Annotated in this window: 101 protein-coding genes, 5 tRNA genes and 3 pseudogenes (2 of these 109 running past the window's edge); 66 read left to right on the top strand and 43 right to left on the bottom strand. The window is 53.3% G+C overall.

Going from position 1 to position 115,343, the window contains the following annotated elements; genetic code table 11:
• A protein-coding gene (locus EZ315_RS06385) for a lysophospholipid acyltransferase family protein (protein WP_135471347.1) crosses the window boundary here: on the bottom strand, positions 1–54 show its 5' end (the start). The gene continues 807 nt to the left of window position 1, outside the view; the window shows 54 of its 861 coding nt (coding positions 1–54); its start codon is at positions 52–54; the stop codon falls past the left edge of the window.
• A 242-nt stretch (positions 55–296) separates the two neighbouring features.
• Here EZ315_RS06385 and EZ315_RS06380 point away from each other — a divergent pair, with 242 nt between their 5' ends.
• Positions 297–1,484, top strand: coding sequence for an aminotransferase class I/II-fold pyridoxal phosphate-dependent enzyme (locus tag EZ315_RS06380; protein WP_135471346.1), 1,188 nt, complete (start codon positions 297–299; stop codon positions 1,482–1,484).
• Between the two features lie 93 nt (positions 1,485–1,577).
• Here EZ315_RS06380 and EZ315_RS06375 read toward each other — a convergent pair whose 3' ends face one another.
• Complete coding sequence (locus EZ315_RS06375) at positions 1,578–2,516, bottom strand: YitT family protein (protein ID WP_170957483.1); 939 nt, start codon at positions 2,514–2,516, stop codon at positions 1,578–1,580.
• Between the two features lie 425 nt (positions 2,517–2,941).
• Here EZ315_RS06375 and rplM point away from each other — a divergent pair, with 425 nt between their 5' ends.
• The 20 genes from rplM (at position 2,942) to EZ315_RS06275 (ending at position 28,728) form a co-directional block, all read left to right on the top strand.
• On the top strand, positions 2,942–3,421 hold the full coding sequence (rplM, locus tag EZ315_RS06370) for a 50S ribosomal protein L13 (RefSeq protein WP_135471344.1): 480 nt from the start codon (positions 2,942–2,944) through the stop codon (positions 3,419–3,421).
• Positions 3,422–3,428: 7 nt separating this feature from the next.
• Positions 3,429–3,815 (top strand): 30S ribosomal protein S9, encoded by a 387-nt coding sequence (gene rpsI, locus EZ315_RS06365; protein WP_135471343.1) that lies wholly within the window; start codon positions 3,429–3,431, stop codon positions 3,813–3,815.
• Between the two features lie 134 nt (positions 3,816–3,949).
• Positions 3,950–4,792, top strand: a complete 843-nt coding sequence (gene rpsB, locus EZ315_RS06360) for a 30S ribosomal protein S2 (RefSeq protein WP_135471342.1) — start codon at positions 3,950–3,952, stop codon at positions 4,790–4,792.
• Between the two features lie 74 nt (positions 4,793–4,866).
• Positions 4,867–5,859: a translation elongation factor Ts gene (tsf, locus tag EZ315_RS06355; protein ID WP_135471341.1), complete on the top strand. Its 993-nt coding sequence runs from the start codon at positions 4,867–4,869 to the stop codon at positions 5,857–5,859.
• Between the two features lie 185 nt (positions 5,860–6,044).
• Positions 6,045–7,541: a 2-isopropylmalate synthase gene (locus tag EZ315_RS06350; RefSeq protein ID WP_135471340.1), complete on the top strand. Its 1,497-nt coding sequence runs from the start codon at positions 6,045–6,047 to the stop codon at positions 7,539–7,541.
• Between the two features lie 42 nt (positions 7,542–7,583).
• Positions 7,584–8,978, top strand: coding sequence for a 3-isopropylmalate dehydratase large subunit (gene leuC / locus EZ315_RS06345; protein WP_135471339.1), 1,395 nt, complete (start codon positions 7,584–7,586; stop codon positions 8,976–8,978).
• 16 nt (positions 8,979–8,994) lie between these two features.
• A complete protein-coding gene (gene leuD, locus EZ315_RS06340) occupies positions 8,995–9,588 on the top strand; it encodes a 3-isopropylmalate dehydratase small subunit (protein ID WP_135471338.1) in 594 nt (197 codons plus the stop codon).
• 42 nt (positions 9,589–9,630) lie between these two features.
• Entirely contained in the window at positions 9,631–10,692 is a 1,062-nt protein-coding gene (gene leuB, locus EZ315_RS06335) for a 3-isopropylmalate dehydrogenase (RefSeq protein WP_135471337.1), read from the top strand.
• Between the two features lie 125 nt (positions 10,693–10,817).
• Positions 10,818–12,350, top strand: a complete 1,533-nt coding sequence (locus EZ315_RS06330; protein ID WP_135471336.1) for a DUF6242 domain-containing protein — start codon at positions 10,818–10,820, stop codon at positions 12,348–12,350.
• Positions 12,351–12,415: 65 nt separating this feature from the next.
• Positions 12,416–13,054 (top strand): type IX secretion system protein PorG, encoded by a 639-nt coding sequence (gene porG / locus EZ315_RS06325; RefSeq protein ID WP_170957482.1) that lies wholly within the window; start codon positions 12,416–12,418, stop codon positions 13,052–13,054.
• 4 nt (positions 13,055–13,058) lie between these two features.
• Entirely contained in the window at positions 13,059–13,802 is a 744-nt protein-coding gene (locus tag EZ315_RS06320) for an isoprenyl transferase (RefSeq protein WP_135471334.1), read from the top strand.
• Between the two features lie 11 nt (positions 13,803–13,813).
• Entirely contained in the window at positions 13,814–16,456 is a 2,643-nt protein-coding gene (locus tag EZ315_RS06315; RefSeq protein WP_135471333.1) for a BamA/OMP85 family outer membrane protein, read from the top strand.
• A 78-nt stretch (positions 16,457–16,534) separates the two neighbouring features.
• Positions 16,535–17,050 carry an OmpH/Skp family outer membrane protein gene (locus EZ315_RS06310; protein WP_135471332.1) on the top strand — a complete coding sequence of 172 codons (516 nt, stop codon included), beginning with the start codon at positions 16,535–16,537 and terminating at the stop codon, positions 17,048–17,050.
• Between the two features lie 104 nt (positions 17,051–17,154).
• Positions 17,155–17,649, top strand: a complete 495-nt coding sequence (locus tag EZ315_RS06305; RefSeq protein ID WP_135471331.1) for an OmpH/Skp family outer membrane protein — start codon at positions 17,155–17,157, stop codon at positions 17,647–17,649.
• Positions 17,650–17,765: 116 nt separating this feature from the next.
• Positions 17,766–19,688: an LptF/LptG family permease gene (locus EZ315_RS06300; RefSeq protein ID WP_170957481.1), complete on the top strand. Its 1,923-nt coding sequence runs from the start codon at positions 17,766–17,768 to the stop codon at positions 19,686–19,688.
• The gene (locus EZ315_RS06295; RefSeq protein WP_135471330.1) at positions 19,669–20,877 is read left to right on the top strand and encodes a bifunctional 3,4-dihydroxy-2-butanone-4-phosphate synthase/GTP cyclohydrolase II; all 1,209 of its coding nucleotides are present in this window, start codon (positions 19,669–19,671) and stop codon (positions 20,875–20,877) included. Before EZ315_RS06300 ends, EZ315_RS06295 begins: the two co-directional genes overlap by 20 nt.
• Positions 20,878–21,246: 369 nt before the next feature.
• A complete protein-coding gene (locus tag EZ315_RS06290) occupies positions 21,247–22,692 on the top strand; it encodes a helix-turn-helix domain-containing protein (protein WP_135471329.1) in 1,446 nt (481 codons plus the stop codon).
• Positions 22,693–22,858: 166 nt separating this feature from the next.
• Positions 22,859–26,083, top strand: a complete 3,225-nt coding sequence (locus EZ315_RS06285) for a SusC/RagA family TonB-linked outer membrane protein (RefSeq protein WP_135471328.1) — start codon at positions 22,859–22,861, stop codon at positions 26,081–26,083.
• 29 nt (positions 26,084–26,112) lie between these two features.
• The gene (locus EZ315_RS06280; protein ID WP_135471327.1) at positions 26,113–27,531 is read left to right on the top strand and encodes a RagB/SusD family nutrient uptake outer membrane protein; all 1,419 of its coding nucleotides are present in this window, start codon (positions 26,113–26,115) and stop codon (positions 27,529–27,531) included.
• A gap of 21 nt (positions 27,532–27,552) precedes the next feature.
• The gene (locus tag EZ315_RS06275) at positions 27,553–28,728 is read left to right on the top strand and encodes a TlpA disulfide reductase family protein (protein ID WP_135471326.1); all 1,176 of its coding nucleotides are present in this window, start codon (positions 27,553–27,555) and stop codon (positions 28,726–28,728) included.
• A gap of 114 nt (positions 28,729–28,842) precedes the next feature.
• On the opposite strand, the gene EZ315_RS06270 is transcribed toward EZ315_RS06275, so the two are convergent.
• From EZ315_RS06270 to EZ315_RS06185, 18 genes are all read right to left on the bottom strand, one after another.
• Positions 28,843–29,463: a hypothetical protein gene (locus tag EZ315_RS06270; protein WP_135471325.1), complete on the bottom strand. Its 621-nt coding sequence runs from the start codon at positions 29,461–29,463 to the stop codon at positions 28,843–28,845.
• Positions 29,464–29,616: 153 nt separating this feature from the next.
• Positions 29,617–30,909 carry a sodium:proton antiporter NhaD gene (gene nhaD, locus EZ315_RS06265; RefSeq protein WP_135471324.1) on the bottom strand — a complete coding sequence of 431 codons (1,293 nt, stop codon included), beginning with the start codon at positions 30,907–30,909 and terminating at the stop codon, positions 29,617–29,619.
• Positions 30,910–31,234: 325 nt separating this feature from the next.
• Entirely contained in the window at positions 31,235–35,560 is a 4,326-nt protein-coding gene (rpoC, locus tag EZ315_RS06260; protein ID WP_135471323.1) for a DNA-directed RNA polymerase subunit beta', read from the bottom strand.
• Positions 35,561–35,593: 33 nt separating this feature from the next.
• The gene (rpoB, locus tag EZ315_RS06255) at positions 35,594–39,409 is read right to left on the bottom strand and encodes a DNA-directed RNA polymerase subunit beta (protein ID WP_135471322.1); all 3,816 of its coding nucleotides are present in this window, start codon (positions 39,407–39,409) and stop codon (positions 35,594–35,596) included.
• Positions 39,410–39,689: 280 nt separating this feature from the next.
• A complete protein-coding gene (gene rplL / locus EZ315_RS06250; protein ID WP_135471321.1) occupies positions 39,690–40,064 on the bottom strand; it encodes a 50S ribosomal protein L7/L12 in 375 nt (124 codons plus the stop codon).
• Positions 40,065–40,123: 59 nt separating this feature from the next.
• Positions 40,124–40,654 carry a 50S ribosomal protein L10 gene (rplJ, locus tag EZ315_RS06245; protein ID WP_135471320.1) on the bottom strand — a complete coding sequence of 177 codons (531 nt, stop codon included), beginning with the start codon at positions 40,652–40,654 and terminating at the stop codon, positions 40,124–40,126.
• A gap of 24 nt (positions 40,655–40,678) precedes the next feature.
• A complete protein-coding gene (gene rplA / locus EZ315_RS06240) occupies positions 40,679–41,374 on the bottom strand; it encodes a 50S ribosomal protein L1 (protein ID WP_135471319.1) in 696 nt (231 codons plus the stop codon).
• Positions 41,375–41,386: 12 nt separating this feature from the next.
• Complete coding sequence (gene rplK / locus EZ315_RS06235; protein WP_135471318.1) at positions 41,387–41,830, bottom strand: 50S ribosomal protein L11; 444 nt, start codon at positions 41,828–41,830, stop codon at positions 41,387–41,389.
• Between the two features lie 230 nt (positions 41,831–42,060).
• Positions 42,061–42,612 carry a transcription termination/antitermination protein NusG gene (gene nusG / locus EZ315_RS06230; RefSeq protein WP_135471317.1) on the bottom strand — a complete coding sequence of 184 codons (552 nt, stop codon included), beginning with the start codon at positions 42,610–42,612 and terminating at the stop codon, positions 42,061–42,063.
• Between the two features lie 24 nt (positions 42,613–42,636).
• Positions 42,637–42,837 (bottom strand): preprotein translocase subunit SecE, encoded by a 201-nt coding sequence (gene secE / locus EZ315_RS06225; protein ID WP_135471316.1) that lies wholly within the window; start codon positions 42,835–42,837, stop codon positions 42,637–42,639.
• A gap of 16 nt (positions 42,838–42,853) precedes the next feature.
• A tRNA-Trp gene (locus tag EZ315_RS06220) sits at positions 42,854–42,926 on the bottom strand.
• A 94-nt stretch (positions 42,927–43,020) separates the two neighbouring features.
• Positions 43,021–44,205 carry an elongation factor Tu gene (gene tuf / locus EZ315_RS06215; RefSeq protein ID WP_135471315.1) on the bottom strand — a complete coding sequence of 395 codons (1,185 nt, stop codon included), beginning with the start codon at positions 44,203–44,205 and terminating at the stop codon, positions 43,021–43,023.
• A 92-nt stretch (positions 44,206–44,297) separates the two neighbouring features.
• Positions 44,298–44,372 (bottom strand) — tRNA-Thr (locus EZ315_RS06210).
• Between the two features lie 20 nt (positions 44,373–44,392).
• A tRNA-Gly gene (locus tag EZ315_RS06205) sits at positions 44,393–44,468 on the bottom strand.
• A gap of 12 nt (positions 44,469–44,480) precedes the next feature.
• Positions 44,481–44,563: transfer RNA gene (locus EZ315_RS06200), tRNA-Tyr, on the bottom strand.
• A 22-nt stretch (positions 44,564–44,585) separates the two neighbouring features.
• Positions 44,586–44,659 (bottom strand) — tRNA-Thr (locus tag EZ315_RS06195).
• Between the two features lie 198 nt (positions 44,660–44,857).
• Complete coding sequence (locus EZ315_RS06190; RefSeq protein ID WP_135471314.1) at positions 44,858–45,331, bottom strand: Lrp/AsnC family transcriptional regulator; 474 nt, start codon at positions 45,329–45,331, stop codon at positions 44,858–44,860.
• Between the two features lie 157 nt (positions 45,332–45,488).
• Positions 45,489–46,031 (bottom strand): beta-class carbonic anhydrase, encoded by a 543-nt coding sequence (locus EZ315_RS06185; protein ID WP_135471313.1) that lies wholly within the window; start codon positions 46,029–46,031, stop codon positions 45,489–45,491.
• A 152-nt stretch (positions 46,032–46,183) separates the two neighbouring features.
• Between EZ315_RS06185 and EZ315_RS06180 the strand changes: the two genes are divergently transcribed.
• From EZ315_RS06180 to EZ315_RS06100, 17 genes are all read left to right on the top strand, one after another.
• Positions 46,184–46,666 (top strand): hypothetical protein, encoded by a 483-nt coding sequence (locus EZ315_RS06180; protein ID WP_135471312.1) that lies wholly within the window; start codon positions 46,184–46,186, stop codon positions 46,664–46,666.
• A 25-nt stretch (positions 46,667–46,691) separates the two neighbouring features.
• Positions 46,692–47,201, top strand: coding sequence for a hypothetical protein (locus EZ315_RS06175; protein ID WP_135471311.1), 510 nt, complete (start codon positions 46,692–46,694; stop codon positions 47,199–47,201).
• 138 nt (positions 47,202–47,339) lie between these two features.
• On the top strand, positions 47,340–49,094 hold the full coding sequence (gene aspS / locus EZ315_RS06170) for an aspartate--tRNA ligase (RefSeq protein WP_135471310.1): 1,755 nt from the start codon (positions 47,340–47,342) through the stop codon (positions 49,092–49,094).
• Positions 49,091–49,888 (top strand): Nif3-like dinuclear metal center hexameric protein, encoded by a 798-nt coding sequence (locus tag EZ315_RS06165; protein ID WP_135471309.1) that lies wholly within the window; start codon positions 49,091–49,093, stop codon positions 49,886–49,888. Before aspS ends, EZ315_RS06165 begins: the two co-directional genes overlap by 4 nt.
• Before the next feature lie 56 nt (positions 49,889–49,944).
• Complete coding sequence (locus tag EZ315_RS06160; RefSeq protein ID WP_135471308.1) at positions 49,945–50,718, top strand: zinc ribbon domain-containing protein; 774 nt, start codon at positions 49,945–49,947, stop codon at positions 50,716–50,718.
• A 3-nt stretch (positions 50,719–50,721) separates the two neighbouring features.
• Positions 50,722–51,312, top strand: coding sequence for an FKBP-type peptidyl-prolyl cis-trans isomerase (locus EZ315_RS06155; RefSeq protein ID WP_135471307.1), 591 nt, complete (start codon positions 50,722–50,724; stop codon positions 51,310–51,312).
• A gap of 67 nt (positions 51,313–51,379) precedes the next feature.
• A complete protein-coding gene (gene efp, locus EZ315_RS06150; protein ID WP_135471306.1) occupies positions 51,380–51,946 on the top strand; it encodes an elongation factor P in 567 nt (188 codons plus the stop codon).
• Between the two features lie 125 nt (positions 51,947–52,071).
• Entirely contained in the window at positions 52,072–52,641 is a 570-nt protein-coding gene (locus EZ315_RS06145; RefSeq protein WP_135471305.1) for a uracil-DNA glycosylase family protein, read from the top strand.
• Between the two features lie 55 nt (positions 52,642–52,696).
• Positions 52,697–53,020, top strand: coding sequence for a nucleotidyltransferase domain-containing protein (locus EZ315_RS06140; protein ID WP_135471304.1), 324 nt, complete (start codon positions 52,697–52,699; stop codon positions 53,018–53,020).
• Positions 53,011–53,223 (top strand): HEPN domain-containing protein, encoded by a 213-nt coding sequence (locus EZ315_RS16855; protein WP_135471303.1) that lies wholly within the window; start codon positions 53,011–53,013, stop codon positions 53,221–53,223. Before EZ315_RS06140 ends, EZ315_RS16855 begins: the two co-directional genes overlap by 10 nt.
• Positions 53,223–53,423 (top strand): HEPN domain-containing protein, encoded by a 201-nt coding sequence (locus tag EZ315_RS16975; RefSeq protein WP_135471924.1) that lies wholly within the window; start codon positions 53,223–53,225, stop codon positions 53,421–53,423. The genes EZ315_RS16855 and EZ315_RS16975 overlap by 1 nt, the downstream gene beginning before the upstream one ends.
• Positions 53,424–53,490: 67 nt before the next feature.
• Positions 53,491–54,468, top strand: coding sequence for a calcium/sodium antiporter (locus tag EZ315_RS06125; RefSeq protein ID WP_135471302.1), 978 nt, complete (start codon positions 53,491–53,493; stop codon positions 54,466–54,468).
• A gap of 232 nt (positions 54,469–54,700) precedes the next feature.
• On the top strand, positions 54,701–55,657 hold the full coding sequence (locus EZ315_RS06120; protein WP_135471301.1) for an RnfABCDGE type electron transport complex subunit D: 957 nt from the start codon (positions 54,701–54,703) through the stop codon (positions 55,655–55,657).
• Positions 55,654–56,238, top strand: coding sequence for an RnfABCDGE type electron transport complex subunit G (locus tag EZ315_RS06115; RefSeq protein ID WP_242452523.1), 585 nt, complete (start codon positions 55,654–55,656; stop codon positions 56,236–56,238). Before EZ315_RS06120 ends, EZ315_RS06115 begins: the two co-directional genes overlap by 4 nt.
• A 12-nt stretch (positions 56,239–56,250) precedes the next feature.
• On the top strand, positions 56,251–56,844 hold the full coding sequence (locus EZ315_RS06110; protein ID WP_135471300.1) for an RnfABCDGE type electron transport complex subunit E: 594 nt from the start codon (positions 56,251–56,253) through the stop codon (positions 56,842–56,844).
• Positions 56,845–56,854: 10 nt separating this feature from the next.
• Complete coding sequence (locus EZ315_RS06105; protein ID WP_135471922.1) at positions 56,855–57,433, top strand: electron transport complex protein RnfA; 579 nt, start codon at positions 56,855–56,857, stop codon at positions 57,431–57,433.
• Positions 57,434–57,770: 337 nt separating this feature from the next.
• Positions 57,771–58,826 carry a fimbrillin family protein gene (locus EZ315_RS06100; protein ID WP_135471299.1) on the top strand — a complete coding sequence of 352 codons (1,056 nt, stop codon included), beginning with the start codon at positions 57,771–57,773 and terminating at the stop codon, positions 58,824–58,826.
• Between the two features lie 91 nt (positions 58,827–58,917).
• On the opposite strand, the pseudogene EZ315_RS06095 reads toward EZ315_RS06100, so the two are convergent.
• The 5 genes and pseudogenes from EZ315_RS06095 to EZ315_RS06075 form a co-directional block, all read right to left on the bottom strand.
• A pseudogene (locus tag EZ315_RS06095) lies at positions 58,918–59,055 on the bottom strand (IS3 family transposase); the annotation flags it as partial.
• Positions 59,056–59,142: 87 nt separating this feature from the next.
• Positions 59,143–60,105, bottom strand: a complete 963-nt coding sequence (locus tag EZ315_RS06090; protein ID WP_135471298.1) for a DUF5119 domain-containing protein — start codon at positions 60,103–60,105, stop codon at positions 59,143–59,145.
• Positions 60,102–61,403 carry a DUF3575 domain-containing protein gene (locus EZ315_RS06085; RefSeq protein ID WP_135471297.1) on the bottom strand — a complete coding sequence of 434 codons (1,302 nt, stop codon included), beginning with the start codon at positions 61,401–61,403 and terminating at the stop codon, positions 60,102–60,104. Before EZ315_RS06085 ends, EZ315_RS06090 begins: the two co-directional genes overlap by 4 nt.
• 243 nt (positions 61,404–61,646) lie before the next feature.
• A complete protein-coding gene (locus EZ315_RS06080) occupies positions 61,647–63,350 on the bottom strand; it encodes a M56 family metallopeptidase (RefSeq protein ID WP_135471296.1) in 1,704 nt (567 codons plus the stop codon).
• 14 nt (positions 63,351–63,364) lie between these two features.
• A complete protein-coding gene (locus tag EZ315_RS06075; protein WP_135471295.1) occupies positions 63,365–63,757 on the bottom strand; it encodes a BlaI/MecI/CopY family transcriptional regulator in 393 nt (130 codons plus the stop codon).
• Between the two features lie 529 nt (positions 63,758–64,286).
• Here EZ315_RS06075 and EZ315_RS06070 point away from each other — a divergent pair.
• Genes EZ315_RS06070 through EZ315_RS06055 form a run of 4 tightly spaced genes read left to right on the top strand, consistent with a single transcriptional unit; the run spans position 64,287 to position 69,187 of the window.
• Complete coding sequence (locus EZ315_RS06070) at positions 64,287–65,762, top strand: TolC family protein (RefSeq protein WP_135471294.1); 1,476 nt, start codon at positions 64,287–64,289, stop codon at positions 65,760–65,762.
• A gap of 19 nt (positions 65,763–65,781) precedes the next feature.
• Complete coding sequence (locus EZ315_RS06065; RefSeq protein WP_135471293.1) at positions 65,782–66,792, top strand: HlyD family secretion protein; 1,011 nt, start codon at positions 65,782–65,784, stop codon at positions 66,790–66,792.
• Positions 66,793–66,840: 48 nt separating this feature from the next.
• Complete coding sequence (locus EZ315_RS06060; protein WP_135471292.1) at positions 66,841–67,992, top strand: ABC transporter permease; 1,152 nt, start codon at positions 66,841–66,843, stop codon at positions 67,990–67,992.
• A 1-nt stretch (position 67,993) separates the two neighbouring features.
• The gene (locus EZ315_RS06055) at positions 67,994–69,187 is read left to right on the top strand and encodes an ABC transporter permease (protein ID WP_135471291.1); all 1,194 of its coding nucleotides are present in this window, start codon (positions 67,994–67,996) and stop codon (positions 69,185–69,187) included.
• A 134-nt stretch (positions 69,188–69,321) separates the two neighbouring features.
• On the opposite strand, the gene EZ315_RS06050 is transcribed toward EZ315_RS06055, so the two are convergent.
• From EZ315_RS06050 to EZ315_RS06035, 4 genes are all read right to left on the bottom strand, one after another.
• The gene (locus EZ315_RS06050; RefSeq protein WP_135471290.1) at positions 69,322–70,053 is read right to left on the bottom strand and encodes an MBL fold metallo-hydrolase; all 732 of its coding nucleotides are present in this window, start codon (positions 70,051–70,053) and stop codon (positions 69,322–69,324) included.
• Positions 70,054–70,124: 71 nt separating this feature from the next.
• Positions 70,125–70,739 carry a DUF3256 family protein gene (locus EZ315_RS06045; protein ID WP_160655053.1) on the bottom strand — a complete coding sequence of 205 codons (615 nt, stop codon included), beginning with the start codon at positions 70,737–70,739 and terminating at the stop codon, positions 70,125–70,127.
• Between the two features lie 78 nt (positions 70,740–70,817).
• Positions 70,818–72,539 carry a DEAD/DEAH box helicase gene (locus tag EZ315_RS06040; protein WP_135471288.1) on the bottom strand — a complete coding sequence of 574 codons (1,722 nt, stop codon included), beginning with the start codon at positions 72,537–72,539 and terminating at the stop codon, positions 70,818–70,820.
• Between the two features lie 163 nt (positions 72,540–72,702).
• Positions 72,703–73,170 (bottom strand): Lrp/AsnC family transcriptional regulator, encoded by a 468-nt coding sequence (locus EZ315_RS06035; protein ID WP_135471287.1) that lies wholly within the window; start codon positions 73,168–73,170, stop codon positions 72,703–72,705.
• A 271-nt stretch (positions 73,171–73,441) separates the two neighbouring features.
• On the opposite strand from EZ315_RS06035, the gene EZ315_RS06030 reads away from it, so the two are divergent.
• The 14 genes and pseudogenes from EZ315_RS06030 to EZ315_RS05965 all read left to right on the top strand — a co-directional run bounded on the left by EZ315_RS06030 (position 73,442) and on the right by EZ315_RS05965 (position 87,799).
• Positions 73,442–75,247 (top strand): AMP-dependent synthetase/ligase, encoded by a 1,806-nt coding sequence (locus EZ315_RS06030; protein ID WP_242452522.1) that lies wholly within the window; start codon positions 73,442–73,444, stop codon positions 75,245–75,247.
• 82 nt (positions 75,248–75,329) lie between these two features.
• Positions 75,330–76,340, top strand: a complete 1,011-nt coding sequence (locus tag EZ315_RS06025; protein WP_135471286.1) for an aspartate-semialdehyde dehydrogenase — start codon at positions 75,330–75,332, stop codon at positions 76,338–76,340.
• Between the two features lie 107 nt (positions 76,341–76,447).
• Positions 76,448–77,071, top strand: a complete 624-nt coding sequence (locus EZ315_RS06020) for a DedA family protein (RefSeq protein WP_135471285.1) — start codon at positions 76,448–76,450, stop codon at positions 77,069–77,071.
• Between the two features lie 31 nt (positions 77,072–77,102).
• On the top strand, positions 77,103–77,753 hold the full coding sequence (gene rpe, locus EZ315_RS06015; protein WP_135471284.1) for a ribulose-phosphate 3-epimerase: 651 nt from the start codon (positions 77,103–77,105) through the stop codon (positions 77,751–77,753).
• Positions 77,754–77,829: 76 nt separating this feature from the next.
• Positions 77,830–79,061: pseudogene (locus EZ315_RS06010) on the top strand (S-adenosylmethionine:tRNA ribosyltransferase-isomerase).
• 89 nt (positions 79,062–79,150) lie between these two features.
• Positions 79,151–80,053 (top strand): DUF5106 domain-containing protein, encoded by a 903-nt coding sequence (locus EZ315_RS06005; protein ID WP_170957479.1) that lies wholly within the window; start codon positions 79,151–79,153, stop codon positions 80,051–80,053.
• Between the two features lie 66 nt (positions 80,054–80,119).
• Entirely contained in the window at positions 80,120–80,629 is a 510-nt protein-coding gene (locus tag EZ315_RS06000) for a DoxX family protein (RefSeq protein ID WP_135471282.1), read from the top strand.
• 30 nt (positions 80,630–80,659) lie between these two features.
• Positions 80,660–81,739 carry a tRNA 2-thiouridine(34) synthase MnmA gene (mnmA, locus tag EZ315_RS05995; RefSeq protein ID WP_135471281.1) on the top strand — a complete coding sequence of 360 codons (1,080 nt, stop codon included), beginning with the start codon at positions 80,660–80,662 and terminating at the stop codon, positions 81,737–81,739.
• A gap of 9 nt (positions 81,740–81,748) precedes the next feature.
• Entirely contained in the window at positions 81,749–82,450 is a 702-nt protein-coding gene (locus EZ315_RS05990; protein WP_135471280.1) for a bifunctional nuclease family protein, read from the top strand.
• A 55-nt stretch (positions 82,451–82,505) separates the two neighbouring features.
• Entirely contained in the window at positions 82,506–83,789 is a 1,284-nt protein-coding gene (locus EZ315_RS05985) for an MFS transporter (protein WP_135471279.1), read from the top strand.
• Positions 83,786–84,505 (top strand): RsmE family RNA methyltransferase, encoded by a 720-nt coding sequence (locus EZ315_RS05980; RefSeq protein ID WP_135471278.1) that lies wholly within the window; start codon positions 83,786–83,788, stop codon positions 84,503–84,505. Before EZ315_RS05985 ends, EZ315_RS05980 begins: the two co-directional genes overlap by 4 nt.
• Positions 84,506–84,530: 25 nt before the next feature.
• A complete protein-coding gene (gene kdsA, locus EZ315_RS05975) occupies positions 84,531–85,340 on the top strand; it encodes a 3-deoxy-8-phosphooctulonate synthase (protein ID WP_135471920.1) in 810 nt (269 codons plus the stop codon).
• Positions 85,341–85,379: 39 nt separating this feature from the next.
• Entirely contained in the window at positions 85,380–86,972 is a 1,593-nt protein-coding gene (locus EZ315_RS05970) for a tetratricopeptide repeat protein (RefSeq protein ID WP_135471277.1), read from the top strand.
• Between the two features lie 41 nt (positions 86,973–87,013).
• A complete protein-coding gene (locus EZ315_RS05965; protein ID WP_242452521.1) occupies positions 87,014–87,799 on the top strand; it encodes an alpha/beta hydrolase family protein in 786 nt (261 codons plus the stop codon).
• A gap of 364 nt (positions 87,800–88,163) precedes the next feature.
• Here EZ315_RS05965 and EZ315_RS05960 read toward each other — a convergent pair whose 3' ends face one another.
• Positions 88,164–89,657, bottom strand: coding sequence for a lipopolysaccharide biosynthesis protein (locus EZ315_RS05960; protein ID WP_135471275.1), 1,494 nt, complete (start codon positions 89,655–89,657; stop codon positions 88,164–88,166).
• A 49-nt stretch (positions 89,658–89,706) separates the two neighbouring features.
• Positions 89,707–90,723, bottom strand: a complete 1,017-nt coding sequence (ruvB, locus tag EZ315_RS05955; RefSeq protein ID WP_135471274.1) for a Holliday junction branch migration DNA helicase RuvB — start codon at positions 90,721–90,723, stop codon at positions 89,707–89,709.
• 229 nt (positions 90,724–90,952) lie between these two features.
• Here ruvB and EZ315_RS05950 point away from each other — a divergent pair, with 229 nt between their 5' ends.
• Entirely contained in the window at positions 90,953–91,750 is a 798-nt protein-coding gene (locus tag EZ315_RS05950; RefSeq protein WP_135471273.1) for a pyrroline-5-carboxylate reductase family protein, read from the top strand.
• Positions 91,751–91,766: 16 nt separating this feature from the next.
• Here the strand turns inward: EZ315_RS05950 and EZ315_RS05945 are convergent, their stop codons facing one another.
• The 8 genes from EZ315_RS05945 to EZ315_RS05910 form a co-directional block, all read right to left on the bottom strand.
• Entirely contained in the window at positions 91,767–93,599 is a 1,833-nt protein-coding gene (locus EZ315_RS05945) for an ABC transporter ATP-binding protein (protein ID WP_135471272.1), read from the bottom strand.
• 172 nt (positions 93,600–93,771) lie between these two features.
• On the bottom strand, positions 93,772–94,167 hold the full coding sequence (gene secG, locus EZ315_RS05940; protein ID WP_135471271.1) for a preprotein translocase subunit SecG: 396 nt from the start codon (positions 94,165–94,167) through the stop codon (positions 93,772–93,774).
• A gap of 27 nt (positions 94,168–94,194) precedes the next feature.
• Positions 94,195–95,001, bottom strand: coding sequence for a hypothetical protein (locus EZ315_RS05935; protein WP_135471270.1), 807 nt, complete (start codon positions 94,999–95,001; stop codon positions 94,195–94,197).
• 8 nt (positions 95,002–95,009) lie between these two features.
• Positions 95,010–95,531, bottom strand: coding sequence for an LptE family protein (locus tag EZ315_RS05930; RefSeq protein WP_242452517.1), 522 nt, complete (start codon positions 95,529–95,531; stop codon positions 95,010–95,012).
• A gap of 93 nt (positions 95,532–95,624) precedes the next feature.
• Positions 95,625–96,818, bottom strand: a complete 1,194-nt coding sequence (locus EZ315_RS05925) for an MFS transporter (protein ID WP_135471269.1) — start codon at positions 96,816–96,818, stop codon at positions 95,625–95,627.
• 41 nt (positions 96,819–96,859) lie between these two features.
• A complete protein-coding gene (gene rlmN, locus EZ315_RS05920) occupies positions 96,860–97,945 on the bottom strand; it encodes a 23S rRNA (adenine(2503)-C(2))-methyltransferase RlmN (protein WP_135471268.1) in 1,086 nt (361 codons plus the stop codon).
• A 19-nt stretch (positions 97,946–97,964) separates the two neighbouring features.
• Complete coding sequence (gene ribF, locus EZ315_RS05915) at positions 97,965–98,906, bottom strand: riboflavin biosynthesis protein RibF (protein ID WP_135471267.1); 942 nt, start codon at positions 98,904–98,906, stop codon at positions 97,965–97,967.
• A gap of 76 nt (positions 98,907–98,982) precedes the next feature.
• On the bottom strand, positions 98,983–99,597 hold the full coding sequence (locus tag EZ315_RS05910) for an HAD family hydrolase (protein WP_135471266.1): 615 nt from the start codon (positions 99,595–99,597) through the stop codon (positions 98,983–98,985).
• A gap of 117 nt (positions 99,598–99,714) precedes the next feature.
• On the opposite strand from EZ315_RS05910, the gene EZ315_RS05905 reads away from it, so the two are divergent.
• From EZ315_RS05905 to EZ315_RS05890, 4 genes and pseudogenes are all read left to right on the top strand, one after another.
• On the top strand, positions 99,715–101,331 hold the full coding sequence (locus EZ315_RS05905; RefSeq protein WP_135471265.1) for a CTP synthase: 1,617 nt from the start codon (positions 99,715–99,717) through the stop codon (positions 101,329–101,331).
• Positions 101,332–101,336: 5 nt separating this feature from the next.
• Positions 101,337–103,427: a membrane protein insertase YidC gene (yidC, locus tag EZ315_RS05900; protein WP_135471264.1), complete on the top strand. Its 2,091-nt coding sequence runs from the start codon at positions 101,337–101,339 to the stop codon at positions 103,425–103,427.
• Between the two features lie 42 nt (positions 103,428–103,469).
• Positions 103,470–104,218: pseudogene (trmB, locus tag EZ315_RS05895) on the top strand (tRNA (guanosine(46)-N7)-methyltransferase TrmB).
• A 46-nt stretch (positions 104,219–104,264) separates the two neighbouring features.
• A complete protein-coding gene (locus EZ315_RS05890) occupies positions 104,265–105,362 on the top strand; it encodes an Mrp/NBP35 family ATP-binding protein (protein WP_135471263.1) in 1,098 nt (365 codons plus the stop codon).
• Positions 105,363–105,550: 188 nt separating this feature from the next.
• Here EZ315_RS05890 and folK read toward each other — a convergent pair whose 3' ends face one another.
• The 4 genes from folK to rimP all read right to left on the bottom strand — a co-directional run bounded on the left by folK (position 105,551) and on the right by rimP (position 111,304).
• On the bottom strand, positions 105,551–105,976 hold the full coding sequence (folK, locus tag EZ315_RS05885) for a 2-amino-4-hydroxy-6-hydroxymethyldihydropteridine diphosphokinase (RefSeq protein WP_135471262.1): 426 nt from the start codon (positions 105,974–105,976) through the stop codon (positions 105,551–105,553).
• A gap of 418 nt (positions 105,977–106,394) precedes the next feature.
• A complete protein-coding gene (infB, locus tag EZ315_RS05880) occupies positions 106,395–109,418 on the bottom strand; it encodes a translation initiation factor IF-2 (RefSeq protein ID WP_135471261.1) in 3,024 nt (1,007 codons plus the stop codon).
• Positions 109,419–109,533: 115 nt separating this feature from the next.
• On the bottom strand, positions 109,534–110,793 hold the full coding sequence (nusA, locus tag EZ315_RS05875; RefSeq protein ID WP_135471260.1) for a transcription termination factor NusA: 1,260 nt from the start codon (positions 110,791–110,793) through the stop codon (positions 109,534–109,536).
• Positions 110,794–110,833: 40 nt separating this feature from the next.
• Complete coding sequence (gene rimP / locus EZ315_RS05870; RefSeq protein WP_135471259.1) at positions 110,834–111,304, bottom strand: ribosome assembly cofactor RimP; 471 nt, start codon at positions 111,302–111,304, stop codon at positions 110,834–110,836.
• 283 nt (positions 111,305–111,587) lie between these two features.
• On the opposite strand from rimP, the gene rplS reads away from it, so the two are divergent.
• The 5 genes from rplS to EZ315_RS05845 form a co-directional block, all read left to right on the top strand.
• Positions 111,588–111,947 carry a 50S ribosomal protein L19 gene (rplS, locus tag EZ315_RS05865; RefSeq protein WP_135471258.1) on the top strand — a complete coding sequence of 120 codons (360 nt, stop codon included), beginning with the start codon at positions 111,588–111,590 and terminating at the stop codon, positions 111,945–111,947.
• A gap of 157 nt (positions 111,948–112,104) precedes the next feature.
• Positions 112,105–113,304 carry a hypothetical protein gene (locus EZ315_RS05860; RefSeq protein WP_135471257.1) on the top strand — a complete coding sequence of 400 codons (1,200 nt, stop codon included), beginning with the start codon at positions 112,105–112,107 and terminating at the stop codon, positions 113,302–113,304.
• A gap of 313 nt (positions 113,305–113,617) precedes the next feature.
• Positions 113,618–114,121 (top strand): thiol peroxidase, encoded by a 504-nt coding sequence (tpx, locus tag EZ315_RS05855; RefSeq protein ID WP_135471256.1) that lies wholly within the window; start codon positions 113,618–113,620, stop codon positions 114,119–114,121.
• Between the two features lie 182 nt (positions 114,122–114,303).
• Entirely contained in the window at positions 114,304–114,840 is a 537-nt protein-coding gene (gene hpt / locus EZ315_RS05850) for a hypoxanthine phosphoribosyltransferase (protein WP_135471255.1), read from the top strand.
• A 185-nt stretch (positions 114,841–115,025) separates the two neighbouring features.
• A protein-coding gene (locus EZ315_RS05845; protein ID WP_135471254.1) for an adenylate kinase crosses the window boundary here: on the top strand, positions 115,026–115,343 show its 5' portion. 252 nt of this gene lie beyond the right edge of the window; 318 of the gene's 570 nt are visible here — the first part of the coding sequence; the start codon lies at positions 115,026–115,028; its stop codon lies off the right edge, out of view.

Here is a 115,343-nt window from a genome sequence, read left to right as displayed (position 1 = left end):
GAGCACAGTGCGCTTCACTGGGGCGTCCTGCCCGGAAACATTAGGATTTTCCATAGCTTCAAAATTTTATACAAAGGTAATAAAAAACCACCTACCTTGCTCCCTGCTCAATAAAAAAAGAGGCTCAAACCGGCTCAAACACCCTGCAACGAAGCCCCGTTTCAATAAATTAACACATAAAATATGGCACAAACCGACAAAAAATGTGAAAAAATTTCTAACTTTGCCCCCTGCTAAACGCGCAGAGTGGTAAAGCCAAACCGCGTCGCGCTACCATATTGTCACAGGAATCAACGATGAATTTACTCCAAGAGAAACTCAGCAAGTACACCGCCCCACAGGAAGCTCAAGCCGCAGGTGTGTACCCATACTTCAGGGCCATATCGAGCGAACAGGACCCTGAGGTGATAATGAATGGAAAAAAAGTGCTGATGTTCGGCTCAAACTGCTACACCGGACTCGTCAACGACCCCCGCATAAAGGAAGCAGCCATAGCCGCCACACGCAAATACGGCACCGGATGCGCAGGATCGCCATTCCTTAACGGCACACTCGACATCCATAAGGAACTTGAAGCCAAGCTCGCCGAATACACCGGCAAGGAGGACGTAATGGTCTATTCTACCGGATTTGAAGTGAACCTCGGCGTGGTGTCAACACTCACCGGCCGCGAGGACTACATACTTTGGGATGAACAAGATCACGCATCGATAATTGAAGGACACAGACTGTCATTCAGCCAAAAGCTCAAATACAGGCACAACGACATGGAGTCGCTTGAGAAACAGCTCAAGAAATGCGACCCAGACAAAGTGAAGCTAATTGTCAGCGACAGCGTGTTCTCCATGGAGGGCGATGTAGCCAATGTCAAAGAAATTGTGCGCCTCGCAAAGCAGTATAATGCAAGCGTGATGATTGACGAGGCACACGGCATCGGAGTGTTCGGCCCCGGCGGTCGCGGCGTGTGCCATGAGCAAGGTGTCGCCGACGACGTTGACCTCATAATGGGAACATTCTCCAAATCGTTCGCATCACTCGGAGGCTTCATTGCGACCAACAAGGAAATAACCAACTTCCTGCGCCACCACTCCCGCTCTTACATCTTCACAGCCAGCATCACACCTGCATCCACCGCAGCAGCCCTAAAGGCTCTCGAAATCATGCAGGCAGAGCCCGAGCGTCAGGAGAACCTGTGGAAGCTAACCAACCATGCTCTCGACGGATTCCGCCAGGCAGGATTTGAGATCGGCAACACATCAACCCCCATCATCCCGCTTTTCATACGTGATGACTTCAAGACATTTGCCATCACACGCGACCTACTCGACGAGGGCATCTTCGTGAACCCGGTAGTATCACCCGCCGTGGCCCCCACCGACACACTCATCCGCTTCAGCCTCATGGCAACCCACTCCGTGGAGCAAGTGGACCGCGCTCTTGAGACCATAACACGCACATTCAAGAAACATGGAGTGCTGAAATAACAGCAACCATCACAATAGACAGAAAAAGCCATCGGGCAGCCGCGAAAATCCGCATCTGCCCGATGGCTTTTTATGTCTGAACACGTCCGCCTACTACGACATCCGCGCAGCCTCCTCACTGTCACGCTCAAGCTGCTCCTGGAGCTTAAGATCACGCTTGAACTTCAATTCATCGAAGCCCTGACCATACACACCATTGACATTCGCCTGTGAAATGAACGCCGTAGGATCAATGCTCTTCACTATACGGAATATGGTCACCGACTCTATCTTGCGGCACACGATGAGAAGGATCTTCACAGAATGCTTCGTGTACCATCCCATGCCGTCCATAACCGTCACACCTCTGCGCGCGTGAAGATTCACAGCAGTGGCTATACGCTCCCAGTTAGGCGAGATGATAAGAAACTGCACCGCCTGACGGTTGGTGTTGATCACAAGGTCCACCATATAAGAGGTGATGATAAGAACCACAAAGCCATACAGCACCTTGGCGATTTCATGTGTGAGAAGAAAGGACGACGATATTATCGCAAAGTCAACAAAAAGCATTGTCCTGCCTATGGTCACATTGGTGCGCTTAGCAACAATCGCCGCCACAATATCCGTCCCGCCGGTGCTGCCGTTATGCACGAACACAAGCCCAAGCGCAATCCCGGTGAATATACCTCCGATACAGACATTCATGAACGGCTGTCCCGGCACAAGCGGACCATCAAACAACGGTGGCATAATCGTGACCACAAGCGAAATCACTGTCGCCCCGAAGATGGTCTTCACCACAAACTGCTTCCCCACCACAAAATAAGCGATACCGAGAAGGACAAGGTTTATGGCATATTGCGTCAGACCGATCATATAAGTCTTACCGGTGAGAAGATAAGCGATGGTTCCGACTCCGGTCACGCCTCCGATCACCACCTTCTCCGGAAGGATGAAAGCAGAAAAGCCGAAACCGAAAATAAAGATCGCCACAACTATCATTACATAGTCGCGAGCCGACATCCACAGTTTTTTTCCTGAAAGGACCATAATGAGAATTATTAAATTTGGCACAAAAGTATGTAAAAATTCCACATCCGCAAAAAAAATCTTAATCATCATCCCCACAACACAACGGACGGATTATCACGCATTTGGTTTATAATTCAAACCAAGTCCACGATCGAAATGTCAAAAAAGGTGATAAATCGTAAGATAAAGCACAAAATGTGAAGAATAATTTTTTCTGAACAACTACAGCCAAAAAGCCGACTCCACAACAGAATCAATACAGGGAGAGCCCCGGTCAGTGTTAATAATAGTTAACAAGCCATGGATAATACAAAGGAAATCACTACCTTTGCAGTCCGATTATGTCCAATTAATAACCCCTGACAAGGCAAGCCCGAGCTTTTGGCCGAGCGGAGGCGGACCCGAGTCGAAACAGTAACTATCTATTAATTAAGCATTAAAACGTGGATACTTTAAGCTACAAGACCCTCACACCCAACGCACAGAACGTTGAGCACAAGTGGGTTGTAATCGATGCAACCGACCAGGTACTTGGTCGTCTCTGCGCCACAATCGCCCTCATTCTCCGCGGCAAGAACAAGCCCAGCTACTCACCCAACATCGAGTGCGGTGACAACGTAATCGTCATCAACGCCGACAAAGTGAAGCTCACCGGCAACAAGTGGACCGACCGCGAGTACCTCTCTTACACCGGCTATCCCGGCGGACAGCGTGTATCGACCCCCGAGATCATGATGAAGAAGTCCTTCAACAAGCACATCAAGCCCGGCTATCATCCCCTCTTTATAAAGGTGGTAAAAGGCATGCTCCCCAAGAACCGTCTCGGACGTCGCATCATCGAGAACATGCACGTGTACAACGGACCTAACCATCCCCACGAGGCTCAGAACCCCGAAGTCATCGATATTAACAAAATCAAATAATTGAAGAATGGAATCAGTTAATGCAGTAGGCCGCCGCAAGGCCGCCGTGGCCCGCGTGATTGTTAAGGAAGGCAACGGCCAAATCACCATCAACAAGCGTCCCCTCGACGTATACTTCCCCTCTTCAATCCTCCAGTACATCGTGAAGCAGCCCCTGATCACCCTTGAGTCAACCGAAAAGTATGACATCCATGTCAACCTCGACGGTGGCGGCTACAAAGGACAGGCCGAGGCTCTCCGTCTCGCCATCGCACGCGCCCTCGTGAAGATCAACCCCGAGGACAAGCACGCGCTCCGCGTAGAAGGCTTCATGACCCGCGACCCTCGCGTCGTAGAACGCAAGAAGCCAGGTCGTCCCAAGGCTCGCAAGCGTTTCCAGTTCTCAAAGCGTTAATATTATCACGCTCAGAACTGCTGAATTGCGCATAGCATAAATAGTGTTTAGCATCTAAACCCCGGAGATGGACACGTTCCCTACTCCAAGGTTGTAAATTTCACAGAACGTAAACAACATCCAACGACAACAATATGTCAACTCCAAATTTCGATCAACTCCTCGAAGCAGGCTGCCATTTTGGCCACATGAAAAGAAAATGGAATCCTGCAATGGCTCCTTACATCTTTATGGAGCGCAACGGTATCCACATCATCGACCTCTATAAGACCCAGGCCAAGCTCGAAGAAGCAGCCAATGTGCTCCGCAACTTCGCAAAGAGCGGCAAGAAGATTCTCTTCGTTGCCACCAAGAAGCAGGCTAAGGAAATCATCGCCGAGAAGGCTCAGAGCATAGGCATGCCCTACGTTATCGAACGCTGGCCCGGCGGTATGCTCACCAACTTCCCCACAATCCGCAAGGCTGTGAAGAAGATGGCTTCCATCGACAAGATGACCAAGGACGGCACATTCGACAACCTCTCAAAGCGTGAGAAGCTTCAGATCACTCGTCAGCGCGCCAAGCTTGAGAAGAACCTCGGCTCTATCGCTGACCTCAACCGTCTTCCCTCCGCTCTCTTCGTAGTGGACGTTGCCAAGGAGCACATCGCCGTAGCAGAGGCCAACCGTCTCGGCATACCTGTATTCGCTATCGTCGACACCAACTCCAACCCCAACGACGTTGACTACATCATCCCCGCCAACGACGATGCATCCAAGTCAATCGACCTCATCCTCTCAACCGTATGCGAGGCTATCAACGAAGGTCTTGCAGAGCGCAAGGTAGAGAAGGCCGACGAAAAGGCTGCTTCCGAGAACGGTGAGGCTGCTGCACGTCGTGAAGGTTCTCGCCGCCGCGTAAACCGTCGCGCCGATTCTGCTGAAGCTCCCGCAAGTGAAGAAACAGCTGAGGCTCCTGTAGCTGAGGTTGCCGAGTAATCCTCATTGCCAGGACTACTCCGAGAGATAAAATCATCCCTATTTTTTTTAAACTACCAAAACATCATATAATTATGGCAGTTACAATGGCAGAAATCACCAAGCTGCGCAACCTCACAAGTGCCGGCCTGATGGACTGCAAAAAAGCCCTCGCCGAAACCGACGGCGACATCGAGGCAGCCGTTGAAATCCTCCGTAAAAAAGGTCAGGCAGTAGCCGCTAAGCGTGAGGACCGTCAGGCTTCTGAGGGTGTCGTTATCGCCAAGAACGACGGAAACTTCGCAGCAGTGCTCGCCCTCAACTGTGAGACTGACTTCGTTGCCAAGAACGCTGGTTTCGTTGGCCTCGCCAACAAACTCATGGACCTCGTTATGGCTAACAAGTTCAAGACTGTTGAAGAGCTCAAGGCATTCACTGTTGACGGACAGACCGTTGCCGACCTCATCACCGAGGAGAGCGGAAAGACAGGCGAAAAGACCGAGATCGGTGCCTACTCTGTAGTAGAGGCTCCCACCACCGCCGCTTACAACCACTTCAACAACAAGCTCGCTGCTATCGTAGGCTTCAACCTTGAGGGCGTAGATCCTCAGATCGGCCGCGAAGTGTGCATGCAGATCGCTTCGATGAACCCTGTGGCTGTATCACGCAACGATGTGCCCCAGGCAACAATCGACGCAGAGATCAGCGTAGCCATCGAAAAGACCAAGCAGGAGCAGGTTCGCAAGGCAGTTGAGGCTGCTCTCAAGAAAGCAGGTCTCAACCCCAACCACTTCGATACCGAGGACCACATCGAATCCAACATCTCAAAGGGTTGGATCACAGAAGAGGATGCAGCCAAGGGCCGCGAGATCATGGCAGCTACAGCCGAGGCTAAGGCAGCCAACCTCCCCGAAGCTATGATCCAGAACATCGCCAACGGTCGTCTCAACAAGTTCTTCAAGGAATCATGCCTTATGGAACAGGAGTATGTTCAGGACAGCAAGCTCACTGTGGGCCAGTTCCTTGACAACTCTCAGAAGGGACTCGTGGTTGTTGACTTCAAGCGTGTAAACCTCAACGAGGATTAAGCATACATAGCAGGATAGTTTAACATCCTTCATAAGGACGCCGCTTTGTGGAAATTCCGCAAAGCGGCGTCCCTTGTATTCCTGAATTAAATCAATACAGCATCCTGGATTAAAAATCATAAGTAAATTAGCGTATTATATGAAAAATTTGTAAATTTGTAGCTCAATAGGTAAATATTTAGCTTATGAGCGACAAATTATACATTTTTGACACCACACTCCGTGACGGCGAGCAGGTGCCCGGATGCCAGTTGAACACTGTAGAAAAGATTGAAGTGGCAAAAGCCCTTGAGAGCCTCGGAGTCGATGTTATCGAAGCCGGATTTCCGGTATCAAGTCCCGGTGACTTCAATTCAGTGGTAGAAATATCCAAGGCTGTGACATGGCCCACAATATGTGCCCTCACAAGAGCTGTAGAGAACGACATACGCGTAGCAGCCGACGCGCTTCGCTACGCCAAGCATCCCCGAATCCATACAGGCATCGGGACTTCCGATCCGCACATAAGATACAAATTCAATTCCACACGTGAAGAGATACTTGAGCGGGCAGTCGCCGCAGTAGCATACGCCAAGAGATACGTCGAGGATGTTCAGTTCTACGCCGAGGACGCAGGACGCACCGACAACGAGTACCTCGCAAGAGTGGTCGAGGCTGTAATCAAGGCAGGCGCGACCGTCATCAACATCCCCGACACCACCGGTTACTGCCTCCCCTCGGAATTCGGGGCTAAAATAAAATACCTCTTCGATCATGTCGACGGCATTGACAAGGTGATAATCGCCACCCACTGTCACAACGACCTCGGCATGGCTACAGCCAATACAGTATCAGGTATCATAAACGGAGCCCGGCAAGCCGAGGTCACAATCAACGGCATAGGCGAACGCGCAGGCAACACAGCCCTTGAGGAAGTGGTTATGACATTCCGCTCCCATAAGGAACTCGGCATCGACACCGACATAAACGCCACACGCATAACAGGCATAAGCAGCATGGTATCGAGCCTCATGAACATGCCGGTACAGCCCAACAAAGCTATAGTAGGGCGCAACGCTTTCGCCCACTCTTCGGGCATACATCAGGACGGTGTACTTAAGAACCGCGAAAGCTACGAGATCATCGACCCCAAGGATGTCGGCATCGACGAGAATTCAATCGTGCTCACAGCCCGCAGCGGACGTGCCGCCCTCAAACACCGTCTGCACGTCCTCGGATGTGAACTCTCATCCGGAGAACTCGACAAAGCCTACGAAGCATTCCTGCAACTTGCCGACCGAAAGAAAGAGATCAACGATGATGACGTGCTGATGATAGCCGGACAGCACCGCAAGGCATCCTCACGCATCAAACTCGACTTCCTGCAAGTCACATCAGGCATCAAAGTACACTCTGTGGCAAGTGTCGGGCTTGACATTGCCGGAGAGAAGTTCGAAGCATGCGCATCTGGCAACGGCCCGGTCGACGCCGCTCTCTCGGCAATCAAAAACATCATCCATCGCAAAATGCTCCTCAAGGAATTTCTCATCCAGGCAATCAACAAGGGGAGCAACGATGTGGGCAAAGTGCACATGACTGTCGAGCACGAAGGCGTGTCCTACTACGGATTCTCAGCCAACACCGATATCGTAGCAGCCAGTGCCGAAGCGTTCATCGACGCCATCAACAAATTCGTGAGATAACAACCCTGCCCTACACCCTTTCACCACACACCTCCGCCAACCATGCCAAAGACTCTTTTCGACAAGATATGGGACGCTCATGTGGTCAGCCACATACCCGACGGACCCGACCTGCTGTATATCGACCGCCATTACTGCCACGAAGTAACAAGCCCCCAGGCATTCGACGGTCTGCGCCGGCGCGGCATAAAAGTAATGCGCCCCGAACGCACCGTATGTTCTCCCGACCACAACATCCCCACCAGGCACCAGGACCTACCGATAACCGATCCTGTGTCCCGCAACCAGGTAGACACCCTCGTCAGAAACGCATCCGAATTCGGCCTGACTCTTTTCGGACTTATGCATCCCAAAAACGGTATAACCCATGTGATAGGACCTGAAAACGGGCTCACCCTTCCGGGACAGACCCTCGTATGCGGCGACTCCCATACCTCCACCCACGGAGCTCTCGGAGCCTTGGCATTCGGCATAGGAACAAGCGAGGTGGAAATGGTACTCGCATCACAATGCATCATACAGACGAAACCACTGAAAATGCGCATCACTGTCGACGGGAAACTCTCATCCGGAGTTACAGCAAAGGACATAGCTCTTTACATAATAGCCCGAATGACCACAGGAGGAGCCACAGGATACTTCGTGGAATATGCCGGCGAAGCCATCCGCTCATTATCCATGGAGGAACGCATGACCCTATGCAACATGTCGATCGAAATGGGTGCACGCGGAGGCATGATAGCCCCCGACGAGACCACTTTCGCCTACGTCAAAGGACGTGAGTTCGCCCCTAAAGGTGAAGAATGGGACAAGGCTCTGGCATATTGGCGCACTCTCCCCACCGACGATGGCGCAGTCTTTGACTCTGAGATACACTTCAATGCAGCCGACATAGAGCCGCGTATCACCTTCGGCACCAATCCCGGCATGGGGATAGGAATCACCGAACGTATTCCCGCTCCGCAGCCGGAGGATGAACAAGGAAGGATATCCTACGACAAATCCCTCTCATACATGGGATTCCGCACCGGCGAATATCTCATAGGAACTCCGGTCGACTACGTGTTTCTCGGCTCATGCACCAACGGACGCATAGAGGATTTCCGAGCATTTGCCGGATATGTGAAAGGCAAGAAAAAGGCACCCGGAGTCACAGCCTGGCTCGTACCCGGCTCATGGAGCGTCGACAGGCAGATACGTGAAGAGGGCATTGACATCATCCTTGAAGAAGCGGGGTTCGAACTGCGTCAGCCGGGATGCTCCGCATGCCTCGCGATGAACGATGACAAGATTCCTGCGGGAAAACTCGCCGTATCCACCTCCAACCGCAATTTCGAAGGCCGCCAAGGTCCCGGAGCACGGACCATTCTTGCCGGACCTCTGGTAGCAGCCGCAGCAGCCGTCACAGGAAAGATCACCGACCCTCGCACCCTTTAATCCAACCATTCATGCGATGAAAGAAAAATTCACCACCATAACATCAACCTGCATCCCGCTCCCTATCGAGAATGTCGACACCGATCAGATAATCCCCGCCCGGTTTCTCAAAGCCACTTCCCGTGAAGGATTCGGCGACAACCTGTTTCGCGACTGGCGTTTCGACAAGGACGGAAATCCCATAGGCTCATTCGTGCTCAACGACCCCACCTATTCAGGATGCATACTCGTGGCAGGGAAGAATTTCGGCTCGGGCTCGTCGCGCGAGCACGCCGCGTGGGCAATCCACGATTACGGATTCCGCGTAGTCGTGTCAAGCTTCTTTGCCGACATACATAAGCAGAACGAGCTCAACTGCTTCGTGCTCCCGGTCACCGTAAGTGATGATTTCCTCGCCGAGCTCTTCGCCACAATATCCTCCGACCATGCGGCACAGGTAAAAGTCGACCTGCCTGCTCAGACAATAACCAATCTCTCCTCCGGGCGAACTGAACATTTCGATATCAACCCCTACAAAAAACAATGCTTCATCGAGGGACTTGATGATATAGAATACCTCCTATCCAGGCGAGCCGACATCGAGCGTTTCGAGTCACAGCGACAATCTTAGCACAAATCCCCAGTATATAATAGAACACAACAAGCATACAATATGAATTTCAAGATAGCAGTTCTCCCCGGCGACGGTATCGGACCGGAAATCTCGGCTCAGGGCGTCGATGTGATGTCGGCAGTATGTGAGCGATTCGGACATGATGTTGAATACAGCTACGCTCTCTGCGGAGCCGACGCCATTGACAGGACAGGCGACCCTTTCCCCGAAGAGACCTTCCGTACATGCCTGTGGGCCGATGCGGTGCTCTTTTCCGCGGTGGGCGATCCAAGATTTGACAACGACCCCACTGCCAAAGTGCGACCCGAACAGGGGCTTCTCGCAATGAGAAAAAAACTCGGGCTGTTCGCCAACATCCGCCCGGTCGAGACCTTCGATTGCCTGATCCATATGTCACCGCTGCGCAAGGAGATCATCGAGGGTGCCGATTTCGTATGTATACGCGAACTTACCGGAGGTATGTATTTCGGCGAGAAATTCGAAAGAGACGACCGCGCCTACGACACCAATGCCTACACACGCAACGAGATCGAACGCATACTCCGTGTCGCCTATGCCTATGCCGGACGCCGGCGCAAGCACCTGACGGTTGTCGACAAGGCAAACGTGCTCGCATCCTCCCGCCTCTGGCGAAAAGTGGCTCAGGAGATGGCTCCGCAATATCCCGACATCACGACCGACTACATGTATGTCGACAATGCCGCCATGCGTATGATCCAGGACCCACGCTTCTTCGACGTGATTGTGACCGAAAACACCTTCGGTGACATCCTCACCGACGAAGGCTCCGTCATATCAGGCTCCATGGGGCTTCTTCCGTCAGCATCCACAGGCGAAAAGACACCAGTATTCGAACCCATACACGGCTCCTGGCCACAAGCCAAAGGGAAAAACATCGCTAACCCCATCGCACAGATCCTCTCAGTTGCAATGCTGTTCGAGCACTTCTGCCTCACTGAGGAGGGCGCGGCGATCAGGCAGGCTGTAAACGCCGCCCTCGACGCCAATGTCCGCACGCCCGAAATCCAGATTCCCGACGGTCCATTCTACGGCACCCGCGAAGTGGGTGCGTGGATAGTCGACTATATCCGAAACCATTAAAATCATGCAACAGTGGAACTTTTTGTTTTTTTTACTATTGAGGTGGCTTAGTTAACGAAAATGTTGCTAACTTTGCAACTTGAAAACAACTGTAGGTCTCACTGAGACACCACGCTCATTACATTATGACAAAAAGATTCCCATTATACCTGACTATAGCTCTGCTGATATCCTGTTTCACAGCGGGCTGTAACGACGACACCTCCGATATGGCAGTCCTTGAAGGAGACTACTACAATTGTAGCATCTCATCATTCAGTCTGTCAAAGGACGACAGTGTGCTCCGGGCACTCGACTCGGTGTTTTTCTCCATTGACCTTATCAATGCCGAGATCTACAACGCCGACTCTCTGCCAAAGGGCACCGATATCAGAAAACTTGTGGTAAACGTGAATGCGGTAGCTGCAAGTTCCATTGAGGTTACTTACAAGGCTCTTGTATCCAAGCGCGACACAACTGTCAATCTCACAGAACACCCGGGCGACAGCATCAACTTCTCCGACGGTCCTGTGGAAATGACTGTGACATCCTATAACGGACAGGCTAAGCTCAAATACAACATCCGTGTAAACGTGCATACAATGGTCAGCGACACCCTCTACTGGGATCAGCTTCAGAGAGTGGATTTCCCAAAATCCGCCCGGGCACAGAAGACCGTGATGTATGCCGACAAGCCTCACACTATGCTTGAAGGCACCGACGGCACTTTCTATCTCTGCACCACCTCAAGCCCTGAAATAGAAAGCTGGTCCACGGTCATCCCGTCGCTCCCCTCAGGTGCCGACATCAATTCATTTGCCGCCACCACCGACGCGCTCTACATAACCGATGCTCAAGGCCATCTTTACACATCCACCGATGGTCTCACATGGTCAGCGACATCAGCTGTAATGGACTGTGTTTACGGTGGATATGGAACCACTCTGCTTGGAGCACGAAAAGACGGAAACACATGGAAACAGGTATCCTATCCTGCCTCAGCCGAGCGTGCTCTTCCCGCAGGATGCCCGGTGAAAGGCACAAGCCAGCTGGTGATCTACGAGACAAAGTGGAGCGACAACTCCATGGCAATCATGATAGGCGGACAGGACAGTGCCGGACGATACACCGGCGAAGCCTGGGCATATGACGGAACAATATGGGACCGCGTGAGCACCACCGGCATTGACGAACGTGCAGGAGTCACACTCCTCCCCTATCTCACACCGCGCATCGCCGCCAACAGCTGGAGAGTCACCAACCAGTCGGCTCTGCTCGCTATGGGTGGCTATTACGAGAACGAGAACGGCAAAGTGACAGCCAAGCACGTCTACATATCCTACGACTTCGGCATCACATGGAAAGAAGCGGACACCTATCTGCAATTCCCCTCTTCATATCCTGCTTTCAGCATGGCTCAGGCTCTTGTGATTGACTACACCCTCTCCTCTCGCTCATCGGCAGGAGGAAACTGGGCAGACATACCTGTCAACGGAATCCCCGCATGGGCGACTCCGCTCGACCGCAACTCAGGCATGGCATCGCGTATCGACAAGCCTGTCACATCATGGGAATGCCCCTACATATTCCTGTTCGGAGGCACCGCTGCTGACGGAAGCCTGATCCCCGGAGTAACCCGAGGAGTCATCAACCGATTCACATTCAAGCCAATATATTAGTGGATATCCGACACCTGACATCCTTAATAGCCTTTTTCTGTCTATGGAGTGTCGCGCCCGCAAGCGTGGCACAAGCCACAGCGCAGCCCGAGACCTACAGGTTCGACCTCGGCGCAGGGATAGGCATGTCAGGCTACCTCGGAGATGCCAACGAAAGCAACCTGCTCTCCCATCCAGGATTTGCCGCCAATGCATCTTTCCGCTACCTGCTGAACACCCGCTTCGCCATACGCGGACTGGTGAACGTAGCATCCCTCAGCGGATCAACCGCCGACATGGAAAACGCTCTCCCCGGAGGTGCTGTCTACGACTTCAGTTCAACCCTCTGCGACATCCAGGCCCGCGGAGAGTTCAACCTCTTCAACTACGGAACAGGAGAGCCCTACAAACAGCTGAAACGCCTCTCACCCTACCTCGCTCTCGGAGTAGGTGTGTCAACGGCTTCAAGCGATGGCAGCACTTTCACGGCAATGACGATACCAATGGCATTTGGCGTGAAATACAAGGTGCGTCCCCGGCTCAACCTCTCCCTGGAGTTCGCCATGACCAAGGTCATAGGCGACCATGCCGATGGGGCTTCTCTCTCCGATCTTTACCTCATAAAAAGCTCATTTATAAAGAATACTGACTGGTACTCCACTCTGCTACTGTCCGTCTCCTACGAGTTTGGCGAGCGGTGCATAGAGTGCCACCGTTTAGACTGAAACAATGGCGAATATAGCTGAAATCGATACCTCACGTCTCCCGCGTCACGTGGCTGTCATCATGGACGGCAACGGCCGTTGGGCCACATCCCGCGGACTCGACCGTAGCGCAGGTCATGTCGAAGGAGTAAAAACCGTACGACGCATCACCGAGGCCGCGTCCGAGACAGGCATCGAATATCTCACGCTCTACACATTCTCAACCGAGAACTGGAACCGCCCCAAAGCCGAAGTCGACGCACTGATGCATCTGATCGTCATAGCCATCGAGCGCGAGACCCCCGACCTCATAAAGAACAATGTGCGCCTCAGAATGATAGGCGACGTAAACCGCCTCCCTGCCGAGGCACGCGAACGTCTCGACCGATGCATCGCCGACACCGCCGCATGCTCAGGGCTCACCCTCACATTGGCTCTCAGCTACTCATCACGATGGGAAATACTGGAGGCATGCCGCAGGTTTGCCACCGATGTGAAGGAAGGCAGAAAGTCACCTGAATCCATGGCTGCCGATGCCGACTTCGAGCAATATCTCACCACAGCCTCAATGCCCGACCCCGACCTGCTGATTCGCACCGGCGGGGACCACCGTGTCAGCAACTATCTCCTTTGGCAGATAGCCTATGCCGAGATATATGTCACCGACACATTCTGGCCCGACTTCTCACGCGAGGACTTCTTCACAGCAATAGCCAACTATCAGAACCGTGAACGCCGCTTCGGCCTCACATCTGCCCAGATAAAATAGCGATATACTGTATGCGTACCAATCTGTCACATATCATCACATTGCTCGTAGCAATAATCTGTTGCGCGCTCCCTTCGCGGGCTCAGCTCGCCTCCGACACCATAGTCAATCCCACTGTGATATTCAGCGGTCTGCCCAAGACCTATGAAATAGCCGGAATCCGCATAGTCGGAGCCGACAACTATGAAGAAAAGAACATCATAGGATACTCAGGGCTGAAACTCGGCGACTACGTACAGATACCCGGCAGCGACATCACCGATGCCGCCAAACGCCTGTGGAAACAGGGTCTGTTCTCCAACGTAAAGATCACTGTCGACAAAGTGGCAGGCAACAAGGCTTGGCTATGCTTCAACCTGCGCCAGCAGCCGCGCATATCATCGATAGTGTACTCAGGCGTGAAGAAGGGTGAACAGAAGGATCTTGATGACGCTCTACAGCTCCATCGAGGCAACCAGATCACCCAGAACATCGTGAACCGCGCCGAGCAGATCATCCAGAAGTACTATAGCAACAAGGGCTTCGGCAAGGCTCAGGTAAAAATCGATCTCGCCGAGGACCTGTCAGCTCCCAACGAGGTGATAGTCAACATCAACGTCAAGAAACACGACAAGGTCAAGGTCCACAAGATCTACATCGACGGCAATGAAGTGCTCTCCGACAATCAGGTGCAGCGCGCCATGAAAAAGACCAACGAGAAAGGCAAGCTCATCAACCTTTTCAAGCAGAAGAAGTTTGTCGAAAGCGATTATGAGGACGACCTTGAGCGCATCATCGCAAAATACAACGAAAAAGGCTATCGCGACGCCACAATTCTCAGTGACTCCGTTGTCCCATTCGACGACAAGACTGTCGACGTCTACATCACCCTTGATGAAGGAAAGAAATACTACCTCAACAATGTGTCATGGGTAGGCAACACCGTATATCCCACCTACATCCTCGACAATATCCTCGGGATGCAGAAAGGTGATGTGTACAACCAGAAGCTCATCAACAAGCGCACAGCCGCCGATGGCGACGAGGATGCCGTATCCAACTACTACATGGATAAGGGTTATCTATTCTTCCAGCTCGTTCCTATCGAAAAGAACGTCCACGGCGACTCCATCGACCTGGAGATGCGCATCATGGAGGGCCCGCAGGCACGCATCAACAATGTGGTGATCAACGGCAACGACCGTCTCTACGAAAAAGTGATACGTCGCGAGCTGCGTGTAAAGCCCGGAGAACTCTTCTCAAAGACCGACCTCATGCGCTCTGCCCGCGAAATCGCCCAGACCGGACACTTCGATCCTGAGAACATGGACATCCGCCCCGAGCCTAACGATGAGGACGGCACCGTGGATATCCTCTTCAACCTTGCATCCAAGTCCAACGACCAGTTTGAATTCTCCATGGGATGGGGTCAGACCGGTATCATCGGAAAGGTTGCCATAAAGTTCACCAACTTCTCTATAAAGAACCTCTTCTACCCCAACTCCTACCGCGGGCTTATCCCGCAGGGCGAGGGTCAGCAGTTCACTATCTCCGCTCAGACCAATGCCCGCTACTATCAGGCATACTCGATATCTTTCCTTGACCCATGGTTCGGAGGTAAACGCCCCAACTCCCTCTCCGTGTCGGCATACTACAGCCGTCAGACAGGAGTCAACTCCTCTTACTACAACAACCGTTACATGAACAACTATTACAATTCATATTACGGTGGCATGTACAACAACTATGGCTACGGTTACAACGACTACTACAACAACGCCATAGAGAACGCCTACGACCCCAACAAGTATCTTCAGATGCTCGGCGTGAACGTAGGCTTCGGCAAGCGTCTCGACTGGCCTGACGACTGGTTCACATTCCAGGCCGAAATAGGCTACAACTGGTATCATGTGAAGAACTGGGCTTACCTTCTCAACATGCAGAACGGCACCTCCAATTCACTTGTGCTCGGTCTCACACTCAGCCGCAACTCTATCGACAACCCGCAGTACACACGTACCGGATCAACCTTCTCGCTCAACCTTCAGATGACCCCCCCCGCATCACTCTTCGGCAAGAAGGACTGGAAGAAGCTATCGGAGGAGAACACCGATGCAGCCCACCGCGAACTATACCGCTGGATCGAATACTGGAAGCTGCGGTTCAACTCACGCACCTACACCCCGCTCACCAACCCTGAAGGCAAATACACCCTTGTGCTGATGACTCGTGCCGACATCGGACTTCTCGGAAGCTACAACCGCTACCTCAAGTCACCGTTCGAGACATTCTATGTGGGTGGCGACGGCATGTCAGGCTCATACACCTATGCCCAGGAGACAATCGCCCTTCGCGGTTACGACAACGGTCAGCTCACCCCCTACTATGAGGGCGGCGGACGCGCCTACACCCGCTTCGGAGTCGAACTCCACTTCCCCTTCATGCTACAGCCCACCACTACCATCTACGGTCTGACATTCCTTGAAGGAGGTAACGCATGGAGCGACATCAAGAAGTTCCAGCCGTTTGACATCAAACGTTCCGCAGGTGTCGGTGTCCGCATCTTCCTCCCGATGGTAGGTATGATGGGTATCGACTGGGCTTACGGTTTCGACAAAGTATACGGCGAAAAGGGTGGCTCTCACTTCCACTTCATACTCGGACAGGAATTCTAATCCACCCACGCTTGATTCGTTCAATTAAACTTTTAGCTGAGTCAAACGTCTTTAAAGTATATCACTAAGTTTAAAGTCATGAAAAAATTTCTCTTCACACTCGTCATAGCCCTTGGCAGCATACTCGGCGCAAACGCTCAGAAGTTTGCTCTCGTCGACATGGACTACATCCTATCGAGCATCCCCAACTATGAAATGGCAAACGAACAGCTCAACCAGCTCTCTCAGCGTTGGCAGAAAGAGGTCGAGGCTGTGGCTAAAGAAGCCGAGACCATGTACAAGAACTATCAGAACGAGATGGTGTTCCTGACCGACGAACAGAAGAAAAAGAAAGAGTCGGAGATCGTGGCAAAGGAGAAAAAAGCTGCCGAACTGCGACAGAAATATTTCGGACCTGAAGGCGAACTCTACAAGAAACGCCAGACACTCATGCGACCCATTCAGGAGGATGTCTACAATGCCATAAAGAAAGTAAGCGAGGAGCGCGGCTACCAATGCATCTTCGACCGCGCGTCATCAGCCGATATCATCTTCGCCTCCCCGCGTATCGACGTATCCAATGAGGTGCTCGAAAAGTTAGGTTTTTCAAAATAATTTAACTATCTTTGCACCGTTTGTTAAAGGACACATGTCCTGATTTCAAAATCCGGAAGAACATAAAAAAGACAAGTATAAACATATAACACCACAATACAACAATGATCAAGAAACTGTTGCTCGCAATCATGATTGCGCTTCCTATGAGCGTATTTGCTCAGAAATTTGCTGTCATCAACACTCAGGAGCTCATGCAGGCAATGCCTGAAATAAAGACAATAAACGAGCAGCTCGAAGCAGCCAACAAGAAATATCAGGACGAGTTCAGCAAGCTCCAGGAGGAATTCCAGAAGAAATACGAAGAATTCCAGGCTCTTGAGGAAAGCACCCCCCAGACCATCAAGGAGCGTCGCATGCAGGAGATGCAGGAGCTCGAAGGCAAGATCCAGCAGTTCCGTGAGACAGCCGTACAGGACATACAGCGTCAGCAGCAGCAGCTCATGGCTCCTGTTCAGGAAAAGGTGGTAAAGGCCATCCAGGCTATAGGAGCCGAGGGCAACTACACTTTCGTATTCGAGAACATGGTGCCCGTCTATGTCGGAACTGATGTCACCGACATCACCCCCACTGTAAAGACCCGTCTCGGAATCAAATAATCACAAGTGACATCCACTTGAAAAAAATTGACAATCCAACGCGCATGGTCGCTCCTCAACCGGGCGGCCATGTGTCGCTCTGATAAACCCCATCATTTAATCCTAAGAAAATTGCGATGATACGTATCAAGCGTATGGACACCTTCATCCTGCAGAGCTTCCTGCCTCTGTTTGTGATGACGTTCTGTATATGCCTGTTCATCGTGCTTATGCAATTTCTGTGGCGTTACATCGACGACCTCGTAGGCAAGGGCCTCGGGGTCGACGTCATATCCGAACTGTTCTTCTACGCCGCACTCACCATGGTGCCGATGGCTCTCCCGCTCGCCATACTCCTGGCTTCGCTCATGATATTCGGCAACCTCGGCGAGAACTTCGAGCTAACGGCGATGAAAGCATCCGGCATATCTCTGTTGCGCACAATGGCTCCGCTCATCGTGCTGATGGTGCTGATAGCCGCTGGAGCATTCTTCTTCCAGAACAACGTGCTCCCCATCGCGCAGACCAAGATGTACACCCTCCTCTACTCCGTAAGGCAGAAATCACCCGAACTGGAGATCCCTGAAGGCGTGTTCTACGACCAGATACCGGGCTACAACCTCTTCATAGAACATAAGAACCGCGACACAGGCGTGCTCTACGACATGATGATCTACGACGTGTCACGCGGATTCGAGAACTCCTCTATCATCCTTGCCGACTCAGGAAAGATGAGCTTCACGGCCGACAAGACCCACCTCTTTCTCGAACTGTGGAGCGGAGAATCGTTCGAGAACCTCAAAGACGCAGCCACAGGCATGAAGAACGTCCCATACCGGCGTGAAACATTCGACGTGAAAGAGATAATGGTGACATTCGACTCCAACTTCAACCGAATGGACGAGCAGGGTATGCGCAACCAGTATGTGGGAAAGAACATGGCAGAACTGAGAGCAACGATCGACTCCGTGCAGCAACGTGTCGACTCGCTCGGCATGGAATATTCCAATTCCCTGCGCGAGACCCCCCACATGAATATAATGCCCTATCGCATCTCCTCCGATACAACAGGAACCCGCATCAGAACCCCTAACCCATCCGTGAAAATGGCGCGGGCGATGGATGTCGACTCCGTGTTCCGAGGCTCATCGTCGGGTGTAGGCATAAACTATCTTCAGACGGCTCTCGCCAAATCGCAGCGCAACAAGCAGGAGTACGAATACCGCAGTCTCACCATGGCCGACGACACCCGCACCATACGCCGCCACTCCATTGAGCTGATGAAGAAATTCACCCTCTCCTTCGCCTGCATCATATTCTTCTTCATCGGAGCACCGCTCGGAGCCATAATCCGCAAAGGAGGTCTCGGCACACCGCTCGTCATATCGGTATTCCTGTTCATATTCTACTATATCATCGACAACATGGGCTACAAGCTCGCCCGCGACGGCAAGTGGCCCGTATGGCAAGGGATGTGGCTCAGTGCCGCCGTCCTGTTGCCATTAGGAATATTCTTCACCTACAAGGCAGTAAACGACTCGGCAGTGTTCAACAAGGATGCCTATCTCAACTTCTTCCGTCGCTTCTTCGGAGTGAGCGAGACCCGCTCTGTGGAAATGAAGGAAATAGTCATGGAGGAGGTGCGCCCGGCAATAGCCCTGGAGCGGCTCAACCGGCTCAAGGATATGGTAGCCGGATTCCTCGCTGACAATCCGCCATCACAGTCCTACATATCCTACTGGCGCAAAGGATACGACCGCGACAGCCTCCACGCCATCCGCGACTACGAGGAAAGCATAGTGGAACGCCTATCCAACTCACGCGACAAGATGGTGATAATAAGGCTCATGGATATGCCTATACTGCGCTCGCTGTGGTTCATCGAACCGTCATCCAACCGATGGCTCAGCAACATAATGATAGCACTCTTCCCCATCGGGATACCCATATGGCTCTACGGCAGATACACCCAGAAACAGCTTCGCCATGACCTGGACACCGTGAGCAAAGTATCATCCCAACTCATAACACTCATCGAAAATGGAACAGATAAAGCTTGACACCATTGAAGAAGCTCTCGCCGATCTCCGCGAAGGCAAGTTTGTGATCGTTGTCGACGACGAGGACCGCGAAAACGAGGGCGACCTCATAATCGCAGCCGAAAAGGTCACACCCGAGCATGTCAATTTCATGATCACCAACGCCCGCGGCGAGCTGTGTGCCCCCATCACCATCTCACGCTGCAAAGAACTCAAGCTCGGATACCAGGTCGATGACAACACATCGATGCTCGGCACCCCATTCACCGTCACAGCCGATCTCCTCCCCGGATGCACCACAGGCGTATCCGCCCACGACAGGGCCGCAACAATCCGCGCCCTTGCCGACCCAACGGTAAAACCCGAGGACTTCGGCAGACCTGGACACATACACCCTCTCTACGCCCAGGACGCAGGAGTGCTCCGCCGCCCCGGACACACCGAAGCCTCCATCGATCTCGCACGCCTTGCCGGACTATACCCCGCAGCCTCGCTCATCGAGATACTCAATGAGGACGGAACAATGGCACGCCTGCCGCAGCTACGCAAGAAAGCCGACAAATGGGGACTGAAACTCGTGTCGATCCGCGACCTCATCGCCTACCGTCTACGCACCGAATCGCTCGTTGAGCAAGGGGTCGAGGTCGACATGCCCACAGCCTACGGCCACTTCCGCCTCATCCCATTCCGCCAGAAAAGCAACGGACTTGAACACATCGCCCTCATAAAAGGAGAGCTCTCAGCCGACACCCCGGTGCTCGTGCGCGTCCACTCATCCTGCGCCACAGGCGACATATTCGGGTCGATGCGATGCGACTGCGGAGAGCAGCTCCACAAGGCAATGGAGATGATCGAAAAAGAAGGAAGGGGAGCCATACTCTACCTCAACCAGGAAGGCAGAGGCATAGGTCTGATGGAGAAAATCAGAGCCTACAAACTCCAGGAGGAAGGGCTCGACACAGTGGACGCCAACCTCCACCTGGGCCATAAGGCCGACGAGCGCGACTACGGCGTCGGAGCACAGATACTCCGCCTTCTCAACATTCAGAAGATGCGCCTCATCACCAACAACCCCATCAAGCGCAAAGGTCTCGAAGGATTCGGACTGGAAGTCATCGAGAACGTGCCGATGGAAATACCGGTCAACCCCTACAACCGCCGCTACATGCTCACCAAGCAGCAGCGCATGGGCCACAAACTGCATATCTAATCCCACACCTGTACCATCATCACGTCTCTCCATCATAAATACAACCCCATCCGTGCCCTGTGGATACTCATATTATTCACAGCGGTCGCGGCTTGCGGCATTTCTTCCTCTCAACCCTCCGATCCTCAATCTTCACCCACCACCCCTGCGGACTCCCTTATCAGAGAAGGTGGCGACGCCCTCTACCGACAGGACTTTCCGACAGCACGAGCAATCGGCACAAAGATACTCGAAATTGTCGAAGAGCAACATATCACCGACCCATACTACCGGATACACGGCAACATCATTCTCGGACAGGCATCAATCTTCTCCGACAGTGCCCAGAAGGCATATGCATGCCTCAGAAAAGCCGAAAGCCTATGCCATATGGTCAACTACGACACCGGTCTTGCTTCAGTATACAACGGCATGGGAATACTCAGCACCAACATCGAGCGAGACTACCAGGGTGCATTGAAATACTTCTTCAAAGGGATCGATGCAGCCAAGCGCGGAGAGGATGAACGGCTCAATTCGCTGCTGCTCGCCAATGTGGCACTGATGTACTACATCTGCAAGGACGCGACAGGACTAAGATACGCCCGGGAATGTTACGACTACGGTCACCGCACATCCGACGATTATCTCTCCTACTTCGGAGCCATCGTCATGTCATACTTCTATCTGCTCGACAACGACGACCGTCTTGCACTCAAATACATCCGCGAAGCAGAGTATATACACAACACAAAAGGGCTCTCCGACTACGGCAATCTTTACAACACCTATGGGAATGTGCTGTACCATCAGGGAGATATGGTCGGCGCAAAGGACTGTTTCCACAGAGTAATAGCCAACTCTGCCGATATCGATTCCGACCGTGCAAGGGCATACGCCGCACTCTCCGACATAAGCAATGGCAAAGGCGACCATATCAAAGCCCTGGAACTTCTTGATTCGGCCCTCAGCAACACCGTAGAAGGCATCCTGTTCATCTCCCGACCCGAAATCATAGGGAAAATGGCAGACATACACCACAAGCTCGGCAACAATGACAAAGCAGCCATACTCAAAGCTCAGGCAAAACGCGAGAGCACAATCCTAAGCAACGCGATAAACACAGATGCCATAGAAGAACTGCGCGCCAAATACGACCTCGAACGTGCAGAGAACGACATCGCGCGGCAACATATTCAACTAATCGAGAAACAGAACATAGTAAACATTCTCATAGCGGCAGTAGTGATAATCCTCGTAGTATTGACCTCGACTGTCGTTATGTACCGTCGCAAAAACCTACTTTACAGAGCCATTGTGGCACAGGCTACCGAATCGGCCCACGAAGAGAACCGCCTGCGCGAGACAATACGCCATCTTGAAGAAAAGCTCATCAGTTCATCCCACGGACCCGAGACATCCCATGAATACGAAAGCGAAGCGTCCGAGCAGAACGCATCAGCAAACGTCACACCACTTTCCGCAGAACGCCTGAGAGACCTCACGGCACGTTTCGACGCTCTTATGCTCGATCCGGCAGTGTACACCGACAATCTTATTACCAAGGAAAAGATCGCACGCATGCTCGGGACCAACCGCACATACATATCCCGCCTTGTGAACGAACGTTACGGAATGACCTTCACCCGCTACATCAACTCACTCCGCATCAAAGAAGCTGTGCGCCGTCTTTCCGACCCTGCCGACCCCACATCTCTCAAGGACCTCGCCGACATGCTGGGATTCAATTCCATGACCACATTCTACTCCCAGTTCAACGCCTGCACCGGCATGACTCCGGCTTCATTCCGTAATCAGAGCAACAAACGGAAATAACATACCGTCAGCCCTCACTAATCCCTGCCTGCTTTTTATTCACTTTTTGCACCTCAGTATATACAATTACAGCAATTTTGCCGTAATTGTACAGAACTATATGTCAGAATTCAAATAAAAAACACTTAATTTGCCACAGTCCAATCAACCAATCATTACACACATCATGAAACTACTGTCCGACTTATCATCCCGTCGCATCGTTTCGCTCCTCTCATTAGCCGTCACTGCATTGCTGATGACTGTAAATGCACAAAACACGCGAGAAATCTCAGGCATAGTCCTCGACGAGCTTGGCGACCCAATTGCCGGAGCCACTGTCAGTGAAGTCCCGGTACAGGCCACCGATTCCAAAGCAATGGTGGCAACCGACATCAACGGACATTTCTCTCTGCGCATCAACCATCCTGATGTCAAAGAGATAGAAGTCCACTTCATCGGCTATCATAAAAAGACGATAGCATTGACACCCGGAAAAAACGACTACAAAATCGAGCTTGCCCCAAACGCCGAAGCCCTCAGCGAAGTAGTGGTCACAGGCTATCAGACAATATCCAAAGAGCGTGCCACCGGATCATTCGCCAAAGTGGACCGCAAGCAGCTTGAAGCGCAACGCATATCATCAGTGGACGACATGCTCGAAGGGCATGTGGCAGGCTACACCGACGGCAGAATACGAGGAGTTACATCAATGAAAGGTGTGACAACACCCTTGTATGTTATTGACGGATTCCCGGTGGAACGCACAGAAGTCACCTATGCCGGAGGAGGTTTCTCCGAATCTGTGCCTGACATAAACATCGATGACATCGAAAGCATAACAGTGCTCAAGGATGCCGCCGCGACATCAATCTACGGAGCACGAGCCGCCAACGGAGTCATAGTCATCACCACAAAGAAAGCCAAGGAAGGACAAATCAACATATCCGCTTCCGCAACATTCTCAATCAAGCCTTACAAGCGTGACTGGACCTACGGCTCCAGCTCCAAGGATGAGATCGATGCCGCCCGGGAGTGGATAGCCCAAAACCCTAATTTCCACAATGCGGAAGCCGCAGGTTACGCCTCCACAATGCTTAAAAATTCCTCCAATCTTCTACCACATCAAAAAGCTATATACCAGCGTTATGCAGGCTCCATCACCCAACAGCAGCTCGACAGCATGCTCGACAACTGGTCCAGCCAGGGCTACAGATACTACGACGAGGCTGACGGCATAGAGATGCGTGATGCCACCACCCAGCGTTACAACCTGTCCGTTTCCTCAGCCAACGACCGCAACAGCTTCGTCGGCACAATCGCTTACCACAGGGACAACCTCAACTCAAAACACTCATTCAATGAAGGTGTCGACATCTCTCTGCGCAATTCTCTGAACATGACAAAATGGGCATCACTCGACCTCGGGGCCTATGTCAATTACTCCAACAAGCAGACAGCCGGATATTCATTGTCCTCCCCCGGATTCAATATAGCCCCCTATATGAGCTTATACAACGAGGACGGCTCCACAATAGTGAGCAGCCAGGAGGACAGGCTCGACTCATCTCGCCTCGAAGCCATCAACAAGCACGGTCTTTACAGCGAGGACATCGACCCGATGGACGAGCTTGGCCGCTCCAATATCACCGACGGTGACCTGCTCACACGCATCTACGCACGCCTCAACTTCCGGATCACCGACTGGCTACGGTTCACATCCCAGTTCCAATATGAATTCGGCAATTTCGAGCATAAACAGATACGTGAAAAAGAGACTTACGCGGTACGCAACAAGATCAACAATTTCGCCTCATCATCCGACGGCATAAACACCATATACAACCTCCCTTACGGAGATATCTACGAACATCTCACCAACAATCAGCGCGCATATAATTTCCGCAACCAGCTTGACTTCAACAAGACATTTGCCGACATCCACGACCTTACAGCGATAGCCGGTTTTGAAATGCGCCACTCTCGCATAAGGTTTGAGAGCAACACTCTCTACGGATATGACGACGACCTGCTGCAATGGACCGTTGTCGACCAGTCCGCGATCCAGTCAATGTCAGGAGCGATCTTCGGACGCCCATGGATCTCAGCCAACGACTTTTCCAGCGTCAATGAGCTCACCAACCGTTTCATATCCTTCTACGGCAACATTGCCTACACCTTCAATGACCGTTACATGATCAACGGCTCCATCCGTACTGACCGCACCAACCTCTATGGCACAAGCAGCAAATACCAGGGCAAACCCATATGGTCGGCAGGCGCGGCATGGCGCATCGACCAGGAGAATTTCTTCAATCCTTCATGGATAAATATGCTTAAGCTGCGCCTTTCCCACGGCATCGGCGGCAACATCGCCAAGAACCAGTGGCCTTACACAGTAGCCTCCTACGGGACCAACACCCATCCGGGAGTCGGAGGCACACAAGGCACCATTAGTGCCCGCCCCAATCCTAAATTGCGATGGGAAAAGACAACTACCACAAATATCGGAATTGATTTCGCAATGTTCTCCAACCGTCTGAACGGATCCGTAGAATACTACAATAAAAAAGGCTCCGACCTTATGTCATCAGCCAACGGCATCTCGGTAGAGGGACAAGGCTCCACAACCAATGTTATCAACAACGGTGAGATGACCAACCGCGGTTTTGAAATGAACATAAGCGGCAATATCATACAAGGCAACGAATGGTCATGGTCCATGCAGGGAGTCATCGGATACAACCACTCCGAGGTAGGCACAGTAGAGGTCAAAGCCCCCATGTACGTACTTCAGCTCGATTATCCCGAGGATTTCCCGCGCACAGGACTTCCGTTCACAGCCATGTACGGCTACCAATGGGCAGGACTCTCAGCAGAAGGGCTTCCGCAGGTCTATGATGCCGCCGGCAACATATGCACAAAGAACACCCCTACATCCATCGACGATATCGTATATCTCGGCAGCTATACACCCACCTACAGTGGCTCCCTATCCACCAACCTGCGTTGGCGCGACCTCACCCTTTCAGCACTGATGCTGTTTGAGGGAGGGCATAAGATACGCTGCACCCAGTTCAACTACTCCGACCGGTGGAAAAAGCCCGGCGACGAAGCTTTCACCGATGTGCCACGCTATGTGGCATCAGAGAATCCTGATCTATACTGCAACATGGACCTGTACAACCGCTCGTCAGCAGTAATAAAGGACGCATCTAATCTGCGTCTGCGCAACATCTCCCTCTCCTATAGACTCCCCCGCCAATTATGCTCCGGATTCTACGCCAAAGATGCTCGCATAATGCTCGGAGTGGAAAACATCGCTACATTTGCCAAGACAAAGGCTGCTAAATTCACTCTCGGAGGATATGAGAGACCTACCTACATGGTATCACTGAACCTAAATTTCTGACCTGACAACCTCAAATAATAATGAAAATCATGAAAAAATATATATTGACCGCGCTACTGGTTCTCGCATCTGTGCTGTCAGGTTGCGACAACTACATCGACGTAATGCCCAAAGGGATACGTATACCCAAGACCCTTGCCGACTACGAGGCACTTCTTCGTAACGAGTACAATGTCAACTATCTACCATCCCAGCAAGCACTGTATCTGATCAACGATAAGTTCGTGGAAGCAAACAGCTGCCGTAATGTCGATGATCTGCGCACAGCCAACTACATGTGGAAAGAATCCCGCAACCGATGCGAACTGAATGCCTCGGCCGAAGACATGTTCAACAACGGTTATGGTATAATCGGTATCGTCAATACTCTCATAGAAAAGGTGCCGGAAGCCACGGAATGCACCGAAGCCGAAAGAGCTGAGGTAATGTCGTATGCCTATGCCATCAGGGCATTCGTGCTCTATTACATTGTCAACTTCTATGCCGACGCCTACGATCCGCAGAAAGCCGCCTCAACTCCAGGAATCCCCTTGATATATAGCGGAGAGCTCGGCACTCCATGGCATCAGGGATCTGTAAAAGAGGTGTATGACCAGATGATATCCGACTTCAACAAGGCTATCGAACTTGGCATCCCGGAAACATCCATGACTGCCGTGCATCCCAACCGCGCCGCGGTAGAGGGTGGACTCGCCAGGGTGTATCTATCCATGCGTGACTATGACGCCGCGCTTACCCACGCCAATGCAGCTCTTAAGCGCAAGGACGACCTCTTCGACTGGCTCGACTACTACAACCAGTACAAGACCCGCATCGACAATCCGGAGGACTATACTAAGATATCATCCCCAATGGCCCACACATGCGTGGAGAATCTATGGTTCTGTTCCGGAGAAGGCAACCCCAACTACCCCTGCAATGACATAAACATATCCGAGGAACGCGCATCACTGTTTGAACAGGGCGACATGAGATCCCTTGTGCGTTGGAAGAAATACACCTCATCCACCGACACCTATTACCAGGGTATGCTCACCGGATATTATAACCTCTCAGGCATCGCCACTCCCGAAGTATATCTCATAAAGGCGGAATGCCAGGCTCGCCAGGCCGGAGGCTCCACAGTCAGCGATGCACTTGCCACGCTCGACAAGGTACGCAAGTCACGTATACACCCCGACTATTACCGCCCGTCTATAGCTTCAACACAGGCTGAAGCTATAGATCTTATACGACGCACCAAGGACAATGAGATGATCAATTCGATAATCCCATTCATCGACATGAAACGGTACAATGCCGAAGGCACCTATGCACGCTCCCTCACCAAAGAGTTCGACGGGCAGACCTATACCCTGTCACCGACATCACATCTTTGGACCATGGTGTTCCCTGCCAATGCCATCAACCGCCCAGGCAACGGAGTTCTCACACAAAATTCAAAATAACAGTAACGAATCCACAGAAATATGAGACATGTATTTACAACATCGCTCCTCTGCTCTATGCTTTTTGCATCCTGCTCAGGAGAAAAGAGCGACGTATACACCATCAGGGGTGAGATCGAGGGTCTGCCTGACAGCACCGTAGTCCTCATTATTCCGCTTGCCCACACATCGGAAGCTCCTTTGGCTGAAACCACGGTAATCGACGGAAAATTTGAATTCACCGGCACAACTGACGAGCCTATCGCAAGCCTCCTTACAGTCAAGGACCATTACGGCAGCAAACGATTCATCCTTGAGAATGCCGACATAGATATGAGCGGCAACGTTTCAGCCTCTGAGAGCGGTGACGGCAGAATACTATATAACTTCAATGACGTGACAGTGGCAGGCTCACCACTCACTGATGAGTACATCGTGAAGATGGCTCCGCGCTATCGCATCGACTCTATAATGGTATCCAATCAGAGCACCTATGCAACACTCATAGAGCAGTTGCACAAAGCTATGGCTGACCGTAACCAGACCGCCATTGATTCCATACAATCCACCGATGGGTTCAAGAAAATGTCATCGACAGAGAAGTACTGCTTCACAGCCTTCGACTCATTGTTCCATGCAGGCGTGGAGGAAAATAAGAACTCTTTCTGGGGACCTATCCTCATGATATCCCATGTCACCTACCTCTCCCCAAAGCAGCGAGAGATGTATGAATCATTTCCCGAAGATGTGAAAAACACTTATGCCGGACGTCTCGTGGCTCAGGAACTGTATCCTGTAGGACGTCCTGGCGATAAAATGGCTGACTTCTCACAGACCGACATCAACGGCAGCGAAGTGACTCTCGCCTCGGCATGCAACGGAAAGAAATATATCCTGCTCGATTTTTGGGCAAGCTGGTGCGGTCCATGCCGCCGCGAGCTTCCAAATGTAAAGAGCATCTATGAAAAACACATGAACAACGGATTCGATGTGCTGAGCATATCCATTGACCAGGACGACTCCGCATGGCGTCAGGCAGTAAAAGAGGAGGACCTGAAATGGATCAATCTCCGCGACACTGACCATACTATTGCCGATGCCTATCATGTATCGTCCGTGCCTACCATGTATATAGTCGACAGCGAAGGCAGGCTCGTGGCAGAGAATCTACGCGGCGAAGAGCTCGCCGCCAAGGTTGATGAGCTAATGGCTGAATAAATCCAATGTCCCACGCCGCGATGGCGCAAAGGCATACATCAATGTTTAAGCAATAATCAAGAAGGGGCGTCGAATCTGGATTCGGCACCCCTTATTTGTATTTCCTCCTATATATCAGGGCTTTCTATTATGGTATTTTATATCTCTCCTGGTGAGAGTGTACGACACATGCGGACGTGCTCCAGGAGCCTGGGTGGTCCATACGCTGAGTCGCTCCGTCCAGTTGCCGTGCTTGTCCTCCGAACGGTAGAGATTGAACACCGCCGACTGTTCCCCGGCAGCTATAGGGTCGGTGTACTGCCCCACCACACGGTGGTCATCGTCATACACCGTTATGGCATAGTCACCCATCCCTGACGACTGCATCACATTGGGGCTGACATGCCTGTAGGTCAGAGTGTCCTTGAGAAACCCTCCGTGCACACGCCGCAGATTGGGACGGCGGTCCTCCCATCGCACTATACGCCCCTGGCTGTCACGCTTCACACGCTCGTCACGCCGCGGCACATAGTTGCCGAGCTCATCGAAGTACACCACAGTTTTCACAACATTCCGTGCCGTAGTATCCACTGCCACGGAATCACCTCCGGGCACCACATTGTAGTACACCGCCGTATGCACGCTTTTCACACGGTGACGAAGCTCGAAGAGCGACAGGTCAGATGTCTCGAACACCTTATCAGCATCTTCAGAATCCGAATCCCCGAGCACTTCGGGAGATGCCGATTCTATCACGTCACAACCGGCAACCAACGATATACAAGGACAAAGGACACAGAATATACAGAAGTATCTTAAACTATGTATGTTCATAAATATCTATGGATAGATTGTTAATACCTCATACTGGATGTGGTTTCTTATACGGCGTTTTCACATCAAGAGCAATCACATAAACAGCATATGCTCAAGAGCATACACACCTATACCCGACACATAGCCTACGAAAGCTATCCAGGTGAAACGGCGCAGATACCATCCGAAACTGATCTTCTCCAGTCCCATCACCACCACTCCGGCGGCAGAGCCTATGATGAGCATCGAGCCTCCCACTCCGGCACAGTAAGCGAGGAGCTGCCAGAACAGACCGTCGACACCGAAATCGCCCGATGCAGCAATCGGATACATATCCATGCAGCCTGCCACAAGAGGAACATTGTCGACAATGCTTGACACCACACCGATAATGCCTGTGACGAGATAATGGTTACCGTCTGACGCATCATTGAGCCACTTGCCGAACGCCGACAGCACACCTGTCTCCTGAAGAGTGGCAACGGCAAGAAGTATACCGAGGAAAAACAGGATAGTCGCCATATCGATACGCGACAACAGTGTGGTGACCTTAAGATGAGATGATTCACAGAAAAGAGCATGGCGGTTACAGCGGTATTCGCTTACGAGCCACAGCACACCGAGAGCGAGAAGAATCCCCATGAAAGGGGCAAGACCGGTGAGCATACGGAATATGGGCACAAACACCAGACCTCCCACACCCACACACAGGATGAGCATACGGTCAGGGTTATCGACTTGCCCGGGAGCCTCGTTGCGCTCCGGAGCCTGAAGCTCGCCCTTGAGATAGAGACTTGTACACAGAGCCGACACCACCACAGCAATAAGCGACGGAGCAAGCAGCTGGCTTATCACTCCTCCGGTCGATATCATACCCTTGATCCAAAGCATTATTGTAGTGACATCTCCGATCGGCGAAAACGCACCACCGGCATTGGCGGCAATAATGATCATTCCGCCAAACAGCATACGGTCCTTCGGATCAGCCACAAGTTTTCGGAGCACCATCACCATCACGATACTCGTAGTGAGGTTATCAAGGATAGCTGAAAGGATAAATGTCATGAACGTGATGCGCCACAGCAAGGCACGCTTGCTCCTGGTGGAAAGGACATCCTGAACGAAATAGAACCCTCCGTTGGCATCGACAATCTCCACAATAGTCATTGCACCCATAAGGAAGAACAGTATCTCGCAAGTCTCGCCAAGATGGTGGAGCAGACGCGAAGAGGTGTCGACATCATCAGGCGCAGCACCGCAGGCATAAAGCGTCCAGCACACAACACACATAAGCAATGCAGGCACTGCCTTGTTGATTTTCAGCACGCTCTCAAGAGCGATACACAGATATCCGAGGATAAAAAAGATTACAATTGCGGTAACCATTGTGTAATGATTTGAATTTAAGGATGTGATGATTAATATTGATAGTTTTCATGGATGTCCGACCTTCCCGGCGAAACATTGGTGCAAAGGTCGCAATTATCCCAACAATAACAAAAAAATTATAATTAAAACTCAGAATTAAATTACACTGTGTATCATAAAAAACCTCTGGACAACGTCAATCCCGACGTCGCCCCTTGTCATTGGGATTGGATTCAAGAGACTGAAAAATCGGATGGAATCACCCATTTTGATGATTCCATCCGATATATATTACACGGATTAGCACCCTCCTGAGAGGGGATTATGTATCCAACTGTCAGACCTACGGCATCACGGTCTCCACATCGCGAGTCTCGATCCTGGACTCAGCCTCCGCTGCTTCATTGAATGCATCGGTGAATTCGTCCTTGCCTGACACCACAATGCGCTCGTAGGAGCGGAGTCCGGTTCCGGCGGGAATGAGGTGACCGCAGATGACGTTCTCCTTCATGCCCTGCAAGTAGTCGGTCTTGCCGTTGATTGCAGCCTCGTTGAGCACCTTTGTGGTCTCCTGGAACGAAGCAGCCGACATGAACGACGATGTCTGCAATGCGGCGCGGGTGATACCCTGAAGTATCTGCTCGGAGGTCGCGGGCTGTGCATCGCGCACCACGATAGGACGTAGGTCGCGACGCTTGAGGGTAGAGTTCTCGTCACGGAGCTTGCGTGCCGTGATGATCTGACCCTTCTTGACATTCTCGCTGTCGCCGGCATCGGTGACAACCTTCTTGCCCCAGATACGGTCGTTCTCGTCCATGAAGTCGCGCTTGTCGACAATCTGCTGCTCAAGGAAGCCGGTGTCGCCCGGATCAAGGATGTTGACCTTGCGCATCATCTGGCGTACGATCACTTCGAAGTGCTTGTCGTTGATCTTCACACCCTGCATGCGGTACACATCCTGTACCTCGTTTACGATGTACTCCTGAACGGCAGTCGGGCCCATGATGTTAAGGATGTCGGCAGGAGTGGTGGCACCGTCGGACAGCGGTGTGCCGGCGCGCACGTAGTCGTTCTCCTGAACGAGTATCTGCTTTGACAGGGGCACGAGATATTTCTTGGTCTCGCCGAGCTTGGATGTGACAGCGATCTCGCGGTTGCCGCGCTTGACCTTTCCGAAGTGAACCTCTCCATCGATTTCCGATACTATGGCGGGATTGGACGGATTGCGTGCCTCGAAAAGCTCGGTGACACGGGGAAGACCACCGGTGATGTCACCTGCGCCACCTGTGGCACGAGGTATCTTCACGAAGATCTCGCCAGCCTTCACATCCTGGTCCTCTTCGACCATAAGGTGTGCACCCACAGGGAGAGCGTAAGTCTTGACGATCTCGCCGGAAGCGTCCACGATATTTGCCTCGGGCACCTTGCCGCGCTCCTTGGACTCGATCACGATCTTCTCGCGGATACCGGTCTGCTCGTCCGCCTCCACGCGGTAAGTGATGTTCTCCTCAAGGTTGGAATAACGGACCTTACCTCCCACTTCGCTGACAATGACAGCGTTGAAGGGGTCCCATTCGCATATCACATCACCCTTGGTGACACTTGCCTCATTATCGAAGTAGAGCTTGGCACCGTAAGGTATGTTGGCGTTGGTGAGCATCATCTTGGTTGTTGGGTCCACGATACGCATCTCTGCGAGTCGACCTATCACCACCTCTACATTTCGGCCCTTGGCGTCAACCTCGTCGGTGCGCACTGTGCGGAGCTCGTCAATCTCAAGCACACCGTCGTAGCGTGAGGTGATAGAGTTGACGGCTGCGATGTTAGAAGCCACACCACCGACGTGGAATGTACGGAGGGTAAGCTGTGTACCGGGCTCGCCGATCGACTGAGCCGCGATCACACCGACAGCCTCGCCCATCTGCACCATGCGGTGAGTAGCGAGGTTACGGCCATAACACTTGGCACACACTCCGCGCTTGGACTCACAGGTGAGCACTGAACGAATCTCGACTGACTCGATCGGTGAGGCGTTGATGCGGTCGGCTGCCGCGTCGTTGATCTCTTCGCCGGCCTCCACGATGACCTCTCCATTGGTAGGATCGATGATGTCGTGGACGGATACGCGTCCGAGTATGCGCTCGCCGAGCGAAGCCACAACTTCGTCGTTGTTCTTGATCTCGGTGCACACAAGTCCGCGGAGAGTTCCGCAGTCCTCCTCATTGATGATGACATCGTGAGCCACGTCGACAAGACGGCGGGTAAGGTAACCGGCATCGGCGGTCTTAAGCGCGGTGTCGGCAAGACCCTTACGGGCACCGTGGGTAGAGATGAAGTACTCAAGCACCGACAGACCCTCCTTGAAGTTCGCAAGAATCGGGTTCTCGATGATCTGACCACCTTCGGCACCGCTCTTCTGAGGTTTCGCCATAAGACCACGCATACCGGAGAGCTGACGGATCTGGTCCTTAGAACCACGCGCACCTGAATCGAGCATCATATACACAGAGTTGAAGCCCTGCTGGTCCTCCTTCATCTGCTTCATGAGAGTGTCGGCGAGACGGGAGTTGACGTGAGTCCAGATGTCGATGATCTGGTTGTAACGTTCGTTGTTGGTGATGAAGCCCATAGAATAGTTGCTCATCACTTCATTGACCTGCTCGTATCCTTCGCGTACATATTCCTCCTTCTCGGCAGGTATAAGCACGTCACCGAGGTTGAACGACAGGCCTCCCTTGAACGCCATGTAGTAACCGAGGTTCTTGATATCGTCAAGGAACTTGGCAGAACGAGGTATACCGCAATATTTGATGACCTTGGATATGATGGTACGCAGAGACTTCTTTGAGAGGATCTCATTGACGTAGCCGATCTCCTTGGGCACATACTGGTTGACAAGCACACGGCCTACAGAAGTGTTCTCGACAAGACGCTTGCAGGGGTTGCCTTGCTCGTCTATGTCATCGACCACTACCGATATGGGAGCGTGAAGAGTGACACGGCCCTCGTTGTAGGCGATCTCGGCTTCTTCAGGACCGTAGAACTTGAGTCCCTCACCCTTGTCACCGTTACGGAGCTTGGTGATATAGTAGAGACCGAGCACCATGTCCTGTGAAGGCACGGTGATAGGCGCGCCGTTGGCGGGGTTGAGGATGTTGTGCGATCCGAGCATGAGGAGCTGAGCCTCAAGGACAGCCTCATTGCCGAGCGGGAGGTGCACAGCCATCTGGTCACCGTCGAAGTCGGCGTTGAACGCGGTACATGCGAGCGGGTGGAGCTGGATTGCCTTACCCTCGATCATCTTGGGCTGGAATGCCTGGATACCGAGACGGTGAAGTGTCGGGGCTCGGTTGAGGAGCACAGGATGACCCTTCATCACATATTCAAGGATATCCCATACCACAGGTTCCTTGCGGTCGACAATCTTCTTGGCACTCTTGACAGTCTTCACAATGCCACGCTCGATGAGCTTGCGGATCACAAACGGCTTGTAAAGCTCGGCCGCCATGTATTTGGGTATACCGCACTCGTGCATCTTGAGCTCGGGACCAACGACGATTACCGAACGAGCGGAATAGTCGACACGCTTACCGAGAAGATTCTGGCGGAAACGGCCCTGCTTGCCTTTGAGCGAGTCGGAGAGCGACTTGAGAGGACGGTTTGCCTCGGTCTTGACAGCCGACGACTTTCGCGAGTTGTCGAGAAGTGAGTCCACTGCCTCCTGGAGCATACGCTTTTCGTTGCGGAGGATCACTTCAGGAGCCTTGATCTCGATGAGTCGCTTCAGACGGTTGTTACGTATGATGACACGGCGGTAGAGGTCGTTGAGGTCGGATGTGGCGAAACGTCCGCCATCCAGAGGCACGAGAGGACGCAGCTCGGGCGGAATCACAGGCACAGCCTGGAGTATCATCCACTCGGGCTTGTTGCGGTCGCGTGACGCACGGAACGACTCCACTACCTGTAGACGCTTCAGGGCCTCGGTCTTACACTGCTGCGATCCCTTGGCGTTAGCCTGGTCGCGCAGTGCATAGGAGAGGTCGTCGAGGTTGATCTCCCTGAGAAGATCGTAGATAGCCTCGGCACCCATCTTGGCAACGAACTTGTCGGGGTGTCCGTCCTCAAGCATCTGGTTCTCACGTGGGAGATGGTCAACGATATCGAAGTACTCCTCCTCAGTGAGAAGGTCGAGCCTTGCCACCGGCTTCTCGGGATTGAGTTCGGCAGCAGCTCCCGGATTGATCACCACATAACGCTCGTAGTAGATCACCGCATCGAGCTTCTTGGAAGGCAGTCCAAGGAGATAACCTATCTTATTGGGGAGTGAACGGAAGTACCAGATATGAGCCACAGGCACAACGAGCTTGATGTGACCCATGCGCTCACGGCGTACCTTCTTCTCTGTGACCTCCACCTTACAACGGTCGCAAGTGATGCCCTTGTAACGTATGCGCTTGTACTTTCCGCAATGGCACTCGTAGTCCTTGACAGGACCGAAGATTGCCTCGCAGAACAGACCGTCGCGCTCGGGCTTGTAGGTGCGGTAGTTGATGGTCTCAGGTTTCAGCACTTCGCCGCTTGACTGCTCTAAAATCTCCTCGGGGGATGCAAGTCCGATGGAGATCTTCGAGAATCCGGTTTTCTGTTTGTTGTCTTTTCTAAAAGCCATATATATATTATGGATATCGATTATCAAAAAGTGTTACTGCTCAAGCTTGATGCTGAGTCCGAGACCGCGGAGCTCGTGGAGGAGCACGTTGAGCGACTCGGGGATGCCGGCTGCCGGCATAGGCTCGCCCTTGACGATAGCCTCGTAGGTCTTGGATCGTCCGGTGACGTCATCACTCTTGACGGTGATGATCTCCTGGAGCACATGTGACGCACCGAATGCCTCAAGTGCCCATACCTCCATCTCTCCGAAACGCTGTCCGCCGAACTGGGCTTTACCGCCGAGAGGCTGCTGGGTGATGAGCGAGTACGGACCGATGGAACGTGCGTGCATCTTGTCCTCGACCATGTGACCGAGCTTAAGCATATAGATTACTCCCACGGTCGCAGGCTGGTCGAAACGCTCGCCGGTGCCACCGTCGTAGAGATAGGTCTTTCCGTAGCGGGGGATTCCTGCCTTGTCGGTCCACTCGTTGAGGTTCTCAAGGGTGGCTCCGTCGAAGATAGGTGTGGCAAACTTCTCGCCGAGCTCACGTCCGGCCCATCCGAGCACTGTCTCGAATATCTGGCCGAGGTTCATACGTGAAGGCACACCCAGAGGGTTGAGCACGATATCCACCGGAGTACCGTCGGCGAGGAATGGCATATCCTCCTGACGCACGATGCGCGATACGATACCCTTGTTGCCGTGACGTCCCGCCATCTTGTCACCCACGCTGATCTTACGTTTCTTTGCCACGTAGACCTTGGCGAGCTTCATGATTCCCGAGGGCAGATCATCGCCTATCGAGATGTCATACTTCTTGCGGCGGTGTGCAGCCTCGATCTCCTTGCTCTTGCGCAGATAGTTGACTATTGTGGCGCGGATAAGGTCGTTCTTATGGGCATCGGAAGTCCACTTCGACAGATTGATGGTATCGTAGTCGATCTCCTTGAGTGTTCCAGCCGCAAACTTGGCACCCTTGGGTATGATGTCGCTGCCGAGGAAGTCCTTGACACCCTGCGAGGTCTTTCCGTCGGTGAGTGTCATGAGTTTCTTGACTAGGACATCCTTGAGGCTGCTCTGACGTTCCTCATACTCCTCGTCGAGTTTGGGGAGCACTGCGCTCGATGCCTTCTTGGTCTTCTTCTTCTCAGCCTTCTGGTAGAGATGAGTACCGATCACAACACCCTTGAGTGAGGGTGATGCCTTGAGGGATGCGTCCTTCACATCGCCAGCCTTATCGCCGAAGATGGCGCGGAGCAGCTTCTCCTCAGGTGTAGGATCGCTCTCTCCCTTGGGTGTGATCTTACCGATCATGATGTCACCCGGGATGATGTGGGCACCCACGCGCACTATGCCGCGCTCGTCAAGGTCCTTTGTGGCATCCTCGCTGACGTTGGGGATGTCGGATGTGAGTTCCTCCATACCGCGCTTGGTCTCGCGGACTTCAAGGGTGAAGTCGTCCACATGGACTGAGGTGAGTATATCCTCCTTGACCACACGCTCGTTGAGCACGATGGCGTCCTCATAGTTGTAACCCTTCCAGGGCATGAACGCCACCTTGAGGTTGCGTCCGAGAGCGAGCTCGCCCTTCTCGGTGGAGTAACCCTCGGTGAGTATGTCGCCCCTCTGCACACGCTGACCCTTGTTGCATATCGGACGCAGGTCGATCGTGGTGCTCTGGTTGGTCTTGCGGAACTTGGGCAGGTGATATTCCTTCACGCTGTCCTCGAACGCTACGAACTCCTCCTCCTCGGTACGGTCATAACGGATGCGGATCACAGTGGCATCGACAAACTCAATCACACCTGCACCCTCAGCCATGATCTGGGTACGCGAGTCGCGGATGAGCTGACCCTCGATACCAGTGCCGACTATGGGGCTCTCGCTGCGCATAAGGGGCACAGCCTGGCGCATCATGTTTGATCCCATGAGCGCACGGTTAGCGTCGTCATGCTCAAGGAACGGGATGAGCGATGCCGCGATCGATGCGATCTGGGCGGGCGACACATCCATAAGCTCCACCTGGTCGGGAGCCACGATGGGGAAGTCGGCGTCCATACGAGCCTTCACGCGGTCGTTGATGAAGTTGCCCTCGTCATCGACAGGAGCGTTACCCTGCGCAATGATCTTGCCCTCCTCGACTTCAGCGGTCATGTACACGATGTCGTCGTTGTTGAGGTCGACCCTGCCGTCCTTCACCTCGCGGTAAGGGGTCTCGATGAAACCGAGATCATTGATCTTGGCATACACGCAGAGCGAGGATATAAGACCGATGTTAGGTCCTTCAGGGGTCTCGATCGGACAAAGACGTCCGTAATGGGTATAGTGAACGTCACGCACCTCGAATCCGGCACGCTCACGTGACAGACCGCCGGGACCGAGTGCCGACAGACGACGCTTGTGAGTAATCTCCGCCAGAGGGTTGGTCTGGTCCATGAACTGCGACAAGGCGTTGGTGCCGAAGAACGAATTGATTACGCTCGAAATGGTCTTGGCGTTGATAAGATCGATGGGGGTGAACACCTCATTGTCGCGCACATTCATGCGCTCGCGGATGGTGCGGGACATACGTGCCAGACCTACACCGAACTGGTTATAGAGCTGCTCGCCGACAGTGCGCACACGGCGGTTGCTCAGGTGGTCGATATCGTCGACATCAGTCTTGGAGTTGATAAGCTCGATAAGATACTTGATGATGGCGATGATATCCTCCTTTGTGAGGACCTTGACATCCATCGATGTGGTGAGCCCGAGCTTCTTGTTGATGCGGTAACGGCCCACTTCGCCGAGGTCGTAACGCTTCTCCGAGAAGAAAAGGTTGATGATCACCTCGCGCGCGCTTGCGTCATCCGGCGGCTCGGCGTTGCGCAGCTGCCTGTAGATGTACTGGATAGCCTCCTTCTCAGAGTTGGTGGCATCCTTCTGGAGAGTGTTGAATATTATCTTGTAGTCAGTGGTGTTGGCATCTTCCTTGTGCAGGAGTATGGTCTGCACCCCTGAGTTGAGAATGTTTTCGATATCCTCCTCCTCAATGACGCTCTCGCGGTCGAGAATTACCTCGTTACGCTCAATGGAGGCAACCTCGCCGGTATCCTCGTCCACGAAGTCCTCGGCCCATGTCTTGAGGACACGTGCAGCGAGCTTGCGGCCCACAGCCTTCTTGAGATTGGTCTTGTTGACCTTAACCTCCTCGGCGAGACCGAAGATCTCGATGATGTCCTTGTCGCTCTCAAGTCCGATGGCACGGAGCAGAGTGGTCACAGGGAGTTTTTTCTTACGGTCGATGTAAGCATACATCACGTTGTTGATGTCAGTCGCAAACTCTATCCAGCTTCCGCGGAAGGGGATGATACGCGCGCTGTAGAGCTTGGTGCCGTTGGCATGGGTGCTCTGTCCGAAGAACACACCGGGCGAACGGTGAAGCTGCGACACCACTACACGCTCGGCACCGTTGATCACAAAGGTGCCCTTGTCGGTCATATAGGGGATGGCTCCAAGATACACATCCTGGATCACAGTGGCGAAGTCCTCGTGGTCAGGGTCGGTGCAATAGAGCTTGAGTTTCGCCTTGAGGGGCACACTGTAGGTGAGTCCGCGCTCCAGACACTCGTCGATAGTGTAACGCGGGGGGTCGATGTAGTAGTCGAGGAACTCTAACACAAAGTTGTTGCGGGTGTCAGCGATGGGGAAGTTCTCGGCAAACACATTGTAGAGACCCTCGTTGTTACGCTTCTCCGGGGGAGTGTCGAGCTGAAGGAAATCCTGAAAGGACTTCAGCTGCACCTCCAGGAAGTCGGGGTAAGGGAGGGGATTTTTGACCGTCGCAAAGTTTACGCGCGGCTTGATGGCTTTGGTGTCTGACATCTAAAAATTATCTGTTTAACTATATTTAACTCTAAGTTTAAGCCTAAATCGCAATGTCTCAGCGAATATACCTGTTTCAAGCCTCCCAAAAGAGGACTTTACGCTTAACTTTTATTTATAAATATAATTATTTATGATTTTTTAATCAAAGGAGGGGTGTCTTAACGCAAACAGGTTAAGAGACACCCATAGGTGAATCTTAACCTTATTAATTGCGAATGTCACGCGCTAAGCGGCTACGCGAGCCCCGGTGCGCGACTTATTATCGGATGGTGAAAGCTTATTTGAGCTCAACCTCTGCGCCAGCCTCTTCGAGCTGCTTCTTGAGACCCTCAGCGTCGGCCTTAGCCATGCCTTCCTTAAGAACAGAGGGTGCGCCGTCAACCATCTCCTTAGCCTCCTTGAGACCGAGACCGGTGAGTTCCTTAACGAGCTTAACAACAGCGAGCTTGCTTGCGCCAGCTGACTTGAGGACAACGTCAAATGAGGTCTTTTCCTCAGCTGCGGGAGCACCTGCTGCGGGACCTGCTGCTACTGCTACAGCTGCAGCTGCGGGTTCGATACCGTACTCGTCCTTGAGGATCTGAGCGAGTTCGTTTACTTCCTTAACGGTGAGATTAACGAGTTGTTCTGCAAAAGCTTTGAGATCTGCCATGATTGTATTGATGTTTTGTTGTTTTTGTTTTGTGTTGAATGATGAATTGTTGGTTGAGACTAAGCCTCTTTCTGAGAGAGAGTCTCAAGGATGCCATGAAGCTTGTTGGCACCGGACTGGAGGCCGGAAACAACATTCTTGGCGGGGGACTGGAGAAGAGCGATGACATCGGCGATGAGCTCGTTCTTGCTCTTGATAGCTTCGAGTGTGCTGAGCTGGTCGGCACCTACGTAAACTGTCTCCTCTACATAAGCGGCCTTGAAGGCGGGGAGCTTAGCGTCCTTGTCACCCTTTACGAACTCCTTGATGAGCTTTGCGGGCGCATTGCCCACATTGCTGAGCATCAGCGAAGTTGATCCGTGGAGAGCTCCGTAAAGCTCTGAGTAGTCACCTTCGAGGCTCTCAAGAGCCTTGTGGAGCAGGGTGTTCTTGACTACCATAAGCTTCACCTCTGCATTGTTGCAGGCACGGCGAAGGGCTGTGGTCTTTTCTGCGTCAAGACCGGCGGTCTCTACGAGATAGAAGCAGCCATACTCCTGGATAGTCTTGGCTATGTTCTGGATAGCTATGATTTTATCTTCCTTTTTCATTTTGTTCAGTCAGCTTTAGATGGATTACTCATCAATCGACTTGGGGTCGATCTTGATGCCCGGACTCATGGTGCTCGAAAGATAAATGCTCTTGATGTAGGTACCCTTTGCGGTAGCGGGCTTGAGCTTGATAAGAGTGTTGATAAACTCGCGGACATTCTCACGCGCAGCCTGAGCGTCAAACGACACCTTGCCTACGGAAGAGTGAACGATGCCGTTCTTGTCAACCTTGAAGTCGATCTTACCCTTCTTGACCTCCTCGACAGCCTTAGCGACGTCGACAGTCACAGTTCCGCTCTTAGGGTTAGGCATCAGACCACGGGGACCGAGGATACGGCCGAGAGCTCCGATCTTACCCATGATAGCGGGCTGGGTGATGATGACATCAATGTCGGTCCATCCGCCCTTGATCTTATCAATGTACTCATCAAGGCCTACGTAGTCAGCACCGGCAGCCTTAGCGGCAGCCTCGGCGTCAGAGTTGCAGAGCACGAGCACGCGCACCTGCTTGCCTGTTCCGTTGGGGAGTGTGACAACGCCACGTACCATCTGGTTGGCCTTACGGGGGTCAACGCCGAGACGAACATCCACGTCGAGCGAAGCGTCAAACTTAGTGAAGGTTATCTCCTTAACGAGCTCTACAGCTTCAGCAAGCGTGTAGGTTTTCCCTGCTTCAACCTTCTCCTGGGCAATCTTTTGATTTTTGGTCAGTTTAGTCATGTCAATTGAAGATTAAATGTTTTCGGGGAATGTTCCTTTCACGGTGATACCCATGCTTCTGGCAGTACCGGCAACCATACGCATTGCCGATGCAACGTTGAAACAGTTCAAATCGGGCATTTTGTCCTCAGCAATAGCCTTTACCTGGTCCCAGGTGATCTCGGCAACCTTCTTACGGTTGGGCTGAGCGGAACCGCTCTTCACCTTGGATACCTCAAGGAGCTGGATGGCGACAGGAGGAGTCTTGACTACGAAGTCAAAGCTCTTGTCGGTGTAATAAGTGATTACTACAGGGAGCACCTTGCCGGCCTTGTCCTGGGTGCGGGCATTGAATTGCTTGCAAAACTCCATGATGTTGATACCCTTCGAACCGAGGGCAGGACCAACTGGAGGAGAGGGGTTTGCTGCACCTCCCTTGATTTGCAATTTGATCTGTCCAGCAATTTCTTTAGCCATGATAAATCTAAATTTTTTGTTAATGATTCGGTTAAAACGATGCCATCTCTAACAGATGCCAGCGGGCGACTATGCGTAACCAATGTCTCCGCGTCCTTCCATTGCTGTGACATCTCCCGTGGTGCCGAGTCCTCTCACACACTCATCCTCTCCCTTGTCACTTGCGTGCCACGGAAGGGGTTGATGATATGAGCATGTTGCCGAGAGCGGCTACGGCGACCGCGCGATAATTATTCACGCACTACCTGCGAATTCTCAAGTTCGAGCGGTGTTTTGCGCCCGAAGATCTTGACCATCACCTTGAGCTTCTTCTTCTCACGATTGACCTCCTCGATGATTCCGTCAAACCCTGAGAACGGACCGGCGGTCACCTTTACAGCCTCGCCTACCATGTAGTCATTGCCGTCATCCACACCGTCGAGCATATCATCGGCTGCACCGAGCATGCGGCGCACCTCCGACTCACGCAACGACTCGGGCGCAGCATCCTTGCCGCGTCCGCGCAGGAAGTCGATAACATTTGTGGTATTGCGGAGCTCATAGAGTACCTCGCCCGTAAGAATGCACTCAACGAAGACGTAACCGGAGTAGAGGTTCTTCTCCTTAACGACCTTCTTACCATTCTTCACCGACATAACCTTCTCGGTAGGTATCAGCACCTGAAAGACGTAGTCGCCGAGGCCGGTGTTGCGGATAGCTCCGTCAAGCACCTCTTTTACCTTAGCTTCTTTACCTGAGATGGCGCGAAGCACATACCAAGCTTTCTTCAATTCTTCAGCCATTGCCGTGATTTACCAGATAGGGGTTTACTGTCCGAGTGAGTAGATAAAGTGCATAATGGTGTCGACCACCTGATCCATCACAAAGATAATCGCTGCTATGATGATGGAAGCGACAAGCACGATTACCGCGCTCTTGATCAGCTGGGTCTTGGTGGGCCAAGAAGTCTTATACCTGAGCTCGGTATATGACTCCTCGATATCCGTAAGCAGTTTAAGTTTACTCATTTGCGTCTGTTTTTAGCACGGGAAGAGAGGCTCGAACTCCCGACACCTGGTTTTGGAGACCAGTGCTCTACCGACTGAGCTATTCCCGTATATGAAAGAAACCGGTCCGACTGGAAGTCAATTATGGCACGCCTCTCAGCGGAGCCGGTCTCTTATGAGGTTTATCGAGTTAATACCGGAGTATTATTCAAGGATCTCGGTGATCTGACCTGAACCTACGGTACGTCCGCCCTCACGGATAGCGAAACGCAGACCTGCGTCACAAGCTACCGGGTTGATGAGCTCAACGTTGATCTCAACGTGGTCACCGGGCATTACCATCTCTACACCTTCGGGGAGAGTGATCTCACCGGTAACGTCAAGTGTACGGATGTAGAACTGGGGACGATAGTGGTTGTGGAAAGGAGTGTGACGGCCACCTTCCTCTTTCTTGAGGATGTAGACAGAAGCTTTGAACTTGCTGTGGGGCTTAACGACACCAGGGTGACAGATTACCATACCGCGCTTGATGTCCTTCTTGTCGATACCACGGAGGAGGAGACCTACGTTGTCACCTGCTTCACCCTGATCAAGAAGCTTGCGGAACATCTCGACACCGGTAACTACTGACTTCATGTCGGCACCAAGACCCATGATCTGAACTTCGTCACCTACCTTCACGATACCAGTCTCGATACGACCGGTAGCAACTGTACCACGACCGGTGATTGAGAACACGTCCTCAACAGGCATAAGGAAGGGCTTGTCGATGTCGCGGGGAGGCAGGGGAATCCAGCTGTCAACAGCTGCCATGAGCTCCATAACCTTCTCTTCCCACTGGGGCTCGCCATTGAGAGCACCAAGAGCAGAACCGCGGATGATAGGAGTATTGTCGCCGTCATATTCGTAAGACGAAAGAAGATCACGCATTTCCATTTCAACGAGGTCGAACATCTCTTCGTCGTCAACCATGTCGCACTTGTTGAGGAATACAACAAGACGAGGAACGTTCACCTGACGAGCGAGAAGGATGTGCTCGCGAGTCTGGGGCATAGGACCGTCAGTCGCAGCAACTACGATGATAGCACCGTCCATCTGAGCGGCACCGGTGACCATGTTCTTCACGTAGTCAGCGTGACCCGGACAGTCAACGTGTGCATAGTGACGGTTAGCGGTCTCGTACTCTACGTGAGAGGTATTGATTGTGATACCACGCTCTTTCTCCTCGGGCGCGTTGTCGATCTGATCGAATGACTTAACCTCAGAAAGACCGTTCTTTGCGAGCACTGTGGTGATGGCTGCGGTAAGAGTAGTCTTGCCATGGTCAACGTGACCGATAGTACCGATGTTAACATGCGGCTTCGTTCTTTCGAATTTTTCTTTTGCCATAACTTTGCTATTATTGCTTGATTAATGATTGCGTTTTCAACAAGACGCCACGATAGCGTAAAGCACTACCGGGGCTGTCATTCAGGGTGAGATGGAGCCGATGGCGGGATTTGAACCCGCGACCTCTTCCTTACCAAGGAAGTGCTCTACCCCTGAGCTACATTGGCATTGCGTCTTGATGGGAAAATGGAGCGGAAGACGAGGCTCAAACTCGCGACCCTCAGCTTGGAAGGCTGATGCTCTATCAACTGAGCTACTTCCGCAGAAATTAGTAGTGGGCGAAGATGGATTCGAACCACCGAAGGTATAAACCAGCAGATTTACAGTCTGCCCCATTTGGCCACTCTGGTATTCGCCCTAATTTCCTAACACTTTAGTTGAGCCTCTTGTCGGATTCGAACCAACGACCCCGAGATTACAAATCACGTGCTCTGGCCAACTGAGCTAAAGAGGCAATAATTCTATGTTCTCAGCAATCAAGAGCAGTTCTGTTTCTCAATTGCGATGCAAAATTACAACGAATAATTTTACCATGCAAATATTTTCGCAACTTTTTTGCATTATTTTTCGCACCACCTACGGAACAGCCTCTTTTTCAGTCCTTCTGCCATCCACAAAGAACCCTTGTCAAAACAGCCCCTGAGCAGGGCACCTATATAGATATGCCGAATTCGTGCTTCACCTCGTCCATCACAAAAGTCGACTCGAACGAGGCTACATACTCAAGACAGCCAAGGACATTCATGACAAATTCCCTGTAAGCCTTCATGCTCGGCACCTGTATCTTGACCAGATAATCAAACCGCCCCGAAATATTGTAGCACTCCGTCACCTCCTGCAATCCCATGATGACATCGGCAAACTCCTTGGCATTAGCCTTGTTCTGCTGCTTGAGCGTCACACTGCAATATGCAGTGAAGCCCATGTTGAGCTTCTCCTCGTCAAGAACTGTCACATAGGCCTTGATATAGCCCTCGCGTTCCAGCCGCCTGAAACGCTCATACACAGGAGTGGACGACAGATTCACCTGCGCGCCGATCTCCTTAAGCGTGAGGCGAGCGTTCTGCTGAAGCAGGCGGAGTATCTTGATATCGGTCTCGTCAAGCCGGTCAAGCGCGATAGCCATTTTTTTCTCGATTATTAGAATTCAACGATTACTATTTTAAAATATCTAAAATTTGCACATGCAAATATAATTAAATTTTCAATCTCCGACAAACCATTTCCATCATAATATTCGCAGCAAAACGAACACCTCTCAAAAAAATAACACCGCCAAGCCGCTATCCTACCACCCTCAGCTCACCTGTGAGCGAATCCATTATATAGCCGCCCACCTTGACATCCTGCGCCATGAGCGGATGATTGCGTATCAGGTCCATAGTCTCAGCCACAGCGGCATCCGTGTCCTCAAAACCATGCAACCAGCTGTCAAGATCTATGCCGCAATGCCTCATCAGCGAGATATGCTCCTCACTCACCCCGCGCTCACGCATCAGGTGAAGCATCTCCGCAGCATTCATCCCCTGCACTCCGCAGCCGGTGTGCCCTATCACCATAATCTCGTTCACCCCAAGCTCATACACCGCGACAAGCAGCGAACGCATGGTCGAGTCGAAAGGATTGGTGATTGTCCCGCCGGCATTCTTGATTATCTTAACATCTCCGTTGCGCAGCCCCAAAGCCGCCGGAAGAAGCTCCACAAGCCGAGTGTCCATACAAGTAACTATGGCGATCTTCTTATCAGGATACTTCGAGGTTGCAAACTTCTCATACCCTTTCTGCGCCACAAACTCACAATTATGCTTCAAAATTTCCTCAATCATAACAAATTGCATTTTTTCAACCGCAAAATTAGCTATTTATTCACTAAAATTCGCATATTTGTCTCATTTTAATTCAGAGCCGCACCCAACCTCTTGACATTCAATAAATAATTCCATATATTTGCTAAATCACATTTCAACACATAGTCGCTATGAAAAAATCCATTGTTCTAATCCTACTGCTCAGCAGCAGCATCCCACTACTAAAAGCCAACAATGAACCAGAACCACCACCAGTTGACCAAAGAGAAATCATAATGATGTGTGGAATTGAAGCACCACTTGGCGAGACAAGTTGTGAGTGGTCCTTTCCAGCAAAAAAATTCGCATGGATCAAAACAACAACCACTTGTTACTATGATATAATCGTCGAACTCACCTGCCACAACCCCATCGAGGACGGACATCGCAAGACCCACCTTGCAGTAGCTAAACCACTCTCCTACTATTATGCCATTAGAGGGGGATGGGGATTACCCTATGTATGGGTTGACGAATATATAAATCCAAATATGAAATTTAAATATTGGACATTTTCCGCATCATTTACAAGACATCCGAGCGGTTCGGAGTGTGTATACTTTCTCTCATGCTCTGGAAATCCAACAGGTGGCGGAGTATGGGTTTCACAATAAATAATATCATAATACTCTTACAACTATGAAACTTACAATTCTTTTCATTGTGGCGATGTTCATAACATCATGTGCAAACAGTTCGGATATCATATCCGACACAACAATCGACCGGCAACAGCAATCCAGCGTTGATGACCGACCTTCAGCACCGCCCATCACCACTGCAAAAATGATAATTGCCAACAATTCCTTTATTGATGTGGACATAGCGGCATTGGAGAACACAACCACAGGACAACGCAACACATCCAATCCACAATCAGCCAAAGCCATCACAGAACCATACCCCGAAGAACATGAGATGACACGCGCAGCCCTATATCGATATTACAGCAAAGTGACCATTGTTGACGGCTTGATGGTATGTTCAGCAAAAAAGGCATCGGACTTGAACATGTCCGAACGCACATTCCGATACATCAACGACAACGTAAACGCAATAAACGAAACCGTAAAAGAAGCACAGAGCAAAGGCACGAAAGTACACATGCCGGAAATCACAGCCGACTACCTCCGCTTCCTGATCGAATAAAGCCCTTCAACTCCAACGATACGGGCGGGACGGAATCATGAGCCGTCCCGCCCTAACCGTCCAGGCATCCACTCTATAATTTCCGCTTGCGAAAATTGATAGAAATCACTACCTTTGCAGTCACGAAACCAAAAATTTATGTACAGGACAAATACATGCGGAGAACTCCGCCTGAGCGATGCCGGCCGTGAAGTGACCCTTGCCGGCTGGGTGCAGAGGACACGTAAGATGGGCGGCATGACGTTCGTCGACATCCGTGACCGTTACGGCATCACGCAAATAGTATTTGAGAGCGACGCCGACGCCGCCCTCTGCGACAACGCCAACCATCTGGGGCGCGAATGGGTGATCCAGGTCACAGGCACCGTGGCTGAACGCACAAGCAAGAACCCCAATCTCCCCACCGGTGAGATCGAAATCATAGCCAAGGAGCTTAAGGTGCTCAACCGCAGCGAAGTGCCACCGTTCACCATCGAGGATGAGACCGACGGCGGCGACGACCTGCGCATGAAGTACCGCTATCTCGACCTGCGCCGCTCATGCGTGCGCGGCAATCTTGAACTGCGCCACCGCATGGCATTCGAGATACGCCGTTATCTCGACTCCAAAGGCTTCCTGGAAGTGGAGACACCTGTGCTCATCAAGTCGACGCCCGAAGGAGCACGCGACTTCGTGGTGCCCTCCCGCATGAATCCGGGACAGTTCTACGCGCTCCCCCAGTCACCACAGACATTCAAGCAGCTCCTGATGGTAAGCGGATTCGACCGCTATTTCCAGATAGTGAAATGCTTCCGCGACGAGGACCTGCGCGCCGACCGCCAGCCCGAGTTCACACAGATCGACTGCGAGATGTCGTTTGTGACTCAGGAAGACGTTCTGCAGATGTTCGAAGGTCTCGTAAAGCACATATTTAAATATGTAAAGGACATAGACTTCACCGATCCTTTCCCCCGCATGACATGGGCCGACGCCATGCGCCTTTACGGATCCGACAAGCCCGACACACGCTTCGGAATGGAATTCGTGGAGCTCAAGGACCTCACAGGCGGCAAAGGATTCTCCGTGCTTGACGACGCCGAATACGTCGGAGCCATCGTGGCTCCGGGCTGCGCAGGCTACACCCGCAAACAGCTCGACCAGCTCACCGACTTCGTGAAACGCCCGCAGATAGGAGCCAAAGGCATGATGTGGGTAAAGATCGAAGAGGACGGCTCCATAAAATCGTCCGTATCAAAATTCTATACCGAAGAGGAGCTACGCACATGGACCGACCGCGCCGCAGCAGGAAAGGGCGACCTCATGCTCATCCTCGCCGGACAAACGGCAAAGACCCGCAAGCAGCTGTGCGAGCTTCGTCTTGAGATGGGCTCACGGCTCGGGCTCCGCGACCCGCAGAAGTTCTCCTGCCTATGGGTCATCGACTTCCCCCTGTTCGAGTGGGACGACGAGACTCAGCGTTACTACGCCATGCACCATCCGTTCACCTCACCCAACCCCGACGACCTCCATCTTCTCGACTCCGACACCGGAGCAGTGCGCGCCACGGCATACGACATGGTGGTCAACGGCAACGAGCTCGGAGGAGGCTCCATACGTATACACGAGGCAGAGCTACAGGACCATATGTTCCGCCTGCTCGGACTCAGCGAAGAGGACGCTCAATACAAGTTCGGCTTCCTGATGAACGCCTTCAAGTACGGCGCGCCACCTCATGGCGGACTGGCATTCGGATTTGACCGCTTCGTGTCGATCCTCGCCGGACTCGACTCCATACGCGACGTCATCGCATTCCCCAAAAACAACTCCGGCCGCGACATGATGATCGACGCACCCGCATCGATCGACGACTCCCAGCTCGATGAGCTCCAGATAAAGCTCAACCTCAAAGAATGACCCTCAAAGATATAGTCACAGCCATCGAGGCCTATGCCGACCCCGCACTCCAGGAATCCTGGGACAATACGGGTTGGCAGATAGCCCCGATGGAGAGCTCGGACGAATGTTCGGGCGTGATGCTGTGCCTCGATGTCACCCCTGCCGTGGTTGAAGAAGCCAAGGATCAGGGGTGTAATCTTATCGTGTCACACCATCCCCTGATCTTCAAAGGGCTCCGCTCCATCACCGGGGCATCCCAGGCGGAACGAGCCGTAATCCTCGCCATACGCCACGGCATAGCCGTATACTCAAGCCACACCGCCCTCGACAGCGCGCCCTTAGGAGTGAGCCGCGAGCTCGGGTCGATGCTCGGACTCACAGCCATGCAGCCGCTTGTGCCCGACGCGCACACACCCTCGGCAGGGCTCGGCGTGATCGGCATCCCCGAGCACGGAACCATCACAAGCGACGGACTTATCGATGCAGTCAAGAGGGTCTACAACGCCCCGCGCGTACGTGTCACAAGAGGCATCCCCTCACTGAGCGGGATACACAAGGTAGCCCTGTCAAGCGGATCGGGAGGCGAATTCATCCCGGCGGCCATAGCCGCCGGCGCGGAAGCCTACATATCCTCCGACATCCGTTACCACGACTTCCTGGACCACGGAAGAGACATTCTCATCATCGACACCGGGCATTTTGAAAGCGAAATATGCACTAAATCAATTTTTTCGCGCATTATTTCCCAAAAATTTCCTAACTTTGCGGTCCATATCGCCAAGTGCGAACACAACCCTGTGACCTACGTGTGACATCAAATGTTCTGAAAACACAACCCACTCAAAGGAATCAAAATCTTCACAATTATATGGCCAAAGATCAAGCTAAAATCGACCAGGCTAACTCGGTAGAGCACCGCCTCCGCTCACTCTACGAGCTTCAGACAATCCTTTCGGAAATCGACCGCATCCGCACCATCCGCGGCGAGCTCCCCGAGGAAGTGCGTGACCTGGAGGACGTAATCGCCGGGCTCCACACCCGCATCGACAAGTACAACCACGAAATCGAGGACCTACGCTCCCAGTCAGCACAGGAGCAGAACAAGATAAAAGTCGCAGAGGAGCAGATTGCCACCTACAAGACTCAGCTCGACAACGTGAGAAACAACCGCGAGTTTGACCTCCTCTCAAAAGAGATAGAATACCAGACTCTTGAGATCCAGCTCTCCGAGAAGCGCATCGGTCAGTACAGCCGCGAAATCGAGGCAAAGACCGCCGAGATCGCATCTGCCGAAGAGAACCTCACCGACCGCAACATCATCCTCTCCGACAAGCGTCAGCAGCTCGAAGAGATCATCTCCGAGACCAAGAAGGACGAGGAAGTGCTACGCGCCAAAGCCAAGGACCTCGAAGCACGCATCGACGACCCGCGCACACTCGCAGCGTTCAAGCGCATCCGCAAGAACGCCCGCAACGGACTCGGCGTGGTCTACATCCAGCGCAACGCCTGCGGCGGATGCTTCAACCGCATCCCCCCGCAGAAACAGATGGAAATCAAGATGCACAAAAAGATCATCGTATGCGAATACTGCGGACGCATCATGATCGACCCCGATCTCGCAGGCATCAGCACCGAACAATAATCTATGGATAAGATACAACCAGGCAAATACGTCGAGATAGCCTACGACCTCTACGCATCCCTCCCCGGCGAACCGGAGACACAGGTGCACACCGTAGAGCCCGCCGATCCCGAACGGTTCATCTTCGGCATCACCCCCGGACTCATACCTGCACTTGCCTCCGCACTCGAAGGGCTTGAGCAAGGAGCGTCATTCGACGTGAAAGTCCCCGCCGAGGAAGGCATACCGTTCAACCCCGACGACGTGGCATCACTTGACCGCGACCTCTTCCTTGACGACAAAGGCAACATCGACTCGCGCGTAAAGCCCGGAGCAAGAATCCCCATGTACACCGCCGACGGCTACCAGATCACAGGATTGGTGAAAGAAGTGACCTCCGAACACGTCATAATGGACTTCAACCATCCCCTCGTAGGGCAGGCACTCCACTTCGCCAACGGCAAAGTAGTCACCGTGCGTGACGCCACCCCCGAAGAGATCCATCCCTCTCCATGCGGCGGAGGATGCGGCGGTTGTGGCGGAGGATGCGGATCTGCCGACGGCAGCGACGACTCCTGCTGCGACAACGGCGGATGCTGCGGCGGATGCAACTGATCGCCCCCATACACTACTCTTCTTATACTTGACCACTCTATACTAAAAAAAGCATAAACCAAATAAAATGGCAACAACTGCAGACTTCAAGAACGGTATGTGCCTCGACATCGACGGGCAGTACTTCTTCATCGTAGAATTCCTTCACGTAAAGCCCGGCAAAGGACCGGCTTTCGTCCGCACAAAACTTAAGAACGTCCAGACAGGCCGCGTACTCGACAAGACCTGGAACTCCGGCGTAAAGGTAAATGAAGTGCGCATCGAGCGTCGCCCCTACCAGTACAGCTACAAGGACGATATGGGCTACCACTTCCTCCACACCGAGACTTGGGAAGAAGTGATCATAGCCGGCGAAAGCATCGAAGGCGTACAGTTCCTCAAGGACGGTGACATCTGCGAAGCAATGGTACACGCCGAGAGCGAAACAATCCTCACCTGCGAGATGCCCACCTCAGTGACTCTTGAGATCACCTACACCGAACCCGGCATCAAGGGCGACACCGCTACCAACACCCTCAAGCCCGCTACCGTAGAGACCGGAGCAGAGGTGCGCGTGCCCCTCTTCTGCAACATCGGCGACAAGGTAGTCATCGACACCCGCGACGGTTCCTACAAAGAACGCGTCAAGGAATAATCCCGCCCAATATACCCACGGGACCCGACTCATCAAGAGCCTGAAAAGTCAGACGCAGCCTGAACTTTTCAGGCTCTCACATTTTTTATAATACAGACCATCCCACCCATACTACACACCTGAAAATGCTCGAAACCCATCCCTTTCCGCCCTACCTCCCCTCCGGTGCCAAGGTCTTGATCATGGGCACATTCCCTCCTCAGCCTCACCGCTGGGCTATGGAGTTCTATTACCCCAACCGCACCAACGACTTCTGGAAAATCATGGGGCTCATATTCTTCAACGACCCCACCTACCTCTACGACACAAGGTCCCGCTCATTCCGGCTCGACCTCATCAAAGATCTTCTTGATGACAAAGGGATAGCCCTGCACGACACCGGCCGCGAAATCAGACGCCTGCGTGACAACGCCTCCGACAAATACCTGGAGATAGTCACCCCTGTGCCGCTCTTCGACCTCCTCGCCCGCATCCCCCTGTGCCGCACCATTGCCACCACCGGAGAGAAAGCCGCAGGAGTAATCGCATCGATCACCGGCACAGAAACACCCAAAATGGGGCATATGGTCACCGACACGGCACGAAACCTCGACATATGGCGTATGCCATCAACCTCCCGCGCCTACCCTCTCCCCCTCGAAAACAAAGCCGCCTACTACGCCACCCTCTTCAACGCCGCAGGAATAGAGCCGTAACATCTTAATGCTAAGATAATTTGTTTGTATTACTCATAATTCCTACTTTTGTAATATGGATACAATCAATGTCATAAATCTAATCATAAGAGAAGCATCCAGACTTCTTCCTAAAGGAGCCAAGGTGATTCTATTCGGCTCTCGGGCGCGAGGCACAGCCCAAGAAAACTCCGACTGGGACATCCTCATACTTCTCAATAAAGAAAAACGGACGGTCGAGGACCTCGATGACTACGGATTTCCATTTCGTCAGCTTGGGTGGGACATAAATCAAGAAATCAATCCCATAGTCTCCACATTTAGAGACATGGCGTCAGGGAAACATTCAAATCCATTATACTATAATATCGCAAACGAAGGAATAACGATATGGGGCTAACTGACGACGACCGCAAAGCGATTGTATGCTACCGCATAGAGAAAGCATTCCATACCCTCAAAGAAGCAAAAGACGTGTTGTCTTTAGGGCATCTCAGCCTATGTGCAAACAGGCTTTATTACTCTGCATTTTACATGGCATCCGCATTGTTAATTAATCATGGGCATTCTGTCAATACCCATGCAGGTGTACTCAGACACTAATCAACCTGTATTTCGTCAAAGAAGGCAAATTGGATAAAAACACAGCCCGACTTTTGAATATATTGTTTTCAATGAGACAACAAGGGGACTACGGTGACACTTTTGATTACGAAAAAGATGAAATCGAGCCTCTGATAAAAAAGACCGAATTAATGCTTTCTTCTTTGCAATCTCTGATCGGTACACGACAAGACTTTTAGAATGATTCACTGCTCTGCCCCCAACACAGCAGACCTCACTAAACGAACATACAACAGACCGCATACAATGTTTCTTGATATAATATTCCTCATAGCCGGGCTTGTGCTGATACTGGCAGGAGCCAACTACATGACCGACGGCTCGGTCGCACTCGCCAAACGCTTCGGCATGAGCGACTTCCTCATAGGGCTTACCATCGTCGCAATGATGACAAGCGCACCCGAACTCGTGGTGTCGGTGACATCGGCACTCAACGCCTCCTCCGAAATGGCGATAGGCAACATAGTTGGCTCCAACATATTCAACATCCTCGTAATCATAGGCATAACAGCCCTGATACGCCCCATAGCCGTAACACGCGGAGTGCTCATCAATGAGATCCCGCTCGTGATACTCTCCTCCGTCGCGCTGCTCGTTATGGGATGCGCACCCTATCTTGACGGCGGTCCGATGGTGCTGACACGAGTCGACGGAATCATCCTGCTGCTGTTCTTCATAGTATTCATGCGCCACACATTCGCCTCGGCAAAATCGGCTCCCGCCAATGACCCTGTGGCATCAAGCGCATCAGGATTCAAGCCCACCCCCCTGTGGAAAGCCATACTCATCACCCTTGGAGGACTCGCAGGATTAGTGCTTGGCGGACAATGGTTCGTTGAGGGCGCATCAGGGCTCGCACGTGCAATCGGATGGAGCGAAGGGCTCATCGGACTCACCATCCTTGCCGCCGGAACATCACTCCCCGAGCTCGCCACATCAATCGTATCGGCAACCAAAGGCTTCTCCGGCATAGCACTCGGCAATGTGATAGGCTCCAATATATTCAACATATTCTTCGTGCTCGGATGCACAGCCACAGTCACCCCGCTGTCATTCGGAGGAATAGGCATCCCCGACCTCTCCGTGCTCCTGCTTGCAAGCATCCTGTTCTGGGTGTTCGGATGGTTCTATCGATGCCGCACCATCACCCGCCCCGAAGGAGCCATACTCGTCATACTCTACATAGCCTACATGACATACCTCTATCTCAATCTTCCGGCATAAAGCCAGGCAGCCGGGAGACTACGATGATTTCACCAGCTATGATTCCGAGATTTACAGGCTGTTGAAGCCTCGCGCCGAGACATCTGTCAAAGCGATCTGCGATTTAATTTTTAGTCAAATAGAAATTTTAACCGTGAAATATGCCACTATTACAGCAAAAATTATGTAATTTTGCAACAAATTTTCCTAAAGTCTATACCATTATCATTCATCACGGTTTTCATCTAAAGTAATGGATAATCTAATCACCATTTCACCATCCCCGCATGCGCAGACACCGACCACTGTAAGCAGGCTGATGCTCCATGTGATCATCGCCCTCGTCCCCGCAGTGCTCTTCGCGCTCTACTACTTCGGGATAGGAGCGGCAATAGTAATCGCCACATCGATTGTTGGGTGCATAGCCGCCGAGTATCTGATCACCCGCTATATGCTTGGCAGAAAGCCATCCATAGGCAATCTTTCGGCAGTCCTCACCGGTCTGCTCCTGGCACTCAACCTCCCGTCCAACATTCCAGTGTGGATGGTGCTCATCGGTTGTGTTGTAGCCATCGGAATAGGCAAAATGACTTTCGGAGGACTGGGATGCAACATCTTCAACCCTGCCCTCGTAGGCCGTGTGTTCCTGCTGCTGTCATTCCCTGTTGCAATGACTACATGGCCCGAGCCTATAGTCAACCGCATGGCATACACTGACGCCACCACCGGAGCCACCATACTCGGACAGCTCAAGCAGAACCTCATCACCCCCGACCAGATCAACCTCCTGGATGCCGCCCTCGGCAACATGGGAGGCTCAATGGGCGAGGTAGGTGCCATAGCCCTGTTGCTCGGTTTTGCCTATCTTCTATGCTTCCGCGTCATCACATGGCACATACCGGTAGCCATAATCGGCACAGCTGCACTTTTCTCACTCTGCATCGGAGCACCGGTCGGGGTAGAAATCCTATCCGGAGGCATGCTCCTCGGAGCCATATTCATGGCTACCGACTATGTGACATCCCCCATGAGCCGCCCGGGAATGCTCCTCTACGGAGCCATGATAGGCATAATAACCATCATCATCCGTCAGTGGGGAGCCTACCCCGAAGGCATGTCGTTCGCCATACTCATAATGAACGGCGTCACACCGCTGATCAACCGATATATGAAACCACGTAAATTTGGCGAAGGGAGGGCAACAGCATGAAATCCACACTCACCAACATGGTGCTCTCACTCGGCATCATCACCATAATAGCCGCCGCGCTACTCGCAGGTGTATACACCATAACCGAGGCTCCAATCAAAGCAGCACAGCTCAACAAGCAGATCGAGGCAATCAAGGCTGTCACCCCCGCGTTCGACAACGATCCGGTGAACGAGTCAATGGAGATCACTCCACAGGGAGAATCGGTCCCTGTCAAGGTATTCCCCGCCAAAATGGGAGGAAAACTCGTAGGAGCAGCCGTTGAGAGCTACTCCTCACAAGGATTCTCGGGTGACATCAAGCTTATATACGGATTCGACACCGAAGGCAACATCACAGGTTATGCCGTGATGCAGCATGCCGAGACCCCCGGGCTCGGCGCAAAGATGGACGAATGGTTCCGTTCGCCCGAAGGTCGCCGCAGCGTGATCGGGCTCAACCCTTCCACCTCCAATCTCACTGTCAGCAAGGACGGAGGCGACGTGGATGCCATCACCGCCGCCACAATAACATCGCGCGCATTCCTCGACGCCCTCTCACGTGCCGCCAACGCGTTCGATCAACTTTCAGCACAGAAATAATCCGGCTAAACTATGAATTCAAAACTCAGAATCCTCTATAACGGCATCATTGCCGAGAACCCCACCTTCGTGCTGATGCTGGGCATGTGCCCCACACTCGGCACCACAGGAAGCGCAATGACAGGTATGAGCATGGGGCTCGCCACCATGGGCGTGCTCATATGCTCCAACGTGGTGATATCCCTCATCAAGAACTTCGTCCCCGCCAAAGTGCGCATCCCCGCCTACATCGTGGTCATAGCCACTTTCGTGTCAGTGCTCCAGCTGCTCATGGAGGCATACCTCCCCGCGCTCAATGCCATGCTCGGAATCTTCATCCCGCTCATCGTGGTCAACTGCATCCTGCTCGGGCGTGCCGAGGCATTCGCCTCCCGCAACGGTGTCGCCGACAGCTGTCTCGACGGTATAGGCATCGGTCTGGGTTTCACTGTGGCACTCACCATCCTCGGCTCAGTGCGCGAGCTTCTCGGCACAGGGCGCATATTCGGACTGGAGATCTACCCCGAATCATTCGGCTCACTCATCTTCGTGCTTGCCCCGGGCGCATTCATAGCTCTCGGTCTCCTCATAGCACTCTTCACCAAGTTACGCACTAAAGAAGCCTAATACACCCATGATTGAATACATCTCAATAATCATAACGGCAATCTTTGTCAACAACATCGTATTCGCCCAGTTCCTCGGCATCTGCCCTTTCATCGGCGTATCACGCAAACTATCGTCGGCAGCCGGAATGGGAGCCGCAGTGACATTCGTAATGGTCCTTGCCACAGCTGTGACATGGCTGCTCCAGGATCTCGTGCTCAACCCCTTCGGGCTCGGCTTCATGCAGACCATCGTGTTCATTCTCGTCATCGCGGCACTCGTGCAGATGCTTGAGATCATCCTCAAGAAGATAGCTCCCGCGCTCTACAGCGCGCTCGGAGTGTTCCTCCCGCTCATCACCACCAACTGTGCCGTGCTCGGAGTGGCTATACTTGTGGTGCGCAACGGTCTCAACCTCGGCGAATCGCTCGTCTACGCCTTTGCCACCGCCATCGGCTTCACAATGGCGATATCCATCTTTGCAGGCATACGTGAGCAGCTTGCACGCACCGAAGTCCCCGCCGCAATGCGCGGAGTCCCCATCGCGCTCATCTGCGCCGGGCTCCTTGCCATGGCATTCATGGGTTTCTCAGGCATCAAGATAGGCTGATCAGCCTATCACGTCATAAAATAAACGGCAGTCAGGGACACACCTCATCCGGTGTGTCCCTGACTGCTGTTTCCATACAATCCCCATATATATCCATACCATTTTCTTATCCATTTCACTCTCCTGAAAACATGATACACGACACCGCGCACAAGCATATTTCACCTACACTTACATATTTTCACAAAAAATTCTATAAATCCAATCTGCTAATCCTTAAAAATTTTGGTTAAAAAACGCTAATTAGAGAAACTTGAATTTTTATGTTCATACAAATAATTACTAATTTTGCCGCACTAAAAAAATAAGGTTATAATTATATTAATTACAGTCAAAGATGTTTAACAAATTTCTTTCCTATGCGGCAGCATCCTTAGTGCTTGCCTCATGTTCAAGCACCGATGTGCTCGAAGAGAACATCGCAGCAGGTACCGCAATCAGTTTCAGCTCTCATGTCACCAACTCTTCACGTGCGGTGACCTCTGACAACCTCGAAAAGTTCCAAGTTTATGGAGGCTACACCACCGCTTCAACATCAGATTACCACACGGTATTCAATGCTGTCGCGGTATCAAAAGATGGTGATGGGTCATGGACATATGAGGGTTCATCCAAGTACTGGGTCGAAGGTGGTACATATAAATTTTATGCCTACAGCTGTGAGAATGTCGCCCTAGAAAAAGGCACACCTTCTTTCTCACAGAGTGGTCCTGATGCCGGTACTTTCAAAATCTCAGACTTCGAGTGTTCCAACGGTCACCAGCACGATCTCGTATACGCGTCTACAAACGCTATAACAGCTAAAGGCACAGGCAACAGCAAGGTATCTCTCAACTTCAAACATATCCTGTCAAAAGTAAACGCCAAGTTCAAGAGCGGCTTCCCCTCCGATTTTACCGTTGAGATTTCCGAAGTGGAATTCCGCAACATTTACGACAAAGCTAACTTCTCCTCATCCAACGAACTATGGAGCGGCCAGTCACGCACAATCGAATATAACGCAGCTGAAAATAAATGGACATCCATAGCCCTCCCTGTCACAGGTGATGACAAAACCATTCAGGCCGGCAAACCTGCCGAAGGATCGGACCCTGCTGTGGCAGCCAAAGATCTCACTACTGGTCCGGCATTCTTCCTGCCGGTTACCTACTCAGAAAACAATGTGACGCTGAGCTTTAAAATAGTTGTAAAACAGGGCGATGAAACCATTAAGACCGATTATGTGAAAGGCAACCTCAAACCCGAGTGGGCAATCGGTACATCTTACACCTACAACGTGACTATAAACGGCTCAGCTGCTGGTGTTGAGAAAATAGAATTCGAGGTAGATGCTTCAAACGGAGTTCAGGATTGGACTACATCTCCGGATGTAGATTTCAACATCGGCGCTTAAGTTTTAGAACAGATTAATTAACGCAATAAAGAGGGGTTGTGTTCAATTGTGAAGTGACCCCAAAAAGTTGGACAGGTTAAACATTATTCTGTTAAAAGGAAAGAGTTCGGTACTGCACCGGACTCTTTCCTTTTAACCTGGATTTACTTCTTTTATTGTTATAATAATCAATATATTCTTCTATAACGAGTCGCTGTTCATAACTGTACTTCATAAAAAGCACCCCAAAAGTTTTTTGTCTAACTTTTGGGGTGCAGTTCAGTTTTTTTATGCTATAGGATATGTGTATTGGCAATTCCACAACGCGACGGCAGGATCACTGCTGTCCGCCCACCGGAAGATCTATATCCTCATTGCTGCCCCAATCATCCATATCCACATCAAACCCCGATCCCGAACTGCTCTCGTTGTCCTCTATACGAAGCCCCGACACGCACACCTTGCCGCCTCTGGGCTGTGTCGAAAGCTGCCCGGTGATATCGAAATTGAATTCCTTGGTCTTGCCGTTGACAAGGTTCACTTCAAGATTCAGCGTATTGACATGCCTGTCATCACCCATCCTCGATTCAGGCAGATAGCCCGGTGTCCCGAACGACATCACCTTGGCTGTCACAGCATTATCTGACAACTTGCAGTCATACACCAGAATGGCACGGTCACTCATGGTCAAGCCATTGTAAAGATACACCCATCTTGCCATGCCGCTCATGGCTCCGCGAGCATCCATGACACGGTTGAAACCGTATTCAAACTCATATCTCACCTCATATTCAAACACCATAGGCTCCATGCTTATCTTCATATCCATCACCTCGTGATTGCCCACCTCCGAGTGGGACACCACATAGGCGGCATAGAGCATATCAGGAGGATTCAGCACAACCTCATCAGGATGCAGCTTACGCAACCCTTCGGGCGGCATACGTGAACCGGCGGTGGATGTCGCATAAACCGACTGCGGACCATCCGATTCACCGGCTATAAGCACACTCTCCGTATCGTTGTTATAAAGCAGAAGCGACTGCATTCCGTTCTCTCCGAAATTCACACTGCCCCCGCCCGGCGGCACATACATCTCGTTAGGCTGACCCATGGCATCGTACACAATCACTGTCACTCCCGATGGTGACGGCGTCGGTGACCCTGGCTCCGATGGATCCTGGCTTACCGACCACTTGAAATCTATATCGGCAGCCCCGAAATGATTATAGCAAAGCTCCTCCCTGCATCCTGCAAGTGACAGACCAGCCAAAGCAATACAGTAAAACGGCAATTTCATATCCTGCCCCCCCTTTCTTCATCATGGACCAAACCACCGAAACGCCACACTATCGCCAGTTTGAGCTTCAGCGGACCGAAATAGCTTGTGTTGCTGGTACGCATATAGATATGATGGTCCTCGTAAGGAATATATTCTTTATACTGTGCTGTCATCCATCCGGCACCTATACCGGCTTCAATGGAGAACACATCGGACAGCGACCACGAATATCCGAACGACACGCCGGCCATGACACCCTCTCCGCGATAACCTTTTGAGCCGTCCTCAAGATCATACAGCCCTGCTCCCACAAAGAGACCCGCATACATGTTATGCTGAAGTCTGCTTCCACGCAGCCATATGCGCCTCACCTCAGGGCTGACTATGGCAAGCTGATAGCACTTATGGGCCTCCTTCTGTTTCCACCAGGCTACATCACCCTCCAGATTGACTGACCAGTTCTTGCTCACACGCCACTCCAGTTCGAGAGCCGGCATCTTTATGGCGGCATAGAGGAGATTAGCCTTTAACGCAAACCTCCGGAACTCCACATCGCGCACTATCTCCCATCCCACAATATACGGTATCTCATCCATCGGCTCCGGATCAGCCTCTGGCTCCGGATCAGTGTCAGCCGTAGTGACCACAACAATGTCGGGTACCTCGTCACTGATCTCCGGCTCGCTTTTCACTGTGAGCCCAGTCGCCACAAGATTCTTTCCCGAAAGGCTCTCATCCCTCACATAAAGAAACACCTCGGCATTATGCAGCTCAGGAAAAAAATGATGCCTGAGCCATCGGTACACATCGCCCCCTTGCAGCTCCATAAGGCTTTTCTTTCGGCTGCCGATTATCTTATGGCCGGCACCGTAGACCCACACCGGAGTATTGTCGATTATACTCAGCACCTCATTCCTCAGAGGCACGCTGTCGTCATCGGCAACCATCCGGCGCAGCTCATCCCAGGCAATACCGCCTGGGGATCTGTCGATCAATCTGACATCAACGCCTGTCTCAGCAGCTATATATGAGGCAAGTGACATGCTACGGTTCTCACTAAGAAGCTCATTGGCTGTGCTCACACCGTCGGGTGATGTGTACGACCGCACAAGCACACGCTCTATATTGTCAATGGCGGCCTGACTGCGTATCTCCTCCAGAAAATGCCTCATGGCAACGGAATTACCGTCCATCTCAGGTTCGAAACGGCTGTGTCCGGACCGAAAATAGACCTTCGTAGAATCCGTGGCGATCTGTGCCATGGCCATTGACCCTACAAAAATATCCAGCAGAAGAAATATGATCAATCTTTTCATCAATTGACAATCTCATGCGTGAGTTCAACACTTGCCCGATAACTCATTCTACGATATGTGACCGGACATTCATGATAGTAATGTTGAATAAAGGTATAATCCAACTCTCAAAAAACGATTACAAAATTATCTAATTCACGCTAACTATGCAAGAAAACAGTACCTGAATAGGACCTGTAAAGCAATCAGAGACACCCCCGCAGAGGGGTATCCCTGATTTCGTTTACGTCAGATTCCGCCTTGTTACTTCTTGAGAATTATCTCCACTATCGGAGTCTTATATTTCACGTAAAGGGGACTGGTCTCATCTTTCCATACATTTACACGTTCTATAGTGCTCTGATCGATATCCCTGATGCTTTCCACCCTTACACCGTCGACAATGAAGGTCACATCCTTTTCATCGCCATTCAGCTCCACAGCTACCATCCCTCGGCTGCTATTTGTTCCAATTGAGGCGATAAGCTTCTTCCGATCATTCCCGGTCAGCCTGAACGCGATGGGAAGATTATACCACAGCTCCACCGGCTTGCCTTTCATTCTGGCAGGCTTTAATGCTGGTAGTGACGAAACCACCCGCAATGCCTCTGCATCAATTGAAGGGCATACGCCTCGCACTATCTCGGGCGATGACACCTTGCCGTCATTGCCCACTATGAATCTCACCACCACATTACCCTCTATCGAGTCCTTCATTGCGTCATGAGGATAGCGGATATTCTTTGCTATGAATTTCATCAGTTCGACCTGACCGCCGGGATACTCCGGAGCCTCGTCAACCACATCGAACCCCATCTCCTCTCCGTCACATGCATTGCCGTTCACCCTCCCGGCTTCAGGGGTGCTGGTCTTCTTGGCCGTGCCATAGCCCACCACCACTATCTCCTCCAAGTTTTTGGTCCGGACCTTCTTATCGCTCGCGGGTGCCACGGCAGCATCCTGCCTGCCGGACAGCCCGGGTTGTCCGGCAGAAGTATTTTTTGTAACTTTGCTCTCAGTAACAGCTGCGACAGCCTCCGCAGGCATGACAGCTGAAAGAGAAGCCCCTGAAGCAGAATCTATGGCTCCGGCAACAGCAGGGATATCGGTTACGAGAACAGCAGCCGCAAATGCGGGAGCCAGTGCAAGCACGCGCAGTCGGCGGCTCGCTGATGTCTTTGGATTGTACATCATAGTGATACGTTTTTTAAGTTTACTGTGATTCAGGCTGTTGGCAAGTGACGGGAATCTCGCGCCGACAGCCTTCTTTATTAATAACATCTGATATTCACGCGGATTGACACCTGAAGAGATAACCCCGGAATCCGCCTGGTATTCGTGCACCGCCTTAAGCTCCTCACGCATGAGCCATGCGGCAGGATTGTACCACTGAAACACGGCTACGAGCTGAGCCATCACAAGATCCACCCAATGGCGGTGTCTCACATGGCAGCACTCATGAGCCACTATCATCTCTCCGGACTCGGCATAGTCCTTATGCGACATCACTATCGCACCCATCACACTGAACGGAGCTATCCCCTCGTCCCGAATGAGTATCACCCGCTGCCCGCAGGCATCCGCCCCGCTCCCGCTTCTCACAATCAAGGCAAGACGCACAGCCACCACGCCTGTATGCAGCATCGCAACGACCATACCCGAAACATATATCCATAGAATGGCTGAGCATATGATATCGGCAAGCGATGCGGAATCCTCCGCCACAGGAAGCATCATAATGCCGCCCACCTCTATCAGTCCTGCGGGCAAATCCTCAGAACTGTCGGCGAGCCAACGGTCCGCAACCACACCGAGAGGGATGGCGGAAAGTGACACCAGATAAATGCTCCACAGCACAATGCGGTTGAAGCGATGCTGATTCTCCGACGCAAGCACCCACTTGTATGCCATATACATCAATGCCAGCAGCACGGAGCAGCTTATGGAATATGCAAAGAGAGGACCCATTTTACTTGTTTTGGTTATATAGTCTGTTTACCCCCCTGCTCCACCATGGCTATGATGTCACGGAGCTCTTCAAGCGAGATCTTCTCATCCTCAACAAGAGCGGACACCGCACTTTTGTAGGAGTTATTAAAATAGTTTGCCACAACATCCTTGAGCGAGCGGTCGCGTATCTCCTCCTTGCTGGCTATGGCGTAATAGCGGTGAGAGCCACCCACCACCTCATGACCCACCTTGCCCTTCTCCTGGAGGATACGCACAAGGGTCGAAACGGTGTTGAAATGAGGCTTCGGCTCATCATAGTACCTGAGCATATCGCGCACATGTTGCGGACCATGTTCCCATAGAATCTGCATTATGAGCATCTCTTTCTCAGTGAGGATCGCTTGCGGCTTACGTCCGGCTTTCATATATAAAGTAAGTTTTAATTACACTGCCGGTCAAGGGGTCGACAACCAAAACCACCCGCATTCCGGCAATGGATAATGAATTATTTAGTTGACATGGCAAAGATATAACTAATTATTAAATTATCAAAACTAAAATTATAGTTCACTGAAAAAAATTCTAGACCAGAGAACTAAAGTTAAGACAGGAGAACAGTAGAACAAAAGCACCTTAAGGTGCTTTTAGTAAAGATTAGTAGGTTAAAAGCAGTCATTATACAATGCATTGTTTTGACACTCCACCTGTTCTATTGTTCTATTTGTTCTCCTGTCTTTATCTTTAGTCCTCTGGTCTAATATTTGCACAGCGATAAGACATTCTGACCAAAAACAGAGCTATTTCACGCGAATTTATCTGTTAAAAAAATAAACTTTTTATGCTCGAAAGGGGTTAATTTTGCAGAGGGAAATTTATCGGCAGGAAGCACCCCCAATGCAATGCAGCCGAATAGCTTCCATCATCACTAATTATCAACTATTTACAGTTTCCGATATGAGATTGCGACTTACAGTAGTTTCCGCCATATGTGCCATCGTGCTTCCGGCAATAGCACAGACACCCGATCAGGCTGTCGCCGACGGTTCTGTCCTCACCCTCGCGCAGTGCCGCGACCTCGCCCTTGCCAACAACAAGAATCTGCGCCGCGGAGCCGAGCAGGTACGTGCGGCAGGCTACCAGAAGGATGAAGCATTTGCCGCCTACCTACCGTCGCTCGACTTCGCCGGAGGATACATGTACAACCAGAAGAAGATATCGATGTTCGATTCCGACCAGTTCCTTCCGGTCAAGACATTCAACCTTGAGAAACAGGGCTACGAATTCAATCTGGTCAAGGACCCGATGACCGGAAAACCCATACAGGTAAACGGACAGTACGTACCCGAACAGGTAGCCTATCTTCCCAAAGAGGCTTTGGAATATGACATCCACAATGTGTTCTTCGGAGCGATAACCCTCACCCAGCCCATATTCATGGGAGGGAAGATCGTTGCGATGAACAAGATTACCAACTATGCCGAGGACCTTGCCAAGACCCAGCTCAACGGAGCGTCAAAGGACGTGATATATGCTGTTGACGCCGCCTACTGGCAGGTGGTATCGCTCAAGGCAAAACAGAAGCTCGCCGAAAGCTACGTCAATCTTCTCGACACTCTGAGCCACAATGTATCGCTTATGATCAAGGAAGGTGTAGCCACCCGCAGCGACCAGCTCACGGTCGATGTCAAGCTCAACTCCGCCCAGGTCGACCTCACAAAAGTCAACAACGGTCTCGTCCTCTCACGCATGGCACTCGCCCAGGTGTGCGGGCTCCCGATACACTCCGACTTCCGTGTTGCCGACGAGGACGCGGAGTGCATCATCAGCATCATCACCCCAGCCATACTCGCCGACGACTCCCAGATAGACATGCAGCAGGTCTACGACCGCCGCGACGACCTACGGTCGCTCGAACTTGGAGTGAAGATCTATGAGCAGAAAGCCAATGTCGCACGCTCGTCCATGATGCCCAACCTCGCTGTCGTAGGAGCCTACTCATTCTCCAACCCCAATATCTTCGACGGCTTCAAGAAGAAATTCAACGGACAGTTCTCGATCGGAGCAATGCTCACCATACCCCTGTGGCACTGGGGTGGCAACTACAACAAATACCGCGCCGCCAAGGCCCAGACTGCCGCAATGCGCATGGATCTTGAAAACGCCCGCGAACTCGTGGACCTCCAGGTACGCCAGGCCTCCTACAAGGCAGCCGAGGCTGTCAAGACCCGCGACATGACCGAGACCAATCTCGCCAAAGCCGACGAGAACCTGCGATGCGCCGACCTCGGCTTCCGCAACGGAGTGATGACTGTCGACAACGTAATGGAGGCTCAGACAGCATGGCTCAAAGCCCACAGCGAGAATATCGATGCACGCATCGACGTATATCTGTGCGACGTATATCTTTCAAAAGTTTTAGGAACTCTTTAATCACCATACAAGGATCACCATGTCAACCCCAACACCATCCACCCAGGAACAGAAAGAGAACAAGGCCCTACTCGTGGCTCTTTCTGTAGTAGTGATAGCAAGCATAGTGCTCGCCATCATAGGATTCGTATTTCTCAACAAGCCTGCCGACATAATAGAAGGGCAAGCCGACGCGACATCCGTACGCATCTCAGGCAAGCTCCCCGGACGCGTAATGGACATATATGTCAGCGAAGGCGACATGGTCCGCGCAGGTGACACCCTCGTGCATATCCATTCTTCGCTCGCCGAGGCTAAACTCATGCAGGCGGAAGGCATGGAGACCGTGGCACGCACCCAGGACCGCAAGGTGGATGCCGGAACGCGCATCCAGATCATCAATTCGGCACGCAACCTCGTCACCCAGGCGGAAGCAGCAGTGACAATAGCTCGCAAGACCTACGACCGCTTGCAGAACCTCTACGACGAAGGGGTTGTGTCCGAGCAGAAACGCGACGAGGCTAAAGCCGCTTATGACGCCGCCGTGGCAGGGCACAATGCCGCCAAGAGCCAGCTTGAGCTCGCGATAGCCGGAGCGCAGAAAGAGGACAAGGAATCTGCCGCAGCAATGGTAAATGTTGCCAAAGGAGGTGTAGCCGAAGTGCAAAGCGTACTTGAGGACCAATATCTGCTGGCACCGTGCGACGGACAGATCGACCAGATATATCCCGAAGTCAGCGAGCTCGTGATGCTCGGCGCGCCGATAATGAGCCTTCTTAAGACCCAGGACAAATGGGTGACATTCAATGTGCGCGAAGATCTTCTCAAGGACATGCCCCTCGGCGGAGAGATCGAAGTCATGATACCCGCCCTCGACAAGAAGAAGGTAAAAGCCAAGATATACTATTCGCGTGACCTCGGAAGCTACGCCACATGGCAAGCAACCAAAGCCACCGGACAGTGGGACAGCAAGACATTCGAGATCAAGGCACGCCCGCTTGAGGACCTTCCCGAGCTGCGTCCCGGCATGACAGTAGTCTACTTCAAATAATCCGTGGCAGAGACCCCGACAACCGTAACCCCATAACCAGTAAAAATTATGTTCCCCTCAATACGTCGCGGCATACGGACCCTATGCTCCCGCAGGATCTACTTCTTCATGATGGTGGTCGTGCCGTTAGGGTGCACATTCTTTTTCCTCAACCTCATGAACGAGGGATTGCCGCTGAAAGTCCCCGTAGGGATCGTTGACATGGACCACTCCTCCCTATCGCGGCGCATCACGCGCTCCCTCGACGCCACCGAGCTGATCGACATAGCCGACGACCTCGAAAGCTACAACGCTGCAATGACAAAAGTCCGGGGCGGAGAGCTATTCGGCTTCTTCTACATCCCTTCCGACTTTCAGGAGAAAGCCCTCAGCGGACGCACCCCCACCCTCTCCTTCTACTCCAACATGAGCATCTTTGTCCCCGGCACACTGTCGTTCAAAGGATTCAAGACCATAGCCGTGACCACATCGGGAGGCATCGTGGAGACATCGCTCACCAGCTCAGGTCTCGACGAAGATATAGCCGAGAGCCTTATCATGCCGCTGGTCACCGACAACCACCCCATCGGCAACCCGTGGACCAACTATAACATATACCTCTCCCAGTCGTTCCTCGCCGGGCTCATTGCCCTCCTCGTAATGACAGTGACATCCTTCAGCATATGCCAGGAGATCAAGAACCGCACATCACCCGAATGGCTCTCCACAGCCCGCGGCAGCATGGGGCTGGCTCTTATTGGCAAACTTCTGCCTCAGAGCATAGTGTTCATCTCCATCGGCGTAGCCATCCAGACGGTGATGTTCAAGTTCATGCATTTCCCTCTCAACTGCAACCCCTGGCATATGATACTCGCCATGATGCTCCTGGTGCTTTCATGTCAGGCATTCGCCACAGTAGTGGTCGAACTGGTCCCTAACCTCCGCCTGTCAATGAGCATATGCAGCCTCGTGGGCATACTCTGCTTCTCTGTGGCCGGATTCTCTTTCCCTGTCGACAAGATGTACGGAGCCATAGGGATATTCGCCTACATAATGCCGATACGATACTATTTCCTTATATATGTCGACCAGGCACTAAACGGATTGCCTCTCTACTATTCGCGTCTCTATTACATCGCGATGCTCGTGATGATGCTGACCCCTGTGCTCGGATTGCGCCGCCTGCGCCGTCATTGTCTCACCCCTGTTTACGTCCCCTGATATGAATTGGTTTATAAGCATCTTCCGCGTGTGGCGAAGGGAGACATGGTTAGTGTTCACCGATATAGGTGTGATGCTGTTCTTCTTCGGGCTGCCATTGGCCTACCCTATTGTCTACACTCTCATATACAATCCCGAAGTCGTCACCGAGATCCCCACTGTCGTGGTCGACAACTCCCGCACTGCCGAAAGCCGCGAACTCGTGCGCACCCTCGATGCCACACAGAGCATCCATATAAAGGGATACGCCGCCAACCTACAGGAGGCGAGGCGCGCATGGGCTGAAAAACAATGCTACGGCATAATCGAAATCCCCGCCGACTATGCAAAGAAGATTGGCTCGGGTGAGCAAGCAAGGATATCGTTCTACAACGATATGTCGCTGCTCATACGCTTCCGTCAATACCTGTTTGCCCTCACAGGAGTGCAGATGAACGAGGTGACCAAACTCACAGCCGAACGTGTGGCAACACTCGGAGGAGGCCTCGCCACACAGGTGACAGGACTTCCCGTCGACACCCACTTTGAAAGTCTCGGCGACCCCACCCAGGGCTTCGCATCATTCATCATTCCAGGCATAGTAGTACTGATACTCCAACAGAGCATGCTGCTCGGGATCACAATGATAGCAGGCACCGCCGCCGAACGCCGACGGCGCAACCATGGGCAGGACCCTTACGAATACCAGGCGGGGCCTGTGGCAGTGCTCCTCGGTAAAAGCCTGTGCTACATGATGCTCTACATCCCGCTGAGCTACTACATACTCCACATAGTGCCCGAAATGTTCGCTCTCCCTCACGTGGGGAGTGCCGGCGACTACATGCCTTTCATATTCGTGATGCTACTCGCCACCACATTCCTCGGACAGACACTCCAGGTGTTCGTAAGGGAACGTGAGACCTCGCTGCTTGTCATAGTGTTCTCCTCACTGGTGTTTCTGTTCCTCTCCGGGCTCACATGGCCACGCTACGCCTTCAATAAATTCTGGCTCATGGTGTCCGACCTCGTGCCGGCAACATGGGGTGTGGAAGGATTCATCCGCATCAACGGCAATGCCGCAACACTTCCGGAAATATCGCGCTACTACTGGAGCCTATGGGCACTCGTAGGGCTGTATTTCGTCACTGCGCTCATCCTGAGGATATACATCTCGGGAACCCGCCGCCGCAGTGTGGCGCATCGGCAGGCACAATAAACCATAGCAGTACGGCATAATGCTCCGATCACTCTACGAGAGGTTCGGCAATCATCCTTGACATTAGAAAATATCCCTGCCACAGCTATCTGTAGCAGGGATAAATCTTTTTATCACAGGCTTCGTGCCACTCGTCAATCCAGCTTGGCCTCCATCCCCGGACGGTCAAGGCAGCGGCATATGGCATCACACCCCTCGGGTATATAGCCCGCGAAATCGCAAGCCTTCTGAGGCTCACCCCAGAAATGCATCGGGAAGAAATTCTCAACCCTCACATTTGAAAGGAATATCTGCGCACCGCGGGCAAAACCTTCGCCCATCCGTGCATCGACAGGGAACATCACGATATACATCTTGGGATAATCCTCCGCCACATGCCTTACAACTTTCGTGAACTTCGCCTCGGCATCATGCGCCTCGGCAGGAGTCGACACCTCGCTCCAATGCCAGTCATTGAGATCTCCGGCATGAAACACCACCCTGCCGTCCGGAAGGGTTATGGCATAAGCCACCCCGACATCGGTCGACCTGAATGCCTGCACCTTGCTCACACCCGGTATCTGCTCTTCTATTACATCACCCGGACTCATCCATGCCACCGACACCCCCTTCTGAGGCACAAGGCGTGAGAATATGTCGTTGGAGAGCACATAAGTGCGGCGGCGGTTCTGGGCAAGCTCAAATATCGAGGCATTGAAATGATCGGGGTGATGATGACTCACGAAGAACACCACTTCCTGATCCGGAGCCTCACGAAGCACCTTTTCAAGCTTCTTGTCAGGGTCCTTGTAATAATCAAACACCATTACGGCTTCGGGGGTTGTAACCGCGAAGCCGCTATGATCCAAATAAGTAACTTTTATCATAACGAATATCGTTTAATCCACTATATGTAGAACAACCGATATCGCTGTGATGTTTATGAAAATCCTTAGGTTCAGAGTGTGAAACGCTTGCCGTTCCAACGGTACACAAGCGACGGATGAAGAGCGGGAGCCACCATCTCATATACATCTTCATCGAGGAATGTCGATAGATTGTTGGTGACAGTGAGCGTACCCTTAGCAGGATCGATATAATAGGATGCAAGCATGAAAGGCGCATAAGCGGTGACCTCAGCGGCATCGTGACCCTGTGTCACCCATTCCTTCCATGCCGGAGCGGTGAAATACCTCGAAGCCTGAAGAGGCTTCCACTCCCTGTCGTAGAACTTCAGAGTCGAGTCCAACCCCGGAGCAGCCACAGTCGACACCACAGCGATCACCGTGTCACTCCCGGCGGCGAGTATAGCCACCTGTGCGGAAGAGGATTCCGATATCTTCACCGTCAGGGATGCAGGCGAGAGATCCGTAACCGACGAACGCCCGTCCATTCTGTTGGCTGAAGGTGTGGCAAGCCCGCTGTTGTAATAGTCCACCATATCCATACGTGTATTGGTGTCGAGCAACGGGAACACGTCGGACGGCGCCGATGTGAAAGCCTTGGATGCTGTGAGCTGAGCCGATGCAGCCAGCCCTGACAAAGCGATAATGGCAAATATTAGATATCTCATAAATCGCATCTATGTATGATTGAAAATTAAAAAAACTTCTGTCTATACAGTCCTACGTCGACCGCTTTTACATCCGGACTACTGCTTACTCTTGGACTTCTTCTTTTTATCGGACAGTCTGGAGTAATCGCGGTCCTTGTCAGCGATCTCGCTGTGAAGACGTTTGCCGAAGAAATCGGCTCCGGTGAGAGCACCCACCACCTTTCGGGCATCCTTCTTGCTGACATCAAACAGGGTGTATGCCGGCAGCAGGTCGATACGACCCACATCCACACGCTTACCCTGCACAAGCTTGTTGAGAGCCTCTATGAGATTGCCGGCAAAAAATCCGTCACGCTTGCCCACGTTGACATACACTCGCTCCATGCCGCGGGCTGCCGTGCGGCGATCCTTCTCTCGGTCATCGGCGGGACGCTCGTGGGCCGGACCTTTCTTCTCACCCTTGCGCTTGCGGTCACGCTCGGGCTTGGCGTCTATGAAATCGATCTTCGGGGCATCCTTATAATAATCGAGCAGACGGTTGAACTCCAGGGATATCACACGCTTTATCAGGTCCTCCTCCGACAGCCATTCAAGCTTGCGCGAGATGCCGGGCAGATACTTCGCGATACCCTCTTCATTGACCTTGACCTTCTCAAGACGGTCAGCGAGATTATAGAGCTGCTTCTCGATGATATGCTCTGGAGTCGGCACCTCAAGATGCTCGAAAGTCTTGCCGATTATACGCTCTATCTCACGCAGGCGGCCTTTCTCGCGCGAATGGATTATAGCCACCGAAACCCCCTTCTTTCCGGCCCTGCCGGTACGGCCCGAACGATGGTTATATACAGCAGTATCCTCTGGGAGCCCATAGTTTATCACATGGGTCAGATCACTCACGTCAAGACCGCGCGCCGCGACATCGGTAGCCACAAGAATGGTCACCACACGGTCACGGAACTTCTTCATCACAATGTCGCGCTGCTGCTGGGAGAGGTCTCCGTGCAGAGCCTCGGCATTGTAGCCGTCCTTGATCAGATTGTCGGCAATCTCCTGGGTGTCACGGCGTGTGCGGCAGAACACTATGGCGTATATCCCGGGCGAATTATCCACAACTCGCTTGAGAGCAAGATACTTGTCGCGGGCATTCACCATATAATATATGTGGCGAACATTTTCCGAGCCTTCATTGCGCGTGCCCACCACAATCTCCTCATAGTCACGCATGTAATGCTTGGCTATCTTCAGGATGTCGGCAGGCATTGTGGCCGAGAACAGAAGAGTCTTATGATCCTCGGGCACATGTGACAATATCTCCTCTATCGAGTCAAGGAAGCCCATGTTGAGCATCTCGTCAGCCTCGTCGAGCACCACTGTGTTCACCTCGTCAAGCTTGACAACGCCACGCTTTATAAGGTCGATAAGACGGCCAGGAGTGGCTACTATCACATTGGCACCTGCCCGGAGCGACCGTATCTGGCTCTCGATGCTCGATCCGCCGTACACAGGGATGACCTTCACACCCGAGATGTATTTCGAGTAGTCCACAAGGTCACTGCTGATCTGTAGACACAGCTCTCGGGTGGGGGCGAGCACAAGTGCCTGCGGCCTGCGCACTCCGGCATCGATGCGCTGGAGCACCGGCAATCCGAATGCTGCCGTCTTGCCTGTGCCGGTCTGAGCGAGTGCCACTATATCATTGGCATCACCGAGCAGACGTGGGATTACGCGTTCCTGGATGGGCATCGGGGCTTCAAAACCCATCTCTTCAACCGCTTTCCTCAACGGCTCGTTGACACCTAATTCTTCAAATGATTTCATATATGTGAATTGATAATATAATTACAGGGGTTGCAGGCAAGTCAAGAGCCTGTGAAAAAAACATCGTTACTGCCCCTAATATAATAACTTATTGCCCCGCCGCAGGGTTCGCTCGACGCTACAACTACGGCAGGGCAAAGATTTTTCTTGGATAGGACCTATCTCAGTTCTCGTCGTACTTCACCGGAAGCACACGTGAGATGGAATGGTCAAGCGAAATGAGTGTCTCCGTACCCACAACACCGGGTATCACCTGTATCTTATGATTGAGCAGCTCCATAAGGTGCTCATTGTCGCGGGCAAACAGCTTGATGAGGATAGTGTACGGACCTGTGGTGAAATGGCACTCCACTATCTCGGGTATCTTCTCAAGCTCGGGAACAACCTCACGGTAAAGCGCACCCCTTTCAAGATTGACACCTATATAGGTGCATGTACGGTAGCCGAGTATCTTAGGATCGACATTATAGCCTGAGCCGGTGATGACATTAAGGTCGATCATTCGCTGTATGCGCTGATGGATGGCTGCACGTGACACGCCACACTCCTGCGCCACATCCTTTGATGCGATGCGGGCGTTACGCATTATTATTTCAAGTATCTTTCGGTCGAGATTGTCAATTTTTTCCATGACTGCACCGTTATTTTTTTGACTGGTAAAGTGGTTACTGTATGAAAAATACAGCTACAAATATACGAATTCCCCGCCTAATCTCAAACTTTCTGCCAATTTTTCTGCAAAACGTAACAATTATATCCCCCGCAGAGGCAAAGCTCGTGTGTTACCATATGTTAAAGAAGCTGTGCAGTTTACAATGAAATGTTAACGAATGTCAGTATTTTTTGACAATAATTTGAAGAACGAGAAAAAATGGTGTTAACTTTGTGCAAAATTTGTTCTTATGACTGACAATATTTTAACCCTCCTGTCGGCACGGCAGACCGACCGACGGCCTGACGCCCCGGCCCTTGCCGGACAGGATGAGCAGGAGAGGTGGTATGACATATCATGGCGCGAATTTGACCGTCAGATAAATGTGGCGGCAAAAGCACTCGCCTCACTCGGCGTGAAGCCGGGAGCATGCGTAGGCACATTCTCTGCCAACCGTCCCGAAAACCTCGTCACCGACTTCGCCTGCTACCGCAACCGTGCCATATCCGTATCTATCTATGCCACATCATCGCCCGAACAGGTGGCATACATCGTGAACGACGCATCGATTGCTGTCCTGTTCGCCGGCAACAGCACCCAGTACCACTTCGCCCGCGAAGCTCAGCAACACTGCCCTTGCATGACGCAGATAATCGTCATAAAGCCCATCGAACTCGACGAGGACGACAACACCTCAATGCTTTGGAGCGACTTCATGAAACTCGGCGAAAACTCCGGCAGCAGCATCGAAGAAGAGGTCAGGAGACGCTGCGACGAAGCTCTCCCTTCCGACATTGCCACCCTCGTATACACCTCCGGGACCACCGGAGAACCAAAAGGGGCGATGCTCACCCACGCCAACTACAACGCCGCACTCGAAGCCCACAAGATCGCGCTCCACATGCTCTCCACCGACGACGTGTCTATGGCATTCCTCCCTCTGAGCCATATCTTTGAAAAAGGCTTCACCTATGTGTGCCTCATGCTGGGCATCAAGGTCGCAGTCAACCGCGACCCTCGCGCCATACAGGACACCATCAAAGAAGTAAGGCCCACATGCATGTGCGCAGTACCGAGATTCTGGGAAAAAGTCTACACAGCGGTCAACGACAAGATAGCTTCGATGTCACCGCTGTCGCGCGCCATGGTCAACATGGCACTCAAGGTGGGACGCAAACGCAACATCGACTACGTGCGCCGCGGGCTCAAAGCCCCGTTCTGGCTTGAGAAAAGCTACCGGTTCTTCGACAGAAAGATATTCTCACAGCTACGCGGTGCCATAGGCATCGACCGCCCGAACATATTCCCAACAGCAGGTGCTCCTGTGTCGTCCGAGATTGTCGAATTCTTCCACTCCGCCGGGCTATGGCTGATGGTGGGCTACGGACTCTCCGAGACCACCGCCACCGTCACATGCTTCCATAAAATCAACTACGAGATAGGCTCCGTAGGCAAGCCGCTCCCGTCGGTGAAAGTGAAAATAGGTGAAAACTCCGAAGTGCTCGTCAAAGGCCCGACGGTGATGAGAGGATACTACAACAAGCCCGAAGCCTCAGCCGAGGCATTCACAGCCGACGGGTGGTTCCGAACCGGCGATGCGGGCTATATCGACAGCGAAGGAGCACTCTTCCTCACCGACCGCATCAAGGACCTCTTCAAGACATCCAACGGCAAGTACATAGCCCCACAGATGATCGAGACACGCCTCGGCACCGACAAGTTCATCGAACAGGTAGCCATAATCGGCGACAGCCGCAAATTCGTCAGCGCGCTCATAGTCCCCAACTACGAGGCCCTGCGCGAATGGGCCGACTCCAACAAGATCTCCTACTCATCCGTTGAAGATATGCTCGGCAACCAGAACTTACTCGCCATGATGGAAGCCCGCCTCGAAAAGCTGCAGAAAGGGTTCGCATCCTACGAAAAGATCAAACGTTTCACGCTCCTGCCTCACGAATTCACGATGGACAACGGCGAACTCACCAACACCCTCAAGATCAAACGCCGGGTGATAAGCGAAAAATACGCCGACCAGATCGAAGCGATGTACTCGTAGGCGAACACCACAGCACCGGTCTTTACAACTAATTTCATATAACCGATCAGTTAAAACTCAACAAAACTCCATCTAATATTTTATGAAAGTAGCAATAGTAGGCGTCAGTGGCGCCGTAGGACAGGAATTCCTCCGTGTGCTCGACGAGCAGAATTTCCCTATTGACGAGCTCCTCCTTTTCGGGTCGGAGCGTTCGGCAGGTCGCACATACAGCTTCCGCGGAAAGGACTACACAGTCCGTCTCCTGCGCGAAGAGCCTGAGGACTTCCGCGGCGTGGACTTCGCGTTCGTATCTGCGGGAGCATCCGTGTCAAAGAAATATGCCGATGTGATAACCCGCCACGGCGCAGTCATGATCGACAACTCCTCAGCCTTCCGCATGGACCCCGACGTGCCCCTGGTGGTGCCCGAAGTCAACGGCGACGATGCATTCGACGCGCCTCGCGGCGTGATAGCCAACCCCAACTGCACCACCGCCATTATGGTGGTGGCACTCAAGCCCCTCAACGACATCTCCCCGATACGCCGCATACACGTTGCCACCTATCAGGCTGCCAGCGGAGCGGGAGCCACAGGCATGGACGAGCTCGTGAAACAGTACGCCGAACTCGCCGAGGGCAAAAAGCCTACAGTAGAGAAATTCGCCTACCAGCTCGCCTACAACCTCATCCCACATATCGACGTGTTCCTTGACAACGACTACACCAAAGAGGAGATGAAGATGTTCCACGAGACACGCAAGATCATGCACTCGCCCGAACTTTCAGTAAGCTCCACATGCGTACGTGTCCCGGTGGTGCGCGCCCACAGCGAAGCCGTATGGGTAGAGACCGAACGGCCCATCAGCATCGAAGAGGCACGCAAGGCATTCTCGACAGCCGAAGGTCTCGTGGTGATCGACGAGCCTGCCGAGAAGAAATACCCCATGCCCCTCGACGCAGCCGGCACCGATCCTGTGTTCCTTGGTCGTCTGCGCAAGGACATCGCCAACCCCAACGGACTCACATTCTGGCTCTGCGGCGATCAGATCAAGAAGGGTGCGGCTCTCAACGCCGTCCAGATCGCGCAGTATATGATAGCCCACAAAAAATAACGAAAGTCAACTTTTTCCAAAAGTTTCAGGTTATAGGGTTATAACATTGACCCTATAACCTTTATTAACCTCTTACGACCCAGATGTTTTTCGACCCTGCCGGCATTATGGAACAGTTTCTTGTTGCCGATGCCACCACAGTCTACCTTCTCGTGTTCGCTTTCATGATCATTGAGAGCTCGTTCATTCCGTTCCCCTCCGAAGTCATAGTGCCCCCGGCCGCCTACCTCGCATGCACAAGCCACGAAGTCAACATAGTGGCAGTAGTGCTCCTCGCGACCGTCGGAGCCATCATAGGCGCGCTCATCAACTACGGGCTGTCCCTATGGATAGGACGGCCTATCGTCTACCGCTTTGCCGGGAGCCGCCTGGGCCACGCACTTCTGCTCGACGAGAACAAGGTGCGCCACGCCGAAGAATACTTCGATGCCCACGGAGCCATATCGACATTCATAGGCAGACTCGTGCCGGCAGTGCGCCAGCTCATATCCATCCCCGCCGGGCTCGCAAGGATGCACCTCGGCAAGTTCGTCATATTCACCGGGCTTGGAGCCATGACATGGAACATCATCCTCGCAGCCCTCGGCTACTGGCTCGGGACAGTGGTGCCGCGCCAGCAGCTCTATGCCAAAGTCGAGGAGTACAACGACTACCTCACATATATCGGGCTCGGCATAGGAGTGATATGCATCATTATCATACTCTACAATATTTTCAAGCCTCGCAAATAGAAATTCTCCAACCCCAACATCTAAAAACGTCATGACACAGGTATCTCCCTCACTTCTCGCCTCCGACTTCACCCGCCTGGGCGAAGCCGTAGGGACCATCAACCGCAGCCACGCATCGATGATACACGTCGATGTGATGGACGGAATGTTTGTCCCGAACATATCCATCGGATTCCCTGTAATATCCGCCATAAGCCGTGTAGCGGAAAAACCGCTCGACGTTCACATGATGGTAACGGACCCCGGACGCTACATCAATGAGGTGCGCGACTCCGGAGGCTGGCTCATGTGCGTGCACTACGAAGCCTGCACACATCTCCACCGCGATATCTCAGCCATACACGATGCCGGAATGAAAGCAGGTGTAGCCCTCAACCCCGCCACACCTGTGGAGCTGCTTGAGGACATAATCGACGACGTGGACCTGGTACTCCTCATGAGCGTAAACCCCGGCTTCGGAGGGCAGAAGTTCATCCCCAACACCATAAGCAAAGTGAAGCGTCTGCGCCAGATGATCGCGCGCCGCAACTCCGGAGCTATGATCGAGATCGACGGCGGGGTCGACCTCACCACGGCACCCGCACTCATCGCCGCCGGAGCCGACGTGCTTGTGGCAGGAAGCTTCGTGTTCAAGGCTCCCGATCCCATCGGTGCCATCAACGCCCTCTCCGAGCTCGGCTGACAGGATACCACTCCCTGGCAGTAATGCCAGGCGAAACCCCTGTCAAAAAAACCAACCAATCCCCTTGATAAAATCTATGGACCGTTCCCAGATCGAAGAAATACGCATTGAAGATTACGACTATCCCCTCCCCGACCAACGCATAGCCAGGCATCCCCTGGCGGAGCGCGACACCTGCCTGCTGCTTGTGCGTGACCCGCAGGGAGGACTGTCGACACGCCGTTTCAGCGACCTTCCCGCGCTACTTCCGCCCGATTCGATGCTCGTCTACAACAACACCCGCGTCATCAATGCGCGCCTGCGCTTCCGCAAAGGCTCCGACGGCACAGGCGCACTCATCGAGATATTCTGTCTGGAACCCGACGACCCTGCCGACTACGCCGTAAGCTTCGCCGCAACATCATCCTGCTCCTGGAACTGCCTCGTGGGCAACTCCAAGCGATGGAAGGACGGCGATCTCACCCAGGCTGTGACGGTCGACGGCCGCAGCATCACCCTGCGCGCCACACGCCGGAGCAAGGACGGAGCCTCCTCCGTCGTGCGCTTCAGCTGGGACTGTCCTGAAGTGACATTCAGCTCCATAATATCCGCACTCGGCGAGATACCCATCCCCCCCTACCTCAACCGCTCCACCGAAGAGAGCGATTCCCGAGACTACCAGACCGTCTACTCCCGCATCGACGGCTCCGTAGCCGCCCCGACGGCAGGGCTGCACTTCACCCCCGCAGTGCTCCGCGACATAGACCTCCGCGGCATACCGCGCCGCGAGCTCACCCTCCACGTAGGCGCAGGCACATTCCAGCCCGTAAAAAGCGACACCATAGGCGAGCACATGATGCACAGCGAGTTCATAGCCGTTGACCGCCCCCTCATCGAAGAGCTATCCCGCGGGTCACACCGGATAATAGCCGTAGGCACCACATCCGTGCGCACCCTCGAAAGCCTCTACCACCTCGGATGCATGCTCCACAGCGGCATGGACGCATCGACGCTCCCCAGTGGTACCCCTACAGCGACTCCCACCCCTCGCTATCCGTAGCCGACTCAATGGCAGCCATACTCCGCCACCTCGACGCCACAGGACAGGGCACATTCATAGCCTCCACACGCCTGATGATAGCACCAGGCTACAGATACCGCATAGTCCGAGGCATGGTCACCAACTTCCATCAGCCACGCTCCACACTCCTCCTGCTCGTCTCAGCATTCCTCGATGCAGGTGCCGACGAATGGCGGCGCATCTACGACTACGCCCTTGCAGGCGACTTCCGCTTCCTCTCCTACGGCGACGCATGCCTGTTCATTTAGGCACCGTCATCACGCCACTCAATTTAATTTTGTCATTAAAATGATTTTCATTACCTTTGTGATTGCATTATTGTGTATTTATGAAAGACATGAAAATCAACCGGATTCTCCTGCCGCTGCTGATACTCATGGGCATAACCTTCTCAGCGAACGCCCAGACACAGCAAGCCGGCACATATTTCCCCTATCCCATCGTTCCTGACTCGATCTCCACATTCCAGGGACGGTGCAACTATCTCTCCGATCACTTCTTTGATTTCTGCGAGCTCTCCAAAGCGTTCTCCGCCAGGCAGAAGATGGCTAACGAGATGAAAGTCTACCTCTCGGTCGTAGCCAACGCCGAGCCGGAGAGGGCGATCAGAGGAGTCAACAACCTCATGAAAAAGCTTGAGAAGCAGCCGAAGGACCAGCTCTTCATCGCCGAGATCGCCGAAAGCCAGCTCTATTCCGACACTGCCGAACTATGGATCGACGAGCTTTACCTGCCGTTTGCCGAAGCCGTCGCTGCCAACAAGCGCGTAGGCAAGGCTGAGAAAGCCCGATTCCAGCAGCAGGCAACCATCCTGCGCAACTCCCTTGTGGGCAAGCCCGCGCCATCCCTGCCCTACACCCGCCGCGACGGCTCGGAAGGCAACCTCCTGAACGACTCTGCCGAAGTGGTGCTCGTATTCTTCAACGACCCCGACTGCAACGACTGCAACATGGCTCGCATACGCCTCGATGCCGACGTGTCAATGACCGAACTCATCTCCGAAGGAAAGGTCAAGGTAGTGGCAATCTCGCTTGCCGAACCCGACGACGAATGGCGCAGGCACGCCGACAGCTTCCCCGCATCATGGGAGGTTGGAGCCGCACCCGATGCCGACCTCACAATCGATCTGCGCTCAGGGACTCCCGATTTCTACATCATCGACGGCAAGCACAACATCCGGTACAAGCACCTCAACATCACGCAGGTTCTCGATGTGGCACGTCAGCTCAAAAAGAGATAACACACACCTCCGGCTCTCCACGCAGCTCAACCCCCTAACCTTTAACACTTACCCCCACCTACCCATATGGCTTGGCACAACTCCCCCTTGGTCAACATATTTCTGCGCCTCACAGGATTCACCTACACCAACCTTGCGAGGCTCTTCATGCGTCTCTTCGTAGGCATGATGCTGTTGCAGTTCGGCATACGCCATCTTGTTAACTACAATGAATTGTGCACCAACTTCCCCACCGTTCTCGACATGTCGCCGGCAACATCGCTGACGCTCATGATCATCATCGAGCTCGTGTGCTCCCTATCCATAATGGTGGGATTCCTTACCCGCCTCAACACCATCCCCCCCATCCTGGCGATGTGCGCGGCGGAGTACTATATCCTGCACGACATGGTGCCCTATCTCCCTGTCTACGGACTCGACTCCACCGACCCCGGCTATCTCCCCATAATGTTCATAGGCATATACATATACATGCTCATAGCAGGTCCGGGCAAAATATCACTCGATTATTTCATATCCCTCTACATCATCAACCTCCGCGGAAAGGACGAGGAGGAGGAACTGGAGGAAGTCTAACCCCCCACTTAACTCAGCGACAACAGGATTATGCGAGTAGCGGTACTGATATCCGGAGGGGTTGACAGCGCGGTGGCTGTACATCGCCTGCTTGAGCAGGGGCACGACCTGCACCTCTTCTACATACGCATAGGGCTCGACACAGGCGAAGGTGACTGCTCAGCCGAAGAGGACATAGAGATGTGCCGCTACATCGCGGCAAAATACTCTCTCCCATTCGACGTAGTGTCACTTCATGAAGAGTACTGGGAGAACGTCATGGACTACGCCCTGCGCTCTGTACGCGAAGGCCTGACCCCCAACCCCGATGTGATGTGCAACAAAATGATAAAATTCGGATTCTTTGAAGAGCGTTGGGGCAAAGAATTCGACCGCACTGCCACAGGCCACTACGCCACCACCCGTGAGATCGACGGGCTCACATGGCTCGGCACAGGTGTGGACCGCGTAAAGGACCAGACCGACTTCCTGTGCCGCATATCCTACAGCCAGCTCTCCCACCTCATGTTCCCCATAGGCGAGCTACCCAAGGCGGAGGTGAGACGCATAGCCATAGAGACCCGCATGCCCAACGCCTACCGCCGTGACAGCCAGGGGATATGCTTCCTCGGCAAAATCAATTACAACGACTTCATCCGACGCCACCTCGGCGAAAAGCCCGGACCCATCATCGAACTTGAGACCGGACGCAAGCTCGGCACCCACCGCGGATTCTGGTTCCACACCATCGGACAGCGCAAAGGGCTCGGGCTTAGCGGCGGACCATGGTATGTGGTCAAGAAGAACACCCACGACAACGTCGTATACGTCTCCCAAGGCTACGACACCGAAAAGCAGTATGGCTCAACCCTCCATCTCGACGAGATGCACTGGCTCACGCGCGACCCCTGGGGTACTGACTGCGACAAGGTAAGGATAACGTTCAAGAACCGCCACACACCTGAATTCCTCTCCGCTCAACTCACACGCCTCTCCGACAGCGAATACCTCATAGACTCCGCAACACCGGTCCAGGGCATAGCTCCCGGCCAGTTCGCAGTAATATACACCCCCGACAGCAGCCTATGCCTCGGCAGCGGCATCATCACCGGGAGAAACATAATGTTGTAAGCTACCATTATGGACAACGGCAATAACGACATATTTGACAATCTCAGCTCCAGTCAGGGCGGCAACACAGAACGTGTGCGCCTGAGGGTGCTCGGCATCTCCTACAGCCAGATACGCAACGGAGCATACGCCCTTATACTCGCTCAGGTAGGCGGCCCCTACCGCATCCCGGTAGTGATCGGTGCCGGCGAAGCCCAGGCAATCGCTCTGAAGATGGAAGGGATAGTGCCTCCGCGCCCGCTCACTCACGACCTCTTCACAAGCCTCGGACACGCATTCGGCATAGAGCTCACCGAAGTGTTCATATACCGTTTCGAGGATGGAGTTTTCTACTCCGAACTCACATTCACCGACGGCGAGCGCACCATCACCATAGACTCCCGCACCTCCGATGCCGTGGCGATAGCCATGCGCACCGGAGCTCCCATATACACCACTCCCGGGATCCTTACGGAGACCGGCTTCGAGCTTGAAGAGCTCTCCGACGACCCCTCCGGCTCCTCCGCAGATGACGACGACAACGACAACGGCGAGGTGCGCGCACGCGACGAAGAGCCGTCGCCGGTCACACCGACACGCACACCCAAACTCGAAAACTACACCCTCGAAGAGCTGCGCAGGACACTCCAGAGCCTCATCGACCGTGAAGAGTACGAGGAAGCAGCCCGCGTCGCAGAAATAATACGCCGCAAAGAAGATGGAAAAATATAGAAAATAGCCGCATTATCATCCACTTTTACACTTTTTACACACTCCCTCATATCCCATGTCAAAGATCCGACCCTTACAAGCGCGCCTCGCCGCCTTATCGTTCCTTGAATTCGCAGTCTGGGGTGCCTACCTCATCTCATTAGGCAACTACCTCGGCTCGGTAGGGCTCGCCACCCACATCGGATGGTTCTATGCCGTTCAGGGAATAGTATCCATATTCATGCCTGCAATAGTAGGCATCATAGCCGACCGCTGGATACAGGCACAGCGTATGCTGAGCCTCTGCCACCTCCTCGCCGGTCTGTTCATGGGCGCTGCAGCGGTATATGCGCTGACCACTCCCGAAGTGCAGTTCGGTCCGCTATTCACCCTCTACTCCATATCAGTGGCATTCTTCATGCCAACAATAGGGCTATGCAACGCCGTGTCGTTCAACGCCCTCAGCCGCAACGGGCTCGACACAGTGACCTACTTCCCCCCCATCCGCGTGTTCGGAACAGTAGGCTTCATATGCTCGATGCTGTTCGTCAACTTCACACAGTTCCAGACCAACCCCTATCAGCTCGCCACCTCGGCAGTACTGAGCTTCTGCCTCGCCCTCTACGCGCTCACCATGCCGCAGTGCCCCACTAACAGAAGTGCATCCGGCTCGATCGCCGATCAGCTCGGACTAAAGGCATTCAGTCTATTCAAGGAAAGACGTATGGCCATATTCTTCATATTCAGCATGTGCCTTGGCGTATCACTACAGATCACCAACAGCTACGGCAACATATTCATCACCTCGTTTTCCGACATTGCCGAATATGCCGACACATGGGGCGCACGCAACGCCAACGCACTCATATCCCTGTCGCAGATAAGCGAGACTCTCTGCATACTCCTCATCCCCTTCTGCCTGAAACGCTTCGGCATAAAGATAGTAATGCTCATATCGATGATAGCATGGGTGCTGCGCTTCGGCTTCTTCGGGCTTGGCGACACGGGCAGCGGTCTATGGCTGCTCGTCCTCTCATGCATAGTCTACGGCGTGGCATTCGACTTCTTCAATGTATCCGGCGGACTATACGTCGACCAGCAGACCTCCAAGGAGCAGCGGTCCAGCGCGCAGGGGCTGTTCATGATAATGACCAACGGAATAGGTGCCACAGTAGGCACCCTCGCCGCTCAGGGTGTGGTCAACCACTACGTGTTCTCACAGGCCACCCCCGAGGCTCAACAGGCTGGCTGGACCACATCATGGTTCATCTTCGCCGCCTATGCCCTCGTGATTGCAATCCTGTTCATGATTATATTCAAGGATGAACAACCGTTAAAACCCTCCTCCACACAATCGTGATCCAATTCTACGCCCCCGATATAGCCTCGACCCTCACCCTCCCCGAGAGTGACTCGCGTCACGCGGTAAAAGTCCTGAGAATGACCGAAGGGGACACCCTTCAGGCGATTGACGGCTGCGGGCTCCTCTACACATGCCGGCTCGTCGAGGCCCATCCCAAGCGTGCGGCAGTAGAGATAATAGAATCCCGGCTCCAGCCTCTGCCATGGGCTCAGCAACTCACTGTTGCTGTTGCCCCCACCAAGCATATGGACCGCATGGAATGGATGGTCGAAAAGATGACCGAGATAGGGGTCAACCGCATCATCCCGCTCCTTTGCGATCGCAGCGAACGGCGCGAGCTAAAGGTAGAAAGGCTCGAAAAGATTGCTGTCTCGGCAATGAAGCAGTCACTCAAAGCCCATCTGCCGATCATCGATGCGCTCACCCCCCTCCGTCAGGTCGCAGCTCTTATGCCGGAGGCACAGCGGTTTGTAGGCTACTGCGACCCCTCGGTCCCCCGACGGGAGCTGTCACACATATACTCGCCCCACAAGGACACCATGATACTCATCGGCCCAGAGGGTGACTTCACCCCGGCCGAAGTGTCACTGATGCTCGAAGCCGGGATTGTCCCCGCGACATTCGGCGACAACCGCCTGCGCACCGAGACAGCCGCCCTCTACGCTCTCTCAGCATGCCATGTCATCGACTCCTCACACTCTCCCGAACACTGAAGAATATACAGCAACAACCCAAGATATGTTCTCATTCAAGGAATATTCATCACACCCCCAGTTCTTCCTCCTCGCAGGCCCATGCGTCATCGAAGGGGAGGAAATGGCATTGGATATTGCCGAACAATGCGTCAGAATCACTTCTGAGCTCGGCATCCCTTACGTATTCAAAGGCTCATACCGCAAAGCCAACCGCTCACGCATCGACTCATTCACCGGTGTAGGCGACCTGAAGGCTCTCAAGGTTCTTGCAAAAGTCCGCGACACCTTCGGTGTCCCTGTCGTGACCGACATCCATGCCGCAGACGAAGCCGAGATGGCAGCCGAATATGTAGATGTACTCCAGATACCGGCTTTCCTGTGCAGGCAGACCGACATTCTCATCGCCGCAGCAGGCACCGGAAAGGCAGTCAACATAAAAAAGGGGCAGTTCCTCTCGCCCGATGCCATGCAGTTCGCCATTCAGAAAGTGCGCGACGCCGGCAACGACAACGTAGCCCTCACCGAACGTGGTGTCTCATTCGGCTACCAGGACCTTATCGTTGACTACCGCGGCATCCCCGAAATGCAGCGTTTCGGAGCCCCGGTGATCCTCGACATAACCCACTCCCTTCAGCAGCCCAACCAGCCGGCGGGAGTCACCGGCGGCCGACCCGACCTCATCGAGACAATAGCCAGAGCCGGGATCGCAACAGGCGTCGACGGCATATTCCTTGAGACCCACCGCGACCCGTCCGTGGCAAAGAGCGACGGTGCCAACATGCTCCCGCTCGACCGTCTCCCCCAGCTCCTGCGCAACCTCTCGGCAATACGCTCTGTAATCAACACTCTATAATCACACCTCCATCAGACATCATCACACCCTATACTCACAATGAACATCAGATCCATCACACTATCACTCCTCATATCCGTTGCTGCAATCTCGGCAAGCGCACAAAGCTATGACGACCCCATGTCACAGGCTCTGATGAAAGCCTTCGACGAACTCCTTGACGAGGACCCGCGCGACCCGGAGACTCTCGTGCGCCGCGCAGGGCTGTACTATGCCCATCAGGACTACATCAAAGCCCTCGACGACATAAACACAGCTATGAAATACTACGCCCCCGACGATGACGAGTCCCGCTACCCGGCATACCAGCTGCGCGCAAAGATATATCAGCGTCAGAAGAAATATGAGGACGCACTCGCCGACCTCAACACAGTCCTCAAGATGTCACCTCAGGACTACGGCACCATCTACCAGCGTGCCAACGTGCTCTATGAGCTCGGACGGTACCCCGAAGCCAACGCCGACTACTACCTCATGCTGCGTCTCAACCCCCGCAGCCAGGATGCCCTGCTCGGACAAGCCAAGGTCGCGGTAAAGCAGAACAACCTCGGGACCGCCAACGATCTCGCCGACCGTGCCGTGGCAATGACACCAAACAACAGTGAGATATTCATCGGACGCGCCGCCGTGCGCGACCTCATGGGCAACCGCCAGGGTGCCGTGGAGGACTACATATCAGCCATATCGGTCGACAACGAGAGCACAGCGCGTGCCTTGAGCCATCTTGTGGCTATGTCCCGCACCGACTACCCCACCGTCATGGCTGGACTCTCGTCAGCCATCAGCAAAGCCCCGCGCACAGGCATGTTCTACTTCATACGTGCAATGATAGCCCAGGGCCACTGCAACTATCTCGCAGCTATAGCCGACTACGACAAGATCATCAACGAGAACCTCGATTCCTACCCCGGGCTCAACGGTGCTCTCGCCGAATGCTACTACTACCTCGGACGCTACGACCGCGCCCTGCTTAACGCCGACTACGCCATAAGTGCCACCGACGAAAATGCATTCTACTACGTGCTCAAGTCACGTATCGAGCGGGCAATGGGCGACAACCAGGCTGCACTCGACGCTGCCGACAAGGCCATCGAAAAATCTCCGGAATCAATCGATGCTCTTGAGGCAAAAGCTCTCGCCGAAATAGCTCTCGGACAGCCCGCCGGCGCATCAATCGCCCTAAGCGAAGCCGCAATGGTCAACCCCGAAAACCCCTACATACAGATCCTCCGCGGATGGGTGCTCGGCGACTTCCGCAAGCAGGCCGCCAATTCCGAACGAGCCTACGAAATGGTGCTCGACATGGACTTCGACTTCGACAACGTGCAGTCGCTCCGTGGATTTGCCCTCCTCTCACTCGACCGCAGGGAACAGGCGGACAACTGGATGGAACGCATCCTCGACACTGCCGACGACTTCGACGGAATGGTCAACTACTACGCCGCATGCTACTATTCACAGACCGGCATGACCGAACGCGCCCTCCGATGCATGGAGACATCGCTCGAAAAAGGCTACGCCAACTACCACAACTGGACCAAGGCTTCGGAAGCGAACATCAACTGCGCCCCCCTACGCTCCAATCCCGAGTTCACCAGACTTCTTGACAAATACTCACACCTCTTCAAATAGACCTACACATGCGCCTCCCCCTGACTCTCTGCCTCCTGATCTTGGCTACACTGTTCTCCCGGGCAGAGACCCAACGACTGATGATCCCCGGCTCGCACGGCAACCTCTCGGCTGTCATCGAGACCCCCGACCTGCGGCAAGGGCAGAAATGCCCTATGGTGATGATCATGCACGGCTTCATGGGAAGCAAGGATTCCCCGCTTGAAAAGATGATAGCCGAAAAGCTACTCTCAGCAGGGATAGCCTCCATACGCTTCGACTTCAACGGCCACGGCGAAAGCGAAGGCGAATTCATCGACATGACCGTGCCCAACGAGATCGAGGACGCCATCAAGGTGCACAGCTATGTGTCAGGGCTCCCCTACGTAAGCAGCATAGGAGTCACAGGCCACTCCCAGGGAGGCGTGGTTGCATCCATGCTCGCAGGCAAGCTCGGCAAAAAGAAGGTCCGGAGTGTGGTACTCATGGCACCCGCAGCAGTCCTGCGCGACGATGCCATCCGTGGCAACACCATGGGCAAGATCTACGACCCGCTCAATCCACCCGAATACATCGAGATGTGGAACGGCAAGAAACTCGGACGCGACTACATGCTCACAGCATTCTCGCTGCCCATCTACGAGACCGCCTCGGCATATACAGGACACGCATGCATAATCCACGGCACAGGCGACCGCGTAGCGCCCTACACCTACGGACTCCGCTTCCACGACATCTGGAAAGGAAGCGAATACCATCAGCTCGAAGCCGAGGACCACGGCTTCTCCAAGGACCTCGACCGTGCCGCCACCCTCTCCGCCGACTTCCTCATCACCCACCTCAAATAACCCCTCAGGCCCCTCCACTCCACCCCCGCTTCATAACATTCCCCTGCTATAATCCCTCCTCTGCCATAGCATAAACTATTCACATCCGGTACCCCGACTGTAAAACCAAAATACACTCAGGGAATCTGATGCATTTTGCAAGCCCACCACACCAACGCACGGCACACTGCCATAATCGCCACTACACCAACCCTATAGCCCTATGGTCCTATAGTCTTCCCCTCCTTTGGTCCTCTGGTCATATAAGTCCTAAAATTGCGGAATTCTCATTTTCCGGCATCTCCACCTCCTCATATTTCTTCTTAGGCTTGCCATAATCTCCATCCCCCTATATGGACCTATGGTCGTGTGGTCTTATCATTATTCAATGTCGGCGCGAGGGTATGATTGAACGCAGGCTCACTCCTTCAATCCTGAGCACCATAAATACATAGAGTGCAAGCAGAGGTGTACGCATAGCCATCGTGGTCCAGGGATGAGCCTCCATCCCTATCACCTCTCCGACCACCCAGAACACCAGCCCCGACACAAAATAGAGCATCAGACGGGGCACATTATAACCGATAGGATAATGCCGGCGTCCGACAACATAGCTTGCAAGCATCATCACACCGTAACATCCTAAAGCCGCCCACGCACACCCTATGTAACCGTAACGCGGCACCAGGAGCACATTCAGACCCACAGTCACCACCAGCCCGAGAAGCGAGAGCCACATCCCCCACACCGTGCGGTCAGTTATCTTATACCACACCGAAAGATTGAAGAACACACCGAAGAACAGCTCCGCCACCATGAGTATCGGCACCACCTTAAGCCCGCTGAAATACGACGCCGCAATGAAATGGCGCAGAATGTCGAGATAATACATCACCCCGAGAAATATAACCATGCCGAATATCACGAACCACCTCATGGCATCGCGATAGCTCTGCAAGCGGTCCTCGCCATGATCCTTCGCCTTAGCGAAGATAAACGGCTCATAGGCAAAGCGGAATGCCTGTATGAACATCACCATCACAATCGCTATCTTATAGTTGGCTCCATATATACCCACAGCAGTTATGCCCTCGGCATTATCGGCATAAAGCCAAGGCATCAACAGCGTACCGAGAGTCTGATTCATGATCCCGGCGACACCAAGCACAAGAAGAGGTGCCGAATACGCAAGCATCTCGCGCCACAACGCCGGATTGAAACGCCAGCGGAACCCCTTGAGCTCAGGCACAAGCAACACCACGTTCATCACCGACGACACAAGATTGGCAAGAAAGATATAACCGATACCGAAATCCGGATCATAGAACCACGCTATCCATCCCGGAGCACACTCCCACAGCCACGGACATATGAGTATAAAGAACAGGTTAAGACCTATGTTAACAGCTATGTTCACAAGCCTCAGCGACGCAAACCTCAACGGACGCTTGGCATAGCGCAGATAGCTGAAAGGAAGAGCCGTGAACGCATCAAGCGCGACTGCCACCGTCATCATCACAATATAGTCATGATGACTGCCGGCATGCAGTGCATCCGACACCGGACCGATAAACGACAGTATCATGGCGACAAATACCGTCGAGCTCACCCCAAGCGAGATAAGTGCCGTGGAATAGACCTCAAGAGGGTCCTTGTAGCGGTCATGGTTGGCAAAACGGAAAAAACCCGTCTCCATCCCATACGTCAGCACTATAAGCGCAAGCGCGACAGCCGAATACACATAAGTAACCACGCCATACTCATCGGCAGGAAACATCTGTGTGTACAGCGGCACCAGACACCAGTTGAGAAACCGTCCTATTATACTGCTAAGCCCATATATCGCAGTATCCTTTGCAAGTGATTTTATTCCAGCCATAACTTCAACGGCACATGCCAAAATATATACGATTATCCTATCCCCCGCCTCAGAACAGACTCCCCTGCGAAGCCGGAGGATTGAGCCTCAGATGACTGTATGCAAGCGATGTCACCTCACGCCCGCGAGGAGTGCGACGCAGAAAACCCTCCATTATCAGGAAAGGCTCATACACCTCCTCTATGGTATCCTGCTCCTCACCTATGGCAGTAGCAATGGTAGAAAGCCCAACAGGACCACCGTTAAACTTGTTTATCATCGTCAGAAGCAACTTATGGTCCATCTCGTCCAGACCGTAGCGGTCAATGTTGAGAGCCTCCAGGGCATACCTCGCGATCTCCACATCAATCTCACCCGATCCCTTGACCTGGGCAAAATCCCTCACACGGCGCAGCAGCGAATTGGCTATACGCGGAGTCCCGCGCGAGCGCATCGCTATCTCGTGGGCAGCCTCCGCCGAACACTTCACCCCCAGCAGAGCAGCCGAGCGGGCGATAATCCTCTCAAGCACATCATGCTTATAGTACTCCAGATGGCAATTGATGCCAAAGCGCGCACGCATAGGGGCAGTCAGCATCCCCGACCGGGTAGTAGCCCCCACCAGTGTGAAAGGCGACAGCGACAGCTGCACCGACCTCGCGCCCGGACCCTTGTCAATCATGATGTCGATACGGAAATCCTCCATCGCCGAATAGAGATACTCCTCCACCACACGGCTCAGACGGTGTATCTCATCAATGAAAAGCACATCATTGTCGCCAAGCGAAGTCAGTATACCGGCAAGATCGCCGGGCTTGTCGAGCACCGGACCGGAAGTGACCTTGAAATTCACCCCGAGCTCATTGGCTATGACACCCGCAAGCGTCGTCTTGCCAAGCCCCGGAGGACCGAACAAGAGCAGATGGTCCAAAGCCTCACCGCGCATGCGGGCAGCCTGGACAAACACCTTCAGATTCTCTACAATCTTCTCCTGACCGTTGAACGCATCAAAATACGAAGGCCTCAAAGCCTTCTCAAACTCCTTGTCAGGATTCGACCTGTTATGTATATCAAATTCGGATTCCATATGGTCTACAAAAGTAATGAAAATTTCCACCTCCACCAAGCATCCGACCCTTACTATAATGCAGAGCCGTAAATATATCCATACACATTCCCATACATGTATATAGAAACCTCTTGAACATTTAGCAGCCAACACTACCGCTGTCTCCACCCCGGCCCCATCATTCCCACTTTGATTTCTCAGCAGGAAAGAGTAATTTTGCGGTATCTCATTCTTATAACAAAGCAACATGAAAGTAGCCATCATCGGTGCTGGAGCAATGGGCGGAGCCATCGCCCGCGGGCTCATCAGTTCCGCACCACGGTTCATAACATCTCCCGGCGACCTCTGCGCCGCCAATCCCTCCCCCCGGCGGCTGGCACCCCTGGCTGAAGCCGGAGCCTCCACCACATGCTCCAACATCGAAGCCGTCAGGGATGCATCCCTCGTCATCCTGTGCGTGAAGCCATGGCTCGTCAAAGATGTGATAACCGAAATCAAGGATCATATCGACTACTCATACGCCGAAATAGCCGTCGTGGCTGCCTGCGTCACTATCTCCGACCTGAATGAATGGCTCCATAAAGAATCCGCCGGCTCCCGGTCTCCGTCGTTCTGCATCGTCATGCCCAACACTGCTGTATCGCTGTGCAAATCCATGACATTCCAGGTCAACGGAAACGGCACATGCCCCCTCACCTTGAAAGCATTCGGCCAGCTGGGCGAAGTGATGGTCATAGAGGAACGGCTGCTCCCGGCAGCCACCTCGATAGCATCATGCGGAATAGCCTATGCCCTGCGCTACATCCGCGCAGCCATGGAGGGAAGTGTCGAACTCGGCATACGAGCCCCTTTGGCACAGGAAATGATAGTGCAGACCCTCATAGGTGCTGCATCTCTGCTGCAAGAGCCCGGCACCCATCCCGAAACAGAAATTGACAAGGTTACAACACCGGGCGGACTCACCATACGCGGACTCAACGCCATGGAGCATTCAGGATTCACATCGGCTGTCATCAATGGGCTGAAAGCCTCCACACCCCGATAGGCACCTCACCATCCGCCTACTTCATCGACTGCATCTCCACAAGCCGCATGTAATATCCGTTCTTGGCTATCAGCTCATCATGCGTGCCGCTCTCCACTATCTCACCTTCATGCATCACGCATATCTGCGACGCATTCTTGATGGTCGAAAGGCGGTGGGCTATCACAAGCGTGGTCCTGTCCTTCATCAGACGTTCCAGGGCCTCCTGCACCAGCCTCTCGCTCTCGCTGTCAAGAGCCGATGTAGCCTCGTCAAGTATCAGGATAGGCGGGTTCTTGAGTATGGCACGCGCTATTGAGATCCTCTGACGCTGACCGCCCGACAGGCGGCATCCGCGGTCGCCGATATTGGTGCTGTATCCATCCTCGGTAGCCATGATGAACTCATGTGCGTTGGCTATCTTCGCAGCAGCGATCACCTGCTCCATAGTAGCGTTCTTCACTCCGAAGGCTATATTGTTGAACACAGTGTCGTTAAACAGTATCGCCTCCTGATTCACATTCCCCATCATTCCGCGCAGATCATGCACACGCAGATTGCGTATGTCATGCCCATCCACCTTTATCGAACCGCCATTGATGTCATAGAACCTCGGCAGCAGGTCGGCCATAGTCGACTTTCCGCTACCGCTCTGACCCACAAGGGCGACAGTCTCTCCCGGCTTGATCGAAAGGCTCACACCCTTCACCACAGGCACCTCAGGGTCATATCCGAAAGTCACATTCTCATACCTTATCTCACCCTTCAGGTCCTTGATTGTCTCAGGCTTCTCCGGATCAGAGATGGGATTGACGGCATTCAATATGGCATCCACGCGCTGCATCGACGCCAGGCCCTTCTGTATGCTGTACATTGCCTTTGTCAGATCCTTGGCAGGATTGATCACCGAATAGAAAATGACCATATAGTATATGAACGAGGCGGCATTCATCCCCGAGGTCCCGCTGAGGATGAGTGTTCCGCCAAACACAAGCACTATGGCAATGGTTATGGTGCCAAGAAACTCGCTCATCGGGTGGGCAAGCGACTGCCTGCGCTGCACATTGCGTGTGATGCGGAAAAACTCCTGATTACCGCTATGAAAACGGTTTGTAACCTTCTGTTCGGCATTGAAAGCCTTGATGATGCGAAGCCCGCCGAGGGTCTCCTCTATATTGCTCATGAGCTGGCCCCACTGCTGCTGCCCCTCGAACGATGCCCTCTTGAGCCTCTTGCCCACACGCCCCATTATAGAACCCGCTATCGGCAGAAGCAGAAGCACGAACACTGTTAGCTGCCACGACATGAAAAGCATCATCGACAGGCACACGATTATCATTATCGGGTCCTTGAATATCATATCCAGGGTCGACATTATCGAATTCTCGATCTCTGACACGTCGCCGGTCATACGCGCCATCACATCACCCTTGCGCTCATTGGTGAAGAACCCTATGGGCAGACGCACAATCTTTTCGTACACAAAATTACGGAGGTCCCTAACTATACCCGCACGCATCGGTATCACGAAGTAGCTGCTCAGATAAGTGGCTCCGGTCTTCAGCATGGTCATGAACACGAGAAGGCCCGCCATAGCCATAAGCGTCCCCACAGGCCCCCAGTTATGGATGCAGTCCTGCGTGTAGTAATAGAAATTATTGATCAGCACATCCTTCAGGGAATGGCTGCCAATCTCCCAATACTCGTACTGCACATCCTTGATCTTAAAAAGTATCTCAAGGATAGGCACTATCACGGCAAACGAGAACAGTGTCAGGAATGCCGCAAGGACATTGAAAAATATATTGAGTATGAGATATTTCCTGTAAGGAGGCACAAACCGCCTGAACAGGCTCCAGAGTTCTTTCATATACCTTGATTTCGCTTGTGGGGGCCAAATGCAGTCGGCTCCCTCCTGTTTTAATTATCCTCTCTTGCGGCATTTATTCATATACACTTATAGCCCACGCCGACCCGCGTGAAAAGGCACAGCGCGTCAGTGCAGGCTTATATGTGTTTCTGTCACCGCTTGGTAGCGTCTCTTATTCAGCTGTGGCAGGAGCTTCTGCGGCAGGTGTTTCTGTAGCAGCAGGTGCCTCTGTCTCGGCGGCGGGAGCTGCCTCAGGTGCTTTTACGGGAGCGGGAGTGTTGAAGTTGCCGGGCACAGTCTGCTCGGTGGCAGCAGGAGCATTAACTCGTGAAGTGCCTACAATCGCCTTAGGCATACAGAATGTGGAGAGAACTGCGAGCACGCAGATCACGCCTGCAAGACCCCATGTGAGCTTCTCTATAAAACTGTTGGTACGGCGGACACCCATGATCTGGTTGCTTCCGGCAAAAGACGACGAGAGACCTCCTCCCTTGGACTTCTGCACAAGCACTACACAGATAAGGAGCACGGCACAGATGAGAGTCAGGATGATCAGTACAATGTACATAGCTATATTTAATATGTTGGGTATAAATTATTTACTATTATTTGCCGCTTCACGGTTAAGCATAAGCTTCCTCAGAAACCGCAATTGGTCTGCAAAGTAAGCACTTTTTTTTGGATTATTCAAACTTAGAGTGTGAATAATTTCAAACGCTTTGTCATATCTCTTCTGGCGGATATAGATTTTCGCAAGGCTCTCACTAAGTGACGAATCATATGCCGGGCTCGCGGCATGGCTCGGCGCATGATGCTCCTCAGCCGCGACAGGCTCCTCCTTGCCCCGCGCGGCATGCGCGTCACCATGCCTGGGCTGCTCCCGCGGGAGCAGCTGCGACTCATCATCCTTATGCTTAAGTATGAACGAATTAATCAGGGCGTCCTGCGGATTATCCGCCGTGGCGGCGTCAGCCACAGTGGGCAGGTCGCTCTCCTCCTCGCGGGCGAGCATCGACGAATAGTCGGGCGCGGGATTGAATATCAGGCGTTCGAGCAGAGCCTCCTCACGAGGGTCATAGCGGCCGTAGGTCTCAAGAAACTTCGATATCGCGTCACTCGTGTTCACCTCCGCGCGGCATGCGGGATAGAAATGCGCCCACTCCTCATAGGCGACATCCGTGAGCATGAAACCCATCCTGAGATCCGGACAGTTCATGGCTATCTGCTCTATAAGCCTCTGCCGCAATCCTGCATCCATGCTCCCTGCTCCATGACGCAAGGCAAGCACAGCCGGAAGATAGAAGAAATCATACCTCTTCGTCACAGCCTCCACATCCTGGGCTGCCGGCGGCACACTCCCATCGGAAAGCACCGACAATATACGGCTCAAATGCTCATCCATAATCCCGCCTACCAGTTACCGAGAGTAGCATTGAATATCAGGTCCACCAGCTCCTTGGATATCTGGCTGCACAGCTCATCCTGCACATCCGTAAGCATCTCGCTCGAATCGAAATCCCTATATGCACTGAATGTCTGGTCCACATCCTTGCCCTCCTGCTTATTGTCGATATACTTCACCCTCACCTGTATGGTAAGCCTGGTCTTGGACGCATATGCATTCTCAGTCACGGCCTGAGGCGAAAGCGAATACCCCGTGATCTCGCCCTCAAGCTGTAGATCACCGCCCGAATCCACTGTCCGCAGGCGGGTGTTGCGCGATATATAGTCCAGCAGCTCATTCTCAAAGGTCTGCTGCAAAGGAGGATACACAAGCGCAGCTCGTATCGGGAACTGCGACACATAGATTGTCTTGTACACATTATAGTCTATGGCAGCACCGTTGAGCTTATAACTGATCGTGCATCCTGCCACTGCGAGAAGGAATGCAAGCATAGCCAGAGGCCGGAGAATTATACGGAGTGTTTTCATTCAGATCACAGGAATTTACCGCAAAAATACTAAAAACCACTCTAATCTACAACTTTTCAGCCCCCGCCTTTCACACCTTTCCGTCACGGCATTTCAGTTTTCGGCATGAATCACCCTTCCTCCGAAATCACCCTTCCTCAGCGGCATATACCTGAGATAGCAATACACAGCGGCCGCGAGCGCGATCCCGCCGCCTATATATCCTATATCGGACATCATGCCATGGTCCGACACCACCCCGCCAACAAAGGCTCCGGCTCCGATCCCGAGATTGAAGATGCCTGAATACAGGCTCATCGGCACAGCCGAATCCCTCGGAAACAGCGTCACAATCTCATTCTGGAACGCTATGTTGTACACAGTCATGCACAATCCCCAGGCAACGCACACACAGGATATCAGCAACGGCGCGGCATACGTCACCGGAAGCAGCATAGCCATCATCGCCGGAAGCCCGAAGCACGCACCGGTTATGAGCGCACGCGAATACCGGCCGTAATACCTCGATATAATATAACTGCCGGCAAGCCCGGCAAAGCCGAACAGCGACAGCGTCACTGTCACCACACCCGCGGGCATGGCTGCCACCTGGAGCAAAAACGGCTCCACATAGCTGTAGCCCGTATAATGCCCGGTCACCATCATGGCTGTTATTATATATATAGCTATCAGAGGCTTGCACCTCACAAGATCCCGGAGCATATCCCTCCTTGACTCGGACTCCTCACCTTTTTCAATAGTAGGAAACTTTAGCCACAGCCCCATAAGCACAAGGAAGGCAAGCACTCCGAGGGCGGCAAACGTCATTCTCCATCCCGCCACTATACCGAGCACACGCCCCAGAGGCAGACCCGCTACAAGAGCCACCCCGCCGCCTGCCACAAGCGCGCTCAACGCCGTGGCACGCCTTGATTTCGGAGCCACAGCGACAGCCATAGCCGGAGCTATCGACCAGAACAGCGAATGGGCCAATGCCACACCTATGCGCGACACCATCAGCGAATAATACCCTGTGGAGAGCACCGTGGCTATATGGCTGACCACGAACACGCCCACAACTCCAAGCATGAGCCGGCGATACTCCATCCTGGCAAAAAGCAGCATCAAAGGCAGCGACATAAGAGCCACCACCCAGGCATACACCGTGATGAGCATACCGGCGCGAGCCTCGCTCACGCCAAACGACCCCGCTATATCGCTAAGCAGCCCTATCGGGATCAGTTCTGACGTATTAAATGTGAAACCTGCCACTGTCAGTATGCACAGCGGCACCCAGAATCTTTCCATAATAATTCCTGAAATTCTTACGCGGCACCGTGCCGCCACGGTCACAACTCTGCCGACTTCTCTCCGCTCAGCATCCCGCAGGCGGCCTCGATATCCTCTCCGCGCGATGCACGTATGGTAGTAATTACGCCGAGCGAGTTCAGGCGGTCACGGAAACGCTCCATCACATCCTTGTCCGACGGCTCTCCGTCAAATCCCGGTATAGCGTGAAACCGTATCAGGTTCACACGGCAGTCCACACCCCTCAGCAAGCGGGCAAGAGCCTCGGCGTGACGCATATCGTCATTCACACCTTTCCACATGATATACTCCGCCGACAGCCTGCGCTGATGGGCGAAATCATACTTCTTCATAGCCTCCATCACCTTATAGGCGGGATAAGCCCGCTCCACAGGCATAAGCCCCTCGCGCTCCGAGGGGAACGGCGAATGCACGCTGATGGCGACATGCACCTTCGTCTCGTCGAGCAGCCGTCTGAGCCCGTCCAGCTTGCCGATGCTCGACACCGTGATACGCCTCGGGCTCCATGCAAGCCCCCAGGGCGCAGTGAGCACCTCTACAGCCTTGAGCACCTCAGCCACATTATCCATCGGCTCCCCCATACCCATGAACACTATATTGGTAAGGCTCTCCGATTCAGGGATGGAAAGTATCTGGTTGATGATCCCTGCCGAGCTGAGATCTCCGTGATAGCCCTGCCTGCCTGTCATGCAGAAACGGCAGCCCATGCGGCACCCTGCCTGCGACGACACGCACAGCGTGGCCCTGTCCTTATCCGGAATATACACCGCCTCGACATCCCGTCCACCTTCGCCGTGAGTGAGGTAGTCAACCCCCTCTCCGCGCGTGGCAAACAGGTACTTCACCGTCCCGTCAGCCGAACGCGACTCAAGCTTCGGTGCCGACCTGCCTATGGTATACCTCTCGGCAAGCCACTGCCTTGCGCTCTTGGGCAATTCGGTCATCTCGTCGATATTCTTGGCACGCCCCACATACAGCCGGCGAGCCATCTGCTTGGCGGCAAAAGGCCTAAGCCCAGCCTCCTTCACCACTGCCTCAAGTTCCGGCAGGGTCATGCCTAAAAGCGGACGCTTACAGCCCGTCACAGCATCATTCACCTTATCCATTTGCATCTATTATCGTAATTCAAGCCCCTTGTTTCCCGAGGCATTTCCTTGCGGCGGCGATATCATCCTTCACCTGCGCGGCAAGCTTGTCAGTGTTGGGGAACCTCCTCTCCGGGCGCAGATATTTCACAAACTCCACCCTTATCTCCTCATCGTAGATATATCCCACAAAATCAATTATATGAGCCTCTATGGAGATCACATGCCCCCCGGCGTCACCTTCGCTCACCGTAGGGCGGTACCCTATGTTCACCACGCCGCAGCGTCTCACCCCGTCAGGAGTGGTCACATAAGCGGCATAGGCACCGGTCTTGGGCACAAGCTGCTCCGGGGCGGAAGGCATGAGATTGGCAGTGGGAAACCCGAGCGCACGCCCAAGCCTCTTCCCTTCCACCACTCTGCCCGCAAGCGAATAATGCGCGCCTAGAGCTCGCGTCGCATCCTCCACTCGTCCGTCAGTGAGATAACGGCGTATTATCGAGGAGCTGATCGGCGCGGCATCACCACGATACTCCGGAGCCGGAATCACATCCACCCCCACACGCTCGCCTATAGCCCTGTACTGTTCCATACCCTCAAGCCGGTCATGCCCGAAACGGTTGTTGAAGCCGAGCACAAGGGCATCTATGGCATATCTCTTCTTGAGCGTCCTCAGGAACTCCTCGGCACCCATGCGCCGCAGCGAATCGCTGAAACTCAATAGTATGACATCCCTCACCCCCGACTCCCCGATAAGCCTCACACGCTCTTCGAGAGTATTGAGCAGAGCAGGAGCCTCAAGAGGGCGCACAAGCGACAGCGGATGGCGGGAGAACGTCACCACCGAAGGCACAAGCCCGCGGCTGCGGGCCTCAGCCCCAAGATAATCCATAAGGAAACGGTGACCCAGATGCACACCGTCATACATCCCGACGGCTGCAATGCGGCGCACCGACGTGTCCTGTTTAGTTATCAGATTCATGACTTTCTAACAATTATATGAGGGGAAAAGTTATCACGGCATGCCGCCTCGGCAGCTCCCTGGACCGTGGGCACATCTACCTGCGGCTCAGTATCTCCGTGAACTCCGTGCCGGGAGCCACAAGCTCGGCATAGAACCCCAAGGCTCGTGCCGCATCCACATTCGCCTGCGAGTCATCAAAGAACAGCGTCTCCTCAGGCTTTATGCCACACTTCTCGCATGCATAGTCAAATATCTCCCGGTCAGGCTTATAGCACTTTGCCACATAGCTTGCCACCACGCCGTCAAAGTAATCCTTCATCTCCATACCCTCCTCCTGGCGGAACTGTTCAGCTATGAAGCCGTTCATCATTATTGGATTGGTATTGGAAAGCAGGTACACACCGTAACGTTTCCTCAGCTGCCTCAGAGCCCTCAGACGCTCCTGCGGGATACCTGTCAGGAACTGATTGAAAGCACTGTCAATCTCCTCGTCGGTGACCTCCCTGTCAAACAGCGGACGTATCTCCCGGCGGAACTCATCGGCATCTATGTCTCCCCGCTCAAGAGCAAGGAACGCTCCCTTCTGTCCGTACACACCAAGAAACTCATCGGCATCACGCATGCCGAGAGCCTCGAATGCACGCACACAGCGGTCGCGGTCAAGATTCATTATCACGCCGCCCAAGTCAAAGAGCAGATTCTTTATCATATTCAAGCATTAATATTTTTGGCAAAGGTACTAAATTCCTCCCACTTCATTGACGTGACTTGCACATTTTTTTGTAATTTTGCGACTTGTTTAATCAATTATACCAACATTTTCAGCGTGGAAACTAAGTACATATTCGTGACTGGAGGCGTCGTCTCCTCGCTCGGCAAAGGAATCATATCATCCTCGCTTGCCTGTCTGCTCAAAGCTCGCGGCTACAGGGCCACAATACAGAAATTCGACCCTTACATCAACATCGATCCGGGCACACTCAACCCCTACGAGCACGGCGAATGCTACGTCACCGTCGACGGACACGAAGCCGACCTCGATCTCGGGCACTACGAGCGTTTCACTAATGTACCCACCACCCGCGCCAACAACGTCACAACAGGACGCATATACCAGAGCGTGATCGAAAAGGAACGGCGAGGAGACTACCTCGGAAAGACCGTACAGATCATACCGCACATCACCGACGAGATAAAACGCAACGTCATGGCTCTCGGCAAGACTGGCAACTTCGATTTCGTCATCACCGAAATAGGCGGAGTGGTAGGCGACATCGAAAGCCTGCCTTTCCTCGAAGCCGTAAGGCAGCTCCGATGGGAGCTTGAGGGCGACTGCGTATGCGTCCACCTCACCTACGTCCCCTACATCCAGGCGGCAAAGGAGCTCAAGACCAAGCCCACACAGCACTCCGTGAAGCAGCTACAGCAGCTCGGCATTCAGCCCGATGTGCTCGTGCTCCGCACCGAGCACGACATCCCCTCCACGATGAAGAAAAAGATCGCCCAGTTCTGCAACGTGTCCCCCGACGCCGTGGTGCAGAGTGCCGACGCACCCTCCATCTATAAGGTCCCGGTGCTGATGCACCGTCAGCATCTCGACGAGATCGTGATGCGTAAAGCCGGCATAGAACCATCGGGAGAGCCCGACATGAGCGCATGGAACGAATTCCTCGCCCGCATGGACTCTGCCACCGACACCGTGACAATCGGACTCGTAGGAAAATACGTCGAACTCCAGGACGCCTATAAGTCCATCGACGAGTCTCTCTTCCAGGCCGCCACCTACTGCGGAAAGAAAGTCAGCATCCGCTACATCCACTCCGAAAAGATCACCCCCGGCAATGTCGCCTCCCTTCTCGAAGGCATCGACGGAGCCGTCATAGCCCCCGGATTCGGGCAGAGAGGCATCGAAGGTAAGTTCGTCGCCCTCGAATGGTGCCGCACCCACGACCTGCCCACCTTCGGCATATGCCTCGGCATGCAATGCATGGTGATAGAATTCGCACGCAACGTCCTCGGGCTTAAGGACGCCAACTCCACCGAGATGGCTCCCAACACACCTCACAACGTCATCGACCTGATGGAAGAGCAGAAGAGCATCCACAACATGGGCGGAACAATGCGCCTCGGAGCCTACGGCTGCACCCTCCGGCAAGGGTCAAGAGTCGCATCGGCCTACGGATCACTCCACATCAGCGAGCGTCACCGCCACCGCTTCGAGTTCAACAGCGACTACCGCACCCGCTTCGAGGAAGCGGGCATGCAATGCGTTGGCGAGAACCCCGACACCGGCCTGGTCGAAGTCGTCGAGATCCCGCAACTCCGCTGGTACATCGGCACACAGTATCACCCCGAATACTCCTCCACCGTACTATCCCCCTCGCCTCTCTTCCTTGACTTCATGAAATCAGCAATAGCCTATAAAGACGAAAAGATAAAATAACGATAATGGACAAAAACACCCTTACCGGCCTGCTACTGATGGGCCTCGTGATTTTTGGCTTCATGTGGCTCAACAAGCCGTCAGCAGAAGAGCTTGAACGCCAGCGTCAGGAACGCGCACGCATGGAAGCCGAAGCTACACAGAAAGCAGCCGATCTCAGCGACCTCACTCTCGACTCCATAACCCCTGCCGAAACAGCATCAATCGCAGCGACAATACGCGAGCTCGGACAGTCCGACACCCTTATCGGGCTGACCCGCCTCCACGTCGACAACGTAAACCTCACCCTCGACGCTCAGGGACAGGTTGCCGGAACAGTCGAGGCAAACGGACAGCAGATACCGGTCGCACCCCTCCTCGCCAACGATGTCGCATCAATGAAACCCTCGGTCGCAGCCGCTGCCGTAAGAAACCTCCGTGAAGGGCTCGCGACAGCCGCAAGATACCGCGGATTCGCACGCCACCTCTCCGGCGACAGCACCACCGTGACCCTCGCCAACAACCTCCTCACACTTGAGATATCCAACAAGGGCGGCGCCATAGCACGCGCTTCGCTCAACGACTACAAGAGCTACGACTCGACAGCCGTAACCCTCCTCGCCCCGGCCACCGATTCCTACTCGTTCACCCTCACATCTGCCACCCAGAGGTTCGAGACAAGCGAATTCTTCTTCACTCCGGTAGTGGAGAACGACTCCACAGTCACAATGATGCTCGACCTCGGCGACGGAGCCTCATGGGGCATACGCTACACACTCCACCCCGACAGCTACCTCGTGGGGATAGATGTCGTACAGTCAGGCATGCAGGCGATCATCCCATCCTCGGTGGCGACAATGGACTTCACCTGGCACCAGAAGATGCGACGCCTCGAAGCCGGACGCGTATTCGAGGAACGCAACTCTGCCCTATACTACATGTTCCCCGACGGCGATGTCGACAACCTCAGCGAAGGGAGCGACGACAGCGAAGAGATCAACCAGCGCGTCAAATGGGTGAGCTGCAAGAACCAGTTCTTCTCAGCAGTCCTCATGGCTCGCTCCAACTTTGCCGCAGCCGACCTCAGCAGCCGCATCCTTGAGCACGACCCCGACTACATCAAGAAGATGGAGATAGCCCTCACTCTCGACTACTCCGCCACCCTCGCCAACCCCGCATCCTTCGTGATGTACCTCGGCCCCAACTCCTACCCCATAATGAAGGATGTCGAGAAGAACATATTCCCCGACGAGAATATGCACCTCACCAACCTCATACCCCTCGGATGGCCCATATTCCGGTGGATCAGCACCCTCATCATCATTCCGGTGTTCAGCTTCCTCGGATCATTCATATCCAACTACGGTATAATAATCCTCATCCTCACCATCTTCATAAAGGTGATCCTCTACCCCTTCACCTACAAGAGCCTCATCTCGCAAGCCAAGATGCGCCTGCTCGCACCCGAGCTGAAAGCGATCAACGAGAAATATCCCGGCAACGAGAACGCCATGAAACGCCAGCAGGAATCAATGGCACTCTACTCTCGCGCCGGAGCCAACCCCATGTCGGGATGCCTCCCCATGCTTCTGCAGATGCCCGTCCTCGTGGCGATGTTCTGGTTCTTCCCCTCTGCGATAGAGCTCCGCGGCGAGTCATTCCTTTGGGCAAAGGACCTCGCAGCCCCCGACGCCATAATATCATGGACAGCCGACATTCCGCTCATATCATCCACATTCGGCAACCACATAAGCCTCTTCTGCCTCCTCATGACCATCACAAACATCGTGTACACCTACCTCAACATGCAGACCCAGGCATCCTCCGGTATGCCCGGAATGAAATGGATGATGTACCTCATGCCGCTGATGTTCCTGTTCATCTTCAACAACTACGCCGCAGGCCTCAGCTACTACTACCTCCTGTCACTCCTCATCACAATCATCATGACATTCATCTTCCGCAAGGTCGTATCCGAGGAGAAGATGCGAGCCAAGATGGCTGAAAACGCCAAAAAGCCCAAGAAAAAAGGCTGGATGGCCACAAAACTCGAAGAAGCGCAGAAACAGCAGGAAGCAATGCTCCGCGAGCAGCAGCGCCGCAACCGCCGACGCTGACAAGCAGCCCTCTGCCAAAACCCTTACCACCACGGACATCCTATGGGAAAAAACAAGCTCAAGAAGTTCGCCGAAATGGAGACGCTTCCATGCGTCCACCAGTACCCCTTTGCCGACCTCAAAGCCACAGGCACCTGCCCCCTCAGGGGCAGGTGGAATGAGGACGTCTTCCACAACCCCGCTCCCATCACCCTCGAACTCGGATGCGGCAAAGGCGAATACGCCGTCGGCATGGGACGCACCTACCCCCACCGCAACTTCATAGGCATCGACATCAAAGGGGCACGCATGTGGACCGGAGCCCGCCAGGTATGCGACGAGGGTCTCTCCAACGTCGCCTTCCTTCGCACCTCCATCCATCTCCTCCCACACTTCTTCGCCCCCGGAGAAGTGTCCGAGATATGGATCACATTCCCCGATCCACAGATGAAGAAAGTCAACAAGCGTCTCACAGGCACCCACTTCCTTGAGATATACCGTCAGGTGCTCGCCCCGGGAGGAATAATCCACCTCAAGACCGACTCGCCATTCCTCTACGCCTACACCACAGGAATGATAAGCCACAACTCCCTCCCGCTCATCGCCGCCACCGACGACCTCTACCACTCCCCCCTCGCCCCACAGGTACCCCCCATCACCACCTACTACGAGCAGCAATGGCTCTCGCGAGGGATCCCGAGCAAATACATATCCTGGCACCTCCCCCCGAAGCCACCCTCTCCGAGCCCGATCTCGACATAGAGCCTGACACATACCGCTCATTCGGACGCGGCACCCTCCAAGGCTCATGACCCACATCCATCACTGATCCCCATCACCCCGACCAAGTATTAAGCTATGACCCTCTACCCTACCCTCATCACCCAGGCACTCGCCACAGTGCGCTACCCAGGCAACGGCAAAAACATAGTAGAGAACTCAATGGTTGCCGACGACATTCGCATCGACGGCGACACCGTAAGCTTCACCCTCATCTTCGACAAGCCCACCGACCCCTTCATGAAGTCAGTGGCAAAAGCTGCCGAAGCAGCCATACACACCCACATATCCCCCCAGGTCGCAGTCACCGTGCACACCGCAGCACGCCAGCCGGCTCCTGCTGCCCCTGCACCCATACTCCCTGGTGTGAAGAACATCGTAGGCATATCCTCCGGCAAGGGTGGTGTAGGCAAATCCACCGTCGCAGCCAACCTCGCCACAGCCCTCGCCCGCGAAGGCTACAGAGTAGGGCTCCTCGACGCCGACATCTTCGGCCCCTCGGTCCCCAAAATGTTCGGCATAGAGGATGAACAGCTCTACATCCACGAAGTCGACGGACGCCAGATGATAATCCCCATCGAACGCTACGGCGTAAAGGTCCTCTCAATAGGATTCCTCGTCGACAAAGACAAAGCTGTGATGTGGCGCGGCTCAATGGCATCCAACGCCCTCAAGCAGCTCATAGCCGAAGCCGACTGGGGCGAACTCGACTACTTCCTCATCGACATGCCCCCAGGCACAAGCGACATACACCTCACCCTCGTCCAGACACTCGGAATGACAGGCATAGTCGTAGTCACCACACCACAGGAAGTCGCGCTCGCCGACGCACGCAAAGGCATCTCCATGTTCCGTGACGAAAAGGTCAACGTCCCCATCCTCGGGCTCGTCGAAAACATGGCATACTTCACCCCCGCACCCCACCCCGACGAACGCTACTACATCTTCGGTCGCGAAGGTGGCATACGCCTCGCCGAGCACCTCGGAGTGCGTCTCCTCGCACAGATACCCCTGGTAGGCTCCATCGCCGACAGCGGTGACAACGGCTCACCCATAGCCCTATCCGACACCGTGACAGGCACAGCCTTCGCCCACCTCGCCCACGAGGTGATCGACGCAGTAGCCGAGCGCAACTCCACCCTCCCTCCCACCACCAAAGTCGAGCTGAAGCACTGACCGCCAAGCTAAAATATACACATAATTATAAAGATTTACCCCTGCTACAACTATCTGTAGCAGGGGTAACTTTTATACGATTCTCAACAATAGGACAAAGCACAAAACGCTCTGATCTCGATATAAAAAAATGCCACAGCCTCCGCTATGACACCACAAAAATATTGAATATTTTACAATTTACAAAATCATAATCCCAATTGCCTCATATTCTCCATCAGAGGCAACATCACAAACTCCCGCTCCCTCATCCTCGGATGCGGCAGAGTCAACCGTGGCGTATCCATCCTCACATCATCCACCATAATGATGTCGATATCGATAGCCCGGTCCACATATCCCCCCGCGGCATCCCTGTGAGGAGCATCATCTATCTCACCCTGCACCCTCTGCGTAATGTCAAGCAACTCCAGAGGATCATACTCGCGCACAGTCCTCACACCCACACCGACATTAACAAACCTGTTGGGCGACTCGAACCCCCACGGCTCCGACTCCATAGCCTCCGACACCGCATACACCCCCGGAAGCTCCAGTCTCAGCAGCTCCACAGCCCTATCTATAAACGCCCGACGGTCACCACAGTTCGACCCGATATTCAGAAACACAATCATATCTCAACCGCAATAAAAATAAAAAAACAACAGAAACAGCAGAACAACAGAAGCAGAACAGCAAAAAAACAGGAGAACAGCTCAATACAGACACTCACGTCCTCCTGTCCTCCTGTCTTTATATCATCAGACAAAACTATAGCCCTCTGGTACTATGGTCCAAAAACCATTTAGTACCCTGGTCCAAAGTTCTCCTGTTCTCCTGTCTTTATATCATCCGACAGAACTATAGCCCTCTGGACCTATGGTCCAAAAACCATTTAGTACTCTGGTCCAAAGTTCTCCTGTTCTCCTGTCTTTATATCATCCGACAGAACTATAGCCCTCTGGTCCTATGGTCCAAAACCATTTAGTACTCTGGTCCAAAGTTCTCCTGTTCTCCTGTCTTTATAATCCAACAGAACTATAGCCCTCTGGTCTAAAGAGACTTCTTAACCTCGACCTCCTCGAAGCCCTCGATAATATCACCCTCCTGGATGTCATTATATCCGGCAATCGACAGACCGCAGTCATAACCCGAAGTCACCTCCTTCGCATCATCCTTCATACGCTTGAGCGAACCAAGCTCACCCGTATACCGCACGATACCGTCACGTATCAGGCGCACCTTACAGCCACGCTTGATCTTGCCCTCACGCACGATGGCACCGGCGATGGTACCCACCTTCGAGATATGGAACGTCTGGAGCACCTCGGCAGTACCGGTGATCTCCTCCTTGATCTCAGGAGCAAGCATGCCAGCCATAGCATCCTTCACCTCCTCGATAGCCTGGTAGATCACAGAATAGAGGCGTATCTCCACACCGTCACGCTCTGCCGCACGGCGGGCAGCCTGCGACGGGCGCACCTGGAAACCGATTATGATGGCATCCGAAGCGGCAGCAAGCGTCACATCGCTCTCCGAAATCGCACCCACAGCCTTGTGGAGCACATTCACCTTCACCTCCTCGGTAGAAAGCTTGATGAGCGAATCCGACAGAGCCTCGATCGAACCGTCCACATCACCCTTCACGATAATGTTGAGCTCATGGAAATTGCCTATCGCACGGCGGCGGCCGATCTCCTCAAGAGTAGTACGCTTAGCGGTACGCAAGCCAAGCTCCCTTTGCAGCTGCACACGCTTGCTCGCTATCTCGCGGGCCTCCTGCTCAGTCTCAAGCACATTGAAGGTATCACCCGCAGTGGGAGCACCGTCAAGACCGAGTATCAGCGCAGGCTCAGCAGGACCCGCCTCCTTGATACGCTGGTTACGCTCGTTGAACATAGCCTTCACCTTTCCGAAATGAGTGCCCGCGAGTATCACGTCACCCACATGGAGAGTACCGTTCTGCACCAGCACGGTAGCCACATATCCGCGGCCCTTGTCGAGCGACGACTCTATGATCGAACCCACCGCACGGCGGTCCGGATTAGCCTTCAGATCAAGCATCTCAGCCTCAAGGAGCACCTTCTCCATAAGCTCATCGACGCCCAGACCCTTCTTGGCAGATATATCCTGGCTCTGGTACTTGCCGCCCCACTCCTCCACGAGATAATTCATCTGGGCGAGCTCCTCCTTGATCTTGTCAGGATTAGCGGCAGGCTTATCTATCTTATTGATTGCAAACACTATGGGCACACCTGCTGCCGAAGCATGGTTGATAGCCTCCACTGTCTGGGGCATCACATTGTCATCCGCAGCGACAATGATGATACACAGGTCGGTAACCTTGGCTCCGCGGGCACGCATAGCGGTAAACGCCTCATGGCCCGGAGTATCAAGGAAAGTTATATGGCGTCCGTCGGCAAGCTTCACATTGTATGCGCCGATGTGCTGGGTTATGCCTCCGGCCTCGCCCGCTATCACATTCGCATTGCGTATATAGTCAAGGAGCGATGTCTTGCCGTGGTCCACATGGCCCATCACAGTAACGATAGGCGGACGGTTGGTAAGTTCATCCTCGCTGTCCTCCTCCTGATTGATGGCATCCGACACCTCAGCCGACACATATTCGGTGCTGAAGCCGAACTCCTCGGCTACTATATTTATAGTCTCCGCATCGAGCCTCTGGTTGATTGACACCATCACACCGATGTTCATGCAGGTAGCTATCACATTGTTGATGGGCACATCCATCATCACGGCAAGGTCATTTGCAGTCACGAACTCCGTGATCTGGAGCACACGGCTCTCTGCTGCTGCCTCCTCGGCAGCCTCGCGGGCATGGGAAGCAAAAGCCTCACGCTTCTCCTTGCGCCACTTCACGCCCTTCTTCTGACCCTTGTCCTTGGAGGTGAGGCGGGCGAGAGTCTCGCGCACCTGCTTCTGTACATCCTCCTCGTTCACCTCGGTGTGCACCGGACGCTTGTTGCGGTCCTTTCCGCGGCCGCGGTCATTCCCGCCGCGGTTTGCGCCGCCACGGTTCCCGCCTCCGTTATTGCCGCCTCCGTTGTTGCCGCCACGGCTATTGTTATTGTCGCCTGGCTGGTTGCCGGCCTTTTCGATATCCACCTTCTCCTTTCCGCCGATGCGCTGACGCTTCTTGCGGTTATTGCTGTTACCGCCGGCTGCATTCCCTGCACCCTGCGCTCCCTGACCCTGGCGGTTGCCGGCACGGCGTTCCTCCTTGGTCTTCTTCTTCGGACGGGTCGACTGGTTGAGAGTGGCAAGGTCGATATGCCCTATCACCTTCGGACCTGTCACCTGAGGTTCCGGACTGTAGCGGAACAACTCCGGCTCTCCCGAAGCAGGTGCGGCAGCAGGTGCAGGCTCCTGAGCCTTCTTTTCTGGAGCCGCAGCCTTCGGTGCCTCTGCCTTGGGAGCCGCAGCCTTCTTCTCAGGCTCGGCAGCTTTCGGAGCATGCTGCGCCTTAGGTGCCTCGGCGGGCTTCTGAGACTCCACTGGCTTCTCAGGCTCGGCGGGTTTCACTTCCTCCGCCTTCGGGGCCTCAGCTTTCGGCGCCTCCTTTTCCTCAGGCTCAGCAGGTTTCACTTCCTCTGCCTTCGGAGCTTCCGCCTTGGTGGCCTCGGCTTTCGGGGCCTCGGCGGGCTTCTCAGGCACGGCGGGCTTCACATCCTCCGCCTTCGGGGCCTCAGCTTTCGGTGCATCCTTTTCCTCAGGCTTGGATACTATAGGATTATTCCTGGAGTCAAGCTCTATCTTGCCTATCACCCGCGGACCCTTAGTCGCGGCAGCCACCTCAGTAACGGCATCCGCCTTCGGAGCAGCGGCGACAACAGGCTCAGCCTTGTCCTTCTCCTTGTCCTGACGCATCCTTTCGATACGCTCACGCTCCTTACGGTCCGGCTGGAAAGCCTCTACAAGTACGTTGTAGGCAGCTTCGTCGATACGTGTGTTAGGGTTGGCATCTATCGAGATGCCCTTCTTCTGCAACTGCTCCACAACCGTAGGAATGGAGACATTGAATTCTTTGGCGGCTTGACTAATTTTTATTCTCGGCATATAATATTCTGAACGAAGCCTCCCGTACCTTGCGCGAGCGGCTACTTGTTGTGAGTGAGATTGTTTTTATAAAAAAATGGAGAGGCGGATGGATTATCGAGGGGCGCGTATACCGCTACTCCTCCTCGAATTCCGCCTTGAGTATGGCTATGACATTGTCAACGGTGTCCTCCTCAAGGTCGGCCTGGTCGATGAGTGCCTGGCGCGGAGTGTTGAGCACATTCTTGGCTGTGATGCAACCCATATTCTTGAGGGCATCGATCACCCATCCGTCGATCTCATCCTTGAACTCGTCAAGATAGATGTCCTCATCCACCTGGTCGGGGGTGTCACGGTACACATCTATGGTATATCCGGTGAGCATCGAGGCAAGCTTGATATTCATGCCCCCCTTGCCGATAGCGAGCGACACCTCCTCAGGGCGCAGGAACACCTCAGCCTTCTTATCCTCCTCGTCCAGATGGATCGACGAGATCTTGGCAGGGCTGAGAGCACGCTGTATGAACAGCGACGGATTAGAAGTATAATTGATCACATCGATATTCTCGTTGCGGAGCTCACGCACTATTCCATGTATGCGCGAACCCTTCACACCCACGCAGGCTCCTACAGGATCGATACGGTCGTCAAAGCTCTCCACTGCTATCTTCGCGCGCTCACCGGGAATGCGGGCCACAGCCTTGATGTTGATCAGACCGTCTATTATCTCAGGCACCTCGCGCTCAAAGAGGCGGCGCAGGAATGTGTCGCTGGTACGCGACACTGTGATCTTGGGATTATTGTTCTTGTTATCCACATTATGTATCACCGCCAGCACAGTCTCCCCCTTGCGGAAAAAATCGCCGGGTATCGACTGGTTCTTCGGGAGCAGAAGCTCATTCTTCTCATCATCCATGAGAAGCGTCTCGCGCGACCATGTCTGGTACACCTCGCCCGACACAAGCTCACCTTCCATCTCCTTGAACTTGGCATAGATCGCCTCCTTCTGCAGATCAAGGATCTTAGACTGAAGGGTCTGACGCAGATTAAGGATGGCACGGCGGCCGAAATCGGCAAAGAATATCTCCTTCGTGTGCTCCTCTCCGATCTCCACATCAGGGTCCTCGTCAGCGCGGGCATCGCTCAGGGATATCTGCAGGTTCGGATTGGTCACCTCGCCGTCCGGGACTACCTCAAGATTCTGGAATATCTGCACATCACCCTTGTCCGGGTTCATGATCACGTCAAGATTCTCGTCCGTGCCAAACATCTTCGCAAGCACATTCCTGAACGACTCCTCAAGCACACTGACCATCGTAGCCTTGTCGATATTCTTAAGTTCCTTAAACTCGGCAAAACGCTCCACCATGTTGGGAGCTTCCTCTTTCTTAGCCATACAATCTATATAAGGGGTGTTTATTTAATTTTTGTAACTATTAGAAATCAAAATGATAGGCCACCTGCCGGCAATCAGCCACTGCAAGCGTAAGCGGCTCAGCCACCTGCCGGGGACGCTTCTCCCCGGCGAGCTTAACCTTCCTGGTCACCTCGATAGTGAACTCCGACCCGTCCTCGCTCACTGACGTGAGCCGCCCTTTCAGCTTCCGGCCGTCACAGGTCAGCACATCCACATCATCTCCGATATGCTTCTCGTACTGCCGCCTCACCTTGAAAGGTGCCGACAGCGACGCTGTCCCCACCTCAAGAGAATAGTCCTCGACATCGCGGTCCAATGCCTCGTTGAGCAGGCGGTTCACCTCACTGCAAAAATCCAGGTCGACACCTGTGGCAGAGTCAAGCTCCACCACTATATCATTGTCTTCCGACACCGTCACGTCAACCACATAGGCATCAGTGCTCTCGATAGCCCGTTCAACGAGCCCAGCTATCTTCTCTCTTTCAATCATAGGAAATACAAAAAAACGTGGAGGAAGCCCCCTGGCCCCCTCCGCGACTTTTCACCTGCAAAGTTAATAATAATATGTGTAATACCCCACCCGGCACGCCGCAATCATCATATCTATTCACACTATTTAACTATATTTAACTCCATGCCGAATTTTATTCCGCCCAGATTATGAATTCTGAATTAATTTTCCTACCTTTGCACCCTGAAAACCGCAATCTCTGGACGGGACAAGCAGCCCGCTATATTGCGGGGAATGTTAACATTTTAATATACGTATAAAAATGGACTTAATTAAAGTTGTCAACGAGGCTTTTGCCACAGGCAAACAGCACCCCGATTTCCAGCCGGGCGACACCATCACAGTCGCTTACCGCATCAAGGAAGGCAACAAGGAGCGTATCCAGCAGTACCGCGGAGTAGTGATCCGCATCTCAGGTGACGGCGAGAAGAAACGCTTCACAGTGCGCAAGATATCCGACAACATCGGCGTTGAGCGCATCTTCCCCATCGAGTCACCCTTCATCGACTCGATCACAGTCAACAAGTACGGTAAAGTACGCCGCGCAAAGCTCTACTACCTTCGCAACCTCACCGGCAAGAAGGCACGCATCAAGGAGCGTCGCGTAGTCAAGAAAGACTAATTGCCACTGGAGGGGAGAGGTGGACACACACCCGCCCCCACGTACTGACAGGAAAAAAGAGACAGCCGATCCCGCATCAGCCGTCTCTTTTTTCGTACCCGCGTGAACCAACCGCATCCCAGCCTTGTTATACAGATGAACGTCCGAACTATTGTTTATGAAAGGGAAAGCAAGATTGTTAATGGTGTTAGCAGCGTTAAGTCCCCTGTGCCTACAGGCCCAGGGGATCGCTGACATCATCAAGGCACTGCGCACAGCACAGTCCTACACCGCCCGGGCAACATTCACCGTCACACTCCCCTCAAGGGACGACGACGTGACCTACCGCCTCAGCCTCGCCGGCACACCCTCACCCGCCGACACCCTGTCCCCATGCTCCTATCTACTGCAATGGGAGCTCGACACCCCCTCAGGACCCTCCCGCGGATGGTCATCCTACTTCAACGGCAACCTCTATGCCTACCGCGACCACCGCATACGCGAATACCACACCTCCTGGGACCCCTCACCGTTCGCCTCAGCAAAAGGCAGCCGCACCACAGGCGTACAGCGCACCACCCAGTTCGTATCCCTGCTCCCCCACTACCTCGCCGACGAACTCACCGCAATGTCCGCCGACACCCTCCACACCATCTGCCCCCCACAGCCCGCATCATGCGACGGCACCGACGCCATCCGCATCGACACACGCATGACCGTCAACAGCGAGACAGTCCAGGAGAAAAGCTACTGGTTCGACTCAGCCACACTCCTGCCCCTGCGCATCGACACCGAAAGCAACCCCGGCTCCATCACCGAGCAATCCATCAGCGTGCGCTACACACCCACAGCCACACCCGCCGAAGTGCCACAGACCGAAGAGACCCTCATAAGCCTCTTCCCCGAACACTTCGAAAAATACCGCGAAAGCAACTTCAGCATCGAAAACCTCCGCGGCACCCCCCTCCCCACATTCGCCCTGCCCACAGCCACAGGCGAACGCTACACCCATCATCGCGGCGAACCCTTCCGCGCCCCCACAGTCATAGCGCTTCTCGACCCCTCCACCTCATTCAGCCCGCGCATAGTCACCGACCTGCGCACCGCCATCGACAGCTCACCCACAGCCGCCGACATCATCTGGGCAGTCACAGGCACCGACACCGACGCCGCCGAAAACACAGCCCCCGGACTGCGTCCCGGCGAACACCTCCTCATCAACTCCTCAAGCCTCGCGCGCGACTGCGGAGCAGCCTCACTCCCGGTAATACTCATAGCCGACACCTCCGGCACCGTCCGGAAAGTGATCCTCGGCTACACCGCCGACCTCCCCACCCTCATCCTGCAATCCATAGCCCTCCTCACCCCAACCGACTGACATCCAGACAAACAAAACCACCCCTGCCTCTTCCTCCCGATAACCGTAGGGCGGGGGCACGCCCCCGCCGGCATCCGACATTATTTATTGTCCCCCCCTCAGGACTATCCCCCCCACATCTCTGCTCCACACCCCTCCTGCCGTATGCCATAACCCTATAGCTCTATAGCACTATAGTCCAAAAGTCCTCCTGTTCTCCTGTCTTAAACCCTATAGCCCTCTGGGTCTCTGGCCTAAAACCCTCCTGTTCTCCTGTCTTATCCCCCTGGTCCTATGGTCCAAAATAAATTACACTCATAAAAACTAACAAAATATGGAAACCGTACTCTTCAAAGGAACACCCTGCCACACATGCGGCACAGTCCCCGGCATAGGCGAGACAGCACCATGCTACCACCTCACCGCACCCGACCTCTCACAGATACTATGCTCCGACTTCGCCGACAAACGCGTAGTCCTCAACATCTTCCCGAGCCTCGACACACCGGTATGCGCCACCTCCGTGCGACGCTTCAACCAGGAAGCAGCCAGCCTCGACAACGTAGCCATCATATGCGTATCCATGGACCTCCCCTTCGCAATGGGACGGTTCTGCACCATCGAAGGCATCGACAACGTAATCTTCGGATCAGCATTCCGCTCACCACTCTTCGGGCAGAAATACGGACTACAGCTCGTTGACGGACCCCTCGCAGGACTCCTCACCCGATGCGTCCTCATCCTCGACGAAAACCGCCGCGTCATCTACCGCGACCTCGTCCACGAAATCACCAGCGAGCCCGACTACGCCGCAGCACTGAAAGCCCTCCAAAAGTAGGGCGGGGCGCGCCCCCGCCGGTACCGACGCAAACACCGACAGAAACACAACAAACATCCAAAACAAAAAAACACCATAAAAAAGATTCCAATATGGCGACCCGCCACATTGGAATCTTTTTTTCGCAAAAACAATTGACATTACTACACATTTTTAGTAACTTTGCACCCAAAGTTGCCAAAATGAAACGTAAGACCTACCAGGGACTCACATTCCGTCCCTTCATCGAAAATGAAGAAATACGCCAGCGTGTAGCCACCCTTGGCAAAGCCATATCCGCCGACTACACCGACAGCTACCCGCTACTCGTATGTGTGCTCAACGGAGCGGCACCGTTCGCGCTCGACCTCTTCCGCGCCATCGACATCGACGCCGAGATCACCTTCATACGCCTCAAAAGCTACGAAGGCACATCATCGACAGGCTCCGTAAAACAGATAATGGGGCTCTCCGAGGACATCTCCGGACGTGATGTTATCATTATCGAGGACATCATCGACACCGGACACACCATGACCCGCCTCCAGGCCGACATCAAGGCAATGAACCCCTCGTCAGTACGGATAGCCACACTCCTCTTCAAGCCCGAAGCACTCCAGGTACCAGTGACCCCCGACTACGTCGGCTTCGAGATACCCAAAAAATTCATCATCGGCTACGGACTCGACATCGACGGCAAGGCACGCAACCTCAACGACATCTACGTACTCGACGAATGATCCGCCGCCGGCAGGCCCTCTCCCCCACCCCTCCCTGCATCCGGGCAATCATCCCTCACAGCCAACCCTCCTCACCGGAACCGTCAATCCTGAAACACTCTCCCTCCTCAGCCATCTAACACCCCGGGACGTGAGTCCCGACACAATAATTATAGAACTTCCATTCTGATAGGCTTTTTAGTAGAATGTTTAATCTTGTAATTTTTGGAGGCCCGGGCAGTGGCAAGGGCACTCAAAGCGAAAAACTCATCGACCGCTACGGTCTCACTCACATATCAACAGGCGAAGTACTGCGTGGCGAGATCGCCGCAGGCACCGAACTCGGCAAAATAGCCGACTCCTACATATCCAAGGGCAACCTCATCCCCGACGACCTTATGGTAAGCATACTCGCAGCCAAAGTCGACCGACTCATGCCCTCATCCAAAGGATTCATATTCGACGGATTCCCACGCACCATACCGCAGGCCGACGCCCTCAGCGAAATGCTCGAAAAACGCGGC

Origin of the sequence: Duncaniella freteri (assembly GCF_004766125.1) — a bacterium.
GTDB lineage: Bacteria > Bacteroidota > Bacteroidia > Bacteroidales > Muribaculaceae > Duncaniella > Duncaniella freteri.
This window is presented reverse-complemented; position numbering and strand designations above follow the sequence as displayed.

Coding starts and splice junctions, on each gene's coding strand:
- EZ315_RS06040 (WP_135471288.1), bottom strand. CDS start 72,539: ATGAAATCATTTGAAGAATTAGGTGTCAACGAGCCGTTGAGGAAAGCG.
- EZ315_RS05990 (WP_135471280.1), top strand. CDS start 81,749: ATGGACAACGGCAATAACGACATATTTGACAATCTCAGCTCCAGTCAG.
- kdsA (WP_135471920.1), top strand. CDS start 84,531: ATGTTCTCATTCAAGGAATATTCATCACACCCCCAGTTCTTCCTCCTC.
- nusG (WP_135471317.1), bottom strand. CDS start 42,612: ATGGCTGAAGAATTGAAGAAAGCTTGGTATGTGCTTCGCGCCATCTCA.
- EZ315_RS06050 (WP_135471290.1), bottom strand. CDS start 70,053: ATGATAAAAGTTACTTATTTGGATCATAGCGGCTTCGCGGTTACAACC.
- EZ315_RS06120 (WP_135471301.1), top strand. CDS start 54,701: ATGGATAATCTAATCACCATTTCACCATCCCCGCATGCGCAGACACCG.
- EZ315_RS06160 (WP_135471308.1), top strand. CDS start 49,945: ATGGCCAAAGATCAAGCTAAAATCGACCAGGCTAACTCGGTAGAGCAC.
- EZ315_RS06060 (WP_135471292.1), top strand. CDS start 66,841: ATGTTCCCCTCAATACGTCGCGGCATACGGACCCTATGCTCCCGCAGG.
- EZ315_RS05930 (WP_242452517.1), bottom strand. CDS start 95,531: ATGAAAACACTCCGTATAATTCTCCGGCCTCTGGCTATGCTTGCATTC.
- EZ315_RS06055 (WP_135471291.1), top strand. CDS start 67,994: ATGAATTGGTTTATAAGCATCTTCCGCGTGTGGCGAAGGGAGACATGG.
- EZ315_RS05960 (WP_135471275.1), bottom strand. CDS start 89,657: ATGGCTGGAATAAAATCACTTGCAAAGGATACTGCGATATATGGGCTT.
- rplL (WP_135471321.1), bottom strand. CDS start 40,064: ATGGCAGATCTCAAAGCTTTTGCAGAACAACTCGTTAATCTCACCGTT.
- efp (WP_135471306.1), top strand. CDS start 51,380: ATGGCAACAACTGCAGACTTCAAGAACGGTATGTGCCTCGACATCGAC.
- EZ315_RS06185 (WP_135471313.1), bottom strand. CDS start 46,031: ATGATTGAGGAAATTTTGAAGCATAATTGTGAGTTTGTGGCGCAGAAA.
- EZ315_RS06005 (WP_170957479.1), top strand. CDS start 79,151: ATGAAAATCAACCGGATTCTCCTGCCGCTGCTGATACTCATGGGCATA.
- EZ315_RS06115 (WP_242452523.1), top strand. CDS start 55,654: ATGAAATCCACACTCACCAACATGGTGCTCTCACTCGGCATCATCACC.
- folK (WP_135471262.1), bottom strand. CDS start 105,976: ATGATTGTGTTTCTGAATATCGGGTCGAACTGTGGTGACCGTCGGGCG.
- secG (WP_135471271.1), bottom strand. CDS start 94,167: ATGTACATTGTACTGATCATCCTGACTCTCATCTGTGCCGTGCTCCTT.
- EZ315_RS06000 (WP_135471282.1), top strand. CDS start 80,120: ATGGCTTGGCACAACTCCCCCTTGGTCAACATATTTCTGCGCCTCACA.
- EZ315_RS06020 (WP_135471285.1), top strand. CDS start 76,448: ATGGAACAGTTTCTTGTTGCCGATGCCACCACAGTCTACCTTCTCGTG.
- rpoB (WP_135471322.1), bottom strand. CDS start 39,409: ATGTCAGACACCAAAGCCATCAAGCCGCGCGTAAACTTTGCGACGGTC.
- tsf (WP_135471341.1), top strand. CDS start 4,867: ATGGCAGTTACAATGGCAGAAATCACCAAGCTGCGCAACCTCACAAGT.
- EZ315_RS06030 (WP_242452522.1), top strand. CDS start 73,442: ATGACTGACAATATTTTAACCCTCCTGTCGGCACGGCAGACCGACCGA.
- EZ315_RS05925 (WP_135471269.1), bottom strand. CDS start 96,818: ATGGAAAGATTCTGGGTGCCGCTGTGCATACTGACAGTGGCAGGTTTC.
- EZ315_RS05890 (WP_135471263.1), top strand. CDS start 104,265: ATGACCCTCTACCCTACCCTCATCACCCAGGCACTCGCCACAGTGCGC.
- nusA (WP_135471260.1), bottom strand. CDS start 110,793: ATGGCTAAGAAAGAGGAAGCTCCCAACATGGTGGAGCGTTTTGCCGAG.
- EZ315_RS06280 (WP_135471327.1), top strand. CDS start 26,113: ATGAAAAAATATATATTGACCGCGCTACTGGTTCTCGCATCTGTGCTG.
- EZ315_RS06295 (WP_135471330.1), top strand. CDS start 19,669: ATGGAACAGATAAAGCTTGACACCATTGAAGAAGCTCTCGCCGATCTC.
- EZ315_RS06110 (WP_135471300.1), top strand. CDS start 56,251: ATGAATTCAAAACTCAGAATCCTCTATAACGGCATCATTGCCGAGAAC.
- secE (WP_135471316.1), bottom strand. CDS start 42,837: ATGAGTAAACTTAAACTGCTTACGGATATCGAGGAGTCATATACCGAG.
- EZ315_RS06190 (WP_135471314.1), bottom strand. CDS start 45,331: ATGGCTATCGCGCTTGACCGGCTTGACGAGACCGATATCAAGATACTC.
- EZ315_RS05985 (WP_135471279.1), top strand. CDS start 82,506: ATGTCAAAGATCCGACCCTTACAAGCGCGCCTCGCCGCCTTATCGTTC.
- rplS (WP_135471258.1), top strand. CDS start 111,588: ATGGACTTAATTAAAGTTGTCAACGAGGCTTTTGCCACAGGCAAACAG.
- EZ315_RS06310 (WP_135471332.1), top strand. CDS start 16,535: ATGAAAAAATTTCTCTTCACACTCGTCATAGCCCTTGGCAGCATACTC.
- EZ315_RS06305 (WP_135471331.1), top strand. CDS start 17,155: ATGATCAAGAAACTGTTGCTCGCAATCATGATTGCGCTTCCTATGAGC.
- EZ315_RS06045 (WP_160655053.1), bottom strand. CDS start 70,739: ATGAGATATCTAATATTTGCCATTATCGCTTTGTCAGGGCTGGCTGCA.
- rimP (WP_135471259.1), bottom strand. CDS start 111,304: ATGATTGAAAGAGAGAAGATAGCTGGGCTCGTTGAACGGGCTATCGAG.
- EZ315_RS05945 (WP_135471272.1), bottom strand. CDS start 93,599: ATGAAAGAACTCTGGAGCCTGTTCAGGCGGTTTGTGCCTCCTTACAGG.
- EZ315_RS05910 (WP_135471266.1), bottom strand. CDS start 99,597: ATGATAAAGAATCTGCTCTTTGACTTGGGCGGCGTGATAATGAATCTT.
- rplK (WP_135471318.1), bottom strand. CDS start 41,830: ATGGCTAAAGAAATTGCTGGACAGATCAAATTGCAAATCAAGGGAGGT.
- EZ315_RS06090 (WP_135471298.1), bottom strand. CDS start 60,105: ATGAAATTGCCGTTTTACTGTATTGCTTTGGCTGGTCTGTCACTTGCA.
- ruvB (WP_135471274.1), bottom strand. CDS start 90,723: ATGGAATCCGAATTTGATATACATAACAGGTCGAATCCTGACAAGGAG.
- EZ315_RS06350 (WP_135471340.1), top strand. CDS start 6,045: ATGAGCGACAAATTATACATTTTTGACACCACACTCCGTGACGGCGAG.
- EZ315_RS06070 (WP_135471294.1), top strand. CDS start 64,287: ATGAGATTGCGACTTACAGTAGTTTCCGCCATATGTGCCATCGTGCTT.
- EZ315_RS06155 (WP_135471307.1), top strand. CDS start 50,722: ATGGATAAGATACAACCAGGCAAATACGTCGAGATAGCCTACGACCTC.
- EZ315_RS06175 (WP_135471311.1), top strand. CDS start 46,692: ATGAAACTTACAATTCTTTTCATTGTGGCGATGTTCATAACATCATGT.
- EZ315_RS06180 (WP_135471312.1), top strand. CDS start 46,184: ATGAAAAAATCCATTGTTCTAATCCTACTGCTCAGCAGCAGCATCCCA.
- EZ315_RS06035 (WP_135471287.1), bottom strand. CDS start 73,170: ATGGAAAAAATTGACAATCTCGACCGAAAGATACTTGAAATAATAATG.
- mnmA (WP_135471281.1), top strand. CDS start 80,660: ATGCGAGTAGCGGTACTGATATCCGGAGGGGTTGACAGCGCGGTGGCT.
- EZ315_RS05860 (WP_135471257.1), top strand. CDS start 112,105: ATGAAAGGGAAAGCAAGATTGTTAATGGTGTTAGCAGCGTTAAGTCCC.
- EZ315_RS06085 (WP_135471297.1), bottom strand. CDS start 61,403: ATGAAAAGATTGATCATATTTCTTCTGCTGGATATTTTTGTAGGGTCA.
- leuB (WP_135471337.1), top strand. CDS start 9,631: ATGAATTTCAAGATAGCAGTTCTCCCCGGCGACGGTATCGGACCGGAA.
- EZ315_RS06080 (WP_135471296.1), bottom strand. CDS start 63,350: ATGGGTCCTCTCTTTGCATATTCCATAAGCTGCTCCGTGCTGCTGGCA.
- rpoC (WP_135471323.1), bottom strand. CDS start 35,560: ATGGCTTTTAGAAAAGACAACAAACAGAAAACCGGATTCTCGAAGATC.
- EZ315_RS06140 (WP_135471304.1), top strand. CDS start 52,697: ATGGATACAATCAATGTCATAAATCTAATCATAAGAGAAGCATCCAGA.
- rpsB (WP_135471342.1), top strand. CDS start 3,950: ATGTCAACTCCAAATTTCGATCAACTCCTCGAAGCAGGCTGCCATTTT.
- tpx (WP_135471256.1), top strand. CDS start 113,618: ATGGAAACCGTACTCTTCAAAGGAACACCCTGCCACACATGCGGCACA.
- leuD (WP_135471338.1), top strand. CDS start 8,995: ATGAAAGAAAAATTCACCACCATAACATCAACCTGCATCCCGCTCCCT.
- hpt (WP_135471255.1), top strand. CDS start 114,304: ATGAAACGTAAGACCTACCAGGGACTCACATTCCGTCCCTTCATCGAA.
- EZ315_RS06320 (WP_135471334.1), top strand. CDS start 13,059: ATGGCGAATATAGCTGAAATCGATACCTCACGTCTCCCGCGTCACGTG.
- EZ315_RS16855 (WP_135471303.1), top strand. CDS start 53,011: ATGGGGCTAACTGACGACGACCGCAAAGCGATTGTATGCTACCGCATA.
- EZ315_RS06330 (WP_135471336.1), top strand. CDS start 10,818: ATGACAAAAAGATTCCCATTATACCTGACTATAGCTCTGCTGATATCC.
- ribF (WP_135471267.1), bottom strand. CDS start 98,906: ATGAATCTGATAACTAAACAGGACACGTCGGTGCGCCGCATTGCAGCC.
- EZ315_RS06065 (WP_135471293.1), top strand. CDS start 65,782: ATGTCAACCCCAACACCATCCACCCAGGAACAGAAAGAGAACAAGGCC.
- rlmN (WP_135471268.1), bottom strand. CDS start 97,945: ATGGATAAGGTGAATGATGCTGTGACGGGCTGTAAGCGTCCGCTTTTA.
- rpsI (WP_135471343.1), top strand. CDS start 3,429: ATGGAATCAGTTAATGCAGTAGGCCGCCGCAAGGCCGCCGTGGCCCGC.
- EZ315_RS06380 (WP_135471346.1), top strand. CDS start 297: ATGAATTTACTCCAAGAGAAACTCAGCAAGTACACCGCCCCACAGGAA.
- EZ315_RS06100 (WP_135471299.1), top strand. CDS start 57,771: ATGTTTAACAAATTTCTTTCCTATGCGGCAGCATCCTTAGTGCTTGCC.
- rpe (WP_135471284.1), top strand. CDS start 77,103: ATGACACAGGTATCTCCCTCACTTCTCGCCTCCGACTTCACCCGCCTG.
- EZ315_RS06165 (WP_135471309.1), top strand. CDS start 49,091: ATGACCCTCAAAGATATAGTCACAGCCATCGAGGCCTATGCCGACCCC.
- EZ315_RS05970 (WP_135471277.1), top strand. CDS start 85,380: ATGAACATCAGATCCATCACACTATCACTCCTCATATCCGTTGCTGCA.
- EZ315_RS06300 (WP_170957481.1), top strand. CDS start 17,766: ATGATACGTATCAAGCGTATGGACACCTTCATCCTGCAGAGCTTCCTG.
- EZ315_RS06290 (WP_135471329.1), top strand. CDS start 21,247: ATGGTCAACTACGACACCGGTCTTGCTTCAGTATACAACGGCATGGGA.
- EZ315_RS06075 (WP_135471295.1), bottom strand. CDS start 63,757: ATGAAAGCCGGACGTAAGCCGCAAGCGATCCTCACTGAGAAAGAGATG.
- nhaD (WP_135471324.1), bottom strand. CDS start 30,909: ATGGTTACCGCAATTGTAATCTTTTTTATCCTCGGATATCTGTGTATC.
- rplJ (WP_135471320.1), bottom strand. CDS start 40,654: ATGAAAAAGGAAGATAAAATCATAGCTATCCAGAACATAGCCAAGACT.
- EZ315_RS05935 (WP_135471270.1), bottom strand. CDS start 95,001: ATGGATGAGCATTTGAGCCGTATATTGTCGGTGCTTTCCGATGGGAGT.
- infB (WP_135471261.1), bottom strand. CDS start 109,418: ATGCCGAGAATAAAAATTAGTCAAGCCGCCAAAGAATTCAATGTCTCC.
- rplA (WP_135471319.1), bottom strand. CDS start 41,374: ATGACTAAACTGACCAAAAATCAAAAGATTGCCCAGGAGAAGGTTGAA.
- leuC (WP_135471339.1), top strand. CDS start 7,584: ATGCCAAAGACTCTTTTCGACAAGATATGGGACGCTCATGTGGTCAGC.
- yidC (WP_135471264.1), top strand. CDS start 101,337: ATGGACAAAAACACCCTTACCGGCCTGCTACTGATGGGCCTCGTGATT.
- EZ315_RS06145 (WP_135471305.1), top strand. CDS start 52,072: ATGCTCGAAACCCATCCCTTTCCGCCCTACCTCCCCTCCGGTGCCAAG.
- EZ315_RS06315 (WP_135471333.1), top strand. CDS start 13,814: ATGCGTACCAATCTGTCACATATCATCACATTGCTCGTAGCAATAATC.
- EZ315_RS06275 (WP_135471326.1), top strand. CDS start 27,553: ATGAGACATGTATTTACAACATCGCTCCTCTGCTCTATGCTTTTTGCA.
- EZ315_RS06285 (WP_135471328.1), top strand. CDS start 22,859: ATGAAACTACTGTCCGACTTATCATCCCGTCGCATCGTTTCGCTCCTC.
- tuf (WP_135471315.1), bottom strand. CDS start 44,205: ATGGCAAAAGAAAAATTCGAAAGAACGAAGCCGCATGTTAACATCGGT.
- EZ315_RS06125 (WP_135471302.1), top strand. CDS start 53,491: ATGTTTCTTGATATAATATTCCTCATAGCCGGGCTTGTGCTGATACTG.
- EZ315_RS06025 (WP_135471286.1), top strand. CDS start 75,330: ATGAAAGTAGCAATAGTAGGCGTCAGTGGCGCCGTAGGACAGGAATTC.
- EZ315_RS06375 (WP_170957483.1), bottom strand. CDS start 2,516: ATGGTCCTTTCAGGAAAAAAACTGTGGATGTCGGCTCGCGACTATGTA.
- EZ315_RS05950 (WP_135471273.1), top strand. CDS start 90,953: ATGAAAGTAGCCATCATCGGTGCTGGAGCAATGGGCGGAGCCATCGCC.
- aspS (WP_135471310.1), top strand. CDS start 47,340: ATGTACAGGACAAATACATGCGGAGAACTCCGCCTGAGCGATGCCGGC.